Genomic DNA, 115,343 nt, shown 5'->3' with positions numbered 1-115,343 from the left:
ATCGATACGCAGCCAACCCCGACCTTCGCGCGGCTGCATGTGGCGGATCCGGCGTCGCACGCCGCGCGCCTGCCGCCCGCGGGCGGGCCGCCGCGACCGGCGTCGCCGGCCACTCCGGACGCCGCGCGCGCCGAGTACCAGCTCGGCAATGATCTCGCGAAAGCCGGCCACTTCACCGAGGCGGTCGCGCACTACGAGGCCGCGTTGCGGCTCGATCCGCGGCACGTCAACGCGCACGTCAACCTCGGCACCGCGCAGCATCGCCTGGGCGACCTCGACGCCGCGATCGCGTGCTATCAGCACGCGCTCGCCGTCGATGAGACGTCGGTGCGCGCGCACAGCAACCTCGCCATGCTGCTGCGCGAGCGCGGCGATCTTGACGGAGCCATCGGTCACCTGGAAAGCGCGCGGAAGGTCGAGCCCGGCAACGCCGTGGTGTTGCGCGAACTCGGCGGGCTGTTCTGGGAAGTCGGCCGCAACCGCGATGCGCGGCGCTGCCTCGAACAACTGGTCAAGGCCGAGCCTGGATCCGCACGTGCCCACAACGATCTCGGGGCGATGCTGCTCAACGAACAGAACGATGCTGCGGCGTTGCCGTACTTCGAGCAGGCGCGGCGACTCGATCCGAATCTCGCCGAGGCCCACGTCAACGTCGGCATCATCTGCGAGCATCGCGGCGACGTGGCGCAGGCGCGCGCCGCGTTCGGGCAGGCTTTGGCGATCCAGGACAGCCCCACGCTCACGCTGCACCGCGAGCTGCTCGGTCCGCCGGTGTGGGCCAGCGTGGCGGATCTCGACGCGTACCGCGCACGGGTGGAGTCGGTGATTGGCGTGTTCGCCACGCGCGGCTTGCGTCTGGCGATGCGCGACGTGCAGGCGAGCCGCGCCGAGGCGCCGTTCCTGTGGGCGTATCACGGCCGCGACAATCTCCCGTTGAAGCGGGCATACAGTCGGCTGTTCGAAGGATCGTTTCCGCTCGAGCCACTGCAACGCCGGCCGAGCACCAACGGGGTCCGGCACGTGGGCTTCGTCGTGACCGCCACGCACGAGGGCGTGTTCTTGCGCTGCATGGGCGGCCTCATCGATCGGCTCGACCGGCGTCGATGGCGCGTGACGGTGGCGGGTCCGCGGGCGGCGATGGATCTCGTGCGCCGCAGCCTGCACAACCGCGACGTGCACCTGCTCGCGCTCTCACCCCGCTTCGACCAGGCGACCGCGCAGCTGCGTGCCGCCGCGTTCGACCTGATCTACTTCTGGGAAGTCGGGACGGACGCCACCAACTACTTTCTCCCGTTTTGCCGACTCGCGCCGGTGCAATGCACGGGGTGGGGCTGGCCCGAGACCAGCGCCGCGCCGGAGTTGGACTACCACATCACCAGCGAAGCGCTGGCGCCAGCGGGTACCGAGCGGTTCTTCAGTGAGCACCTGGTGCGTCTGCCGCACCTGCCCGCCTATTGCGTCCGGCCGCCGGCGATGCCGCGTCCGGAGCCGCTGACGGGGTTCGGTTTGCCCGAGGCGGCGCACGTCTACTTCTGCGCGCAGAATCTGCGCAAGGTGCATCCGGACATGGACGCGCTCCTCGGTGCCATCTTGCGCGCCGATCCGCACGGGGTTGCGGTGTTTGCGGGGGACAACTCGGTGATGCTCGCCGAGTTGCTGCGCGCGCGCTGGCGCGACACGTTGCCCGACCTCGGCGATCGGTTGGTGATCCTGCCCCGGCCCGCGCCCGACGACTACATGCGCTTGCTCGCCTCCGCCCACGTCACGCTCGACACACCCCACTTCGGCGGCTCGAACACCGCGTACGACGCGTTCGTTGCCGGCGCGATCGTGGTAACCCTCCCGGGCGAGATGCCCCGCAGCCGCTACACCGCGGAGTTGTATCGCAGCGTCGGCATCGACGATGGCATCGCGACGACGCCAGCGGCGTACGTCGAGACGGCGGTGCGGTTGGCCACCGACCCGGCGGCGCGCGCCGCGCTGCGGGCGCGTGTCTTGGCGGCCGTGCCGGAGGTATTCGAGAACCAGTTCGCGGCAAACGAACTGGAAGAGGCATTCGTGCAGATGATCGAACGGAGCCAGGCGATCTGAGCCAAGGCGTCCGATAGCTTCACCGCGCTCTGAGGTCTCTCTTCTTGGCGCCCTTGGCGACTTGGAGGTTCATCTTCTTTTTAGGTCCAAAGCAAATCCCGCAGCCCTGATGTCCGCTCGATACACTGAGCGATGGCTTGCGCCACGACTTCACGCGACGCGTGAATCGTCACCGCGCGGCGCGCGCGGGTGACTGCCGTGTAGAGGAGTTCACGCGACAGCACCGGCGATGGCTGCGCCGGCAGCACCACGGCGACCTCGTCGAACTCCGATCCCTGGCTCTTGTGCACGCTCATCGCATACGCGGTTTCGTGCGGCGGAAGGCGCGACACTGACAGCCGGCGCAGTTGACCCTTGTCGGCCGGGAAGATTACTTGCCTGCGATCCGCATGATCTGACTCCGGAGCAATCACCCCAACATCGCCGTTGAAGAGATTCACTTGGTAGTCGTTGCGCGTCACCATGATCGGCCGGCCGATGTACGTCGACGTGTTGGGTCGGATGAGATCGGCGTCGGCCAGCGCGTCCTCGATCTGTTGATTGATTGTCGCGACGCCGCTGGGGCCGCGGCGGAGAGCGCACAGGATGCGGAAATGTTCCAAGGCATAGAGCTGTTCGCGTGGATCGCGCGCGCGGAGGTACGCGCCGAACCCGCCCACCGCCGCGTCGCGAAGCGATTCGCTGAGCGCGGGCGTCGACGAGGGTTCGATGAGGACGACGTCGGGATGGTCGCTGGAGTCGAGGATCCTCAGCGCCGCCTCGGCGTCGCCAGCGTTGATCGCTCGCGCCAGGCGGCCGATGCCGCTGTCTGCGCTGTAGCGATAGCTGGTGGTCAACTCGACGATACAATCCGACATGCCGCTCTCGCGCGAGGATTCGGTGGCGTCTCGCATAGGGACTCGCCTTGGCGGGTCCGTCATACCGGCGGAAGCCGGTATCCAGGTGGTGGCGTGGGAGGCTGGCCTGGATTCCGGCTTTCGCCGGAATGACGATTGGGGATGCCCCGATATTGTTCTGGAAGCCGACTCGGAGTTGAGCGGAACGCGCTCTCCGGTCAGTGATGCGATCGTGTCAACCAGCGCCGGCGAATAGCTGCGCGCGACGCCGGTGTTGCAAATGTCGCCGAGCACCGCGCCGGCTTCGACCGAGGCGAGTTGATCCTTGTCGCCGAGCAAGATCAGCCGCGCCTGCGGCGGGATCGCCGCCACCAGCCGTCGCATCAGCGCCAGGTCGACCATCGACGCTTCGTCGACCAACACGACGTCGGTGACAAGCGGGTTGCCGGCGTGATGGCGAAACGTCGTCGCGCTCCAGGCCGTCGAGCCGAGACAGCGATGAATGGTCGCCGCGTCTTCGGGGATGGATTCCTTCACGCTGTCGCTACAGGGCAGGGTGCCCTTGGCAGCACGGATCGATTCGGAAAGCCGCGCCGCGGCCTTTCCCGTCGGTGCCACCAACGTGATGCGCGGAGCGCGCACGTGTTGCTGCAAGGCTTGCTCGATCAACAAGGCGAGAATCTTGACGACGGTGTAGGTCTTGCCTGTCCCAGGTCCTCCGGAAATCACGCAGAAGCGCCGCTGCAACGCCAGCACGGCGGCGATGCGTTGCCAATCGGGTTCTCTCGCGTTCATTTGACCCGGGGTCTCGCGAGGAAACAGCCGATCGAGCGCCGGTCGCAGCCATGTGCTGTCGAGCAATACTTCAACCTGTGTTGCCCGCTCGCGCAGTGATGCCGCCAGCGCCGTCTCGTGCTCCCAATATCGGCGGAGGTACAAGCGACCGCTGCGGTCGAGGACCAACGGTGCGATCGCCTCGCCGTCGCTGATGAGCGGACTGGTTCGCAGCGTCTCGACCCATGATTCGAAGCGCGGCCACGGATGCTCGACAACGAGTTGTCCTTCGGCATCGAGCAACGCCGGTGTCGCGGCGAGGCGGGCGAGATCGAGGCAGACGTGGCCGTTGCTGACCTGCTGGCTGGCCAGCGCCACCGCGAGGAGTACGTCAGCGCGTGTCTCGCCACCGATGCGCCCCATCGTTTGCGCGAAGTGCACGTCTAGGGGAGTGAGGATACCCGCGGCACGGAGTGTCTCGATCGTCGCCGCCATCAGGTTGCTCTCACTCACCAGCGAGCACAGCCGACAAGCGCTCGATCAGCGCACGCGGCGGTCGATCGTGGAAGACGCCGTTGTGGTGCGCGTGGCCCGGCGCCATGCCGCGTAGGAATAAGTAGTAAATCCCGCCGAAGTGGCGGTCGTAGTCGTAGTCGGGCAGCCGCGACGCGAGATAGCGGTGCAGCGCCACCACATAGAGATGGTACTGAAGGAAGTAGTGGTGCTGGCTCATCGGCTCGATCAATTTCGCCGGCTCGTAGTCGTGCGCCCGCGGCCCGAGCATGTTCGACTTGTAGTCGACGACGTACCAGCGACCGTTGTGCTCGAACACCAGATCGATGAACCCTCTGAGAAAGCCCGCGAGCGCGCTGAAGCCGAGGTTGCGGACGTGTTCAGCATAGCCGGATGGAACCGGCGACGCTGCGTAACGGGTGAAGACGTCCGCGAGGCGCGCGGCAGTCAGCGGTACTGAATCCTGTCGCTCGGTCGGCGATTCGTCTGCCACCGGCAGAATGAATTCCAGCTCGTTCAAGCGGCGACTCGACGGAATATCGCGCAGGCGAAGTGGCGTGGCGCCGTCGGCGAGCGTGGTGGCGAGCACGTCAGCGATGGCCCGCGACAGCGGTTCTGTCCACTTGCCCTCGAAACCAAATCGTCCGAGCAACTGCGCAATCACCTCGGACGCTATTGGACCCGGTACGTCGAAGTCGAGATCCTGCAGAACTTGATGAACGAGTTGTCCTGCCCGCGTGCCGCGCGGAAAATCGTGCAGTACGATCAACCTCTCGTCGGCTGGTTGCGGCGGTTGTTCCTCGCTCGGAGCGACGTCGATGGTCGCGTCATGGTCCAGCCCGGTTTCGGCTGGCTCGCTGATGGTTCCTCCGGACGCGGCGAGCGCTGAGAAACTCGAGACTCTCCATGTACGCGGCAGCGCGCGACTCACGACACGACAACGCAGCGCGCGCGCCTCGGCAACTATTGGCTGGTATCGATCGACGGGCTGGAGAGACAGGTCGGCAACGCCGATGGCGTCGGGCGCGCTCGCCGCGAGCGTTTCGAGTTCGGCCCGTATGGCGCGGTCGTCGGGGGCCTTGCGGAGTGACTTGATGTGAGCGGCCGTGGCGGCTCTCGGATGATCGCTGCCACGTGGTTGATGCAACAGGTAACCGAGCGCAGATGACTCGGCGTCGCGAAACGGTCCCCACACGACGGTGCAGCAATGCTGCGCGCGTGTGAGCGCGACGTACAAGAGCCGCAGATTCTCCGCGAAGACTTCGTGCTCGGCGAGCGCGGTGTGAGCACGGTGCTCGCTCGAACCGATGTCGAGCTTCAGCGCATTGTGATCAGCGGCGTCGTGAAAGCGCACGGCCTTCTCATCGTTGGCGCTGAGCAACGCGCCGTCCCACAAGTAGGGACAGTAGACGATGGGATACTGGAGCCCCTTGCTCTTGTGGACCGTTGTGAGCTTCACAGCACCGGCGTCGCTCTCGAGACGGATCTGCGCCGCCTCGCCGGCGAGTGCGGCACGGGCATCGGAATCGGTCCGCATCTGCGTCAGCCACTGGACGAGGGCGTGCGGGCCGCGGCGCTCCTCGGTGCTGGCCGCGTGCAGCAATTCCATCAGGTGCAACACGTTGGTGAGGCGGCGCTCGCCATCGAGCAATCCGAGTAGTCGCGGCTGCACCGCCTGCGAGTCGAGCAACGCCCGGAAGGCGCCGATGAAGCCATGTTGCGTCCAGAGATTGTGCCACGCGCTGAATTGCCCGACCCAATCGTCCCAGCGCTGTTCATCACAGTCGAGAGCGCACAGATCCGCCGCGCGCTGCCCGAGCATGGGTGTGCACAACGCTGCGCGGATGGCGCGCGAGTCGGCGGGGTCGACCATCGCCATCAGCACGCGTTGCATCTCCGCGGCTTCGGGTGCCTCGAAGACGCTGGCTTCTGTTTGCAGCACGGTCGGGACGCCTAGCTCGCGCAGCGTCTCCTGCATCAGCGCCGCCTGCTTGTTCTTGCGACAGAGCACGGCGATGTCGCCGGGCTCGACCGGGCGGCCGTCGATCGTCGCTCCCGATTCGAGAAAGCGCACTATCTCGCGCGCCACCAAGCGCGTGAGTGGCCGGTCTCCCCATCCTTTGTTGATGGCGCCGTTGCTGCACTGGGCGATCGTACGATCAACGTAGAGAATCCGCAGCGGCGGCTGCCCTGCGGCGGTGCCACCAAGATGATCGACGGCGTCCGGTGCGGGCTGGACATGAATGAAGGGAATGTCGTCGAAGACGAATGGCTTGGTCAGGCGGCCGAACAGCGTGCCCACTGCTTCCACCAGGTGCGGATCGGCGCGACGATTGATGTTGAGCGTGCGCGGCGTACTCGCGGCATCGTGCTTGGCTTGGATGTAGGCAAACACGTCCGCGCCACGGAACGCGTAGATCGCTTGCTTCGGATCGCCGATCAGGAACAACACCGCGTTGGTGTCGAGATAGACGCGGCGGAAGATCTCGTACTGAATCGGGTCGGTATCTTGGAACTCGTCGATGAGCGCCGCGTGAAATCGCTGGCGGATGGTTTCGGCAAGGGTCGCACCGCCGGGGCCGCGCAGGGCCTCCGCCAAGCGATGGAGCAGATCGTCGAACGACTGCTGCCGCGCCTGTTCCTTGCGCCGGCGTAGTTCTCGCCGCGCGTACTCGATGAAGTCGAGTTGAAACTGGAGCAACCGAGTGTCGAGGTCGGTGTCGTCGTCTTGGTCGCGCGGCGCGCCGACGGCCGGCAGGATCGGCATGTCCGGGTGCGTGATGACTCGCACCGCCAAGTGCTCCAGTGTCGTGGGCGTGATCTTTCGCGCGTCGAGGTGGCGGACGAAGGCCTCCGGCGCCGCGTGCAGTTCGCGGACCCAGAAATCCTGCACGACCTCAGTGAGCAGTGGGCTCTGGTTGCTGATGAGTTCGGTGTCGAACGCGACTGCACTCTCGAAGGCGTTCTCCTGCAGCATGCGCTGGCAGAATCCATGAATCGTGAAGATGGCAGCTTCATCGAAGCCGTGCAGCGCGTCGACCAACCACTCGCGGTCCTGAGCGACCGAGCCATGCGCTCGGCGGGCCGTCACCAATTGGTCGAGAAACTCGTCGCCGCTGGTGCCGTTCTCATCAAATGCGGCGAGCGCCTGGTGCAGGCGGCGTCGCACTCGCGTGCGCAACTCGGCCGTCGCCGCATTGGTGTAGGTCACCACCAGGATCTGGCTGACGTACAAGCGCAGTTCGAGCAGCATGCGCACGTAGAGGTTGGTGATCGTGTGGGTCTTGCCGGTACCCGCGCTGGCTTCGATGAGATTCGTGACGGTGAGCGGAACGGTGATGGGATCAAGCGGCGTCACGGCTGTTCCTATCGATGATCTCGTCGATGATCGAGCATGGGCGCAAGAACGATCACGGCGACTTCGGCAAAACCGAGGTGGTCGCTGTTGCGTTCACTGGCATCGCGAAACAGAAAGTCGGGGCCGATGGGATCGGCCGCCTCGAAGACTTGCCGAACGTACTCGTCGCCAAGATCACCCCAGTTGTGGCCGTCATCTTCGAAACTTTTCCGTGCGTTCCGCAACGCAGCGGCTGCGCCCTTGCCGCTGCGAAGCGTCTCGGCGTATGTGCGCGACGCCTTGTCGAACAAAAGGAGGGGCGACTCTTGGCCCAGCCAGTAGAGCCGCAGTAGCTCACGCAGGATTTCGGCCGCATTCTCGACTGGAGTAAAGCGAATCGCGGCGGCACCGCCGTCCTTTCGAGGCCGGCCGATCAGAAAACTCTCGCGCGGATAACCGTCTGGCTGCAAACAGTTCAGGATCAGATGGCGAATCCATACTCCCAGCTCGTGGCGGCCGCCGAGCTTGGAGTACTGGTATTGCACCAGCCCGCTCGGCCACAGGTTGTGGATCTCTCCAATGATGCGAGTGCCATCCAGTTCGGCGTCGATCGTCAGCGGCTCCAGTTCGGCGCCGCGGCGAAGCGCGCTGGCCGCCGTCGCGAGCGCGTCGGCTTGTCCGCCCACATCGCCGAACGTGCACTGACCGAGGGTGCCCGGCGGCAGCGCTCCGCTCGCGCGCATAGACGGGAGCGCCTGGTCGATGGTCTCTCCATCCATCGCGTGCTTCAGCAGTCGGTCGCCGAGCTTCCACAGATCGAGGTTGTCGAGGTCCAGCGGCTCGCGATCCTCAACGGTGTCGAGGTCCTTGCCGAGGTACAGCGATAGGCGGTTCTGCAGAAACGCTCGCGTGGGGTTTTCGAAAAAACGCGCCAACGCGGTTAGTGAGACCTCGCGCTTCGCCGGAACATCGAGCGGCAGTGGCGCGGTGAGGAACGGTGCCGCGCTCCCGCGCGCAGTCGTCAGCGCCCGCGCACCCTCGTAGTAGTGCCGCGCATAGCTGAAGAGGCGCGGATCCTGGTCGGCGCCGAAATAGCGTGGACTGAACGGTTGCAGCGGATGACGGACGACGAGGCGCTGCCGCATCGACTCATGCGCGTCCTCAATCGGCTGCGACCGGTCGGTTGTGTCCGCCGTGACACGAAAGGATTCGCCGAGCACATCGAGCAGTTCGCTCACCACCACCGACGGCGGAATCTCGCTGTTGTCGCGGATGCTCTGGCCCGCGTAGGTAATGATGAGACGTTCGCGCGCCGACAACAGCGCTTCGAGAAACAGATAGCGATCGTCATCACGCGACGAGCGATCGCCCGGTAGCGGCTTTTGCGCCATCAGGTCAAAGCCGGGCGCGCGCCGAACGCGCGGAAAATCCGCGTCATTCATCCCGAGCAGACAGACGACTCGAAATGGAATGCTGCGCATCGGCACCATCGCGCAGAACGTCACGCCGCCGGTCAAGAAGCCGCGGCCCGGGGCGGTGCGCTCCAGCGCGGCGGTGAGTTGCATCTGAGCGGTGTCGAGATCGACGGCCTCGTCGAAGTGTCCGGCGCGCGCGTGCTCGGCCAGCTCGGCCAACGCCGCGTGAACCTGCCGGTGTTGGTGCGCCGTCTGATTGGTGCTCGCGACCATCGCGTGGAGCAGTCGACCGAGATCGTCACGCCACACATCGAACGGGCGCGGAGTCTGCAATGAACTGTGAAACGCGAACAGCGTCTCGCAGAACTCGACCAAGCGGCCCAGCAACGCGGCGGTGGTGCCCTCGATCTCGTCATACGGCAGCACGCCGGCATAGAGTCGGCGCCCCTCACCGGCGATCGCGTAGCCGAGCAGCAACCGATCGAGGCCGAAGCGCCAGGTGTTGTCGGACACGGCGGGTTGTCCGCTAGTGCGCCGATGCTCGGCATCGACACCCCAACGAATGCCAGACTCCTTGATCCACCCACGCACGACGTCGAGGTCATCGGTGACGAAACCGAAGTGCTGACGGATCGGCTCAAGGCCGAGCAGATCGAGTACCTCGCTCGCCGCCATCCGGCCACGGAGCACGGTGAGCGAAGTGAGGAAGGCATCGACGGCGTCGTCGGTGGCCCGCACAGCGCGATCGGCGATGCGATACGGAATGCGCGGGGAGTGATCGCTGGCGCCGCCGAAAACGGCATCGATGAACGGCGCGTAGGCATCAATGGCCGGCGACATCACCACGATGTGCCGTGGTTCCAACGACGGATCGGCATCGAAGAGCGCGAGCAGTTGATCGTGGACAACTTCGACTTCGCGCATCGGTCCGTGACACGCATGGATCGTGATGGAGTCGTCGCCGGGGTCGAGTTGGAGAGTGGAAGCGTCGGTGTTGTCAGGGCCACGATGACGCAGGGAGAGAATGTCGGACTGTAGGACGGTCAACATCGTCGCACCGCCCGGATCGGCGTAGAGATCGCGATCCGACTCGCGATAGTCCGCCGTGCTTTCGAGCACCCTCTGAAAGTCACGCCCGAGCCGCCCCAATGACGCCAGCAGCGGGTTGGTCTCCTCGAAGTGCAACGGATCGGCACCTGCCGCGACGGCCGACCCGTCCCGCCGATGCGCGCGAATCATTTCGCGCCGCGAGCGAATCTCCGCCCAATATTCGGCGGACGGACTGAGCAAGAAGAGATGCAGCTCTACATGCTTTGACAGTGCGGCCAGCAGCTCCAGATGCAGCGGTGGCAGCGTCGAAACTCCGAACACACTCACGCGTGCGGGGAAGTCGCGCAGTTGTACGTTGGGTTGTTCGAGGGCGCGGAGAAACTGTCGCGCGTGCGCGGCGACGTGATGCGAACCGTGCCGTTGTACGACCGCCCGCCACAGCACGGCCTGCCAGTGCGTATCGCCGCCGCTCTCCCAACCCAGCACCATGTGGGGACGGTAAACCACGTACTGATCGAACGTGCGCGCGATGCGTTCAGCCAATTGGATGCGACGAATCCCGCGTTCGTCGCCGGCGAGATAGGTGCGGATCGGCGCGAACTCTGGGCGATTGAGATGCGCGACCAACAAGTCGGCAATCGACCACATGAGGATTTCCGGCTCGAAGCAAGTGTGCGCGACGTCATCGATGTCGATGACCGCGCCGAGCGCGCGCAGAATGAGATGACGTGGGAACGGAAAGCTGGGATTGGCCCACACGCCAAGTCGGCTGGCCAGCTGCATCGACAGCCACCGCTCCATGCCGCGGCCTTGCACGACGATGCACTCCGCTGCCCACGGCCCGGCAACCGGCCGCGCGACCACCTCCGCCAACACCTCGACCAGCGCCTCGGCGCGATTGCTACGATGAACGAACATGGCGTGAATACTCTCTGGGCGAGCTTATACCGGCTCCGGGCGCGCGCCTACCTCACTGGCATCGCCCAAGCAGCGAGGCGTGAGGATTCGTTTGTCGGTTCCGCGCGTACCGCGACTTCAATTCCATCTCGGCATGCTCGGCCGGCAGAGTGCCGGTTCCCGCAATCGCAAGCGCACGGCCGGTCCAGCCCGACATCCCAACCAGTAGGCAGAGGACGAACGCCGCGATCGCGGCAGCGTGGGACCGTTACACGCGCCCTGGAGTCGCTGCCACCTGGACCAGTGCGAACTGGACGCCGAGATTCTGCAGCGCGGCCTTGGCGCGCAGTGTCATGTCAGTGGTGAAGAGGAACTCATCGCGACCGTCGAGGACGTAGGCTTTCAATTTGTACTCGGTTCCCCACGGATGCTCGGACGCGATCACCGCCACCTTTTGATCCAGATTCGCGTACGGGCTGGTGAGCGCGGTGTCGATCAGCTTCTCCCGCACCCGCGCGCCGTCGTGCGCTGGATGGAGATAGAACTTGGCGACACACAGCATCGTCCGCGCCCCGTCGTTGGCATTGTAGATCGCCGTGTTCCAGATCTTGTCGTGCGGGACGTAAACGGCGGTATCGTCGGGCGTGACGATTTTCACGGTGCGCAGATTCAGGGCCCGCACTTCGCCGTAGGTGTCGCCGATCTGCACGCGATCGCCCAAGCGATAGGTGCGCTCGAACAGAGCCACCATGCCTGCGATCACGCTGCTGGCGTAGTCCTTGACCGCAAAGCCGATCGCCAACGCTGAGGCGCCGAGGAGCGCGACGAATCGTTCGCGCGACGGATGCGTGACGAGTGGAACGATCAGCCCGGTCATCGCCACGTAGATCGTCAGCCGCAACACAGTCGCGAGCGGCAGCAGCTCGTGCCGAAGACGCGCGGGCGCCCGCTTGACGAGTCGCGGTACCACTCGCCGTACCGCCGCCACCGTCAGCGCCCCGCCGACGAGAATGGCCAACACGAGCGGAATGTTGATCGTGTGCAAGTCGCGGAATAGTTCGTTCATGGTACGCTCCTGCCGCAATCAGAAATCGTCGACATAGTCGTGGCCGAGCAAGTGCGTGCGCACTGCGGGGTATCCCGCCGCCGTCACGCGCCAGGTACCGCTGGCTTCCTCAATCAAGCCCGCGGCTGCCAAGTGTTCCACGCCGGCACGGATCTCGTCGTCACTTGCCAAGATCGTCGCGGCCAATGCATCGATCGGCAGCCCGCCGTGAATCAGCAGGGAGTGCGCAACGAACGTTTCCATCGGACTCGACTCCGGCGGCCAGGCGGGCAGTCGCGATCGCCATTGCAGCGGCGCGGCCCCGCTCTCCACGATTCGCGTGACGAGTGCGTGAGCGACGGCCACGTTGCCGCCCGATTCGACGGCAAGCTGGCGCAAAACGTCGACCGACAAGCCGCCCGCATCAGGCAACCAATCAGCGAGCCCGTCGGCATCAACGGCCTGGAGCGTCAGTGGCTCACCGAAGACAGCGCCGAGCCGAAGTGCCTTGCGCAGATATCGCCACCCCCAACTCTCGCAACCGACGAGCGTGCGCCCGCGTCGCTGGTGCACGCTCGTGAGGAGCTCGCGCAGTCGGGTCAAGCCATCGGCATGCTGCAGAAACATTCGGTGCAGGGCCGGGACGACAACCGGTCCGTCGCCCATCGCCAGCAGGCGATCGAGCCATGCCTCACTGTGGGTGAGTATCTCAGCCGACGATGGTGGCTCCAGCACCGGCGAACGAGTCAACCGCGCGACACGCCGCAGTACGTCCTCGATGCCCAAGTGCGGCGCGAGCACGATCAGCCGCGGAGAGCTCGTCGGATCAGCGAGCCACGCGGCGAGGTGCCGCGCCAGCGAGTCGGCGATCTCTTCCTCAAGCGAATGCCGCCCGCTGGCGCCTCGCTGTGGTGGGGGCAATGTCGGAGCGCTCGGTGAGTTCTCTGCCGGCGTGCCTCTCCGCCAGAGTCGCCCGATGTTGTGGTGGACCGGCGGTACCGGCCGCCGATACTCCGACAACGGAATCCACTGCCAGAGCTGCAGCGTATCCTTGCCGTTTGCCATCGCCGAGGCAGCGTAGCGCAGACCGCGTGCAAACTCGATCAAGCAAGACGCACGCTCCTCGTCCGTCGGTCACAACAGCCAACCGCTTGCCCTGCCTCAAAGCAATTCCCCGTATGAAGAAAGAGCGGGCGACCGGGGTCGGACTGGCGACGTCCAGCTGGGGAAGCGTCAGAGGCGCATTCGCGGAAAGCCGCGGAATGTTTTAGGCGTCTCTAAGCGCCGACGCGATCGGCATCCGTGCCGCGTGGAACGCGGGCAACACGCCGCCCGCGACACCCATCGGGACCGCGAGCACCATTCCCACCACGAGCGATGTCCCGCTGATCCGGAGAGCGAACCCGATCTCCGCGAAGCTCGTGCCCATGGCCGCCGAGGTCATGCCGTTTGCCGGCGGGGCGAGCAGGCAACCCAGCGCGCCGCCGACGATGGCCAGGAACGTCGATTCGACGACGAACGCCGTCAGGATGCTGACCTTGGAGAATCCGAGCGCACGCAGCGTGCCGATTTCACGGGTGCGTGCAGCGACGAGTGCGTACATCGTGTTCATGGCGCCAAACACCGCACCGATGCCCATGACGATGGCCACGAACATCGGCAGTCCGAGGAGCTACCCTGAGACGATACCAGACTGATCCTCGCAGTACTTGCACTCCTGCACCGCCTGCACCTGCATGCGCGGGTTGTGCTCCAGCTCGGAATTGAGGGCGCTGATCATCGACGGGTCACGCATGCGCAGCGTGACTGAGTGATAGCCGCCGCGGTTGAACGCGGGGCCGATGACGTACCCGATGACGTGGGCACCGACAAGCCGCTGATCCACAACTCCAATCGTTTCCTGTTAGCCTTCTGGCGGAGCGCGCTTGGATTTGAGAAGATCTCTTCCGTTCACCAGGAGGCCGCACGTATGTTCGAGCCCAAGCTGCCTGCAAGCATCGATGACATCCACCTGGACCAGCTCGAGTTCTGGATCGCCCCTAGTGAGGAGCGCGAGGGCGCCTTCGCGTTGCTGCGGCGTGAGCGGCCGATGTCGTTTCACAATGAGTTCGAGCCGCCACCGGAGATCCCCCTGCCGAAGGGGCCAGGCTACTGGTCGGTGACTCGCCACGCGGACGTGCTCCTGGCGAGCCGCAGGAGTGACATCTTCTGTTCGGGCAAGGGCATCCAGATTCCCGATCTGCCCGAGGAGCTCGGCGAGTTCTTCGGCTCGATGATCGCCATGGACGACCCGCGCCACGGGCGGTTGCGGCGCATCGTGTCGCGCGGCTTCACGCCTAGCCGGCTCGCGCAGCTCCAAGGCGACGTCGAACGGCGCGCCCGTGCGCTGGTCGATGCGGTGATCGACAGGGGCGAGTGCGACTTCGTTACCGAGATCGCGGCGCCGCTTCCCTTGGGCATCATCTGCGACATGATGGGAATCCCGGAGAGCCAGACACGTTTCGTCTTCGAACAGACCAACATCATCCTCGGCCTCGGCGACCCGGAATACGTGGCGCCAGGCTCGAACCCACTGATCGCAGCACTCGATTCGGGACGAGCACTTGCGGAGCTCATGAACGAGCTAGCGACCGAGCGCCGCGGAAACCCGAAGGATGATCTCACGTCAAAGCTTCTGAACGCCGAGATCGACGGTGAGGTGCTCACCGACCAGGAGATCGCTTCGTTTTTCATTCTGCTCGTGGCCGCAGGCAACGAGACGACCCGCAACGCCATCAGCCACGGCATGAAGGCGCTCGCTGATCATCCCGACGAGCGGCGAAAGTGGGCGGCCGACTTCGAGGGCGTGGCGCCCACCGCGGTGGAAGAGATCGTGCGCTGGGCGTCCCCGGTGATGCACTTCAGGCGCACCGGGACCCAAGACACGGAGCTCGGCGGCCAGAAACTGCGTGCCGGGGAGAAGATCGTTCTCTGGTACAACTCAGCGAACCGTGACGAGGCCGTCTTCGACGAGCCATACCGTTTCGACGTCACGCGCACACCGAACGAACATGTGGGATTCGGCGGCCCGGGCGCACACCACTGCCTGGGCGCCAACCTCGCTCGGCGCGAGATCGCGGTGGTGTTCCGCGAGCTCCTGCGCCGTCTTCCGGATCTCGAAATCACCGGCCCGCCCGAGATGCTGCGCTCGAACTTCATCCACGGCATCAAGCGTATGCCCTGTGCGTTCACTCCGGGCGGCGCCCGGTAGCGCAAGATGAACAAGGCTCTGATCTTCGAGTTCGCGACCGGACGCGTCATCACCCAGCGCGAGGACGCACTCTTCCTCGGCCCACCTCACCGTGCCGTTGCTGATTGTCGACGACCTCGGCATGCGCAAGCTGCCCGCCACTACCGCCGAGGGTGTTTTAGGCGTCTCTCAGCGCCGACGTGATCTGCATCCGTGCCGCGCGGAACGCGGGCAACACACCGCCCGCGACACCCATCAGAACCGCGAGTACCATTCCCACCACGAGCGATGTCCCGCTGATCCGGAGAGCGAACCCGATCTCCGCGAAGGTCGTGCCCATGGCCGACGAGGTCATGCCGTCGGCAGGCAGGGCGAGCCGGCAACCCAGCGCGCCGCCGACGATGGCCAGGACGTCGATTCGACGACGAACGCCGTCAGGATGCTGACCTTGGAGAATCCGAGCGCTCGCAGCGTGCCGATTTCACGGGTGCGTGCAGCGACGAGTGCGTACATCGTGTTCATTGCGCCGAACACCGCACCGATGCCCATGAGGATGGCCACGAATACCGCCAGTCCGAGGAGCTGCCCTGAGACGACGCCAGACTGATCAATGCGGTGGTGTCGGCAAATCACGGTCCGGGGTGGGCAGCTTGCTGCCTGGCCCTCGACACGCGCCGACGGGACCACTGGCTGGGGACCGGGAGGTTAGCGTTGATGATGAGCGTACCGACGCGCGACGGATACCGCGCGTCGTCGAGGCCGTGGATCGCCGGGATCAGCCAACCAAAATAATTAGGGAGTTCGCCGACAGGAGCGCGCTTCGCCGATCGGTCGAGGACGCACAGGATCGAGAGCTGACTCCCCCGATCTGTCGCGTACTGCACCGGCTGCCCCATATACTTTGCTGCGCCATCCACGGATGCTGGCTTGTCGTTTTCAATCTTCAGTTCGGCGTTGATGCCGTCGTGCAACAGGTCGAGATAGCCACCACCCGCCGGCGTGCGACGTTCGAGGCGACCACCGAGTGTGGCATCCGATCGTAACCGTCGCTCAAGATCGTCGTGGAACGCAGCCTCACTCAAACGCTTTCCTTCACCGTACGCGCGGTCGGCCTGAATCGCTTGTGCTGCGAGGGAAATGGCAGTGAAGAAGCGGCAAAACGCGGCGATCTCGGCGTCGGGGACGCCGCTCTCCCAGAGTTGGCTGTACATCGCTAACAAACGCTCGTCGATCGAAGCTCGTCCCGTGAGATGATCGCGCGATGCATCGAAGGCACGTAGGCGCAGTTCCGTGTAGCCGGCCACCCTGGCTGGCTCGACCCGAGCGGGCGCAAAAAACGAAGCAGCGACGCGTGGCCGCCACGGCGCGGCGCCTGGCGCCTGCGCGACGCGAAGGACCAGGGAACCCGTGGCCGCAACGGAGCAGATCAGGTTTGGGCCATTTGGGTACGTATCGGGAGGCCTCGGCATTTCGAAGACCGGAAGGCTCAAGTCGTTCGGGGCCAGCACCGAGAGGAACTCCAGCCGCAAAGCAGCGGCCCATTCGGGCCAATGCGGCACACGCACGCGCGTCCGTACCTCGTAGACGCGATTGAGATGGATCACATGTGGGTGCGTCACCACGGCGCCATCAATCTCGAACATGCACACGACAAGGGGCGGCGGCTCGACAGGTTGCTCGCTGATCCCGCGTCGTCCGTGTCGTCGTTCACGGCCACGATCCAATAGCTGGAGCGGCACGGGCACGCGCGCAAGCGCTTGGAGCGCCGGCCCAACCTCGCGAGGGCTAGCGACCGCAGCGATGAAGGTGAGCGCCACACTGAGCGGCTCGAAGAGCGGATCGACCTGATAGACACGCATCGTCTCGAGACGTCGCTTTGCCGCCCGCAGGTGACGGTCGGCGTCGGGCTCCGCATCGCGTATTGAAGCGTCCCAAAGATTCAGCATGGCGGCAATGTTCAAGACCTCCGCATAGTCGCGCCAGAACAGGCCTTCGCGTGTGTCGTCGCCCGCCGAAGCATCGCGCCGAACCGCGACGCTCGCGCGGGCCAGCCGCTCAGCGGTAGCCCTTGGGTCATCTTCGAGCTTCAACGCTTCCAGTGTCTGGGCCCGCGTCGCGCGTCGGTGTTCGAGTGCGGTGTCAGGAGCGTTCATCGCTCGGCGTCGGCGCGCGCGCGGCGGTAGAGTCCGAGCGCTTCCCGCCACCGCGCCAGCCAGTATGCGACCCCGTCCGCGTTGCCGACGGCAGTCTCGCATTCCAGATGGGCGGCCGCTTGTACGGCGAACGAGTGCGAGCGGCGTGGCGCGAACTCGGTGGTGTCGGGGATGGCGAGCACGATCTCGTCGGAAAGGTTGGCGGCTTCCGTAAAGAGCCCGGCTTGCTGGAGCACCTCGACATAACGAAGCGCTCGATACGGCAGGTGAGGCAGATGAGCACGCGCCGCCGCGACAACGCTGTTGACACGTCCACCGAGGATCGACGGAGGCACATGCCACAGGAGTTCGAGACATCGCGCTTGATCGTCCATCGGGTCGAGGAGTAGCTCGGACGTCAGCGCCTTGAGCAAGAGATCAGCATACTGCGGGTAACGCGCGAAGTCGTCACGGGCGCGCAGCACGAAGTCTCTGAGGCGGTAGTCATTGAGCTGCCCCGCGAACTTGAGACAGAACTGCCGAATCTTGATCGCGGTCTGCGGATCCTTGGTGCGCGAAGCGAGCCATTGCAGCACCCCCACGGCATCCTCGATGGCATCCGGTGCCTCCGGCTTCTGCGTCGCAACCTCGATGACTCTGAGAGCCGCGCTATCGATCATGTCATCGCCAATGCCGAGTGTCCCTACTGCTTTGAGCATGCGCAGCCGGACGGCGACATAGGGATCGCCGAGGAGTACCGGTACGAGCGCATCGAGCTCGGCGGGAAGCTCATGGACTGCTACTTGTTGCCTGATCTCGACCCAGGCGTCCACGGCGGTCGCTCGCAAACGCACGTCCGTCCCCAAGAGCGCCGTATAGAGGTATGGGATGACCGAGCGCAGGAATCTCGGCTGGCATCCGAGCGGACCCAGGACGCGCACCGCTTCAGCACGAATCTGGAGGATCGACTCGTCGCGGAGCTCCTTCTCTTTCAGGAGGGCGAAGACGGTTGTTGCGACGGCGTCGGGCTCGTGCGTTAGGAGCAGGTCGAGCGTGGATCGCAGACGCCAGAGCCGTCCCCCGTGCGAACTCGTGGCCGTCATGGATTCGAGGAGATCTTCGTCCTCCATGGGCGCGATCGTCAGCGTCGTCGGCGCCGGCTTAACCCATTGCGCTTCCTCTACGACTGCCGCCCAGACTCTGAGCTCTCGTCCCTTGAGGAGCTCGGGGTGGTAGCGCGCTATCAGCTGTAGTGTATCTGCGGCCTCGACAGAAACCTGCGTGCCCCAGTCTTCCTTCAACCGTTCCAGGCTGAATTCAACAACCATCAGGCCAGCGTCGCTCGGGAGCGCGGGATCACCTTCGGTTCGAAGCGAACGACGAACCACGCCGTCGAACGCTCCAAACAGCGAGTCGCGCAGCTCCCGCGAAAGACACCGAGCGCGCTGCTCGATGAGATTGCGGACTTTTGCCGGCCCGGCAAGGAGTGCCGCCGTAAGCGCGCGCGTGATCGATCCCAGCGGCCCCCGCCTTTCGGTGCGCGTTAAGAGGCCGACGCGCACCCGGGCGAGACGATCGAGAAGCCGCGACGCAATCACCGGAGCCGCTCCCGGTTCCACACCAATGATGGCCGCCGCAGCTTGTGCGCCGCAAGATGCCTGGGCATCATCATCGGAAGCGATCCACGCTTCGACGCGCTCGAGTACATGGATCGGCGCAATGCGTAGAGCTGCGAGGAGCGGCTTGGGTTCTGGCGCCGGTTCGTGGGGTATGCCATCGGCCGAGCGGCCTGCGATGACCACCAACGAGTCGAGCGCAGATGTAAGGGCCCCAACGTTGACGTGTTCCGAGAAGTCAATAACGAAATGCGCGGCTTCCACCATCACTGAGTGCGCCAGGGTCTCTAGCGCAACACCAGTTGCTTGTCGGGCGTCGACACGTCCCGCGTGCGCCAGGGCGCGCAGCGTGGAGAGCAGTGCCGGATGCTCAATCACACGGGCGGTTTCGATGAGCACCGCAACGGCCGCGGGCGTGAACAGCTCTGGCGCATGCTGGGCAACGGTACGCAGCTGCGTCCCCGCATCGTGATCGGCCGACTCAGCGTCGAGCCGATCGAGGTGCATGATTTGTTCGATCGTGGCGTACGGCTCGCCCGCGATCAAGCGGTGGCGGTGAACACGGCGCGCCTCACGCTCGGCGTTCTGTTTCTGCCGGGCCTGATCGCGCGCGGTCGCTTCCGACGCGGCGCGCTGGTCGAGTTCGTCGACGCACATCTTGAGGTTCGGGACACCTCTGGGCTCGCGAAAAGGGCACTGGACGCAGTTATCCCGATAGAACTCGACGGCGATCCAGTCCAATCGGATCGCCGATCCACCCGGTTTCCTCGCGTGCTCGCAACGAATCGTCCGGCCGTTCAGGGGCATATGGAGCATTTCCTCGGCCATACCGCGACCCATAAACGGCGATTGCACCACCTTCATGTGCGCGCAGTGCTTGGCGATGAGTTCCATGAACTCAAGATTGCGCTCGCCAATGCCGCGAAGCTCGTCCATCGTCGGGTCGTAGTCGATCGTCACCGTCTCACCCCGAACGTCATTCCCTTTTCTGTATAGTAGAGGGTCGGCCCGATGTTTTCCACGAGGCCAGTGGTGGAATTTCATTTCTTCTCGTCCCAGGGCCGCCTAAATTTGACGAGCGCTCACTGCACCTGGACGGCCCGTGCTGGGCTTGGTCTTGGCCAGTGTCTATGGCCACGATGACCGTTTGATTGTGCACGATGCCGTCGTTTAGGTTGAAGCATGATCGATTGCAGCCAAGGACAGATCAGCGAGGATCGCTGGGCATTCTTGTGCGACGCGCCACGACATATCAGGACGCGGTGAGCAGCGGCGTTCCTGGCGGCGCGCCTCCCGATCTCTCGACGCGCGGCATCGTCGTCGCGACCTCCGTCGCGGCGAATGCGCCGTGGCCCTACGAGAAGATCGTGCCCGCAGCGACGATGAACACAAGCAGAGCGATCACCACCCACACCCCGCGTCGCGAGCGCGGCGGCTCGTCATCGAGGCGAAGCGAGGGGAGTTCCTTCTTGAGATCGCCCATGTTGTTCCGCGCCGTCACGAGGGCGGAGCGTGCCCGGCTACCGGCGTACTCCTCATCCCCTGGGGATCTGTGCCTCGGTGGTTCCGTTTTCTATTACTTGCTGCGAGGACCAAGGCGAGTGGCGGCGGGTTGGAAGAGTTCGACGACGTTGCCGGAGGGGTCTTGGAGCAGGGTCTGCTTGCCGCCGGGTCCTTCGAGGATGTCGTTGCGGAACCGAGCACCGGCGGCGCGGAGACGGGCGACCTCGGCATCGATGTCGTCGACGATGAGGTGGATGCGGTTCCAGCCGCCGGGCCCCGGCTTGGTGCCATCCGGCATTGGCCGCGCCGCAGAGCTTGTCGGTCCGCTGAGCAGCAGCCGCAGGTTGCCGCGGGCAACGTCGGCGAAAGCAGGAACGAAGCTCGTCAGAACTTTGAAGTCGAGGAACTTCGTGTAGAAGGCGAGGGCAGCTTCGACGTCATCGACCATGTAACGGACACTCACCATCTCACTCGGGTTGGTCATGGCTTCTCCTTGAATCTCAGCGGGTGTTCGATCGGTCCATGTTGTTGGTACAGCGGATACTGCAATCGAGCAGACCGACGTCACGCCGGAACTGTCCGAGCGGGGTCAGCCGGTGCGACGGGAGCGGGCCAGAGCCAGCCCACCGAGGGCCATGCCGATCAGCCCCAGCACCAGGGCCGCGGCGCCACCGACTACTCCGTTGCCAGTGCCTGGACCACCTTCGGCGATGGCCAAATTCAGCCCGCCGTTGATTACGGCGATCAGCCCCGCCGCCAGGGCCGCGATGGCCCCCATTCTGCCGTTACCGGTGCCGATACGACTGGCGGATCGGCGCAGAGCCAGCCCACCGATGACTACGCCGACCAGCGCCAGCACAGCGGCCATGGTGGCCCACAGTCGCCGTGGGGTCAGGCCGTAAACCGTGGTGGCGGCTGGCTCCGAAACGTGCGCGGCCACCAGTACGGCATGCACAAGCGCCCCGAACAGGGCGGCTGCAGCCAGAGCGGCGAGAATAAGAGCGAAGGTTCGTTTCATAGAAGGCATCTCTCCCGGAGAATCATGGCTGCATTGGACGTTCGAGACTGCATGAGCATCCTTATCTGTCACCTCGGGCTTTTGTCATTCGTCAGGGGTATGACGAAGCAGAAGGTGGGAACGTAACATGGAACAGCAAAGCTGGCTGACCGAGCGATTCGAAGAGAACCGGCTACGGCTGCGCGGAGTGGCCTACCGCATGCTCGGCTCGCTGAGCGAAGCCGAGGACGCGGTGCAGGAAGCGTGGCTGCGTCTCAACCGCATCGACACGGCCACCGTCGAAAACCTGGGCGGTTGGTTGACGACCGTCGTCTCGCGCGTGTGTCTGGACATGCTGCGCTCGCGGAAGTCACGACGCGAAGAGCCGATTGGCGCGCAGGTCACCGAGCCGAGCATCGTGCGCGGGGAAGGCGCCGATCCCGAAGGCGAAGCAGTGCTCGCGGACTCGGTCGGCGTGGCGCTGCTTGTCGTGCTCGACACGCTGACGCCCGCCGAACGCCTCGCGTTCGTCCTGCATGATCTGTTCGGCATGCCGTTCGACGAGATCGGTTCCATCGTCGGACGGTCGCCGGACGCGGCAAAGCAGCTGGCGAGCCGCGCGCGCCGACGCGTGCGCGGCTCGCCAGCGCCATCGGACGCCGGCAGGGCTCGTCAGCGCGAAGTGGTGGAGGCGTTTCTGAGGGCGGCGCGCGCGGGCGACATCGAGGGACTCCTCGCCGTGCTCGATCCGGATGCCGTCGTTCGCATCGATGCCGCGGCACGCATCAATGCCCCGGCAGCGGAGGTCGGCAAGCCGCGGGAGCTCAGAGGCGCCTCGACGTGGGCGAAACAGTTCATCGCGCTTTCGCGAGGGCTGCAATTTGTACAGCCGGCGCTCATCAATGGATCGGCCGGATTGATCGTCGCGCCGGGCGGCAAGCTGTCCCGGGTACTGACCTTCACCTTCACCAACGGCAAGGTCGCGCGGGTCGAGGTCGTTGCAGACCCCGATCGCCTTCGCGAGCTCGACATCGCGGTGCTCTAGCGCAGGCGCTGATTCGAAAACGGCGCACATGTCGGGCGATCCTCGCTCAGCCTCCGATCCTCGGAAAGGCTTGAAATTTCTGGCCGGATGGAGTTTGGGGGCACAAGGGATGAGTGGGACTCAGCTTTGGGCACAACCCCACGTCCGTCCCTTGAGAGGAGCGCGATGCAAAACCTGCAAGACCTGCAAGACGTGTTTGTACCTCACACCTACGAGGAGCAGGTGGTCGATCTCGGCGAAGTTCGCATGAACTACGTCGTCGCGGGTTCGAGCGACAAGCCGGCGCTTCTGCTGATCCCCGGCCAGACCGAGTCCTGGTGGGGTTTCGAGAAAGCGATCTCCCTCCTCGAGTCGCGCTTCCAGGTGTTCGCGGTCGATCTTCGCGGACAGGGGCGTAGCACAAGGACGCCCGGCCGTTACTCCCTCAACAACATGGGCAACGATCTCGTGCGATTCATCGCACTCGCGATCGGCAGGCCGGTCATCGTCAGCGGGAACTCGTCCGGTGGGCTGCTCGCGGCCTGGCTTTCGGCGTATGCGATGCCCGGACAAATCAGGGGCGTGCATTGCGAGGATGCGCCGTTTTTTACCGCTGAAGTTCACCCGAAATACGGTCACTCCATCCGGCAGTCGGCGGGACCCATCTTCGAGCTCCTCAGCCGCTATCTTGGAGACCAGTGGTCTGTTGGCGACTTCGAGGGTCTGCGGGCGGCACAAGCCAAAGATCCCCATCCGGCGAACCAGTTTCTCAGCCAGTTCGCGGAGCCGGCGCAAAACCTCAGAGAGTATGATCCGGAATGGGGTCGGGCCTTCATCCAAGGCACCGTTGCCGTGAATTGCCCGCATGAAAGGATGTTGGCGCAGGTGCGCACGCCGCTGCTGTTCACCCATCACATGCGATTCATTGACCCGGTCTCCGGCGCGCTCATGGGCGCCATATCCGACTTCCAAGTGGAGAGAGTGCGTGAGTTAGTCGCGAGTGCCGGCCAACCTTTCGAGCTGGTCCAAGCGCCCGACGCTGCTCACAGCATGCACCAAGCCGATCCGGAGCGCTTTGTTAACATTCTCTCGTCCTGGACCGAGGGCCTTCCCTCGCCGCGGTAGCGGAGCCGAGCCTCGCCCGCACCGATCGACTCCACGACATGCCCGACCCACGCACGATCGACGTTCACGCCCACTTCCTGCCGCCGGCGTATCGGCAGGCGCTGGCGGACGCGGGGCTGAAGACTCTCGATGGCGGGATGCCGGTGCCCGACTGGTCGCCGGAGCGCGCGCTCGGGATCATGGACGAGGTCGGGATTGGCGTCGCGGTGCTCTCGGTCTCCTCGCCGCACGTGAGCTTCCTCGATCGGACGAAGGCCGTGACTCTCTGCCGCGCGGTCAACGACGCCGCGGCGGAGATGCGGCGCCGCCACGCGGGCCGCTTCGGAGCGTTCGCGATTCTGCCGCTGCCCGACGTCGCGACGAGCCTCGCCGAGCTCGAACGCGCGCTCGAGCAGCTCGAGCTGGACGGCGTCGCTCTGCCGACGCACGCCGAAGGGTGCTACCTCGGAGATGCGCGGCTCGCGCCGCTTCTCGAGATGCTCGACGAGCGCGCCGCGACGGTCTTCATTCATCCGACGTCGCCGTGCTGCTTCGAAGCCTTCGGCCTCGAGCTGCCGGCGCCGATGATCGAGTTTCCGTTCGACACGACGCGCACCGCGCTGAGCCTGCTCTATTCGGGGGCGCTGACGCGCCACCCGCGCATCAACTTCATTCTCCCTCACGCTGGCGGCACGCTGCCGTTTCTCGCGCCGCGCATCGCGGCGATCGGCTCGACGCCCGTGCTCGGAGAGCGCGCCGTGGCGCTGCCCGACGCGATCCAGGCCTTTGCGCGCTTCTTCTACGACACGGCCCTCTCCGTGATGCCACAGCAGATCGCCGCGCTGCGCGCCCTCGTGCCGATCTCGCAGATCGTCTACGGCACCGACTACCCCTTCGCCAACGAGGACCGCGTGCGCATGGCGGAGAGCTTCTTCGCGGCGCTGCCCTTCACGCCGGAAGAACAAGCCATGGTGCGGCACGGCAATGCGTGGCGCTTGTTCAAGGGCTTCGCCGCGCGGGCGTAAGGATGCCTTCCCGTCATTGCGCATCGAGGGCAAGGCGCAGTGTCACATCATCGCGATCGCGAAGGAACGCGGCGAGAGCCCTTGTGGCACAAGGGCTCTCGAAGAGAGCGGGCGACCGGGGTCGAACCGGCGACGTCCAGCTTGGGAAGCTGGCATTCTACCGCTGAATTACGCCCGCACAGGTGAGTGTCGTGCAGTGCACGGAACGATAGGAGAACCCCTCCCGCTTGTCAACGCGCCGCGGACGACACAGGCGACCGGGTGACTCGGTAACGACGAATCAGCGATGTCGATCGAGGTTAGTACTGCCAGGCGGGAGCAGGCTTATGCCCCGGCTTGGACGGCGGGCGGTTGACGTAGGAGAGCGGCCGCACTCCGTTGAAGCCAACCATCGTGCCGGTCTTCTCGGGCAACACGACGTAGCCGAAGAACAAGCCGGTCGCGAACATGAACGGGATGCGCATCATCGTCGGCGAGGCCCACCCTGCATCCCAATCCGCCAACAAAAAACTCGCGAAGCCGATTGCGGTCGCGCCGATGGCGAGGGCGATCAGGTTCTCCAGCTTGGCGGCCATGATCAGCACGAAGAAAAAAAACATGAAGAACTCTGCGCCGGCTCGGCTGAGCAGCAGACAGGTCGAAATCAGCGCGGTGTCGGCGACCAACACCGGCGCCTGCATCCATGCATCGAAGAAGCTGAACGGCGAGGCTTGGCCCAGCACGAGGTTGGAAGCAATCGCCACCGCCATCACGATCGCTACGGGGAATGGCGAGGCCAGTGCGGCGATCTCGATGAACGCCATCGCACCAGTGGCAAGGATCAGGACATAGCGGCACAGCAGGAAGGTCTGCTTGCGCTGTATCGCTTCAGATTCTCGGAGCATCGCTGCTGAAATTTGCAACCCGCGTACCATCGCAATCCGGACACCCGCGTTGTGTGATGCGCGTCGCGGCCTAGGCATCCGGCGACCAGATGACACCCGCGCGGCAAATCTCCACTCACCCCCGACTCTTGGCATGACAGACGCCCTGCCCTTTGCTAGAAAGAGGGCGTCCGTCTCTCAGATTGCTCAAGCGCCGACACTATCGGCAGGAGGACAGCGATGGCTGTTGCACGCGTATCCGAGATTCGTGCCTCGTCTCCCGATGGTTTTCAGGAAGCCGTCATCGAAGGCCTCAAGCGAGCAACCAAGACTCTGCGCGGTATCACGGGAGTCGAAGTGCTGGCCAAGCGGGTCAAGGTGACCGGTGGGAAGATCGTCGAGTATCGAGTCGACATGAAACTCGTCTTCGTCTTGGAATAGACACAGGAGGTAGCCATGGCGGTTGCACGACAGACGCAAATCATCGGCGCGTCGCCCCATAGTTGGGAAGACGCCGTCCGCAACGCAATCGAGCGCGCCAACAAGACGCTGCGCGGCATCACCGGACTCGAAGTGCTCAAGGAGAACGCGGCGATCGACAAAGGTAAGATCGTCGAGTATCGCTCGACACTGCTGGTGACGTTCGTACTCGAAAACTAGCGCGCGGCGGCACTCGGCCGCCACCGCGTCATCGATCCGTTGAAGCCCACGCTATCCCCGCGAGAGGACCGCATGACTGAACCAACCGCGCTCAACCGGCGCATGACCTCACTGGACGCTAGCTTCCTCTACCTCGAGCAGCCGAACGCACTGCTCCATGTCGCCGGCATTTACACCTTCGCGCACGCCATTGACTATGAACGGCTGGTGCGCGACCTGCGCGCGCGCTTGCATCTGATCCCGCGCTACACTCAGCGCGCGGTCATGGTGCCGTTGAACCTGGCGCACCCAACCTGGGAGCCCGACCCGGAGTTCGACATCCGCGATCACGTCCGCCGTCATACCCTCAAGGGCGGTCACGACGATCAGGCACTGGCCGCGCTGTGCGCGAAGCTGTTCGCCGAACCGCTCGACCGTTCGAAGCCCTTGTGGGAGATGCACTTGATCGAGGGCTACCGCGGCCACGGCAGCGCGGTGCTGGCCAAGACCCATCACTGCATGATCGACGGCGCCAGCGGCGTCGAGATCATCGGCATCTTGATGGACCCGTCACCGAAGCCCTCGCCGATCAATCCACCGAAACACTCACCGGTGAAGCCGGCGCTACCAAACCCTCTCACGCAAGCGACGATGGGGATATTCGATGCGGTAAGTGCGCAGATCGAGTTGGGACGCCACGTCGCCGGCATGCTGACCCGCCCGTCACGTGCGTTCGCCGAAGCGCGCGCCACCGTCGACGCAATCGGCACGATGGCTCGCACCTTGCTCGCGGGGGCGCCGGCGACCCTCTTCAACGGCGCGCTCGGCAACAAGCGCGCGGTCGCGTGGGCGCCGTTTTCGCTGAACGAAGTCAAAGCGATCAAAAGCCGCCTGGGCGGCACCGTTAACGACGTCGTGCTGGCCATCATCTCGGGCGGCTTGCGCCACTACCTGCGCGAGCGCGGCGTCAAAGTCGACCGCACGGAACTGAAGGCGATGGTGCCGGTCAACGTACGCAGCGAACACGAACACCTTAAGCTCGGCAACCGCGTATCGATGATGGTGGCGCCGTTGGTGATCGGCATCACCGATCCGGTCGAGCGACTGCGGCAAGTGTCGGCGGCGATGAATCAGCTCAAAGAAGGCGGGCAAGCGAGTCAGATGGAGCGCGTCGTGGCGCTCACCGACGTGTTGCCACCCGTGTTGCAACGGCCGCTGGCCCGGCTGCAGGCCTCCGTCCAACCGGTCAACACGATTTGCACCAACGTGCCCGGCCCGCGCGAGACCCGCTACCTGCTGGGCGAGCCGGTGCAGGTGATGGTGCCCCTGGTCCCGCTCGCCGTCGGCATCGGGCTCGGCTTTGCGATCATGAGCTACGCCGATCAGCTCACCATCGGTATGAACGCCGACGCCGAGCGCGTCCCCGACGCGTGGAGAGTCGCCGCGGCGCTGCAACAGTCCTTCGACGAGTTGTGGGCGGCTACCGGGTTGGAACGCATCCGCGCGGCACCGGTTGTCGAAGCCGAGCACAAACGCCGGGGACACGTCGCCGCGTAGTTAGTGCCGGCTTTGAACAAGCAGGCCCTCGATACGATCGCTTCGCGATCTACTCGGGCAAACGGGCAGTGGGTTCTTCGAGAAAAAGACCGCTTCCCCGCGTAGCCGCACTGAGTAGAAGCCGAAGGCTTCGTATCGAAGGGCGGCGTATCGAGGGGCAGCAACCCCCTTTTGTGCAAACCGTCACGAGCGTCACGAGCCGCTAGCTGCTGCCTCTGCGCCTCCGTTCACGAACTCGCGCAGGAAGCGCACGGTGTGCGAACGCCCACCGTTGGCAATGACGTGATCGAGCGGGCCCATGGCGACGACTTCGCCGCCGTGATCGCCGCCTTCGGGGCCGAGGTCGATGATCCAGTCGGCTTCCTTGATGATGTCGAGATTGTGCTCGATGGTGACGACGGTGTTGCCGCGATCGACCAAGCGGTGCACCACATCGATGAGCCGATCGATGTCGGCGAAGTGCAGCCCGGTGGTGGGTTCGTCGAGTACGTACAGCGTCGAGCCGCGCGAGTCCTTCCCCAGTTCGTAGGCGAGCTTGATGCGCTGCGCTTCGCCGCCGGAGAGCGTGTTGCTGCCCTGCCCGAGCGTCAAATAGCCGAGGCCGATGTCGTCGAGCAACTGCAGCGGCGTGTTGATGTGACTGACGCCGGCGAAGAACGCCACCGCTTCTTCGATCGTCATCGCCAACACGTCGGCGATGCTGCGGCCGTTGTAGCTCACGGCACAGGTTTCGTCGGTGAAGCGCCGCCCGCCGCAGTCTTCGCATTCGACGTAGAGGTCGGGGAGAAAGCTCATCGCCATCTTGATCTTGCCCTGACCTATGCAGCTCTCGCAGCGCCCACCCTTGATGTTGAACGAAAAGCGGCCGGCGGTGTAGCCGCGCATGCGCGCCTCCGGGGTCATCGCGAAGAGCTTGCGAATGTCGTCGAAGAAGCCGACGTACGATGCCGGAATCGAGCGCGGCGTGCGCCCGATCGGCGTCTGATCGACCTCGACCACCCGCTCGATATGCTCGACACCGCGAATGGCGCCGTGCGCGCCGACGCGGCCACTTGGTAGTCCGAGCTGGCGGCGCACGCCCGCAAACAAAACGTCGCGCACCAAGGTCGACTTCCCCGAACCGGAAACCCCGGTGACGCAGGTCCACGCGCCCAGCGGAATCTCGACGCTGACGTTCTTCAGGTTGTGCTCGCGCGCCCCGACAACCTTCAGCTGCGCGCGGCCGCGCAAGTCGCGGAGCGGTCCCAGACGCGGTCGATGCTGCCCGAGATAGCGGCCGGTGATCGACGCCGAGTTGGCGCGCAGCGCTGCCGGCGATCCCATCGCCACCAACTCGCCGCCGTGGGTGCCGCCGCCCGGCCCCAGATCGACGACGAGATCCGCGGCCGCGATCGTCGCTTCATCATGCTCGACCACCAGCACGCTGTTGCCGTGCTGCTTCAGTTCCAAGAGCGTCGCCAGCAGCATCGCGTTGTCGCGTGGGTGCAACCCGATGGTCGGCTCATCGAGGATGTAGCAGACGCCGCGCAGGTTCGAGCCGAGTTGCGCCGCCAGCCGAATGCGCTGCGCCTCACCGCCGGAAAGCGTGTCGGCGCGGCGATCGAGCGTGAGGTACGACAGCCCGACCTGTTCGAGGAACTGCAAGCGCGGCACGATCTCCTTCACCACGCTCGCCGCAATCACCGCGTCGCGACCGCCGAAGCGGCGCGCCGTCCATTGCGCGTGCGCCGTGGCCACTGAAGTCGCCGTCACCTCCCAGATCGCTTGGCCATCGATGCGCACGGCTTGCGCGCGTGGCAGCAACCGCCGTCCGTGGCACGTCGGGCATGCCCGTTCGTGCATGAACGGCGCGAGCAGCGACGGGTTGGTTTCCTCGTCGTCGAGCAATTCTTGTAGGAAACCGATCACGCCGCCGTCGCCGTCGCCATGAAACAACCCGGCCTGCTGTTTTGGCGTCAACCGCGCGAACGGCCGATCGAGCGCCACGCGATAGCGGGCCGCGGTTTCCTTCACCACGCGCTTCGCCCGCGGGCCGAACGCCTCGAAGGCACCACTCAGGCTGTCGCCGATGGGGCGGGCCGGATCGCCGACGATCAGCTCCGGCTCGAAACTCGGCACCGCGCCGACGCCGTCGCAATCGGGGCACGCCCCCTGTGGCGAGTTGAACGAGAACAGGCGCGGATCGAGCGCTTCGTAGCCGATCCCGCACTCGGCGCAGTACAAACGTTCGCTGAAGACGCGATCTGGAGTCGTGGCTCGTGTTCGTGGTTCGTTCTCGGAAGAACGGGAGCGGGGGGCCGAACACGAGTCGCGAGCACGAGTCACGATGAGCGCACCACTTCCCATCCGCAGCGCTGTCGCCACGAGCTCCGGCAACTGGGCGGCGCCGGCGCGTGTGACCTCGATCTCGCCGATGACGATGTCGATGTCGTGCGCGCGATAGCGGGCGAGCGCCGGTACCGGGTGCACCGCGACGATCTTGCCGTCGACGCGGGCGCGCGCGAAGCCGAGTTTGCGCGCGGTGCGAAACAGATCGGTGTACTGCCCCTTGCGCGCGCGAATTGCCGGCGCCAGCAGGGTGATGGTCTCGCCGCGCGACTCGCGGCGGATGCGGTCGATGATCTGCTGGCGCGTCTGCGCCGCGATCGGTCGATCGCATTGCGTGCAGTGCTGCACGCCGATCTTCGCATAGAGCAAGCGCAGGTAGTGATAGATCTCGGTGATCGTGGCGACGGTCGACTTCTTACTGCCGCGGCTGAGGCGCTGCTCGATGGCGACAGTGGGCGGAATGCCCGACAACAAATCCACCGCCGGCCGCGCCATCACTTTCACGAACTGGCGCGCGTACGCCGACAAGCTGTCGAGGTAGCGACGCTGCCCTTCGGCGTAGAGGATGTCGAACGCCAGCGTCGATTTGCCCGAACCGCTCAAGCCGGTGACGACGATGAACTGATCACGCGGCAAGTCGATGGAGAGATCGCGCAGGTTGTGCTCCCTGGCACCGATCACACGCATGACGCCGTAGCCCTCGCGCCGCGGGGCCACGCGCGCCGGCAGCGTCGGCTCGATCGCTGCCGCCGGGCTGAGCGCCTGCCGCAGGTAGCGCCCGGTGTGCGATCCCTCGACCGCGGCGACTTGCTCCGGTGTGCCGGCAGCCACGACCGTGCCGCCGCCGGGGCCGCCTTCCGGACCGAGATCGATGACGTAGTCAGCAGCCTTGATGATGTCGATGTTGTGTTCGATCACCACCAGCGAGTTGCCGCGCTCGACCAGGCGATGCAACGCGGTGAGCAGCTTCTCGACGTCGGCGAAGTGTAAGCCGATGCTCGGCTCGTCGAAGAGGAACAAGCTGTGCGGCTTGGCCTCGCGCCCCATCGCCGCGGCGAGTCGCAGCCGTTGCGATTCGCCGCCGGAGAGCGTCGTCAACGGTTGGCCGAGCCGCAGGTAGTCGAGCCCGACATCGACCAGCGGCTGCAGCCGGCGCGCCACTTCGGGCTCGGCGTGAAAGAAATCGAGCGCGTCGCGCACCGTCAGGTCGAGCACCTCGCGGATGCTCTTGTCCTGATACTTCACTTCCAAAGTCTCGGCGCGGAAGCGCGCGCCATTGCACTCGGGGCAGGTGACGTAGACGTCGGAGAGAAACTGCATCTCGACCTTTTCGACGCCTTCACCCGTGCAGGTTTCGCAGCGACCGCCGGCGACGTTGAACGAGAACGCGCTGGCGGCATAGCCGCGCATCCGCGCCATCGGGGTCTGCGCGAACAGCGTGCGGATCGGATCGAACGCCTTCAGATAGGTGACCGGATTGGCGCGCGGCGTCGTGCCGAGCGGCGACTGATCGACGAACACGACCTCGGCGATGCGCTCGGCGCCTTCGATGTCGTCGTGCTCACCCGGCACCGCGACGAATTGACCGAGCCGCTTCTTGAGGCCGCGATAGAGCACGTCCTCCATGAGGGTGGACTTACCCGAACCGGAGACCCCGCTAACACAGACGAAGCGCGACAGCGGCAGATCGACGGTAACGTTGCGCAGATTGTTCGCGCGTGCTCCGCGGATGCGCAGGCGCAGCGCGCGGATGATCGGCCGACGCTTGACCGGCGTCGGGATGTGCTTGCGGCCGGAGAGATACTGGCCCGTGAGCGAACGCCGGCCATTGGCGAGCAGGTCCTGGTAGCTGCCGGCGAACACCACCTCGCCGCCGTTGGCACCCGCGCCGGGTCCGAGATCGATGATGTGATCAGCTTCGCGGATGATCTCCGCATCGTGCTCAACCACGACCACGGTGTTTTCCTGCGCCCGCAGCGCGTGGAGGATGCGCACCAGCCGCTGGCTGTCGCGCGGGTGTAAACCCACCGAGGGCTCGTCGAGAACGTAGAGCGTGTTGACCAGCGACGAGCCCACCGCGGTGGTGAGATCGACGCGCGCCAGTTCACCACCCGACAACGTGCGCGACTGGCGATCGAGTGTGAGGTAGTCGAGTCCGACTTCGAGCAAGTAGCGCAGCCGGTTGCGAATCTCGGCGAGAATCAGGTGCGCGATCTCTTCCTGTGTCTCGCTCAGGCGCAGCGTGTCGAAGAACGCCGCCGCCTCGGCAACGCTGAGCTGACTTACCTCTGGCATCGTCTTGCCGTTGAGGCGGAACAACAACGCGTCGGGCTTGAGCCGCCCGCCATCGCACGCTGAGCACACGCGGTAGCTACGATAGCGCGCGAGAAAGACGCGCACGTGCATGCGATAGGTGCGGCCTTCGAGCCAGCGGAACCAGCCGCGAATGCCGTGGAAGCGTTTGCGGCCGAGCGACTTGTCTTCACCGTCGATGATGATGGCGCGCTGCTCGACGCTGAGAGTCTCGAACGGCGTGTCGGTCGGAATCTTGCGCCGACGACAGACAGCCATCAGCTCGCCGCGTTCCCATTCGGTCTTCGGCGTGCTCCACGGCTTGACCGCGCCATCGGCGAGCGATTTGCGCGGATCGGGAATCACCAGATCGAGGTCGATGTCGATGACGCGTCCGAAGCCGCGGCAGGTCTCGCACGCGCCGAGCGGACTGTTGAACGAAAACAAGTTCGAGGTGGCTTCGCGGTACGCGATGTGGCAGCGCGGGCATTCCAGGCGATCGACGAACGGTTCTTCGCGCATCGCTTCGTCGGGAAAGATCAGCGCCACGCGTCCCTTGCCAAAGCGCAGCGCCTGCTCGATCGAGTCGACCAACCGAGTCTTGTGATCGGCGCGCACGGCGACGCGGTCGACCACCACCGTCACCGTCGCACCGGGCGCCGTCGTGACCGCTTCGACATCGACCACCTCGCCGTTCACCAGCAGCCGGCGGAAGCCCGAACGGATCAACCCGATGCGCGCGTCCGCCCACGGCAAGTTCTCCGGCAATGGCAGCGCGAAGGTGATCAGCGCGCGCGTACCTGCGGGGTAGTGCACCAACCGCGTTGCCACCGACTCGGCCGAGTCACGCCCCACCACCTGCCCGCATTGGCGGCAGTGCAGCACGCCGATTTTCGCAAAGAGTAGCTTCAGATGATCGTGCAGCTCGGTCATCGTCGCCACAGTCGAGCGCGACGTCTTCACCGTGTTGCCTTGGGCGATGGCGATCGCCGGCAGCACGCCGTCGATGCGATCGACCTGCGGCTTGTCCATGCGATCGAGGAACTGGCGCGTGTAGGCCGAGAAGCTCTCGACGTAGCGCCGCTGCCCTTCGGCATAGAGCACGTCGAAGGCGAGACTCGACTTGCCCGAGCCCGACACCCCGGTGATGACGGTGAGCGCGCCGAGCGGGATCCGGACGTCGATCCCCTTCAGATTGTTCTGGCGCGCGCCGACGATAGTGATCGCGTCTTTGGGCATAGGCAGAAACCGCGACTATAGACCGCGCCGAGGCAGAAGCAACGCCGGTCGCCAGCAGCGATGTCGAGTTCCCGAACCCAGCTGCTACACTGGCCGCATGCGTCGTCGCCTGCTCATCACCATCTTCCTCTCCGTCATTCTCACCGTGTTTGTCGGCGGACACTGGTATCTTGCCCAGCGGCTCGTCTTCGATCCGGGCTTTGCGCCGCCGCTGCGCGCGGCATTGCTGAGTCTGATCGTATTGCTCGCGATGACCTTGATCCTGCAACCCATCGGCGAGCGGCGCTGGCCGCGCGCCACCACGCGTCTGATCGCCTGGCCCGCTTCGTTGTGGATCGGGTTCGCGTTCTACCTGCTGACGTTGACGCTCCTCTCCGATGTTGTGTGGACGCTGCTTGGCGCGGCCGTGCCGGCTGGCGCACGTGGACTGAGCGTTACCACCGCGGCCCGCATGCGCGCCTTCAGCGTGATCGGCCTGGCGCTCGGCGCCGGTGTCACCGCCATGCGCATCGCCCTGCGTCCACCCACGCTGCGACGGCTCGACTTATCGCTGGCGCGCTGGCCGCAAGCCCTCGACGGCTTTCGCATCGTCCAGATCAGCGACATTCACATCGGCCCCATTCTCGACCGCCGCTTCGCCGCCGCCTTGGTCGCGCGTTGCAACGAACTGCAGCCCGACCTCATCGCGGTTACCGGTGACCTCGTCGATGGCAGCGTCCGGCGCCTCGCCGACGAGGTCGCGCCGTTCGCCGACTTGCGCGCTCGTCATGGGGTGTTCTTCGTCACCGGCAATCACGATCACTATTCGGGCGCCGATCCGTGGGTCGCGCATGTGCGAACGCTCGGCATGCAGGTTCTGCGCAACCAGCGCGTCCGCATCGGCGATGGCGATGTGTCGTTCGATCTCGCCGGCGTGGAAGATCATCACGCCAGTTTGGTGGGCGGAAGTATCAAGGAGGACGTGCCGGCAACGATGGCCGATCGCGATCCGCAGCGCGCACTCATTCTGCTGGCACACGACCCAGCGACCTTCCACCAAGCCGCCGCGCTCGGCGTCGATCTGCAGCTCTCGGGTCACACGCACGGTGGACAGATCTGGCCGTTCAACTATCTGGTGCGCCTCAGCACTCCCTACGTCGCCGGCCTCTATCGCGAGCGCGACGCGCAACTCTACGTCAGTCGTGGCACCGGCTTCTGGGGCCCGGCGATGCGTCTGTTCGCGCCGTCCGAGATCACCGAGATCGTCATGCATCGCCGCTGAGTGCGGCGGATCAAATCCGGCCGTAGGGGCGACGCATGCGTCGCCCTTCCCTCCCGAGATCCGGAGCATCACGAAAACTCGAAAGCTTGAAAGGACGAAGGGCAGGTCGCCTTTCGTGCGTGTCGGCATTTCGTGTCTTCGTGATCCTCAAGCTATTCGTCGAACGTTCAAACTCGCGCCTAGCCATCGGCGTCCATCTGTGTTCCTCTGTGCACACATCAGGAGGCCGCAGTGGACGAGAACTGGCGCACCACGCTCGCACAAGCATTGACGACCGGCGACCGCGCCGCGCTGAGGCGCGTGCCGAAAACCGACTTGCACTGCCACGGCCTGCTGTCCGCGCCGATTGCGACCTACGCGCGCTTCGCCGAGCAGCCGCTGCCGCCGGTGCCGTCCGTGTTTGGGAACTTCGAGGCGTTCGGGATGTACATCGGCACCAACTTGCTGCCGATCCTCGGCGGTGGCCGCGACGTCGTCGCGGCCGTGATCCGCGATACGTATGATCGCTTCGTCGACGACGGCGTGGTCTATGCCGAGCCGAGCTTCGATCTCTTGCTCCCCGAGTTCATGCGAATGTCGGTGGCGGAGTTCGCCGAGTTGCTATCCATCGAGGCGGCGCGTGTCGCCGACCGCGTCACCATCGCTCCGGAGATCGGCATCGATCGCGGTCTGCCCGCCGATCTGTTGATGGTGCGCCTCAAGGACTTCCTCGCCACCGGCGCGTTCCGCAGCCTCGATCTCTACGCCGACGAGCAGCTCGGTACGATCGACGACTTCGTTCCGCTCTATCGACTCGCCGAGGACCACGGTCTCAAGCTCAAGGCGCATGCCGGCGAAATATGCGGGCCGGAGCGCATCCGCGAGAGCGTGACGAAACTCAACTTGCACGCGGTGCAACATGGAGTGCGCGCGGCCGAGGATCCGCGGCTCGTCGATCACCTCGCCGAGCGCGGCACCCTGTTGCACATCTGTCCCACCAGCAACTACTCCCTCGGCGTCTGCGACGTGTTCGAAAATCATCCGGCGCGGCGCCTGTTCGACAACGGCGTCAAGCTCACCGTCAACAGCGACGACTACGCCCTCTTCGGCGCCGGCGTATCGGACGAGTTGTTGAGCTTGTCGCGCATGGGCTTCAGCGCTGACGAGATCGCGCAGATCGTCGAGAACGGATTGAACGAACGACCCTACTAGGGTCTGCCCCCGTGGATGCTCGACACCTCCTGACCCACCCGGGCCACGAAGCGGATTCGCAACCAGAGTCTCCAGCAGAATATCCCCTCAAATTAGGAGACCCTCTCCGAGATTGAATATGCCCCGATACTCGTCGCGAATGTGAAAAGCATCTCCGAACGCCAACGGTACGAGGTGCGTGCACAGCCAGCGCGTGGCGACGAATGCCAGACCAACTCGAATCGAGGTCGTCCATCCCAAGCAAATGAACCGATCCGTGAAATCCTTGCCGTCGCCTTGTTCGTTGGCAGAGAAACATATCCAGACGCCAAGGACTGTCGCCACCATCGCAACAAGTGTTTCGCTCACCGCAATCCGGTACGACGACCAGGAGCGAACGTAAGTCGCAATCGTCACTACCAATAGGGTTGCTACCAGATACTTGACTCGCTCACGTTGTGAGAGGCTCCCGGTCTTGAGCTGCCGAGCCAGGGCTTGGGAATTCCAGAAGTACATCTCCGTTATCCCGCGCCGCGAGGAAGCGTCATCCGATCGTAGCGGGTGCCTGCGGCACGTTCGCCCAGAACTCGGGATCGTGGCCGAAGATGATCTGCGCGCCGGCGTCGCGGAGCGCGCGCAGACGCAAGAGCGAGGCGCGCATCGCGGCTTCGTCGTGAACGACCGCCGGCAAATGCAACTGCTCCAGCGTGCGGCGCAGGTAGCAGGCGTCGCCGGTCAGAACGATTTCGCTGCGGTCGAGTCGGACCCGCAGCGACTGATGCCCGGGGGTATGGCCGTAGGTCGGAATGCAGACGACGCGGCCGTCGCCGAACAGGTCGTGCTCGCCGTCGACCGCGAGGACGTCGTGGCCGTGGTCGTAGTCCTTCGGGTTGTACGCGTTCGCGCGCATCAAATCGGGATCGCGCCCGGCCTCCCACTCGCGTCGCTGCACCACGAGCTGGGCATTCGGGATCGCGCTGTTGCCGCCGCTGTGATCGAAGTGCAGGTGCGAGTTGATGAGATAGCGCACGTTCGTCGCATCGATGTCGAGCGCCGCCAATCGTGCGGCCACATCTTCGCCCGCGTTGAACTCGGCCGTGAACAATTTCGCCAACCGGCCGAGTCGCCGGGCCGCGTCGGTTTGCATGTCGCGATGCAGGCCGCTGTCGAACAGGACTCGACCGTGCGGGTGCTCGATGAGAAAGCAGGGAATCGGAACGCGGATCGATCCCGACTCGCCGACGAGAAAATTTCCAAACGGCCCGGTGAGCCAACCGCACGTGAATGCGTAGACGCGGAGGGACATCGCCTCAATACACGCCGATACGGAGTTCTTCGCGATTCATCGCGCTATCGCGACAGACAGTTCGGTGAACCCTACGGATCCCTAACGTTCTTGCGGAAAGCTCTGATCGGCGAGCATCGGCGTCCATCGGCGGTTCCATTCATCCGGGGTGGAGGGATGACTTACGCCATCGCGTCCCAGAACTCCCAGAAGCGTCGTTCGTCTTCCAACGGGGCATGCTCGACGCGGCTGTCGGCATCGAGAATCATGGTCGTGCGGCGCGCCGCGTCGTATGCCGGCCACTCGCCAGTGCGGGCGCAGGCCGGATTGCCGGTGCGCGCGAAGGCGAGCCAGGCGTCCTGAATGCGTTCCGCCAACCCGTTCGCCGCCGCGCCGCCGCCGGCAAATTGGCCGATCATCGGATCGTTGAACGTCCCGAAGACGAACGGCAGTTCGAGCGCGTGACACGCGCCCAGCATGCCTTCCATGAACGGCGACGGCCAGGAGAAGAGATACGCGTAGGTGTGCAGCTGATGCGCGCGTTGGGCGGCGGCCAACCGCATCGCGGGGTAGCGAAACACGCGGTCGGATTCGATCGCGAACCACAACTCCGATGGCGTCGTGGCGGCGCCGCGAGCCGCGCGCGCGCGACGATAGGTGTCGATCGCGCGCCGCCCATGGCTAACGCCGTTGGCATCCGCACCCGGGCTGTTGTGTTCGCAGCGCTTGAGCAACGCCGCCTCATCGAGCGAGCGCGCTTCGGGATCCATCACCACGAACAGCTTCAGCTCGTCCACGTTGCTGCCGACCAGCACGGGCACATCCTTCACCAGCCCGGCGCGGATGGCTTCAAATGGATGTTGCGGCAGTAAGTCGCCGTCGACCACGGGTGCGAACGGCAAGCCGCGCACTTGCCCCTGCATGGTGAGATACACGCGCTGCTGCGCTTCGAGCAACTGCGCCGGCGGGGCTTCGCGCAGTTTGGCGGTCTCGCCTGGCGTCAAGCTCATCTCCTTGAGGAACGCGGCTGTCACGCGCGCGGCTTGTGGGCGCGAGCCAGCGAAGTTAGCGGCGCCGCTCTGGAGAATCGCGCGGTGAAACAAACCCTGGGCGCGGGGCGTGCCGAGCAGCGTCGCCACGCTGATCGAGCCGGCCGACTCGCCGAAGATCGTGACGCTGTCGGGATCGCCGCCGAACGCCGCGATCTCGTCGCGCACCCATTCGAGCGCTGCGATCTGGTCACGCATCCCCACGTTGGTGTCGCCGACGCCCGCGGCGCCAACGCCTGCGTCGGACAGATCGAGAAGGCCGAAGGCACCGAGACGGTAGTTGATGGTGACAACGACCACGTCGCCGCGGCGCGCAAGCGTCGCGCCGTCGTAGAGCGCTTGCGATCCGGCGCCGAGGATGAATGCCCCACCGTGGATCCACACCAGCACCGGCCGACGGGCGCCGTCGCACGCCGGCGTCCAGACGTTGAGGGACAGACAATCTTCGTCCATCGGTCCGATATCGAAGCCCAGCGGACCGAGCGCGTTCGGGTTCTGCTGCGCGGCGGGTCCGAAGTCGTGTGCCGCGCGCACGCCCGCCCACGGCAGCGGCCGCTGCGGCGCACGAAACCGGCGTGCACCTATCGGTGGCAGCGCGTACGGAATGCCGCGGAACACGCGGATGCCGCTCTCATCAAAGCCTTGCAGTTTGCCGTAACTCGTCTCAACCGTAGCTCCCATGATGGCCTCCAATGTTCCTGACTTACCCCTGATATGTTGCGACAGGCAAGTTACGCGTGTTCCCGCGCCGCGGCTTCGAGCGAGAGGCCGCGGGTTTCGTCGATGAACAGACCGAAGAGGATCGCATTCGGAATCGCCAACACGCCGAGATAGCCGACGACTATCGAGAGTCCGCCGAGCGGGGCAGCCAGCAGTGCGATGGCGCCCTGGGCGCTCACCGTGGCGAGCGCGTTGATCAGCGCGAACCAACCGATCATGGTGCCGCGCAGCGCGGTCGGGAACAGCTCGGTGGCGGCCGAGTTGCCGCCAACCGTCGCTGCGTTCACCCCAATGGAAAAGCCGCAGTAGGCGGCGCCGAGCCACCACGCCGGCCACGTCACCCACGCCGGCGGGCCCCAGTAGAACCACAACGTACCGAGCGCGACCAGTCCGCTCGATCCAACCACGGTCGGCACGCGGCCGAGCCGCTCACAGGTCCACGCGCCGAGCGGAAACCCGATCATGCCGATGCCACCGGCAATGATCACCATCATGCTCGCGGCGTCGGCCGACAAGCCGACGACCGAGACCGCGTGGAAATACGTCCAGCTCATCGCCGCCGCGCCCGAGAGCGTCCCGAGGAAGACGCACAGCAGCATCGGCAGAGTGCGACGGCGGTGCACCACGCCAAGGACCGCGGAGAAGCCGACGCGCTGGGTTGCGCCACTCGCCGCCGCGCGCTGCCAGCGTTGACTCTCGGGCAGCGTACGCGCGACGAACGGGACGCCGAGCAGTCCGGCCGCGGCGATCACCAGCAACCACCGCCACGACCAGCCGGCATCGACGAGCAGCGGCATCACGATCACACACACGCCGCTGCCCAATCCCATCGCGATCCCGCCGTAGCCCTGGCCTTTCGCGCGCTGTGCGATCGGCAACTCCTCCGCCAACATCACGATCGCTCCGGCCATCGTTGCCCCGATGAAAGCGAACAACAGAATCTCCCACAGCGCGAACAGCGTCAGACGTGTCGACAGCGCGGCACCCAGCGCACAGAGCGGCGTGGCCGTCAGGCAGCCGAGCACGACGCGCCGGCGCCCGACACGATCGGCGAGGCGCGACAACAGCAGGCTGCCGATCGCCGACAGCGAGATCCGCGCGAACAGTGCGGCGATCCCCGATTGATCCAACTCGAAGCTGGTGGCGATCCACGGCGCGCCGACGCCGTTGATGGTGGTGGTGAAGCCCTGGTAGGCGAGCACCCACAGGCACGCCGTCAACGTCCGCCGCGCGCGCAACGCGGCGTCGGTGTCCGTCGGCGCGGGCTCACCCTCTGTCGGCGCGAGTTCATTCTCTTGACGCATCACCATTTCATCGTCTGCTCATCGCCAACGTGTTCCCACTTCACACACCACTGCGCGCCGGGCAAGCGCGCGCGACGCCATAGCACCTGCTTGAGCAGGTTGGCGGCAAGATTCTCGCTATTGTCTGAATCTTATTCAGTCGTCGGCATGCTGCAATCGCGATCGCACAGTGGGGCAACTGCAACGCCGCGTGGCATGCTCCTTGGACCTTCGCCGAGGACCGGAGCTAGGTGGCGGAACCTATGGAGAATGTCGCGTCGGCTGTTCGTGTCCTGCCCCAGTTCACCTCGCTCAATCGTGTGGTGCTGGATCTGATTGAACTCTATCAGCCGGCGTTCACGCTCAAGCGCCTCGGCTCGGGACTCGATCTCGATCCGACGTTACCGCTAACATGGATCGACGCACCGCAATTGGAGCGCGGGCTCGCCAACCTGCTGCGCACCGCGGTGAAGCACACGCGCGACGGCGACCTCATCGTCTGCCGCACCAGTGCCGACGGCGATTGGATCGAACTCACCATCGGTGACAATGGCCCGCGCTTGGGCAGCGAGGAAGCGCTCGCGCAAAATGGTCCGGGGATCGCTGCGTCGCAGGCCATCGTCGCGGCACACGGTGGCGAGCTGGTGCTCGACACGAGCCACGACGCCGGCGCTTGGTTTGTCATCCGCCTGCCGGCCATCGCGCTGGAGAATGCTCGCTTGGTGGCGGAGCTCGAACGCGGCAATCAGCGCAAGTATGACCTGCTTGCGAATCTGTCGTACGAACTGCGGACGCCGCTCAACGTGATCATTGGCTACAACGATCTGCTCCTCGATGGCGCCTTTGGGACTCTCGCGTCGGCCCAGGTCGATACCCTTCGGCGCATCGATCAAGGTTCACGCGAACTGCTAGAGCTGGTGAATCGCACCCTCGATCCGAGCTGCCTGACCGCCGAAACGGCGACGGCACTGCGCACCTTCGAGCCGGCGTCGCTCGCGCGCGAGAACGCGCGCCTGATGGCGGAACTCCATCAGACCCAGCGGGCGGGCTTGGAGTTTGCGACCACCACCTCGCACGAACTGCGCACGCCGCTCACCGCCATCATCGGCTACAACGATCTCATGCTCGATCACGAGTTCGGTCCGCTGTCGGCGGAGCAAACCAACGTCTTGCAGCGCGTGCGTACGAGCGCGCTCGAGTTGCTCCACGCGATCAATACCAACCTCGACGTGTGCCGACTCGAAGGCTACGCGCCTACCGTGTAGTGTCCGCTCACTCCGCAGTGGCGTAGCACTTCATCCTGCTGCGGCGGCGCGGCGCAAGATCATCAGTTTGAACGTCGTCCGGCGCCGGCCGAGGAACTCCTCGATGCCGCGGCGCACGTCGTCGCGCACCCGCCCACCACGCCCGGCCGCCTTATTCCACGTGAGGCCGGTGTGCTGCCACGCACGCTCTGGTCCGACGCCGATCACCGCCAACATCCAGCCCAGCGTGCGGTAGCGAACAATCAGCTCGCGCGCACGCGCGTCGAGCCGCACGCCGCTGCGGCGGGCCAGCTCGCCTTGTCCACCGTAGAATTCCACTGCCAGACCCGCCTGCTCGGCGGCAGTGCCAACGACGGAAAAGTCGACCATGAAGGTGATGTCGTCGTGGCCCGGATCGCGATAGATCGTTGCCCCCGAGCGCGGCGGCCCAGCGAACACTCGCTGCCGTTCGGCGGTGGTGAGATGAAACGCGCGCAGATGCCCATAGTCGATCCAGAGCGCATCGGCGGTGTCGTAGAGGCGCGCGGTGTTGCGCAGCAGCGGCTCGATGGCCGGACACGCGAAGTACGGCGCGAATTTTCCGGGAGCAAAGAACTCCGGATAGTGACGGCGGAGGAACGGCCGCAGCCCGGGTACTCGCTCCACCGGCACGATCACTTCTTCATACGTCACGTGTCGGCGGCGGCGGTCGTCGCTGAGCACCGCGGCAAGGTCGGCGTGCGGAATCGCCCGCCCGCGCAGTTGCGGCACAACGAAGACCACCCCCGGCTGGCCATTCGCACCCGGAACGACCTTGTGGTGCGCGAGACAATCGAGGACTTCGTTGGCGAAGACCACTCCGTGCGAGGCAAACGGCGCGCCGCGAGCGGCGCGCTTGGTGAGATCGCCACGCGTCCAGGTCACGCGTGCGGCGAGCGGTCCGAGCTGTTGCCGCTGGCGCGCGATCAGCGCCGGGCTCCGCTCGATGATGCGATAGCGCAGCGCCTCGGCGAAGCGGAGCCAGGCATCACCGCGCCGCACCGCGCGCTCGTTGGCGGCCACCAGCACGTCGAGGCACAGTTGCCCGTTGCCCGCGCCCAGCTCGCAGATCTCGAACGCCGCCGGTTCACCCAGCGCGCGCCAGCGACGGAAGGCGTATGCGGACACCATCTGTCCGAACAGCGGAGCCAGCGCGATCGGGAACGTATCGAAGTGTCCGCCTTCGCCGAAGCGCACTTGGCCGGTGCTGTAGTAGCCCCACGCCGGATGGAAGAGCGCATCATCAACGAGGTCGCGGTACGACGGAAACCGCCGCGCGACGTGCGCCGCCTCGGCATCGGTGATGACCCTCGGACTCTTGGGGCGCATCGGCGCTGTGTAGACGCGCGCGCCGCGAAGGGCAAGGTACTGAACCGGTCATTGATAGACGGCGACACAAGCACAATGGGAGGGCGAGGCTCCCGCCGAGCCGCCGCACCATCGCCGCACCGGCGGCTCGCCGGAAGGCTCGCCCTCCCAGATTCGCCCACCGATCTATTGTCACAACGGGGCTAGGTTGCTTCGTCGCGACGCTTCTCGCAATGACGATTCCGGCGCGCGCAAGGTTCGGTTCAAACTGCGGCGCGCCGAACCAGCGCGCACCGCCACACCGCGCGGCTCACGCGGCCGCGAGGCGCGCCAACGCGACGGACAATTCGGCGGGCGCGACCTCCGCACGTGTGACGCCGCGCGCGGCCTCCCACCACGGCGGGCGCGCCGCGCCGTCTTCGATCAGCAGCAGCCGCTTCGCGGCGCGCGCGAACGGCTCGACGTAGTCGGGCGGACGCGCGTCGCGATCCAACACGTGGACCATCGGATCGCAGCCTTGGTGCGGCGGCGGACTCAGCGGCTGACGCGGTTGATTGAAGTCGGGTTGTGCGCCGCCGCCCGCGAGTCCGGCGCCTGGCAACAGCAACGCCGCTGGCACTAACGCGGATCGGGAACCGGCGAGCAACGTCGCAACGTAGGCGCCGATGCCCGCACCGGCGAGCGCGGCGCCGCCGATGTGCGCAAGTGCCGCGTCAGCGTCAGCCACCAACATCTCCGGATAGTAACCACCGCCGACGAGCCAATCGGAACGGCCGTGCCCACTGAAGTCGAGCGCGTAGACGCGCCCCGGCCACGCGGCCGGTGCTTCGCCCCAGCTCGCACTCGATTCGTACAGCGCGTGCAACAGCAACAGCGCTGGGCCGTCGCGCTGCGTGACTTCGTGCAGTTCGAGCGTGACGCGCCCGTGGGTGACGCGCATCACGACTCCAAGAACTCACGGATCAGCGCGGCGGTCTCGCGCGGCTTCTCGATGTGGACGAAATGTCCGGCCCCAGCCACCACGCGACGTTCCAGCCGCTTGACGTGTGACAACCGCTCGCTGAGAAGCGGTTCCGGCAGGGGGCCCCATGTATCGTTCTCGGAGCCGACGATGGCGAGCATCGGCGCTTGCAGTGCAGCGTAACTCGGGCCGATCCATTCGGGTCGCCACGGACCGAATCCATGGCCCATCTGCGGATCGTGTTTCCATCGCCAGCCATCGGGCGATTCGCTCGCGCCAAAGAAGAGAAAGTAACGCAGCCACTCGCGCGTCAGCCGGGGATTTTGCGCCCGGCGACGTTCGACGAGATCGTCGAGACTTGCGTACGGTCGCCACGTACTGCGCCCGGCGACGCGACGACGCGCGTCGAGAAACTGGACCATGTGTGGGACCGGATCGTCGCCGGTTGGCAGAGACGGCGGACCGAAGCCGTCGATGTTGACCACTTTGCGAACCAACTCGGGCGCGACGCAGGCCGCATCGGTCACCTGCCCGCCACCTTTGCTGTGGCCGACGAGGTGCACCGGTTGATCGAGCGCGCGCATCACGTTGACGATGTCGAGCACATCGGTGGGCCACGTGTACGCACTCGCCCAGGTCGAATCGCCGTGGCCACGAGCGTCGAGGGCGATCACGCGAAAGCGCGCGGCAAGCAATGGACCGAGCACCGAGAAGCTGTGCGCGTGATCCCACATGCCGTGCGCCAGCACGATCGGCGTCGCACGGGGATCGCCCCATTCGAGCGCGCGCAATTGCACGCCGAGCGAGGCAAACGTGCCCGTGCGCTCGGGCGCGACGGCGCCGGGATAGGTCGGCTCAGTCACGATAGCTGAGCATACGGCGTGACAACGCGAGCGCAAGGGCCTCGCCACGATTGTGCGCGACGCGTTCGCACGCGCCGCTTGACGAGCGCGAAGTCACCCAGCTATCGCTGCCGTCGTCGAAGCAGGGGGATATATGAAGCTGTGCATCCGTAGTCTTGTCGGTTGGATCGTCGCTGCCGCCTGCACCGCCGCTACTGCCAACGCCGCGCAATACGCGTACGTGGAGATCTCCTGCAACAACTATCCCGAAGTTGATGGCCAGACCGGCGAGTTGCTCAACGCCGGGCGCGACGGAAAGGTCGCACCGAACTGTTGGTACTTCTCGAATGTCGTAACGGCCAACTTCTTCCCCGATCCTGGGGCTGCGCGCTCGGGCCCGGCGCCGGCGGAAGAGCGCGACGAGGTCGACCGCATCAAGCAGCGCGCTCAGGACGCCTTTGCGCTCCGGCGTGAGGCGTGTCAACGCATGACTGTCGATGTGCGTGCCGGGTACAAGTCGCTTGAAGATGCCGAGTCCATGCGTGACAAGTTCAAGGCCAGCCGCGCCAGCCATGGCGACTGCACCGGCTCCTTCCAGTTCTTCTATTGAACGCGGTGAGGTTACTGTCCGGCGACCCCGAGCGGCCCGGGCTTGAAGCGAAATATCTGATACGGTGCGTTCGCGCGCATGTGTGCCGTGCTAATGAAGAGCACGTGTTGCAGTGAGCTGCAGCTCACGTAGAGCCAGCCGTCGGGACCGAAGCTGAATCCATCGGGCCAGCGCAAACGTGGATCCTTGAGCAACGTCTTCAACGTCCCGTCGGGTGCGAGGGTCAGGATCGCCGAGTGCTCCATGTCGCTGAGATAGATGTTATCGAGCTCGTCCATCGTGAGTCCGTCGCTCAGCGTCTTGTGTGCGTACTCTTGCACCCGCGCGGCCAGCACAACGGGACTGAGCGAGGTGTCGTTGAGATGCGTGGTCGCCATGCGGTACAGGCGGTCACCGTTCACCGAGCCCCAGTACAGCCACTCGCCGCGGCGATCGAGCGCGATCGAATCGATCCCGATCTTCAGGCGATAGATGCCGTAGATGATCATGTCGCGGCCGGGCGCCTGGATGATGAAGTCGCCCGCTTGCACCGACGGATGTCCGTCGAGCACACGGCGACTCGTCCGCTTGGCGATGTCGTAGACGATGATCGCCGGGGTCTGCTTAATCGGACTGGCCTCGGCGATGTAGATCTTTTCGCCCGCCGGATCGATTTGGAGGTCGTTCAGCATCGAGAGGAAGCCGGCAACATCGGACGGGAAGTCGTACTGATGCACGACCTGATTGGTAGTGAGATCGAAGGCGAGCAGGCGGGGCTGACCTTGGGCGTAGTCGGCGTGGTCGAGCGTCCACAAGCGATTCTGCCGATCGATCCGCAACGACAGCACGGTCTCGAAGTACGGCTTATCCTTCTCTGGATGCTGAAACGCTTCGTTCGGATACGGCACCGGTTTGCCATCAACCAGCTCGAGCACCTTGGCGGGCGGATGGCCGTCGGGATGGAGCGTGAAGAACACGCGCCCGCTCGGCGACACCGCGAGGTTGCCCGGCGGATAGTCGAGATTGGCGACCACTTCGAGCGCGGCAGCGGGCAGCAGCGGCGCAGTGGTGAGATTTTGCAGCCGTTTGCCACCGCCGAATTCGATTCGAATCACCAGCGCAGCCAGCGCAAGCAGCACGATCACGACGCCGAGAGTCTTTGCCAGTCGCTTCATGGTTCCCTCCATGCTCTTTCTGACACGCTCGCGTCAAACGGCGCGGGTGCCCGCGGCATTCTGTTCCGGCGCGGCGATCGTGCATAATGCACGCGCCGAGACGAGGGGAACTACCGACTTTGTGCAAGATGCGGCCCCTCGATACGCGACCCCTCGGTACGAAGCCTTCGGCTTCTACTCGGGGCCGCTACTCGCGCAAGCGGTTTTGTTTCTCAGCTTCCATACCCGTTTGCCCGAGTAGATCGCGAAGCGATCGTATCGAGGGCCGGCTTGTGCAAAGCGAGGACTCGGAGAGGGATGGCTTTGGTGGACGACGAGGCAATACCGACAACGGAGGGAACACGCTTTGGCGCGGCGGCGCTGCTGCTCGCCGCCAGCGTGCTGCTCTCGCGCGTGCTCGGCTACGGGCGCGAAGTATTGCTGGCGTACCGAGTCGGAGCGGGAGCGGCGACCGATGCGTACTACGCCGCGTTTCAGATTCCCGATCTGCTGAATTACTTGCTCGCGGGCGGCGCGCTGTCGATCGCATTCCTGCCGCTCTACACGCGCCATCTCGCGCGCGGCGACGACGCGCGCGCCGAGCAGTTGTTCTCCACGGTGCTGGGTACGCTCGGGTTGCTCGCCGCGGTCGCCACCGCGGCGTTGTGGTGGTGGGCCGAGCCGTTGGTCGCACTGCAGTTTCCACGCTTCGATCCGGCAACGCAGGCGCTGACAGTCCATTTGACGCGCATCGTCTTGCCGGCGCAGATCTGCTTCATCGCCGGCGGTATCATCAACGCCACGCTCCTGGCGCGCCGGCGCTTTCGTGCGTCGGCGGCGGCACCGCTGCTCTACAATGGAGGCATCATCGCCGGTGGCCTGCTGCTTGCCCCGCGCACGGGCATCGGTGTCGAAGGGTTCGCGTGGGGCGCGCTGGCGGGCGCGGTGCTCGGTCCGTTGCTCGCGCCGCTGCTCGACGCCCGCGGCCGCGTCCGCGTGCGATTGCGAGTGGCGCCATTCGATCGCGCCTTTCTCGCCTACCTCGCCGTCGCCGCACCCTTGATGCTCGGCCAAACATTGCTGACGGTCGATGAATGGTACGAGCGCTGGTTCGGGGCGTTGCTCGGTGCCGGCAGCGTCGCGCATCTCGCCTATGCGCGACGGCTGATGCAGGTGCCCGTCGCCGTCGTCGGCCAAGCCATCGCCGCCGCTGCACTGCCAACTTTGGCGCGTCTATTCGCCGAGCACCGTAGCGACGACCTCAACCGCGTGGTCGAGCGCACGCTGCAAACCGGGCTTGTGCTCGCGGTGTTTGCGGCGGGCGGATTCTTCGCGCTGGCGCAGCCGCTGGTGCAGGTGATCTACCAACACGGCCGCTTCACGACAGAGGATACGACCCGGGTCGCGGCAATTCTCTCGCTGCTGGCGCTCGCGGTGCCGGCGTGGATTACCCAGCAGATCGCGGCGCGGGCGTTCTACGCGCGCGGCGACACCTGGCGACCGATGGTGCTCGGCACGGCGGTCGCCCTCGCCGCGATCCCGCTCTATTGGCTGCTCGGCAATCGATTCGGCGTGAGCGGCCTCGCTGCCGCCGGCGCGATCGGCATGAGCCTGAATGCCCTCGGCACGTTGCTGCTGGCGCGTTGGCTGCACGGCGCGCCGAATCTCACGCAGCTAACGGCGACGCTGGTCCGCGCGAGCGGCATCGCCGCAATTGCAGCCGCAGTGACTCGTTTCGCCGTACTTAGTGCGACCACCGGAGCTCTCGCTAGCCTCGCACTCGGAGCGATCGCGTTCGCGGTTCTGGTTGCGACCGGCGCGTTCACCATCGGCGACGATGCGACGCGCGCTGCGCTGCGACGAATTTTGAGGATGAAGAACTAGACACTCTTAGAACGGCGGCCGTTCTGTTACCGACACATCGTGCAGTGGCGCGGTAGACCCCTCGGGGCGCGACGACGCCAATCGCAGCACGTCGACATAGCCACGCGTAACGCACGCGCGATCGAGGATTCCCCGCTCGCGCAGCAGGCGGTGGAAGCGCGGGAGATTGTGCAGCGGCACGGTCATCAGGAGGTGATGCTCAAGGTGATAGTTGACGCGGTTCGGTGCGACGAACAAACGCTCGAACCAGTTCGCCAGCGTCGTGCGCGTGTTGCGCAGTTCGTCCGAGTTGTCCGGTACCATACCGTGTTCGGCGATCGAACGGATGCGCATCGCCAAGCTGTAGGTCGTCAGCCACGCCAGCGGCCACAACGCGTACAGCAACGGATGCCCAACCAGTGTGAGGAGCGCGAGCAGGGTCACGTTGGTGATGATCACACCGTACAACGCGGAGACCCCGGCGCCGTCTTTGCGCGCCACGCGGCCGCGCGACATGCCGAGGTCACGCTTGAACGTCGCCTTGGCGCGCTTGCGGCCGGTTTGCCCCGAGAGATCGCGCCAGATTTTGCGCCGCAGGCTCGCGCGCGTTACCGGGAACGGCGCCGCGAGGCCGAGATCAGGATCTTCCGCAGTGCCCGTCTTTGCATGGTGTTGCAGGTGATAGGCGCGGTACGGCCGCAGGTCACCCCAGACCGGAAACGCACACAGCCAGTTGCCGACCCAATCGTTCAAGCGGCGGTTGTCGAACAGAATGCGATGGGCCGCTTCGTGCATCATGATCGCCATGCCGAGCTGACGCGCACCGAGGATGAACAAGGCGACGACGATGGTGAGCGGGTTCGCCCGCCAGGCGATCAAGGCGAACGCGGCAAACACCAGCCCCCAGTTGGTGGCGATCGAGAACCAAGTCCGCAGCGCGTTGCGCTCGAGCAGTTGATCGATCTCGGCGCGCGAGAAGGCGTCGAGCCAGTTGGATGTCGTGGTTGCGGTGGCAGTCGTCATAACATTCCTCACATGATCTCGCCTCGCATGATCTCGCCTCACATAATCGCGGCGCGCAGATGTTGCAGGCCGTGCGCCATCCGCGTGTCGGCGGGCGCGTGCAGGTGCGGCGCGCCGGCGTCACGCATGAAGCGCGCCCAGCACGCGCGCCCGAGGCGATCGTAGCGCCGCATCGCGGCGACCAACGCTTCGCGCTCTTTTGCCGGCACTAGTGGTTCGGGCAGCAGGGGATCGAGCGCGAGTTGGCGAATCGCATGGCCGCCCAAGCGAAACGATTCGACCATCGCGTCCCGCTCGGAGAACCGCGCCATGCGCTTCTCACTCTGCGCCAGCTCGGCGATGGTGCGGCGATAGGCCAGCCGCAGCGCCGCGGTGTCCCACAAACGGCGCGCGCGCGCTTCGGTCGCGACCTCGAGTTGGCGGATCTCGAAGACCAGCGCGGCCGCCTCGAGCCCGAGCGCGTGGAGCTCGGAACGCACCGCCGCCACCCCGCCGCGCAGATTGTCCGGCCGCACTTCGATCCCCGGTTCGAGCGTGCGGAAGCCCAGGTAACGCAGCGCGCGCGCGCGCCGGCGCAAGGCCGGCGCGGTCAAACGCGTGCGTGAGCGATGCACGCCGATCCAGCCGCCGCTCCATGGCGCAATGCGGTCGCTGAGCGCGCGCCACGAGGTGACGTGCCGCCGCACCGGCTCGGCCTGCGCGCCAAGGCCGTACTGCCCGCGCTCGTCACGGGCGACGCGGCCGACTGCCAGCAAGCGCGCGAGGGCGACCCGAATGTTGTTCTCTGCGATCTCAAAGTGTGCGCCGGCGGTGATCACTGCGCTGACCGGCATCGCCCCGCCACGCAGGGTCGAGAGCAGATCGAGAATGAAACTCTTCGCCGTCGGCTTCACGACGCGAACATTACTCAAACAGCTGACTTCATGCAACCCCTGTAATGTACGCCGCCAGGCGGGTTGGCGGCGACCATCGCTGGCCTTGCACAGACGGCCCTCGATACGATCGCTTCGCGATCTACTCGGGCAAACGGGTATTGGATTTCCCGCGCTAGCTCGCTTCCCCTCCGCAGCGCGAACACCGTTCGCGAGCCAACGGAGCAACTTTCCCCGTGCCCCCGCGTTTGGACAGCCAAGGCCTCAAAGGCGAGCCCAACTATGACTCCCACCACAGCGAGACGATCCATCCCGCGACTGCGACGCTCCATTGCCACGACGCTGGCCATCGGTCTGGCGGTGCTTGCCGCACTCTGGATCAATCCGGCTGGCGCCGCCGACAGCGATACCGCAGGGGGTGACGGGCGCACGCCGCCGCGCCTCAGTCTGGTCGACGGCGACGTGTCGTTCTGGCGCAAAGGCGATGCCGACTGGTCGCCGGCGCAGATCAACATAGCGCTCGCGCCCGGCGACTATCTCCACACCGCTGACGGGAAGCTTGAGCTGCAGATCGGTGCGCACGCCTTCGTGCGTGCCGATGGCGACACTGAAATTCAATTGACGAATCAAGAGCCCGACTTCATTCAGCTCACCGTAGTCAGTGGTCGCGTGACCGCCGATGTCCGCACCCTGCCGCGCGGGCACACCATCGAACTCGACACGCCGAACAGCGCGCTACGCATCGAGCAACCCGGCTACTATCGCGTTGATGTCGGCAAAGAGACGACCACGATCGTCACCCGACGCGGGGGTCGCACGGCCGTGACGCCCACCGGCGGTCACGCCACCGAAATCGAACCCAACGAAGAGGCTGTCCTCGATGTCAGCGACGGCACGCGCGTCGCGACTTATCGCGCGCCGGAACTCGATCCCTGGGACCAGTGGAACTATGACCGCACGGACGACGTGCTCAACGCCACGAGCGAGCGATACGTGCCGCCCGACATGTACGGCGTGCGCGACCTCGATCGCTACGGGTACTGGCGCACGGTGCCGACCTACGGCCGAGTGTGGGTGCCCGCCAGCGTACCAACGGCTTGGGCGCCCTACACCACCGGTCATTGGATCTGGGACACGTACTACGGTTGGACGTGGGTCGACGACGCGCCGTGGGGATGGGCGCCATATCACTACGGCCGCTGGGTCTATGCCGACAGCTATTGGGCGTGGGCGCCGGGCCCGATCGCGGTGGCCGTCACGCCGGTGTATGCGCCGGCGTTGGTGGCATTCTTCGCGCCGGGGGTTCAGGTCACTGTCGGCACCCCGTTCGTCGGCTGGGTCGCGCTTGGGTGGGGTGAACCTGTGATTCCGTGGTGGGGTGCCTCGGTGTTCGTCGGTGTGCCGTGGTGGGGTGGGTGGTGTGGCCCGCACGTGGTGAATCAGACGATAGTGAACAACACCACTATCGTGAACGTGAACCGGATCACCTACACGAACTCGCATGTCCCGAACGCGGTAGTCGCCGTGCCGCACAATCAGTTCACGCAGCCGGCGGGCCGGCGCGCACGCATTGAGCGACTCAACCCGAGTCAACTGCAACCGGTGCGCGGCGCGTTGCCGGTAAAGCCGGTGATGAGCAATGCATCGGTAACTCCGCCGCATGCCGTGCTACCCGCCGGCAACCCGGCGACTGCTGCTCGCGACCGCGGTCGGGCCGAGCGCTTGCGCAACCAGTCGCCCGCGCTGGCGACGCAGCCGCAGCTCGTTGTGCATCCGACGGATCGGTCGGATCGCTCGGATCGGTCGCGTATCGAGAGACTACGCGAGCAGCGACCCGCGGTCGCGCCGTTGCCTAGCGACACCACGCACACGGCTCGGCCGAACACTGCACCACCGCCGCTCGCCACGGCCCACCACTCGCGCGTCGATCGGTTGCGCGAATCGGACCGCGAACTCGTCAACCGCGCGGACCGCCACCCGTTGCCGCAACCGGAGACCCCGCCGTCGTTCGATCGGCGACCGGCCGTGCAACCGGATCAAAGCGCCTCGCGTTCCCGCGTCGAGCGTCTGCGCGAACACCACGTTGCGCTGCCGCCACACATCGCAGACGCGCCGCGCAGCGAGCCAGCGGTTCATCAGTCCGAGCCACGTGCCAACACGCGTCCCGACGTTCGCCCCATCGCGCCGCCAGTTGCCCGAAGACAATCGGATGCGCCCGCGTTCCAGTCGCGCGCGGATCGCATCCGCGCGCACGCTCCGCAGGCTGCGCCGCCGATGGCTCGCCCGCAGAGCGCGCCCCACGCCGCGCCGGCCGTGAGTATTCAGCAGCCACCGGCTGCGCCGATGACTCACGCGTCCGGTGGGCGGCGCGCCGCTCGCTAAGAGATCTCTGGTCTCTGGTTCCTGGTTTCACAACCACAGACCAGGAACTACAGACCAGAGACTCCTTCAGAATCCGGCTGCGGCCAGTGTGTGTTCGATTTGCGCCTCGGTTGAGCCGTAGTGCTGTTCCAACGTCTTAGCGCGTTTGAAGTAGACGTGTAGATCGAGTTCCCACGTGAAACCGATGCCGCCGTGCATCTGGATCGCCTCGCCGCACACCAAACGCGATGCGTCGCCGGCATATGCCTTGGCGGCCGCGCACGCGATCGCGGTGTCCGGCGCGTCGGTATCGACGCACCACGCTGCACGGTAGACCGCCGAGCGCGTCGACTCGGTCTTCAACAGCATGTCTGCCAGTCGGTGTTGCAGCGCTTGAAACGAAGCGATCGGCCGCTTGAACGCGCTGCGCGTCTGCACGTATTCGAGGGTGATCTCCAACGCTCGGCTCATCAGGCCGAGCAGCGTCGCACCAGCGCCGACGGCTGCCAATTGATCGACGCGACCGAGCAGACTCGGTGAACCAATCGCGGTCGCCGCGTGATCGAGCTTCACCTCGCCAAAGCGCTGCGCCAAGTCGAACGTCGTCAGCGCGATGACTTCAAACGGCTTCTGCACCAGGCATACGGCGTCGAGAGTTGTCACCAGCAACGCATCCGCTGCGGCCGCGAACGGCACGAAGTACTTGGTACCCCGCACGCGGCCACCCTCGAAGCGCGTCGGTGTCGCGTTGCCGCCGCTAAACGGTGCGTCGTCGCGCGCGATAGTCACCAGCGCCTTGCCGGCGGCGATGTCGTTCACCAACGCGTCCCGCTTGCCGGCGGACGCGAGCAGCGCCGCGGCGAGTACCGTGTCGAGGAACGGCCCAGGCATGGCGGCGCGGCCGACTTCTTCCAGTACGATCGCCAACTCGATCGCGCCGAGTCCTTGCCCGCCGAGATTCGGCGGCAGTAGGAGCCCGAGGTAGCCCATCTCCGCGAGTCGCGCCCATGCCGCGGGGTCGTAGCCGCGCGGATCGTGTTCCATCACCTTGCGCGCCTGCTCGATCGGCCACTCGCCGGCGAGGAAGTCTCGCGTGGAGCTGCGCAGCAAGGCCTGGTCTTCAGACAACTCAAATTTCATCGAACACCCGTTTCTCGCGGGTCAGATCTGCGGCAGGTTGAGCACCCGCTTCGAAATGATGTTGCGTTGAATCTCGGAAGAGCCGGAGTAGATCGTGCCGGCGCGTGCCCACAGAAACTCACGCGCCCAATCGACGTCGGCGCGCGCTTCGGCGCTGCTGCGCTCCAGCAGACCGCCTGGCCCGAGCAAGTCGAGTGCGACGTCGCGGAAGCGTTTGTCGAACTCGCTCCAGAAGATTTTTTCGAACGATGACTCCGGCCCCGGTTTGTTGCCATCGGCGAAGTTGGCAAGGTTGCGCAGACCGTTGGCACGCATCACTTCGTTCTCGACGAACAAGCGGCCGAGCTTCTCGCGCACCGCCGTACCCCCGCGGCCGTGTTCGCGACAGGCGATCGCAAGCTGCCGGATGTCGCGCTCGAAGCGCGCGGCGTAAGCGAGCGACATCGCGCCGCGCTCGTACGCCAGCACCGTCATCGCAATGCGCCAGCCTTCGCCAATTTGCCCCACAAGATTCTCGCGCGGCACGCGCGCATCTTCGAAGAACACTTCGCCGAACTCGCTCTCGCCGGTGATCTGGCGCAGCCGACGCACGATGATACCCGGCGTGTCGAGTTTACAGAGAATGAAGGAGATGCCACCGTAGCGATCGCCGCTGTCGGTGCGAGCGAGCACGAAAATCCAGTCGGCCCACGGGCCGAAGGTCGTCCAGATTTTCTGGCCGTTGATAACGAAGTGATCGCCGTCGAGCGTGGCGCTGGTGCGCAACGCGGCAAGGTCGCTGCCGGCGCCGGGTTCGCTGAAGCCCTGGCACCAGATCTCATCGGCTGCCAACATCGGCGGGATGAAGCGGCGGCGCTGTGCTTCAGAGCCGTGGTGAATCAGCGCGGGGCCGAGCAGACCGATGCCGAGGAAGTTCACAATCTGTGGCGCGTCGGCGCGCGCACTCTCTTCTTCGAAGACCGACTTCTCGACTTCGCTGGCGCCGCGACCGCCCCACTCGGTCGGCCAATCCATGCCGACGTAACCCGCGGCGTGCAGCTTGCGCTGCCATTGGCGGCGAACCTCCATCAGACTGTCTTCGTTGTTGTTGGGATCGCGCAGCTCTTCGCGCCACGGCCGCGCCAAGTTGGCCGTTAGCCACGCGCGCAGCTCGTCGCGGAACTTCAGATGTTGCTCGGTGAGTCGCAAGTCCATGGCGCACCGTTGTAGGGCGGCGCCACACGTAGGTCAACGGCCGGACGTTGGGCGACGCATGCGTCGCCCCTACATCGGATCGCGTTTCGCGCGTTCACTCCGCCCAGCGCTCGTTGCGCAGGACGACGCCGGGCAACGCGCCGGTGGGCGCGCCGTTGCGCATTAGCACCTTGCCGTTTACCACCGTTGCATCGTAGCCGACTGCGCCCTGACTGAGATGCGGTGCGCCGGTGGGGAGTTCGTGCTTCACTTCCGGCAGACGCAGATCGAGCCGATCCAAGTCGATCACGTTGAGATCGGCGAACGCGCCGGCGCGGATCGCGCCGCGATCGCGCAAGCCCCACATTTGCGCTGAGTCGAACGTCAGCTTCCGCACCGCGCGTTCGAGCGACATCAATTTGCGGTGCCGCACCCAGTACGCGAGCATGAACGTCGGGAACCCGGAGTCCGACGTCTGACTGGTGTGAGCGCCGGAATCACCGAGGCCGATGGTCGTCAGCGGGTGGTTGAGCATCACACCCGCCGCGTCGAGGTCGGTGTTGTAGAGCGGGATGATGAAGAAGTTGCGCAGGTCGTGCTCGACGATCAGGTCGAACATCGATTCCAACGGATGCTTGCCCGCGCGTTTGCCGATGGCGACGAGGCTCTTGTCGGGCGTATTCTCGTACGCCAGCACACCGCGGTCTTTGAGCGGGAAAACATTTTCGATGCGCGCCATCCCGCCGAGGATCTCGCCGCTGGTCTCGTGGATCCCTGCGAGCACCTTCGCGCGCACGGCGGGATCACGCAGCAGTCCGCGCAACTCGTCCACAGGTTTGCCGATCAGGTCGCTGGCATTGGGAAACATCGACAAGGGTGACAACGATGTGCCGAAGCCGAGGAGGACGCCGACGCTGCGCACTGCCACCTGCGGCACGATGCGCGCGCCGCGGGCCACCGCCGCATCGGCGCGGTGCAGCATCTCTTGCCACACGTCGGGATACTTGAGGCACTGGATCATCGACAAGCTGATCGGCCGGCCGCTCGCCCGAGCGACCGGCTCCATCCACTCGAACTCGCGCTGATAGCCGGTGGCGTCTTCGCCGGCACCGCCGTACGAAATCAGTTCGAACACGCCGGTGCCGGAGTCCGTGAGTCCACTCGCGAGCGCGGACAGCTCGCGGCGATCCGCGAACGTACCCGGCACGGGATCCCACGACGGCGTCCGGTGCATCGTCGTACGGCCGGTATCGAAGCCCAGCGCGCCCGCCTGCATCGCCTCGCGCACGCAGGAGCGCATCTGCGCCAGCTCCGCGTCGGTGGCCGGAGTATCGGTGGCGCCGCGCTCGCCCATCACGTACACCCGCAGCGGCGCATGGCTGAGATGCGCGCCGACGTTGAGCCCCAACCGTTGGCTCGCTAGCGCGTGCAGATACTCGGGGAAGGTCTCCCAATTCCACCGCAGCCCCGCCTTGAGCGCCGCCTGCGGAATGTCTTCAACGCCCTCCATCAGGAACATCAGATAGTCGCGGTCCTGCGGTTTGCACGGCGCGAAGCCGACGCCGCAGTTGCCGACGATCACCGAAGTCACGCCGTGCAGATTCGATGGCGAGCCGAGGGGATCCCACGTGATCTGCGCGTCGAGGTGCGTGTGGACATCGACAAAGCCGGGCGTGACCAGCTTGCCGCGCGCGTCGATGATCTCGCCGGCCTCGCCGGAAAATTTTTCAACGGCGCGGATGCGGTCGCCGTGCACGACGACATCCGCTTCAAACGGCGGCGCACCGGTGCCGTCGACCACGGTCCCACCACGAACAACCAGATCGGGTTTCATGCGAGTCTCCTGTGATCGATCCGACTCACCACCGCGCGGTGGCACCCGTCATCATCTGTTCCAACTGCGCCGCGTAGCGCGCATCGAGCGGCTGCAAGCGCGCGTACACCGCGCGCGCATCGTCCATCTTGCCCATCTGCACGTAGGCCTCGCCGAGGTACTCGAGCGCCTGGGGAAAATCCGGCCGCAAGCGCAGCGCTTCGTTGTAGGCACGCAGCGAGCCCTCGAACTTCTTCTGGTTCTTGAGCGCGTGGCCGAGTTCGTTCCACGCTTCAGGAAAATCCGCCTTGCGCTGAATCGCTTCGCGAAACGCGGCTTCGGCCGCGCGCCACTCGTGCCGATCGCGCAGCGCGAGCCCAGCGTTGTAGCGTTCCTCTGCCGAAACGCCTGGCGTTGCGTCCGGCTTCTGCGTCGGCGCCGGAACCGGATCGCCACCCGCAGCGTAGGCCACGTTGGACAGCAACAGAATCGTCATCACCACTATCGCCCGTCTCATCATCGGTCTCCTTTCAGTCGCCCGGTGCACAGTGCGCACCAAATCATTGCACGCCGAAGTCCCACGCCGCTCCGTTGCGATAGTGCTTCAAGATGCGGCGCGCCACGGTCATCTGATGCACTTCATCGGGGCCGTCGTAGATGCGGCCGAAGCGCGCGGCGCGATACATCCGTTCCAGCGGCGTGTCGGTGGTGAGCCCCTTGGCGCCGTGCACTTGAATCGCGCGATCGATCGCGTTGTGCAGCATGCGCGCCCCGACCACTTTGATGATCCCGATCTCGACGCGCGCGGGATCGCCCTGATCGATCTTGTGCGCCGCGTCGAGCGTCAGCAATCGGCACGCCTGAATCTCCGCGGCGGTTTCAAAGATCATGTTTTGGATGGATTGCTTGTCGGCCAGCGGCGAACCGAAGGCGACGCGATTGTTGGCGCGATCGCACATCAGGTCGAAGGCGCGCTGCGCTTGGCCGAGCCAGCGCATGCAGTGAAAGATGCGGCCGGGACCGAGTCGCTGCTGCGCGATGAGAAATCCCGCGCCGCGTTCGCCGAGCAGATTCTCGCGCGGCACGCGCACGTCGTTGTAGGCAACTTCGTAGTGGCCACCCATCATGCCCATCACCGGAGTCTCGCGGACAATATCGTAGCCCGGCGTGTTGGTCGGCACGATGATCATGCTGAAGGCGCGGTGCGGCGGCGCGTCGAACTCGGTGCGCACCATCACCGTGGTGTAAGCGGCTTGTTTGGCACCGGTGGTAAACCATTTGCGGCCGGTGATCACCCAGTGATCGCCGTCGAGCACGGCTTTGGTTTGCAGTTGCGTCGGATCGGAGCTGGCGACATCGGGCTCGGTCATGGCGAAGCTGGGGAAAATCTCGCCGGCGACCAACGGCTTGAGGTACGCGTCGCGCCATTTCGGCGCGGCGTGCAGGTTGAGCATGATCGAATCTTGCAGCGAGTGCGTACCGAGCGCGACCATCGCGTGCGCGGAGCGTCCGACCACTTCGTTGACGTAGACGTAGTCGAGGAACGGCAAGCCACCACCGCCGATCTCCTTGGGATGCCCGAGCGCCCACAACCCTTCAGCCTTGGCGGTTTGCATCAGCCGCACCATGGTGGCGCGCGCGTCGTCCTCACTCCGTTCATCGAGCAGGTGCTCGACCGGATAGACGCGCTCTTCGATGAAGCGCTGCACTTTGGCGCGCAGCGGGCGAATGTGTTCGGGAACCACGAAACTCATCGAGCGCCTCCTGACGGCTGGCCTTATCGCATACTCGATCCGCGGGAGTCACTCCAGCACAGTTCGCACGATTCGCGCGAACTGCTGGCTTCCGGCATTCAACGGCGCGATTGACGCCGCGGCGGTTCTTCACGTAGGCACAGCGGCGATGCCCTCTGGCGACCAGCACGATCCCGATCGCCACCCTCGCGATCGCCTCGAGCGCGGGCTCTCGCTCACCGACGCGACGATGCTCGTGGTCTCGTCGGTCATCGGGGTCGGAATCTTTCTCACTCCCGGCACGGTAGCCAACGCGCTGCCGCATCCGACGCTGGTGTTGGTCGCGTGGTTGGTCGGCGGGCTGCTCTCGCTCGCCGGGGCGCTCGCCAACGCCGAACTCGGCGCGATGTATCCGCATGCCGGCGGCGACTACGTGTACCTGCGCGAAGCCTACCATCCAGCGGCGGGATTCATCGTCGGGTGGTTGTCGTTTTTTGTCATCTACGCCGGCACCGTGGCCACACTCGCGACGGGTTTCGCCGAAGGACTGGCGCACTTCGTCGCGCTGGGTGAGGGTGGCAAGATGGCCGCAGCGGTGGCGATCACGATCGCCACGTCGTGGGTCAACTACGTTGGGGTGCGTGAAGGCGCGCGCTTCAACAACATCACCGGCTACGTGAAGATCGCCGCCCTGGTCGGGCTGGCGGTGGCGGGGCCGCTGCTTGGGCACGGGCAGCTCGGACACTTTGTCTCACCGGTGGCGGCGACGAGTCTGCCGCTGGCCGGCTTCGGTTTGGCGCTGTCGCCAATCCTGTTTTCGTACTTGGGCTGGAATGCGTCGGTGTACGTCGCCAGCGAGATCCGCGAGCCCGACCGCAACGTGCCGGGCTCGCTGTTCATCGGCCTCGCCGTTTGCACGGCGATCTATCTGCTCATCAATGCCGTGTACCTCTACGCGCTGCCGATCGAGACCTTGCGTGGCGAAGTGCGGGTCGGCGAGTCGGCCGCGCGCGCGCTGTTCGGCGGCGCCGGCGGCACGATCATGGCCGCGCTGGTGCTGGCGTCTGTGGTCGGTTGCTTGAACGCGACGATTCTGGTCGGGCCGCGCATTGCCTATGCAATGGCGCTCGACGGGCTCTTCTTCGCCGGCGTCCATCGCGTGCACGAGGTGAACCGCACGCCGCACATCGCGATCGCAGTGCAAGCGCTCACGGCGATCACCCTGATCGTGGTGCTGCAAAACTTTCCCAGCGTGCTCGACTACACCACCTTCGCCATCGTGTTGGCGACCACGGCGGATACCGCGGCGCTCTACACGCTACGAAAGACGAAGCCGAAGCGGCGGCGTCCGTATCGTGCGTGGGGCTATCCGGTGGTGCCGGCGCTCTATCTGATCGCAAACGCCGCCATCGCCGTCTCGATGCTGTGGGGACGGCCGGTGGAATGCGCGATCGCGCTGGCCGTCACTGCCACCGGCATTCCGTTCTACGTTGTGTTCGCGCGCCGCGCCGCGTAACGTCGCGTGGAAGCGCACGGCATGCTTCGAGACGCGCCTATCGGCGCTCCTCAGCATGAGCGGGTGCTTCTCTTGCTGAACGACATTTCCCGCTCGTCCTGAGGAGGCGCGCAGCGGCGTCTCGAAGGGCGCCGTGTTGGACGTTGCGCCCCGCGTAAGGGTCCGCATACTTTACAACCCGCAGCCCCTTCAGTAAGAGTCGGGCATGGTGGTGAAGACTTCGCGATCAAATCCGCGGCAGCAAGCGGTGCTGGACGAGCTCAAGCAGCTCGCCGGGCAACTCGGCATCGAGGTGCGCGAGGAGCGGCTGCTGCGTGAGGTCGGGTACCGCGTCCGCAGTGGTAGCTGCCGGGTGCGGGAGAAGAATCTGATCCTGCTCGATCGCGGATTGCCGCTGGAAGCGCAGATCGAGATTCTTGTCGGCGCGTTGGCCGAACGGCCGCTCGATAGTGTCTATCTGTCGCCCGCAGCGCGGCGCTTGCTCGAAGGCGCTGCCCCGGAGGCGGCCCGTGCACCGAGTCAAGGATAGGCTCTCCACCGCCGACCGCTTCGCGATCTTCAAAGAGCACCTGCGGCGGCAACGCCTCAAGTCGACCGCGCAGCGCGACGACATTGCGCGCGCGTTTTTCGCCAGCAACAGCCACAGCAGCGTCGAAGAAATCTACACCGCGGTCAAACACATCAACCCGGGCATCGGCTACGCCACGGTGTACCGCACGATGAAGCTGCTCAAGGAATGCGGCCTCGCCGTCGAACGCCATTTTCGGGACGGCGAAGCGCGCTACGAAAGCGGCGTCAACCGCGAGCACCACGACCACCTTATCTGCGAAGGCTGTGGCAAGATCGTCGAGTTCGAGGAAGCGCGCATCGAAGCGCTGCAGGACGAGATCGCCCGCCGGCTCGGTTTCCATCTCAACAGCCACAAGATGGAACTCTACGGCTTCTGTCGCGACTGCCACAGGACCCGCGCCGCCGGGTAGTCTCTGCGCGGCACAGCAAGAGCCCATCGATCGATACGCCGCTCTTCGGTACGAAGCCTCCGGCTTTTGCCCAGGACTGCTCCTCGGGCAGGCGGTTTTTTCTCGGGGAGCCCATTAGCAGTTTGCCCGAGTAGATCGCGAGGCGGTCGTATCGAGGGCCTGCTTGCGCAGAGCCCCCTGTCCTTACGTGCCCTTTGTCACACTCCCAAGTTGACAGGGTGCGGCTCTGCCGCTAATTGAGAATGAGTCTCAAAATCCCCGGGCGGGGATATGGACATGCAGACGCGAGCCGACCAGCAGACGCAACACCACCCCAGGCGACCCGGGCAGCGGTTCGCTCGGCTCCTCGTCGCTCTGATCTTCCTGCCCACGCTCGCATTTGCTGCCGTCGACGCCGACGGGGTCACGCGTGTCCTCACCCTGCTCACCGTCGTCGGCGAAGAATACCGCGAAGGCTGCGATGGCCGCGGCCATCTCGTCCGTCCGCTGGAATATGAAGAAGCGCGCAGCTTCCTCGCCGAGGCGCGCATGCGCTGGGGCAATGTCGCGGGAATCGATGGCGGTGACACGATCGTTCGCCAACTCGGGGATCTCACCGCGGCGATCGACGAGAAGCAGGCTGCCGATACAGTATTGGCGCAGGTCGCCACGATTCGCGCGGCGGTAACGCACGCCACCGGCATCGACGAAGACATCTTCCCACCGCAATCGCCATCACCGCAGCGTGGCGCGGCGATCTTTTACGAGCACTGCGCATCATGCCACGGTGAGCACGGCGACGGGCACGGTCCCGACGCCGCACGGCTGGAACGCAAGCCCGCCAACTTCACCGACGCCGGGTTCATGCGCGGCGAGACGGTCTTCGATCACATTCACGTCATCAGCGTCGGCAAACGCGGCGCGGCGATGCCCGCGTGGGAAGACGTGCTCACGCTGCAAGAGCGCTGGGATGTCCTCAGCTACGTGTGGCGCTTGGCGCACCGCCGCGGTGAACTCGCCGAAGGGCAAGGCCTCTACCTCAGTCAGTGCGCGAGTTGCCACGGCGCCATCGGTGACGGTACCGGCCCGCTCGCTTCCACTCTTCTGACACCCGCGCCGAACTTCACTCAACCGGCGCGACTGGCCCGCCGTACCGACGCCGAATTGTTCGACGCCGTGCACGATGGGGTGGCGGGCACGGCCATGCCGGCGTTCGGGAATCTCACCGACGATGAACGCTGGAAGACCATCGCGTTCGTGCGTGCATTGTCGCTCGGCGGACCCGACGGCGGCGCCGGTGCGGGTTCAGGTGGCGGCGGCACGCCACAGTTCGGACGATTCGGTCGACTCCTGCGATTGTTGAGCGCTGAGTACGCAAAGGCCGTTGATGCCGGTCGGATCGTCAGTCCGCAGGATCTCACTGAGAGCGAAGTGCTGCTCGGTCAGATCAACGCCGCGATTTCCACCGTGGCCGCCGCGGTGCAGTCGAGTGCGCCGGCGGTGAGCGATGCGTTCCCGAAGCAAGCGATCGAGTTGACCTCGCTGGTGCACCAGCGCGCGCCAGCCGCCGATGTGGCGAAGCTGGTCGACGCGATCGTCGCCTCGCTCCCGACCGACGCCGCGCCAGCGGCCGCTGCGATCTCCTCGGACCCATTCGGCGAAACCCGCCGCCTGCTCGCGTCGGCCCTGGCGGCGTATCGAGGCAATGATCCGCAAGCGCTGTCGCTGGTGTCGGACGCGTATTTCAAGTTCGAGCCCTTTGAGAAGAAGCTCGCCATCAACGCACCCGACCTCACCCGTCAGGTGGAGACCCGCTTCCTCGAACTCCGCGGCGTGCTTGCCGCACCGGGCGCCACCGAAGGGGCGGCCGTCATCGTCGCCGCCATCGGTACTGATCTCGAGACAGCGCACGCCGCACTCGCGCCGCATGCCAATCCGTATGCTCTGTTCCTGCAGTCGGCGACCATCATTCTGCGCGAGGGCTTCGAGATCGTTCTGATCATCACAGCGTTGCTCGCGTATGTGAAGAAGTCCGGCAACGCGCGGATGCAGCGATCGATCTGGGGCGGCACGATCACCGGCATCGCGCTGAGTCTGGTGACCGCATTCATCTTCGTGGAGGTGCTCCACGGCACGTCGACTGCCGCCGCGGAGACGCTGGGCGGCTGCACGATGCTGCTCGCCGCGGTCGTACTGTTCTGGGTGAGCTATTGGTTGGTGTCGAAGGCCGAGGCCGACAAGTGGCAGCGCTTCATTCAAGGCAAGGTGAAGACCGCACTGTCCACCGGGAGCGGCTTCGCCCTCGCCGGCGCGGCGTTCCTGGCGGTATACCGCGAAGGCGTCGAGACGGTGCTGTTCTATCAAGCGCTGTTCGGCGCCGCGTCCGATGCCAGCATCGTGGTCGGCGGACTAATCGCCGGCGCGGTTGCCTTGGCGATGGTGTCGGCGGTGTTGCAACGGTTCGGAATGAAAATCCCGATCCGTCAATTCTTTCTCGGCACCAGCTTTCTCCTCTACTACATGGCGATCGTGTTTGCGGGCAATGGCATCGCCGAGTTGCAAGAGACCAGCTGGATCGCGGTGACGCCGGTGGCCGGCGTGCCCCGTATCGACTTGCTCGGATTGTATCCGACAGTCGAGACGCTGCTCGCGCAGGGCATCTTCGTTCTCTTCATGCTCTATGCCGGCGTCGTCATCTGGCGCCGGCGCCGGCCGCTGCTCTCTCCGGCGGACACGCTGCTTGCGGAGGTGCGCAGCCTCCATCAACTCGCGATCTCGATTCGCGCCGAGTTGGCCCAGCGATCAGTGGCAGACGCAATCGCGCCTGCAGATCCAGGCCAGCAGCTCGACACGCTGATCGAACGCGTCGCGCGTCTCGAAGGACAAATCCAGCTCGATCTGCCGGCGCGCGCCGGCAAGGTGGTCGGCCACTGAACGATGTCGATCGTCGGCCAAGTTTGGCAGGATCGCCAATACATTGCGATAACGACATTCATTCTCAAATACAGAAAGGTCCGTTTGATGAACACGCCCTTTATCGTCCTTGTCGCCAGTGCGGCGATTTCACTGGCGGCATCCGTTGTCCGCGCGCAGGACGCGCCGCCTGAAATCAAGCTCCAGAACGGTCGATTTGAACCATCGCAGTTGGCCGTGCCGGCACGCGCGGCCTTCAAGCTCCATGTCACCAACGCTGACACCAGCGCCGTTGAGTTCGAAAGCTTCGAGCTGCATCGCGAGCGTGTCGTGCAGCCGGGTGAGACCATTACGGTCTTCATCCCGGCGCTGGAACCGGGGAGCTATCCGTTCTTCGACGACTTCCACCGCGACACGCCGCCGGGCGCGATCATTGCGAAGTAGTCGGCCGGCAGACAGCGGATACGCGGGTAGCGGATGCGAAGGATCGCCATGCTGGTCGGCGGGGTTTTGGTCGTGGTGCAATGCGTTCGTTTCGCACGAACGAATCCACCCGTCGCCAGCGACCTCGTCGCGCCGGTCGAAGTCAAGGCCCTCCTGCGGCGCGCGTGCTACGACTGCCATTCCAACGAAACCGAGTGGTCGTGGTACAGCGCCGTCGCGCCGACTTCGTGGATGGTTCATCACGACGTGACCGAGGGCCGCCGCCGGCTGAATTTTTCCGAGTGGAGTGAGTATGCCTCCGATCCCGACACCGCAGCGCAGAAGCTCAGCGAAATTGGGAACCTGGTCGCGAGCGGCGACATGGCGCCGTGGCACTATCGCGTGCTGCATCGGAGCGCGCGCTTGACCGACGCAGAACGCAGCATCCTCGCCCGGTGGGCCGAGCACACGAGCGCTGATCAATCGTCCTCACACTAGCAGACGGAGGAGAAGTGAGTCATGAAATTGAGTGGAGTACTGTGCGCCCTTGCCATGTTCGCATCGGCACGTTCCGCAATCGCGCAAGTCGATCCCTTCGAGTTCGAGGTCTATCCGCCCCAAACCGAAGGCAAGGGCGTGCTCGAACTGGAATCACTCAACAGTTTTGTGCCGAACGGGCATACGCAAGGCGATTCGGGAACCTCGAGCGGCGACTTCGCCAGCGACAAGATGTATCGCACCGCTCTCGAACTCACCTACGGACTGACCGAGAAGGTCGAGTTCGCGGCGTACCTCAACCTCGCTCATCCGAACGGGGAGTCGTTTCAGTACGCGGGTTCAAAGTTTCGACTGCGCGGGAGCCTCTTCGAAAAAGGGGAATTGCCGGTCGACCTTGGCTGGTACGTGGAGTTGGAGTGGAACAAGACGCCACAGTTTGACGGTAGCGAACTCGAACTCGAACTCAAGCCGATCATCGCGAAGGACTTTGGCAACTTCGAAATCGACCTCAATCCGAAGTTCGTCAAGGCCGTGTTTGTCGGCCCCGACAAGAACAAGGGGTTCGAGTTCGGCTACATCAACGGCATCTACTACAACTACCGCCGATGGCTATCGCCGGGGCTCGAGTTTTACGGCGGCATCGGTCTGATCGACGACAGCGACCCGCTCGACGAGCAGCAGCACTACATCTTCCCCGTGATTCGCGGGAAGATTCTCAACGGGATCTACTACAATCTCGGACCCGGCATTGGACTCACGCGCGGCTCGGACCAAGTCATCATGAAGCTCAACTTCGAATTCGAGCACTTCCTCGGTTCGCTGTGGTGAGGCACCCGACCGCTTGATCCCTAGCCATGCCGCGTTTCGAAATCACAACTACCGTGCCGGTCGCGCGCGAGCGCGTCTGGGCGCAGGTGTCGACGATGGCCGGCGTCAATGCCGAGCTGTGGCCGATCGTCATGACCTATCCGCGTGAAATCGCCGCCCTAAACGCCGCGCAGGCGGTGATGGGTCAGCCAATGTTTCGAAGCTGGGTGCTGCTGTTCGGTGTGCTGCCGATCGATCGCCACGCGTTGACCCTCGTATCGGTCGACCCGCCCGCGGGGTTTCACGAGGACTCGCGATCATGGCTGCAGCGTCGCTGGATACACATCCGTACGCTCGAAGAAACGCCGAGCGGCTGCCGCATCACTGATCGCGTCGAGTTTGAGCCGCGCCTGCCTGGAGTCGGGAGACTCTTGCTACCCGTCTTCCGCGCGGTCTTCGCCAACCGCCACCGCTACCTGCGGCGGCACTTCGGTCCGTCCTGAGAGATCGGGAGGTTGTTATCGCAACGGGCGATTCGTCGCCCGCGCTAGCTCGGAGAACTTGGAGCGGACGCTTTCATCGAGTTGCTCGGCGAACTTCTCGTCGAGCGCTTCGGCGCGAATCAGTTCTTGAACATCGGCTAGGTCGCGCAAACGATCCGGCGCGGTCATCCCTGATGCGAGTTTCAACTCGATCAGTCGAGGGAGACTCACTACTCGGATGCCTGCTGCTTCGATCGCAACGGTCGACGGGTCCGGAAACATGACCGGCTTCGGTTTGCCATCGCCGGGATACTCGCCGGCGACCCAAACTTTGATCCGGACCTCCGTTTCGACATCGCGAAAGGCACGCTCGGCACCAACGTGCGTCGGCGCATAGCCGAGCCCGACGCACTGCTCGGCGAATCGCTCCAGCCCATTCTGTGTCACCAAGATGTCCACGTCGTCAGTCATGCGGACGTAACCGTGCTCACCCAACGCCATCCCGCCGATCACCGCGTAGGCGATGCCTTCGGCGGCGAAGCGTTCGGCGAGACGCTTCATCGTGGCGCGGAGATCGCCGCGGCCCATGAAGAACTCGCTCGCTTCGCGCAACGTGGCGTCGAATGACTCGCGCAACCGCGTCTCGTATGCCGTTGCCATTGCAACCTCGGACTATAAGTATGAGGTTGGCCGGCCAAGGCTGTCAATCGCTCCATACTTCACTTTCCCGACGCGGTCGGTCGCTTGCGCTTCGGCGTCTCGTTCAGACCCGGAGCAATGAGCGTGCGCGTGTGCGCCAGCGACTCGGCGATGTCTGCCTTGAGTGCGTCGCTCAAGTTGTCGGCCTGCACGCCCTCGCGCACACCGGCTCGCCACTCGGCTGGCTTCACTGTGCGCGCGGCGAAGTGCAGTTGGCGGATCATGTGGGTGTCGATGTCGCCGATGGCCGATCGCAGCTGATCGAGCGGCGGCGCCGGTGCGTGCGGATCGGTGCCGCTGGCTTCCTGAATCATCTTCGCGGCTCGGATCAAGACGCTGAAGAGGCGGGCGACTTCACCCGCGTCGATTCCGGTTGCGCGCGCGGTGGCCTGGACACGATCGAGTACGCGTTGCTCTTGCGCCGGATCGGCGATGGGCACGCCGCTCGCGCGTTTGCTGGCGGCGACCATCGGCATGAGTTGGCAACGCAGCTCGATGTCGCACAACACCGCTTCGCGATCGGCGCCAGCGGCGGCAAACATCGCGTCGCCCAGCCACTGCTTGCGGCGAGCGCCGAGCCAGCCGTCGCGCTCGCGGTCGCGCAGCCAGGTGTCGATCCATTGCGCCAGCTCGGGCGCGTCCTTGCGGACCAGCAGCGCTTTGCGATCGCGGGTGAAGGGCCCCACCGTGTGCAGCTCGGGCCGTTGCCAGGCGCGGGCCTCGGCGCTGTCGCTGAGCGCGACGTCGGCGCGCCCCACCAACACACGGCCGGGCAACTCGGTGTTGTCGCTCACCGGCTCGATGGTGGCGCGCGGGAACAACCGATGCGCCACCTGTTCGAGATGACCACCGCGATTGACCGCGATGCGCACGCCGGTGCGATCGATCGCTGCACGGTCGGTCAGGCGCGCGGCGTCTTCGCTGCGAATCAGGGCCACGGCCCCGGTATTCGCATAGGGCCGGCTGTAGCGGCCGATCAGCGCCCGCTCGGGTCGCACCGTTACGCCGCTGGCGACAACGTCGAACTTGCCCTGCGCCAAATCATCGCTGAGATCTGGCCAACGAAAGCGCACGAGTTGCACCGTCGCGCCGAGATCGTGCGCCAGACGCGTCATCAGATCGACGTCGAGTCCCGCCAGCGATTCGCCCTGCGCCGTGCTGAATGGCGCATAGTCGCCAGTGGTGCCGACGCGCAGCACTCCGCCGTGCTGCCAAGACGCAAGATCAGCCGCCGACGCCGCGAGCGGTAGCGCCACGGCAACCAGCATCGCCAGCCACCGTCTCCTCGCGTGCATACATCTCAGCATCGGTTCGCTCTCACTCGTTCGGCCCGCAGAGTTGACAGCTCTGCGGGCCGCAGGCAAGAGACGCAGCGAAGAAAGAAAGGTTGCGCACGCGACATGGCCGCCCTCACCGCCAGCGAGTTCACTCAAGCGATCACGGCCCTGTCTGACGAGATGGGGCTGCAACGCCTGCGTGACAAGTTCCTCCGCCTCAACGGCTTGGTGACGCGGATCAAGGTGGCCTCGCCTACCAAGCTCGCCGACCAGATCTACATGCTGACTGCCGGACTACGCCGCCAGGCTCCAGCGACATACGCGTTCCACGCGATCTGGACGGAGACACTCAACAAGAAACTCGGCGAGGAAGGCGAGAAGAACCTCGAACAGCTCGCTGAAGCCATCAACGCCTGCCTCGACGAGCACGACGGGATCAAGCCAGACAAGAGTGCCGACCTCGACAGCGCGCTGACGGCGTACGAACAAGCGCTTGCGGCCGCGCTCGGCAGCGAAATGGCTCGGCTCGACATGCTGCTCAAGGCCGTGCCCGCCATCGCGGCGAAGTTGCGCAGTTCGTGACTCGTGACTCGGGTGTAACCCGGGTCGGCGCGTGATCGCACCACCTCACTCCCGTCGTCATGCAACTCGCATCTCTCCTCGCTGACGTTACCGCGCTCGCACAGCACGGGTCGCTCGCGGTTGATGTGCGACGCATCGTGTCGGACTCGCGCACGGTCGAGCCCGGCGATGTGTTCGTCTGCCTCCCCGGCTATCGCACCGAGGGCGGCGAGACTCGCGCTGATCGTCACAACTTCATTACGACAGCCGTTGCGCGCGGGGCCGCGGCGCTCGTAGTCAGTCGCGATATGGCGCCCATATCCGGCGTCTCCATCGTGCGCGTCGAGGATTGTTGGGCGGCGATCGCCGCCATGGCTTGTCGGTTTTTCGGCCAGCCGTCGCACGCGCTGCAGATGATTGGCGTCACCGGCACTTCGGGCAAAACGTCGACGACGTATTTCATCGACTCGGTGTTGCGCACCGCGGGCCACGTGACCGCGCGGCTCGGCACGGTGGAGTATCGGATCGGCGATGAGGTGCTGCCGGCAGCGCAGACGACGCCGGAAGCGCCCGAACTGCAGCGGCTGTTGCGCACGGCGGTCGATCGCGGCGCAACCGCCGCGGTGATGGAAGTGTCGTCGCACGCGCTCGAGCTGCGGCGGGCCGCCGGCGTCGCCTTCGATGTGGGCGTGTTCACCAATCTGAGCCAGGATCATCTCAACTTTCACCCCGACATGCACCACTACTTGCGCGCCAAGGGCCGGCTGTTCGAAGAACTCGAAAGCGGCGGCAAGCCCGCCACCGCGGTGGTGAACATCGACGATCCGGCGAGCGCGCACATCATCCGCGTCAACCGCGGCAAGCTGCTCACCTACGGCACCCACGCCGACGCGCAGGTGCGCGCGCGTCACGTCGCGATGACGTTGCGCGGCGTCAGCTTCCGCGCCGACACTCCCGCCGGTCCGCTCGACGTCGCGCTGCGCCACTTGGGCGAGTACAGCGTCTACAACGCGCTGGCAGCGGCGGGTACGGGGCTGGCGCTTGGCATTTCGTTGGACCACGTGCGCGACGGTCTGGCGGCAGCGCCGCCGGTACCGGGGCGCTTCGAGCTTGTCGATTGCGGCCAGGATTTCGGTGTGGTGGTCGACTACGCGCACAAGCCGGACGCGCTTGAACGGTTGCTCACCAGCGCGCGCACGCTCAAACCGGCGCGGCTCATCACCGTGTTCGGCTGCGGCGGCGATCGCGATCGCGGTAAACGCCCACTAATGGGCCGCATCGCTGCGCGGCTCAGCGATCTCGTGATTGTGACTTCCGACAATCCGCGTTCGGAGGATGCGGCCGCCATCGTCGCCGAGGTCGTGGGCGGCGCGGCCGCGGTGGATCCCGACGCGCAGCGCTATCGCGCTGAACCTGATCGCGCCGCCGCGATCACCCTCGCCATTCATCTCGCGCAGCGCGGCGATCTGGTAGTGATCGCCGGCAAGGGTCACGAGACGTATCAGTTGTTCGCGGATCGCCGCGTGCACTTCGACGATCGCGAAGCGGCGCGTGTGGCGCTGCAGAGTCGGAAGTAGAATTCGGCGAGACTAGCCCACCCAGCCGTCGGATGCGCCGATGGCAACCGGGCGTCGAGGCGCCTCGACCCGCTCGGGCGGTTCGTCGGCAGGGGCGCTGCCGCCGGTCATGGCGGGCATGAGGTGAGCCACCGCATCGGCGAGCACCGCTGGACCGAAGGTTCCCTTGTTGGCAAGCGTGCGCGTGCCGCCGGTGAGGAAGGTGGCGTCGCGCGCCGTCGGCACGCGATCCATGAGCAGCACCACCGGCAGTGGCGCCGCACCGTTCGCGCGCAGCCCCGCGATCGTGCGGAAGATGTCGACGCACGCCGGCGACAGGTGCAACACGACAGCGTCGGGCCGCACACTCGGCAACAGATCAAGCGCTTGCTTGCCGTCGAGCATGACCGCCGCAGACAGCCCGGCCCCAGTCAGTTGCTCGCGCACCGAGCCGACCACATCGATATCCGTGCTCATCGCAAGCACGCGCTTCGCCCGCGGCACCAGTCGCGCCAACGCGTCGAGCAACTGCTGCGGCTCGTTCGGCCACAGCACACAATCCGCCGGACCGAAGCAGAAGCCGGCGGACGCCGTCTGCTTGGCGTACAGCAGCAATGGCACGTCGCGGGTCGCATCCTGCTCGCGCAGGTTGCGCACCAATTGCCAGCCGCTGCCGGCCATCACGTTGATAGCAACACCCGCCAAACGCTGCGCCGCCAACTGACTGATTGCATCTTCAGTCGGTTCACAGTCAACAATCTCCCAACCCGTATCGGCTAAGCCAGCGACCATCGCGGCGCGTAGCTCACCATCGATCACCGCGAGCGCTCGCGGCACCAGCTCGAGTTCGGCGGTGGCTTCCGACTCTTCTTCAGCGTCATCGAGACTCTCATCGAGCGCCGGCTCGCCGGCGGTGTCGATCCCGGGGATGACGTGGCGTTCGATTTCGAGGGCCGGTTGACTCTCGTCGACCGCCAGCGCCTCGGCGAGGGCGAGGTGCTCCTTGCGGGTCCGCTCGAGTTCGGCCTCTAATTCCTCGGCGCGAGAGCTCAATGAGATGCGCTCGGCTTCCCACCCACTGGTGAGTCGCTCCAACTCGCCGCGATGAACCGAGCGTTCCTGGTCCGCGGCGTCGGTGAGCTGCGCCAGCTCACCGCGGACGCCGACGAGGTCGCGGTCACGCTCGGCCATCTGCGTACGCGTGGCGGTCAGCTCGTTCTGCAAGGCGTCAAGTTCGACGCGACGGTGCGCCTCGGTGGCGACGCTGTCGGCACGGTGCTGGGCCAGGGTGTCGGAAGCGGCGGCCAACTCGGCGCGCAGATGATCGACGTCGCGTTGCAAGCGGCCCGCCGCATCGGCGGTCACGCTTCGATCGACAACCGTACTGTCGCGGTCGCGGCGAATCGCCTCGAGCGTAGCCTGGGTTTCGGCGAGCTGCTGGCGCAACGCTGCGGCCTCGTGTTCATGGCGCGCGCTGGCTTGATCGAACTCCGTGCGTTGTCCGGTGTGGCGCGCAGTCGCGGCGGACAAGTCGGCGTCGAGCTGTTGTGCGCGCGCGGTTTGTTCGGCCAGCGCCGCTTCCAACTCGCGTCGCGCGGCCACTAGCGCATCGCGCTCCTTCGCCAGCCGCTTGGCGGAGGACGATTTCGCACTGGTGTCCTGCTCAAAGCGCGTCTGCACCTCGCCCAGTTGCGCCTGCAGCTCGGTGATGCGGTGGTCGCGGGTGGCGAGGGCACTGTCGCGATCGCTCACGAGGCGCTGCTGCTCGGTTCGGAGCGATTGACAGAGAGCGTCGAGTTGGTCGCGATCGCTCTGGACAACCGCGCGGGCCGCCTCAAGAGCCCCGTGCCGCGCCTCCAACTCCGCGTGCTGCGCGCGCACTCGCTCGACCCAGTTTTGCAAGGTTTCGATCTGTCCGCTGGTGTCGACGATGCTCTGCTGATGCTCGCGCTGGAGGCGGCTGAGCGCTTCGGCGGTGCGGGCGCGCTCGGCATCCGCGGCCTCGGCGCGGGCACCCGCCTCTTTCAACTGGGAAGACCAGGCGGGTTCGCGCTCGCCCCACATCCGCAGCTCGCCGAGCAAGCGCTGACGGTCCTGCTGGACGTCGGCGAGCGCGGCGGTGTGCGCGGCGCGGACCTCGGCGAGCGTCTTCTCGATCTGCGCCAAGCGGGTTTCGGCCAGCTTTGCCGCTGCCGCGTGACTATCGCGCTCACCGGAGACCGACTCGACGGTGCGGCGGAAGGTATCGGCGGCATCGACGGCGCGCTTGAGTTCCTCGTGCAGGCTGGTGCGTTCGCGCAGCCAGGTGGTGCCTTGCTCGTCGAGCCGCTGCTGCAACCGCGTCGTGGTCTGCTGCGCGGCTTCGGCGCGTTCCACCAAGGCGTCGTACACGATGCGCAGCTCCGTCTGCTGGGCATCGAGGGTATCGAACGCCACGGTGCGGCTGGCGAGCTGTTCCTGCAGCGTTGCCGCGCGCACCTGCATGGCTTGTAGTTGCACGACCACCTGCTCGTGGGTTGCCTGCAGCGCGTCGGTGAGCTGGCGCAGCGCGGCGTGCTCGGCCTCGATGCCCGCCAAGCGTTCGCGCAGCGCCGCAATTGTGCCTGCCGCGCGGTCGCGTTCGGTGGCATCAGCCTGCGTGTGCTCGCTGTGTTGCCGCACCGCCGCTTCGTGACGCTCGACCAAGTCGTCATGCGCGCGCTGCATTTCGTGCAAGCCGAGCGTGGTGCGTTCAACCTCGGCGTTGGCCGCGGCGAGCGCGGTGTGCAGGCGCTGGGCTTCCGCGCGGTTAGTGTCGAGCGCGCCGCGGGTATCGGCCAGCGTGGCGAGTTCACCGCGCGCCGCCGACAACTGGCTGGCGAGGCGGTCACGTTCAGTCTCGAGATTGGCGAGGGCGGCACCAACGGTGGAAAACTTCTCGCGCTCGGCTTCGAGCGCAGTGGCCGCAGCGCGGCGGGTCTCGGCCAACTCTTTCGCGTGTTGCCACAACGACTCATCGAACGCTTGCCGCAAGCGATGGAGCTCTTGGGCATCGACGGCGCGTTGTTTGTCCGCGAGCGGAGATGACGCAGCAGGAGCCGCCGCCTGCGTTGGCGCGGAAGGTGCGGCAGGGCTGACCGGCGACGCCGCACTGTCCGAGTGCGGCAGCTCGGCGAATGCGATGCCGCACACCTTCAACGCCTGCCCTACCGCTTGCAGCTGCACGTCGGTGAAGCCATGCGGCTTGTTCGCAAACAGCACCAACACGCCCGCGGGAGTGTAGCCGTGGAAGAACGGCAACGTGGCGATCGCCAGACGGCGTGGACTGATCTCGATCAGCGGACGCGGCACGAATGGATTCTGGTGCGCGGCCTCGATCACGCTGATGCGACGGTTGGTGAGGCCGCGCATCGGAATGTCCCAGGTTGGGCCGCTGGCGCCGCGACCCAGGACATCGGCCGCTGGCGCACTGAGACCGACATCGGCGATGAGCACCAACCGATCGCGACGTTGCTCGTAGGCGAGTAGTGCTCCCGCGGGCGCGCCCAGCGCCTTCGTGATCAGGTCGATCGCTTGTGCCGCGAAGTCCTCGCGCGCCAGCCGCTGCCCGTAGAGATCGAGCAAGCGTTGGCGCACGCTGTTGAGACTGCCACCGATCGATTGGGTCGGTACGGGGGGCGCCGGACGTTCAGCGACCGCAGGCGGTGGCGGCCCCGCTACTGGCTGGGATGCGCCCTCTTCTTCTCGGGGCGGCGAATCCGGAGCTGCATCCGCGCGTTTGCGGGCGAGTCGCAGTCCCCACGCCATCACACCGCTCCGCGGTACGCCGCCACAATTGCGGGCCAGTCGCTGACGCCGGTGGCATCAATGATCAATTCCACCTCGTCATCCGCGCTACCTGCCAGCTCAGACCACACGAGCTGCGCTGTGAGCGCGATCGACCGCCCACCTATGCGCGCGGTGAGCCGGAGCGGACGTCCCTCGCCTCCGTGCGACATGAGGTCGGACGGATTGAGCACGGGAGGCTGGTTCTTCAACATAAGTACGGCCAGTCCCGACCCCGACAGAGAGGACACAGAAACCGGGATCGGACCACGGCGACAGATCTCATCGTCATCCAGGCAGAGTTGAAAAGAGGCTGCTACGGCAGCCGGCGCATGCTCAGGCATCGGGCGGCACCTGCCAATCCAGCTGACTGAATTCGCAAGAGGCATACCAGGTGTCGCGCAGACAAGCGCACACGCGAGCGACCCGGTTCAGTGATCAACGTTTTGACGCTACGCTACGAGATCGTACACAGCGGACGGCGTGATTCGGTCAAAACGCTGCCCGGTCGCCGCTCGGGCATCGGTGCCTTCGCGCCCAAACTTTGCCGAAACGGCACATCGTCAACGGCGCGGGGTCGATTTACATCGGGCGATTCTTGTTGCTACAGTCCGTGCTGTCGCTTGGGAGGGCAAAGATGCGGATCGTTCCAAATTGGGTGCTGGCCGCGGTGATGGTACTGACCGGCTGCGGCGTGGCCAATGCCGCGGATCAGTGCATGCTCCAGTGTCGCAAGGACCTCTCGACCTGCCAGCGCCAGGCGCAGGTGCATCGCCACGAGTGCATCAAGCCGTGTCGCGATGCCCGCGCGAAGTTGACCGACTGCCCAGCCGACGCCACGGTCGCGACCTGTCCCGGGATGGCCGCTGCGCACGACTGTGCCGGTGCCTGTAGCCACAAGCAGCAGAGCGACGGGCGCACGTGTCTGACCACCGCTCGTACGTGCCGCGACACCTGCACCAAGGCTGCATCGGGCAAGCCGTAGCGCCTCGCCTACTTCAATTCTTCCAGCAGCGCGGCGCACAACAGCGGGAACATGATCTCGTGGTGGCCGGTGAAATGATAGCCGGTACCACCGCCAGCCGTCGGCCGCGTCACCACGTTCATCTGTGGCCGGTAGTGGCGGATGAAGTCCATGTCGATGGTGAGCAGCTTACCGACGCGGCGGCCAACGTTGCGCGCGAGATTGAGGGCCTTGAGAAACACTTCCGGAATGATCACGGCTGAGCCGAGGTTGATGAAGGCGCCGCCGTTCATGCGCGCGACGACGCCGGCGAGGAGATGAAAGTCGCGCAGGCTGCCGGCACCGATCGCCCCGCCATCGGCGGACGGGTGCATGTGAGTGATGTCGGTGCCGATTGCCACGTGTACCGTCACCGGAATTCCCAGCCGATGTCCAGCCGCCAAGATGCTGAAGCGCCGATGCGGCAGGCGCGCCTGCACGATGCGGCGGCCGACCGCGGCGCCGAGGCCTTCATCGGCCCGCGCTGACTTGATCGCATCGTTGAGAAAGCGGCCGGTCTCCTCCGCCATACCGAAGCGGCCGTCGGCGAGATGCGCCGCGACGTCTTCGGATGTCGCGCCGGCATACGCCAGCTCGAAGTCATGGATGATCGCGGCACCGTTCATCGCGACCGCGCTCAGCACTCCGCGTTGCATCAAGTCAATGATGAGCGGACTCAACCCCACTTTGATCGGATGCGCGCCCATGCCCAGGGCGATGCGCTTGCCGGCGTGATGACGCGCCGCGAGCGTGATCGCCGCGCGGCGCAGATCGGCGGCAGCGAGAATGTCAGGTAGGCCGGCGAGAAATTGCGCGACGCGCATGCCGCGGCGAGGCGGGGTCGCGAGCGCTTGTAGCGCGACTTTGCTCGCGCGCGTGGTGAGCGGGTAGGTCTTGACGCGGCGAAGATCGAGCGCTCTGGGCTTCATGATTTGCGGGCGGTCCGCGCGCCGTACAGGATCTGATCGACCAACTCGCAGATCACGTGGCCGATCAAAATATGCGTTTCCTGAATGCGCGCGGTCTCGGTGGTGCTGGCGACGCAGAGCACCAGATCGGCGCGCGGCGCCAGCTTGCCGCCGCTGCCGCCGGTCAGCGCGATGGTGCGCACCCCACGCGCGCGACACGCCTCGACCGCGCGCAGGACGCTGCGCGCATTCCCGCTCGTCGAGATCGCGAGCGCGACGTCACCCGGCTGCCCTAGCGCCTGCACTTGTTTCGCGAACACCTCGGCGTAGCCGTAGTCGTTGGCGATGCTGGTCAGGGCGGAGGTATCGGTAGTTAGCGCGATCGCTGCCAGCGGCGGCCGCTCGATCTTGAAGCGATTGACGAACTCGGCCGCGATGTGCTGCGCGTCAGCGGCGCTGCCCCCGTTGCCGAACAGGAGCAGCTTGTGGCCGCCACGCAGCGCGTTCGCAATCAGCGTCACCGCATCGGCCAGTGGCTGAGCACTGTGGCGCAGGAACGCACGCTTGGCGGCAATGCTGGAGGCGAACAGTCGAGCGATATCGCGGCGCACGGGCGGACGATACACGGAAGCGAGTCCAAGGTCCAAAGTGTCGTTCGCGGCGCGCAACCACCGGTCGCGTTGTCCGGGTTCGTGGCGGCTGCTAAGCTCGCGCGCGTTGTAAGTGAGGTAGGGAGATCCGGCTTGGATCTCCCTTTCTTCAATCAACCAATCGCGCCGATGAGTGAGCAGACCACCGAACCGCCCCACGAGTCCGCCGCAGCCGAACCGCGTCCGACGGGTGCGTCGCGCGCTGCGCATCTCAATCCGTGCGCCGCCGCGGTGCGGCACCTCGCCGCGCACGTGAGCGGGGATGGGCGGCGCCTTACGCGCGTGCAAGGACTCAAAGGTGGCGCGCGCGCGTTCTTCGTCTTTCGCTACCTCAGTGAATTCCCGCGGCCCGCGCTGATTGTGCTGGCCGACGCGAAACAGGCCGAGAGTTTCACCGACGACCTGCGCTTCTTCTTTGGCGAACACGCGGATCGGCCGCCGTTCGAACGGCGCATTCACTATCTGCCAGCGTGGGACGTACCACCGTTCGAAGATCTGTCACCGCCCCCCGAAGCCATCGCCGCGCGCGTGGAGGGTCTCTATCACCTCCAGCAGACGCGCAACCCGATTGTGCTGACGACCGCCGAAGCGGTGTTGCAGCGCGTGCCGCCGCGCGAGCAGTTTGCGCAGCGTTTGAGTTACCTCGTCGAAGGCGACGCCGTCGATCTCGACGACCTCGCCCGCCGGCTCGATGACTGGGGTTACCGGCGCGTGCCGTTGGTAGAAGACCGCGGCGACTTCAGCGTACGCGGCGGCATCCTCGATATCTTTCCGCCCGCGCACGCCAATCCGCTGCGCATCGAATTGCTTGGCGACACCATTGCGACGATTCGCGAGTTCGACGCCGTCAGCCAGCGCTCCCTCGCGTCGCAGCAGGAACTGCTGATCTTGCCGGTGCGCGAGTTCGACGCCCGCGGCTCGCAGAACAAAGACGCTGTGCGCGCGATTACCGAGCGCTTGCTCGAGTTGGAAGTGGCGCGCGTCGAACGCGACCAGATCCTAAGTGGACTGGCGAGCGGGATCACGTTCCCCGGAGTCGAATTCTTCTTGCCGTACTTCTATCCCGCGTTGGACTTGCTGACTTCGTACTTGCCGGCGGACACGCTCGTCTGGGTGGACCAGGCCGGCGAAGTGGACGCTGCGCTAGCCAATGCATGGAGCGGGGTGGAGCGGCGCAGCACTGAGCGGATGGCAGAGCACCGATTTCTGCCGCCGCCGGCGCGGCTGTACGCTACGCCTGCAGAATGGCGCGCGGCGGTTGCGGCGTGGCCGCTGGTCGAGATCGAGTCGCTCGATCTGATGAGCGGTGTCGCCGACGGTACACACCTCGAAGTCCATTCGTACACCACCGGCGATCTGAAGGCGGAGCGCGTGCGCAACCGTCGCGAAGTTTCCTTCGCACCGGTTGCCGATACTGTGCGTCGCTGGTCAGCCGATGGCGCGCAGGTCGTGCTCGTCGCCAGCAGCGACAGCCAGGCCGCGCGCATCGCGCGGCTGTTCGATACTCACGAGCTGGGCGTCGCCCGCGTACAACTTACTGATGGGCAAACATTCACCCAAGCGCTCGATGGCGCCGCGCGTGGCGCGCTGCGCTTGCTGGTCGGTCAGCTCAGTGAAGGCTTCCGCCTGCCTGAGGAGCGGCTGGTGGTCATCACCGAGACCGATCTCTTCGGCGAGGCGCGGCGGCGACGCCGCAGCCGACCGGTCGACGTTGGCCAGCTCATCCGCAACCTCAACGAATTGAAGCCTGACGACTTCGTGGTCCACATCGACTTCGGCGTCGGCGTCTATCGCGGGCTCAAGCATCTCACCGTCGCCGAGGTCGACGGCGATTTTCTCCATCTTGAGTACGCCGGCGGCGACCGCCTTTATCTGCCGGCTGATCGCATCAATCTGGTGCAGAAGTACGTCGGCGCCGAGGGGGCCGCGCCCACGCTCGACAAACTCGGCGGCGAAAGTTGGGAGCGGAGCAAGAAGAAGGCGCGCGAGTCGGTGCTGGCGATGGCCAAAGAGCTGCTCGGCATCTACGCCGCGCGCGAGGTGCTTGACGCCCATCAGTTTCCGGCGCCCGACGACTACTTCCGCGAGTTCGAAGCGGCGTTCCCATTCGAGGAGACGCCCGATCAGCAGCGGGCGATCGACGAAGTGGTCGCCGATCTCCAGCGCCACAAACCGATGGATCGCCTCATCTGCGGCGACGTGGGCTATGGCAAGACCGAAGTGGCCATGCGCGCGGCGTTCGTCGCGGTGATGGACGGCCAACAAGTCGCCGTGCTGGTCCCCACCACGGTGCTGGCGCAACAGCATCTCAACTCTTTCCGGCGGCGCTTCGAGGGGCATCCCGTCCGCGTCGCCATGCTGTCGCGCTTTCTGACGCGCGGCGAAGTGCAGGAGGTGATCAAGGGCGTGCACGCCGGCACCGTCGACATCGTCATCGGCACCCACCGCTTGCTGCAAAAGGACATCGTCTTCAAACAGCTCGGCTTGCTGATCATCGACGAGGAGCATCGCTTCGGCGTTGCGCACAAGGAACGGATCAAGCAGTTGCGCAAGACGGTGCCGGTGCTCACGCTCACTGCCACGCCGATTCCACGCACGCTGCAGATGTCGCTGATGGGCATCCGCGATCTGAGCGTGATCGAAACTCCACCCGTCGATCGGCTGGCGATCCGCACGTATGTCACGCGCTACGATGAAGGCATCATCCGCGAAGCGATCCTGCGCGAAATCCATCGCAGCGGACAAGTGTTCTTCGTCCACAATCGCGTCGAAACCATCGAGATGATGGCGCGCCGCCTTCGCGAGGTGGTGCCAGAGGCTACGTTCGCCGTCGGCCACGGCCAGATGCACGAGCACGAGCTCGAAAAAGTCATGGCGGGTTTCTTCGACAAGAAGGTCGACGTGCTAGTGTGCTCGACCATCATCGAGTCCGGCCTCGATGTGCCGAATGCCAACACCATCTTGATCAATCGCGCCGATCACATGGGGCTGGCTCAACTCTACCAGTTGCGCGGCCGCGTCGGCCGATCGCATGAGCGCGCGTATGCCTACTTGCTGATTCCCGGCGAGGAACTGATTTCAAAGGATGCCCAGAAGCGACTGCGCGTGCTGCAGGAGTTGGATGATCTCGGCGGCGGCTTTCGCCTCGCCGCGCACGATCTCGAGATTCGCGGCGCCGGCAACTTGCTCGGCAAGCAACAGTCGGGTCAGGTCAGCGCCGTCGGCTTCGAGTTGTATGAGCGCATGCTTGCTGATGCGATCCACGACTTGCGCGGTGAACGCGTGCAACACGAGGTCGAGCCCGAGATCCAGCTCGGCGTGCCGGCGTACATTCCGGGTAGCTATATTGCCGATGAGAACCAGCGCCTGGTGTTCTACCGTCGCCTCGCCGGCATCCGCACTTCGCAAGACCTCGACGAAATCACGGCCGAGATGATCGACCGCTTTGGACCGATTCCGCCTCTCGTCGATACGTTGGTGAAAATCATGGAGCTGCGTCGCTTCCTCAAGCAGCACATGGTCGTGCGCGTGATGCTGCGCAACGGGCGGGTCACCTTACAGTTCCACCACGAGGCGCCTGTCGAAGTCGATCGCCTCATTGCGCTCGCGCAGCAGAGCAAAGGGCGCATCCGCCTGTCGCAGGATTTCCAACTCAGCTTCGAGGCTGCCGACCGCGACTGGGACGGTCTGATTGCGGAAACGCAGTCGCTGTTGCAGTCCCTGCAAGCGACATGATAGCCGCGTAGCAAAGGCAAACGATGCAAGAAGCAAAACACAGAAGGCAAAAGTGGCGAACATGGCCGGTTACGGTTCTCGCGGTCGCGAGTGTCGGTCTATTCCTGCCCGCTCTCGGCGGAGCCGCCATCGTCAACCGAATCGTCGCCACCATCGACGGTGAGCCGGTCACGCTCTACGAGTTCACCCAGTTCGCCGACCGCGCCAGCCGCGGGCGACCCGCCGTGGACGAGAAGACGATGCTGGATGCGATGATCACCGACAAGTTGCTGCAAAAGGAAATCAGCGAGAAGGGCATCATCGTTCGGGACGAAGACGTCGACCAGTACATCGCCAGCATCAAGGAGCGGAACAAGCTCACCGACGAACAACTGCAACAAGCCCTCACGCAGCAGGGGCTGACGCTTGATGCGTATCGCAAGCAGGTGCGCGAGGAGATTCAGAAAGCGCAGCTCATCAATCGCGAGATCCGCGGCAAAGTCAACGTCCCACCCGAGGAGGTCGAGCGCTATTACCAGGCGCACCTCTCGGAGTACGAGACGGCGGAGCGGATGCATCTCAGTCACATCGTGATTCGCCTGCCTGCCGGGGCGGACGGCGCGGAAGTCGCGGCGGCGCAAGCCCGTGCCGATGAGCTATACCAGCAGCTCAAGAAGGGCGCCGATTTCGCGGAACTCGCCAAGCAGCACTCGGAAGATCCGGCCGCCAAGGACGGCGGTGATCTTGGCTGGATGCAGCGCGGCGAGATGCTCGAACCGATCGAGAAGGGTGCGGCCGAATTGAAACCGGGTCAGGTCAGCAAACCGGTGCGCAGCGACATTGGCATCCACATCCTCAAGCTGGAGGCACGCGAAGGGGCCTCGCACAAGTCGCTCGAAGAGTTGGGACCCGGCATCAAAGAGCAGCTCTACAACGCGGCGCTCGAAGCGCGCTACGAGAAGTGGCTCAGCGAGGAATTGCGCAAACGCCACGCGGTGGAGATCAACGAGTGAGCGTGCGGTCGACCCGCCCCACGATTGCCATCAGCTTGGGCGATCCGGCCGGCATTGGCGCGGAGGTGGCGCTTAAGGCGCTGACTGCGCCGGCGCTGCGTCGCCGGATTACGCCACTGCTTTTCGGTGACCTCGCGGTGGTGCGCGACACGGCGCGGCGACTGCGACTCGATGCGGAAGATTTCCCGCTCGTGGAAGTTGGCGCCGCCTTGAGCGCCCGCGAACGCGTGCCGGGTCGGCCGACCACCGCCGGCGGCGAGGCGGCGTACCAAGCGATCATCGCCGCCGTGCGCGCCGTGCAGCGCGGCGAGGCGGCGGCTCTGGTCACCGCGCCGATCAACAAAGCCAACATCGTCGCCGCGGGTCACGCGCACTTCGCCGGCCACACCGAATTGCTGGCGGAGCTGAGCGGCGCGGCCCAGGTGCGCATGATGATGGCCGGGCTGCGGCTGCGCGTGGTGTTGGTCACCACCCACGTCGCGTTGCGGCGAGTACCGGGGCTGCTCACGCGGCAACTCATCGGCGACACGATCGCGATGACGCATCAGGCGTTGCGCGAACGTTTTGGCATTGCGCGTCCGCGGATTGCGGTCTGCGGTCTCAACCCGCACGCGGGCGAGTCGGGTCTCTTCGGGCGTGAGGATGGTGCGGTGATCGCGCCGGCCGTGCGCGCCGCCCGCCGCCGCGGCGTCATCGCGCTCGGGCCGTTGCCGGCCGACAGTGTGTTCGCACACGCCGCCGGTGGGACCTACGATGGCGTTGTGTGCATGTACCACGATCAAGGGCTCGCACCGTTCAAGCTGCTGCACTTCAAGGACGGCGTGAACGTGACCTTGGGCTTACCCTTCGTCCGCACCTCGCCCGATCACGGCACCGCGTTCGATATTGCGGGCACAGGCAAGGCTGACCCGTCGAGTATGATCGCGGCCATCGAGTTGGCGAGTCGCATGGCTCGCGGTGCCGCCCGCGCCGAACGGCTGCGGGCGGCGAGTTGATCGCAGTGGTCGAAGGAGCTGCGATGTTGAGTGCGGTCGAAAAGGGTTTTGCGACCTTGGCGGTGCCGGATGCCGTACGGGCTATGGCGTTCGCCAATCTGCGCACGTGGCTGGAGCAGGCGGAGTATGCGCCGTATCGTCCGCAATTGGAGCGCCTGATCGCGCGCGGGCGGTGGGACTTCTTGCTCGATTCATTCTATCGCGTGATTCCGTTCGGCACCGGCGGTCGTCGTGGGCCGGTCGGCGTCGGCGTCAATCGCATCAATGCGTACACCATCACCACGTCGATTCAGGGACACGTCGACTACCTGCGCACTCATCTCGGCGCGGGACCGCTGCGCGTCGTCGTCGCGTTCGATTGCCGCATCTTCAAAGATCTGCGCGGTCATTACGAACTGGGGCTACCCAACCCGCTGCTCGGGATGCGTTCGCGCGATTTCGCGCGGCTCGCCGCTGGCGTCTATGCCGCCAACGGCATCGCGGTGTGTACCGTGACCGGTGATGATCTGCTGCTGGCGACGCCCGAGCTGTCGTTCGCCATCCGCCATCTCGGAGCCGCGGGCGGGCTCAACGTTTCCGCCTCGCACAATCATCCCGACGACAACGGCGCGAAGTTCTACACCGACTACGGCGGCCAGCCGGTGGCACCGCACGACGAAGAGATGGCCGAAGCCGTCGCGGCGGTGCAGGCGGTGCGCATCATGCCGTTCGACGACGCGGTCCGTGCGGGGTTGGTCACGTGGTGGACCGCCGCCGACCATGAGGCGTATCTCGATGCCAGTCTGCAGCGGTCGCTCGACCGCAGCGCCCGCGGTGCGTTCATCATGTACACGCCGCTCAACGGCACCGGTCGGCGCACCGTGCACGACGTGCTGGTGAAGGCCGGCATCCGTGTCGCGCTGGTGCCGAGCCAGGCGGAATACGACGGCGAATTCCCCCACGTGAAGTATCGTGTGCCGAATCCGGAGGTGCCGGAAGCCTTCGAGGCGGCGATCGCCGCGACGCACCAGGCCGGTGCGGACGCGGCGTTTGCCAGTGATCCGGATGCGGACCGCCTCGGGGTGGTGGTGCCGACATCCGACGGCGATCGTTTTCTGACGGGCAACGAAATTGGCGCTCTGCTCGCGGCGTACATCATCGAGTCGCGCGCGGCGGCCGGGACCTTGCCGCCGCATCCCTTCATCGTCAAGACCGGCGTGACCACCGAGCTGATGACGGCGATCGCTCGCGCTCACGGAGTCGCGGTGATCGGCGACTTGCTCGTCGGGTTCAAATATGTCGGCGACGTCATGGAGCAGATCGCCCGCACCGGCCGCTTCGGCGACCTCGTGGCGACGATCGATGATTTTCTGTTCGCTGCCGAAGAGAGCAACGGCGTGCTGGTCACGCCGGCGCTGCGTGACAAGGACGCGGCCGGCGGTGCGTTGCTGCTGGCCGAACGCATCGCGCAACTCAAGCGCGAGGGCAAGACGTTGGTCGACGATCTCGATCGCATCCATGGCCGCTACGGCTACTTCATGCACGGCGCGTATTCGTTGATCATGGAAGGCGTGATCGGGCTGCAGCGCATCGAAGACATGATGGCCGCGCTACGGAAGCAACCGCCGCGGCGTCTGGCCGGCTACGCGGTCGAACGTACCATCGACTACTGGGATGAGCGCGTACATGGGCCGATCAAGTCGAGTACCGACCGCGCGTCGCGCAACGTCGTGGCCGTCTACTTCGAGCGCGGGTTGAAGATCACCGCCCGTCCGTCGGGAACCGAGCCGAAGTTGAAGATCTACGTCGAGGCCAGTGGAGACGCTACGGCTAAGCACCAGGTGGCCGAACTCGCCGCCGAGGCCACGCTGCAGATGGCGGAGCTTCTGCTCGCCACGCTGAACCTGCGCGTGCCGCGCTACGCGCTCGCGTTGTCGCAGCTGGTGTCGGTCGAAAACCGCGTCGACTTCGCCGAGCATTTGGTCGGCGAGCTGGTCGCTCAACTCGATCGCGGCGTTCATGGCGCGGCGCTCGAAGCGTGGGTCGACCAGCGCGCCGCGCGCTACGGCAAGGATGGGCGCTTCTTGGTCGCCCCAGGCATTCGCGCCTGCCTCGAAGAAGGCGTCTCCGCGTTGGGTCAGCACGGCGACGCGCTCCGTGCGCTGTTTCAGCTCAAGTAGAACTGGAAATCCCGTTGGCTTCGACCGCGCATCGCATCGTCTGCATCGGCGGCGGCACCGGCCTGCCGGTCGTGCTGCGTGGCTTTCGCGAGTATGTGCGCCAGCAATTGCCCGGTTGGGAGACGATCGACCTCGACGCCTTGACGGTGATCGTGTCGGTGTCGGACGACGGCGGCAGTTCCGGCCGCTTGATGCGCGAGTACGACACGCTGCCGCCGGGTGATCTGCGCAACTGTTTGCTCGCGCTCGCCGACGAGACCGCCGAGCCGGTAATGAAACGGTTCTTCAATCACCGCTTCGACGCCAAGGCCGATGCGGAGCTGGCGGGGCACAGCGCCGGCAATTTGCTGATTGTTGCCTTGGCGCAACTGCACGGCGGGAATCTGCGCCGGGCGATCCTCGACATTAGTCGTGTGTTGTCGATTCGCGGCAACATTCTTTTCCCAACGTTGGAGGCGACCGTGCTGTGCGCGCGCCTCGCCGATGGGTCGATCGTGCGTGGCGAGTCGCAGATCGCACGCCGGAGCAACATGCTCCCGATCGCGTCGGTATTCCTCACACGCCGCAACGGCAACGAAGCCGCGAGCGATCCATTCACCCCCGCGGCGATGCCCGAGACGCTGGCAGCGATCGCCGAGGCCGACGCCATCGTGTTGGGCCCAGGCAGTCTCTACACCAGCGTCGTCCCCAACCTGCTCGCCGCCGGGGTCGGCGATGCGATCGCGCACGCGCGCGCACGCCGCATCTATGTGTGCAACATCATGACCGAGCCGGGCGAGACCGACGACTACTGCGTGAGCGATCACGTGGCCGCCATTCGTCGTCATGGCGGCTTTGTCCCCGACGTTGTGATCGCCAATTGCCGTCGCATCGACGCGGCGTACCTGACGCAATACGCGACTGAACGGTTGGTGCGTGAATACGAGATCGTCAAAGAGTCGTTGGAAGAAGCCATTCGCGCCTCGCGCCAGCGCGAGATCGGCAGCGACTCATTGATTACGCACATCGGCGAACATGCCCAGAAACTCTACTGGCTGGCCGAAGAGCTGCGCACCATCAACAACAAGACCGTCCAAGTGCTCCACGATCCAGACCGCGATTGCTTCGATCCATCCACACGGGTGCACGAGATAGACGCGATTAGCGAAGTCGAGATCGTCGAGCAGGGCACCCGCAAGACCGTCATTCGCCACGACTCGGTGGCGCTGGCGCGCGCGGTGGTGGACGTATTGAACGGCTGATCGCCGGCGCTCTACCGCCACAGATCGCGCACATCGAGCGCGAAGCCCGGCAGGAGCGCGGTAGTCAGCATGCGGCGGATGGTGACCGGCGGCCGGAAGAAGCGGGCGCGGCCGGGACGCCGAAACGTTTGGATCCCGACGTGCGTGGGATCGATGATCCAGTACTCGGTCACGCCATAGCGCGCATAGAGTCGACGCTTGGTGACCAGATCGTGCTCGCGATCTTGCGACAAGATCTCGACCAACAGATCGGGCGCGCCCTGGATGTTCTTCTCGGTAATGATGTCGGCCCGCTCGTTCGAGATGAACAGCAGATCCGGCTGCACGATGTCGTGGCGCGACAAGATCACGTCCATGGGTGCTGCGAGGACGGTGCCGAGCTGTGCCGCTTCAACATGGGCGTAGAGGCGCACCATCAGCCGTGCGGAGATCTTCTGGTGGATGGTCACCGGTGACGGGCTCACGTGCAAAGCTCCATCGATCAGCTCGTACCGCTTCCCGTCGTTGGGGAATCGGCAGTAGTCGTCGTAGTCGAGCTTGAGCGCGTTTGGCAGCGATCGCATCGAGCAGAGTGTGGCACAGCGGAGGCGCCGGTCGCAAGATCGAGGAGGGTTGACTTCAGCGCATCACCACGGCATCTTCGCCGCCTGTTCGTATGAGTGATCGCATCGTCATCACTGGGGCGCGGGAGCATAATCTCAGGGACCTCACGGTCGAGATTCCGCGCGACAAGCTCGTGGTGATCACCGGATTGTCGGGCTCGGGTAAGTCGTCGCTGGCGTTCGACACTATCTACGCCGAAGGGCAGCGGCGCTACGTCGAGTCGCTGTCGGCCTATGCGCGCCAGTTTCTCGAACAGATGGAGAAGCCCGACGTCGACTCGATCGAAGGGCTGTCGCCGGCGATCTCGATCGAGCAGAAGACCACCAGCAAGAATCCGCGCTCGACGGTCGGCACGGTCACTGAGATCTACGACTACCTGCGGTTGCTGTTTGCGCGCATCGGCAAGCCCTACTGCTACAACTGCGGCAAGCCGATCGCGGCGCAAACGATCCAGCAGATCGTCGATCAAATCATGGCGCTGCCGGCGCAGACGCGATTGCACGTGCTGGCGCCGATCGCCCGCGGCCGCAAGGGCGAGTACCGTAAGGAACTGCTCGATCTGCGCAAAGCTGGCTTTGTGCGCGCGCGCATCGACGGCAAGCTGCGCGAGCTGGCCGAGGACATCGCGCTCGCCAAGACTGTGAAGCACACCATCGAAGTGCTGGTTGATCGGTTGGTGATTCGCGACGGCCTCGCCAAGCGCCTGGCCGACTCGCTGGCGGTCGCCTTCCGTTACGGCGATGAGGTGGTGAAAGTCGAAGTGCTCGGCGACGGCGAGAAGATCGCCCGCGAGACGCTCTACAGCCAGAAGTTCGCCTGCGTCGATTGTGGCATCTCGTATCCCGAGCTGACGCCGCGGATGTTCTCGTTCAACAATCCGCACGGCGCCTGCCAGACGTGCAGCGGGCTTGGCACTAGCATCTACTTCGATCCCGAGCTGGTCGTGCCCAATGAAGCGCTCTCGCTCGCCGCCGGCGCGATCAAGCCGTGGGAGCGCAAGAGCGCCAGCGGGCGCTACAAGTCGGTCGAAGAAGTCCTGCAAGCGCTGTCGCGTCGCTACAAGTTCGACGTCAACACGCCGTTCAAGAAGCTGTCGCCGACGGTCAAGAAGGTGATCTTCGACGGCAGTGGCGACGAGGAACTGACTTTCGTTTACGAAAAAGGCAGTCGCCGCTACGAGTTCAAACGGCCGTTCGAAGGCGTCATCGCCTGGCTCGATCGCCACTACAAGGAAACCGAGTCGGAATACATTCGCGGCGAACTCGATGCCTTCATGAACGCGCGCCCATGCGCCACCTGCGGCGGTGCCCGCTTGCAACGCAGTGCGCTGTCGGTGCGCGTGCACGACAAGACCATCACGGACATCGCCGCCATGTCGGTGAAGGAAGCGCACGCGTTCTTCTCGCACCTCCCGTTGACGCGCCAAGAGGGTGAGATCGCCCGCCGCATTCTGAAAGAGGTCGTCGAGCGCCTGGGCTTCATGACCAACGTCGGGCTCGACTACCTCAGCCTCGATCGCACCGCGGCGACGCTCTCGGGCGGCGAGGGCCAACGCATTCGTCTGGCGACGCAGATCGGTTCCAGCTTGATGGGCGTGCTCTACATCCTCGACGAGCCGTCGATTGGATTGCACCAGCGCGATAACGCACGCTTACTCGCAACGCTCAAGCGCCTGCGCGATCTCGGCAACACCGTGTTGGTCGTCGAACACGACCGCGACACTATCCTCGAAGCCGATCACGTCATCGACATGGGTCCGGGTGCCGGCGTCCACGGCGGCGAGATCGTCTCCCAAGGCACGCCCGCCGACATCATCCGCGATCCGGCCTCGCTCACCGGGCAGTATCTCTCCGGCGTGCGCGAGATTGCCGTGCCGGTGCAACGGCGCAAGGGCACGGGGTGGACGCTCACCGTGAAGGGCGCGACACAGAACAACTTGCGCAATCTCACCATCGACATTCCACTCGGCACCATGACCTGCGTGACCGGCGTGTCGGGCTCGGGCAAGAGCTCCCTCGTCATCGACACGCTCTACAAAGCGCTGGCGCAACGCTTCTACGGCAGCAAAGATCGCCCCGGCGCGCACGGCGAGATCAAAGGCTGGCAACTGCTCGACAAGGTGATCGACATTGATCAAGCGCCAATCGGCCGCACGCCGCGCTCGAATCCCGCGACCTATACCGGCTTGTTCGCCCACATCCGCGATTTGTTCGCGCAGTTGCCCGAAGCGCGGGCGCGCGGTTATGGGCCGGGGCGCTTCTCGTTCAACGTCAAGGGCGGCCGCTGTGAAGCGTGCGCCGGTGACGGCCTGATCACCATCGAGATGCACTTCCTGCCGGACGTGTTCGTCACCTGCGAAGTGTGCGGCGGCAAGCGCTACAATCGCGAGACGTTGGAAGTCGCCTACAAGGGTAAGAACATTGCTGACGTGCTCGACCTCACAGTCGCCGCCGCGCTCGAATTTCTGGCGACCATTCCGCCGATCCGTAACAAGTTGGAGACGCTGCACGACGTTGGGCTCGACTACATTCACCTCGGCCAGTCGGCGACCACGCTCTCCGGCGGCGAAGCGCAGCGCATCAAACTCGCCAAAGAACTCAGCCGCCGCGCCACCGGCAAGACGCTCTACATCCTCGACGAGCCGACCACGGGTCTGCACTTCGATGATATCCGCCGCTTGCTCGGCGTGCTCGATCGTCTCGCCGATGCCGGCAACACCGTCGTCATCATCGAGCACAACCTCGACGTGATAAAGACCGCCGACTACGTCATCGACCTCGGCCCCGAGGGCGGTGATGGGGGCGGGCAAATCCTCGCCACCGGCACGCCCGAGGAGATCGCACGCGTCAGCGGCTCCTACACCGGGCAATATCTCCGCGGGGTTCTGGCCCCACAAAAGGTAGCGGCAACCGCCGATGGGCGCCGGTGAAGCTTACCGACACGACTCACGATCGCGGTGGTAGCTGAAATCGTACGGGGTAATCACGATCTGCTGGCGCGGCGAGCGTGGCCAGCAGCTCGCCGAAGATGCCGGCGGTGAGTAGCTGCACACCGACGACAATCAACAACACCGCGCCGATCAACAGCGGATGGTGGCGCTGAATGTTGCCGTATTGCAGCCACAGCTTGGCGATGTACGCGGCGATCAGCACACCGGGGACCAGCAGGCCAACGCCAGCGAGACCGAACAGGTGCGCCGGCCGGCGACTGAAGCGGGTGAGAAATAGCACGGTGGCGAGATCCATTAGACCGAAGAACGGCCGCATCGGTCCGTAGCGCGAGCGCCCGACGGGGCGTGGGCGATGATTCACCGCCAGCTCCGTCACCGTGAAGCCGCGCCACATCGCTAGCAACGGCAGGAAGCGATGGAGCTCGCCGTGCAACGGCAGCTCGGCGAGCACTTCGCGCCGGAATCCCTTCAGGCCGCAGTTGAGGTCGTGCAGTTTGAGACCGAACAACCGGCGCGCGGCGAAGTTGAATACGCGCGAAGCGAGTCGCCGCGCGAGCGGATCGCGCCGCGCGACCTTCCAGCCGTTGACGACATCCGACTCGCCGAGCGCGGCGACCAAGCGCGGAATCTCGCGCGGATCGTCCTGCAGATCGCCGTCCATCATGATCACGAGTTGGCCGCGGGCGAGGTGAAACCCGAGCGCCAGGCCGGCCGACTTGCCACATTGTCGGCGCAGGCACACGGCACCGAAGCGTGGATGTGCCCGATGCAGCTCGTCGAGAATCGTCGCGGTGCCGTCGCGGCTGCCGTCGTCGACCACCAGCAGCTCCCAGTCGAGCGAGCCGCCGGCTAACGCGTCGGCGGTCTCTTGCCACAACTGCCGGAGCGTCGCGGCTTCGTTGTGCGCCGGGACGACGATCGAGAGATCGATGAGGCGCGTCGGCGACGCGCGGTCGGCGGCGGTCTCAGGGCGCTGCAAGTCGTTCAATGGCATCCCTCTCCTCCGCCCACGTGGTCACGCGTGCCTGTTGCACGCGGGCGCGCCAGGTGTCGAGCCCCTCGTCATAAATCCGCAGCACCGCGGTGGCCAGCGCATCGGGATCGGTGGGCGGCACGCTGAGACCGGTTACGCCTTCTTCAATCATGTCGCGCAAGCCGCCCACGCGCGACACGATCACCGGCCGCTGAAACTGCTGCGCCACGGCGACCACCGAACTCTGGGTCGCTCGCCGATACGGAGCCAGTATCATGTCGGCCGCCGAGAAGTACACGCCGACCTGCTCGTTCGGCACATACGCATCGCACAGCCGCACGTGTTCGCTGAGGCCCAACGCCTCAATCTGCGCGTCGTAGTGCGCGCGCGGTTCGTAAAACTCCCCCGCGACCAGCAGTGTGCAATCGCGGTGCTGGCGGATACGCGGCAGCGCCGCGATCACGTCGGTGAGGCCTTTGTAGCGGCGGATCAAGCCGAAGAAGAGCAGCACGTCACCGGCGAGGCCGAGCTGTGCGCGCGCGCTGGCGGAGTCGAGCGCGGCGCCGAACTCGGGCAGATCGTAGGCGGGGTGCGTCGTGCGCACGACCCGCGCACGTGGGTGTACGCGCGCGACCTGCCGCGCGTCGGAGTCGGAGTGGGCGATCACGGCGTCGCAGGTGCGCAACCCGTAGCGCGTGAGCCACCGATCCAACGGCGTGGCATCGTGAGCCCCAACGTTGTGACAGAGGAAGATGACGCGGGTCGAGCACCGACGTTGTGCGTAGCGGACAAACGACGCGAGCACGGCACCGAGCGCCGGTTGCCACCAGGCCATGACGATCGCATCGGGTTGATGTGCGGCGATCGCGCGCGCCGCCGCCGGCCACGAAGTTGGGAGCAATGGATCAACGACTACGTCGGCGTCCATGGCGAGCGGCACCGCGCTGCGATCCACTTCGGTGGTGCCGGGAAAGAACCACTTGGGATACTGCCGGCGCAACCCGACGACTTGTACCTGGTGGTGCGGTCGCAACGCGCGCACCAAGGCCGTGGTGTAGTGCGCGATGCCGCCGCGGAGTGGCGGCGTCGGCCCCACCAGCGTCAGCCGCAGCGGTCGCGCGCGCGTGGCAAAATTCGTCGATTCCCGTTCCATCCAATCGCTCCGCACCGTCGATAGCACATGTTGATGCGCGGTGCTGATGTGTGGCGACTCGTGTCGTGGCTCGCGATCGAGTTGACAACTCGGCTGACGCACCGCTGGGAGGGCGAGGCTTCCGCCGAGCCGCACTGCGCCAGCCGAACGGCTCGCCGGAAAGCTCGCTCTCCCATTCGGATCGCTGTAGATGTCTTCCCGGGGCATGACACTGGTCCGCCGTGACTCGGGCTGGTAAGAGACGCGCGGAATTGATCGACACAGTCCAATGTCTCGCCAGCGCTCTCGTGCCGCCCGCCGTGTTGCACAATCAGCTCCCGCTCCCGTGGCGCGCAAGTGGAGTCGTTCCTACGGTTCGTTCTTGCTCATCGGTGCACTGGTGCTGTTGGTGTATGCCAACAGCTTACCCAACGGCTTTGTTTTCGACGATCACACCCTGGTTGACTTCAACCCGGAAGTGAATCCGGCGGTGGCGACGGCGGTCGAGCGCCGAGCGATCGAGTACCGGCCGTTTCGCATCGCGTCCTACGTGTTGGACCGCATGATTGGCGGACATCGGCCGGCGTCGTACCGGTTCGGCAACCTGGTGTACCACGCCATCACCGCCAGCGTGGCGTTGGTGACGTATCAGCAGCTCGGCTTCAATCCCGCGACGGCGCTGCTGGCGGCGGCACTGTTTGCCGTGCATCCCGTGCAAACGGAGTCGGTGGCGTACATCTCGGGCCGGCGCGACGTCCTCTGCGGGCTGCTGACGCTGCTGGGGTTCAGTCTGTACCTCCGATGGCGCAGCGAGCGGCGGTGGGGGTACCTGGCGCTGGCGGTGATCGCGGTCGTGTTCGCCGCGCTGAGCAAAGAAGTCGCGGCGGCGTTTCCGTTGCTCGTGGTGGCGTACGATGTGACGCTGGCGCCGTCGGACCGCGCGGCGGGTACGCTTGCGGCGTCGGGGCGATCGTTGTGGTCGACGGCGGTTGCGGCGGCGCGGGCGCAATGGCTGCTGTACAGCGCCATGGCTGTCGTGGGAGTGGCGGTGGGGAGTTACTTCGCCATCTTCGGGTTTCCGACTGAGCAGCAGTGGTGGGGTGGCACGATCGTTACCAATTTCTTGAACGTGGCCTTGCTGTGGGTACACGCCGCGGTGTTGTTGATCTGCCCGGTGCGATTGTTAGCGGACTACTCCGCGGCAGCCGTGCCGGTGGTTGCCACGATCCAATCCCCGCTCGCGTGGGCCGCGGTGCTGGTGCTGCTGGCGGTGTTTGCGTTGTCATGCTGGTTGCGAAGGCGGGCACCGCTGGCGGTATTCCTGCTGTGGTGGATCGCCGCGACGCTATTGCCGAGTTCGCACGTGATCCCTCACCACGACTTCTTCGCCGAGCACTATCTGTATCTGCCGCTGTTCGGGTTTGCGGGTCTGACCGTGCTGTTGCTCAGTCGGATCGGTCATCACCTCGGCATGACGCGCCGGCACGTCGAGTGGGCCGGCGTGCTGCTCGTGCTCGTGTATGGTGCGCGCACGGTGGTCCGCAACCGCGACTGGCGCGACGATCTCACGTTGTGGAAGGTAACGGCCGCGGCAGCTCCGAGAAATGCGCGGGCGCATGCCAACTATGGTGGTGCGTTGCTGGCGCAGTACCAACTCGACCAGGCCGAGGAAGAGTTCCGCCGCTCGCGCAAGATCAAGCCGCTGATTACGGCGACCTCCGGCCTCATCATGGTCGATCACGCGAAAGGTCGCTTTCGAGAGCGCGATCGACTTGTGCAGCGGCTCGAGCGCGGTTCCAAGGTGTCGTACACCAACCTGCTGTCACTGGCGGGATGGTTTCTGATCAACAAGGAATATCCGCTGGCGATCGACGTGGCACGAGCGGCGGGACGAAGGGGGAACTCGGACGAGCGTGCGCTGACCATCGAAGGCTGGGCGCGCGCGCGTAGCGATGATCTCGCCGGCGCCTGCCCGCTGTTCAACCAGGCATTCCGCGAAAATCCCTACTCCGACGACGCCCGCGCCGGCCGCGACTTCTGCCGCCAGCACGGCGATCGCGCGCCCTAGTTCCAACGTTTGAGCTTGAGCGATGGGGTAGGCCCCACGTGCTCCGCCTAGAAGCTAGACCCGGGCTGAGCCAGGAATGCAAGTTCTTCCTCTGTGGACTGGCGCCCGAGCATTGCGTTGCGATGCGGGTAACGACCAAAGCGGTCGATGATGGCCTTGTGTCGAAGTTCGAAGTCGTAGTTGCTCTTCGGTCCGCTTTCCTTGAACAGACGCTCCGCAACCTCGTGGATCAACCTCGACTCGCTATGCATGTACGGCATGTACATGAAGACTCGCTCCGCCTCCGTGAGCGTGAGGTCCACCTTTGCCGCCACGGCCTCCTGGGCCAGTGCCAAGGCCAATGTGTCGGCTGCGAAGGCGAGCCGGTCGCCTCGGTACATGTTCCGGGAGAACTGATCGAGAACGATGACTTCAGCCAGTCGTCCTCTGGGTTCTGCGCGCCACTCGAACAACTCCGAGCGCGTTGCTCGACCATGGAGCTCAGAGAAGCGCTCCACGATCAGCCGATCAAACTCCGCGTCGACTTTCCACCACTGCGCAGGCGAAATCTCTTCGAACCAGAACTGAAGCACTGAGTGGGGCACGACTACCTCGCTGCGGGGGCGGGTGTTGGGCCTAGCGTCGCCCGCTTCAACCGCTTGTCAGCTGGTCTTCCCGGGTCATTTGACCTTCTCGAAGTCCGGTAGCTCCCATGTCTTGTTGAAGAACGGCTCCTTGGGGCCATAGAAGCGGAACCAGACGAACCATCCCTTCGATGCACTGGTATCTACCCAGTTGCTCTCCAAACCCGCCGGCGCCTTCGGGCCAAAGTAGAGGTCCGCTGAGCCATCGGCGTTAAAGGTGAGCTTGTCGTAGGAACTGATCGAGGCGTGGTTGGCCTTGTTCATCGTCATCGAACGAGTGAGGTTGTCATAGACGATGATGGCCCAGAACTCCTCGGCGGGCACGTTGGCCGGGACGTGCAGCTTGTAGTTTTTCGAGCCGTCCAGCCAGTTGCCGTCCTTGTCCTTGAAACTTTCCAGATACCGCTGGCCCTTGGAGGGAAACGGCAGGTTCATCGCTTCGGCTGGCCAAGTGCCGAGATAAAAATAGTTCAGGCGCTCGTCGAGCTGGCTGTAGTACTCGGATTCCTGCTCGGTTTTCTGCATGGTGTTGAGCACCAACACGTTCACCCAGTGCTTGCCGGGATAGGCCGGGGAAGCGGCCAGTCTTGATTCGTAGCTGGTCGTCTGCGCCATGGCATGACCGAGACGCGCACCTTCTTCCAGGATGCGCTGCTGGCGAGCATCCGGCGCAAACGCCCTGCCCTTCTCGATACCCAGCGGCTTGAGCATCGCCATGAAAAAGCGATCTCGCTCTGCCACCGGATTGTTGTTGATTACCTCCGACAACAGCTTCCAGTACGCGAGCCCCTCGGGTTCGTCCGTGTTGACGTATTTGCCCGTGACGCGAAGGACGCGGTTGGGCTTGGGATTGGCACGCTCACTATAGGGATAGAGGCGCGTCTTCGCGATCATGTCGGCGGCTCCTGCCACGTCCCCTTTGATCACAATGCCGCGAATGAAGAGGTTGGCATCCATCGTCTTGAAAGGCGTGATGAAATACCCTTTCGTCGGCAGCTCACCTTTGTAGCCCGGTGGAACGAGCAGGTACTTGCCGCCCTGGCCCTTGTCCGGACCGAGGCGTCCGACCCCCGATGTTTCGAACCAGAGATCAGCCAACACGCCTGCGGTGGGCCCGGCGGGGACCTCGACCACGACCGGCCCATCCTTGGCCAGGCCGATCTGGACCCCGGCGTAGATCGTCTGGTTATTTCCCGTGAGGTAGATGCTCTTGGTGTCGAGGAAGTCCTGGTAGAGAACGACGTCGTTGTAGGTCGCTCCCAGATCCCGGAACAAACCGGCCTTGATCGAGGCGAAACTCACGGCGGGGAATGACCACATGTAGGCTTGGCAGGCTCGCTGAAAATCCATTTCGTCATAGAGCTTCTGAGATGTTTCCTTGGTGGGGAAGCCGAACTCGTATTTCAGCTCTCCAATCCGGGTAGTGAGGGTCTCGGGCGTTTGTTCATCGGAGCGGGTTTGGGCGCTGGTGCGACCGGCGCCGAAGGCGAGCGCGGCAAGGAGCGCGGTAGCGATGAAATATTGTGTGCGGGTGGTTTTCATCGGTCCTCCATTCGGTTGCGTACCTAAGAAGCCGTTTCGTGCCGGCTAATACATCTATCCGTACCAATGCAGAGCCCGACCCACGCCGGGGCTCGCAGGGTATCACGCTGAATGAGCAACGGATGCAAGCGCACTTTCGTCATGACTCCGGGTCGTTCGCAAGCACTCCATGAGGCGCAACCCTGCTCTCTACAGCAGCATTGCCATGGTCCAAGAGAGACCGTCAAGGGTGCCGAGCAGCGCCGGTACTTCGGCGCGCGTCAACACGACAGGGAGCCGCTCGCCTCTTTGGCAAAGGAGGGTCAGGGTGGATTTGAGCGCGCATCGGAAAATCCCCTCAATGCCCCTTCTTCAAAGGGGGAGGTCCGCGTCGCGCGTCCTTCTTGTTTCCGGATTGGGGCTAGACCTCCACCACCAGCGCGTCGTTCGCGAGTTCCATCGTGATCTGCTCGCGGCGGGCGAGCACTTCGCGGCCGAGGTGGGTGAGGATCAGCCGGCGACAGCCAAAGCGATGGCGATGCTCGGCGAGCCGCGGGTAGTCGAGGTGATAGTCGACCCGCGTCTCGTAGTAGCAGCACTCGCAGATGAACAGGTCCGTGCCTTGCGACCACTCGACCAGGCCTTCCGTCCAGCCGGTGTCGCCCGAGTACAGAATCACCCGATCATCGATTCGCACCCGCAACGCGAGGGAGATGTCGTGCTCTTGGTGCGGAACCCGAAACGGTTCGACGGCGAAGGCGCCGACGCTGGTCGGAACGCCCGGAGCCAGTTCGACGAACTGCAACGAGAACGGCAGCGGACGCTTGGCGAGTTCCTTGTAGGCCGCGCGGTAGACCGCATCGACGCGCTCTTCGGTGCCCGGCGGTCCGGCGATGAGCAGCGGCCGTTGGCGCGGCGCCTCGTAGGTGTATTCGAGGAAGAGGTACGGCAACCCCGCGAAGTGATCGCCGTGCAGATGACTGAGCAGGATCACGTCAATGATCGCCGGATCGACGCGGTCGCGCTTCAGCGCCGTGAGCGTGGTGGCGCCGCAGTCGAGCAGCGCGGTTGCCCGCGATCCGCGCACGAGATAGCCGGCCTGGTGCCGGCCGCCGGCAGAGAATGCATCGCCGGCACCGAGGAAGTGGACCTGCAGCGCCATCAGCGGCCAACCAGTCTTTCGAGCTCGTGGACGACCACGACCATCCCGGAGAGCGTCGGTTGCCGCGCGCTGCGAATGTCATTGATGAGCCTGCCGAGCCGCTCCAAATGCGCGGCGTGCTGCTCGCGATACTCCAGGACGCAGCGTTGCACGGTCGTCCCTTCAGTGCGCTGCAGCAAGAGGTTGCGCGTCAATTGGCGCCGGATGGCGGCGAGCGCCTCGATCAGGCCATCGCTGGCGCGACGGTCCCAGCGGTCTTCGCCCGCCACCGCGAGGAGATTCTGGCGTATCCATTCGAAGTCGGCCAAATCGACCGCTCGATAGTACACTTCGGCGACCACTTCGAGGGGCGTCTCGATATCCATCGCGATCTGGTCAATCTCGAGCAAGTCGGCGGTACGGCGCAAGCGCACCAGCGCGTCTGCTTGCACGTCGGGAACGCCGGCGGTGACCAGGGCATCGCGGCCCGCCTGTTCGCGTTGCCGCTCGCCCGCTGACAGCAGCTCGCCCACGCCGGTTTGTAGCGCCCCCACTGACATCGAGAAGGCCTTGACCAGATCGCCGATGCCGAGGTCACGCCGCTGGGTGTCGATGATCCACTTGGTGGCGCGGTCGAGTGCGAGTTCGAGCACGGTCGCGCTTTGGATGTCGGCAGCGGCGGTCAATGGCGGAGTGCCGAGGAGCAACTGATCGATGACCTGTTCGGCTTCGCCGATGATCACGACCGCGGTCCACGCTTTGGCTACGGTGGCAAGGTCGGACGCGGTATCGCGCGCGATCCGCATCGCGAAGGTCATGCCCATCGCATCGATGAGGTAGTTGCCGAGGGTGACAGCAATGATTTCGCGCCGCAGCCGGTGTGCGCGCACGGCGTTGGCGAAGCGTTCGGTGACCGCATCTGGGAAGTAACGGCGCAGGTAGTGCTCTAGAAACGGATCGTCGGGCAGCGTCGATTGGAGCAGCGCTTGGTGGAGATGCAGCTTGCTGTACGCGAGCACGACGGCCAGCTCGGGCCGCGTCAAGCCGAGGAACGTTGCGCGCCGCGTGCGTAGCGTCTCCCGCTCGGGCAGGCGTTCGAGTTGCCGATCGAGTTGCGCTTCGGCTTCGAGCTGAACGACGAGATCGCGGAAGTCGTTGAGCCGCGTGCGGCTGCGCACCTGGTCGATGGTGAGGATGCGCGCTTGGCGTACGTTGTCGGCGAGAACACGGTTGCACACATCGGTGGTGAGCTGGGCGAGGAGATCGTTGCGCGTCTCGGACGTGATGATGCCGGTTTCGACCGGCCGGCCGAGCGCGATCTTCAGGTTCACTTCGTGATCGGAGAGATCGACACCGGCCGAGTTGTCGATCGCGTCGGTGTTGATCGCGCCACCGCTCAGGGCGTACTCGATGCGGGCGCGCTGGGTGAGCCCAAGGTTGCCGCCTTCGCCAACGACTCTGACTCGCAGATCGCGCGCGTCCACCCGAACGCCATCATTGGCGGTGTCGCCGACGGCGGCGTGCGGTTCGTCGTGGGCCTTGACGTAGGTGCCGATGCCGCCGTTCCACAGCAGATCGGCCTCCATGTGCAGCAGCGCGCGGATCAGTTCTTCCCCGTTCAATGTGTCGTGGTCGACGCCGAGCATCTGCCGTACGGAATCCGACAGCGCAATGGTCTTCGCTGCGCGCAGATGCACGCCGCCGCCGGCGCTGATCAGGTTGGCGGTGTAGTCGTTCCAGCCCGACCGGGGGAGGGCGAACAGCCGCTCTCGCTCGGCGAACGACGCGACGGGATCGGGGTCGGGATCGAGAAAGATGTGCTGGTGGTTGAACGCGGCCCGCAAGCGCAGGTGGCGTGAGCGCAGCAAGCCGTTGCCAAAGACGTCGCCGCTCATGTCGCCGATGCCGATCACCGCCAGCGGCTCGCTATCGGCGTCGCGGCCGAGTGCGCGGAAGTGCTGGCGTACCGATTCCCACGCGCCTTTCGCCGTGATGGCTTCCCGCTTGTGGTCGTAACCGAGACTCCCGCCGGAGGCGAAGGCATCGCCGAGCCAAAAGCCGTATTCGGCAGCGATCGCATTGGCGGTGTCGGAAAAGGTCGCCGTGCCTTTGTCGGCCGCCACCACCAAGTACGGATCGGATTCGTCGTAGAGCACGACGTTCGGTGGCGGGACCACGCTGCCGTGGACGATGTTGTCGGTGAGATCGAGCAGTCCGCCAATCAACGAGCGATAGGCGGCCGCGATCGCGGCGGGGGTGGCGCCGGCCGGGCTGCGCCGGTTGACCACGAAGCCGCCCTTGGCACCGGCGGGAATGATCACCGCGTTCTTCACCGTCTGCGTCTTCATCAAGCCGAGGACTTCAGTGCGGAAGTCGTCGGGGCGATCGCTCAGTCGGATGCCACCGCGGGCAACCCGGCTGCCGCGCAGATGAATGCCGCACATGTGGACGGCATGGACATAAATTTCGCACAGAGGGTGCGGGCGCGGCAAGTGCGGCAACTCGGCGGAGGCAATCTTGAGCGCGAGGGTGCCTCGGCCGGCCCGTGCGCGCTCGCTGGCGGGAGGAACGTAGAAGTTGGTGCGCACCGTGGCCGCTATCGTGGCCCACAGCGCGCGCAGAATGCGATCGTGCAGTACGCTCTCGACGGTGTCGAGACTCGCGAAGAATCGCCGCTCGATCTCGGGTAGCAGTCCGCTGGCGCGCTCACGCGCAGGCATGTTGAAGGCGGGATCGAACTTGGTGCGAAAGGCCTCGAAGAGTAGGGCGGCCGACGGCGGATGGCTCGTCAACGCCTCAATCAGCAGCTCGTGCGCGGCCACTTGGGCTTGTTGTGCGTGGCCGAGGTAGGCGCGCAGGACATCCACTTCGTTCCACAGCAAACCCGCGTGGAGCACCAGCGAGTTGAGTAAATCGTTCGCTACCAATCCCGCGCGCAGCGCTAGCATGGTGGCCGACAGCGGGCCGGCGACACGGTCGACGTCGAGCGTGTTTCCGGTGGCGTCTTGCACCAAGAACGTATGAATACGCACCTCACCGACTTCCGCGAGCGGGACGTCGAGGTGGTCTTCTTCGAACACCCGGAGCCCGAGGTTTTCGAGAATGGGGAGACAATCGCTCAGCACGAGTGTCACGTCGTGGGTGTAGAGCTTGATCGACGTGAAGCGCGGACTGCTGTCGGCGGGCTCGTTGAAGATGTCGACCTGCAGTGTGCGGGTCGTGCTCAGCACTTCGAGGCAACGAATGTCGCGCACGGCAAGCGGAGTATCAGTGGTTGCGCGATAGCGCGGCGAGAACGCCGACAAGTATTTCGCGGCCAGCTGATCGGCGGCGGTGCGGGGCATCTCGCCGCGCAGCTGCTCGATCAGGCGATCATCCCACGTCCGCAGCAAGCTGCCGAGCTCGCGTTCGAGCTGCTCGCCCGTTCCCGACGACAACACCTCGGGCGGCGTGCCGACATAGAAATGCAGCCGGGCGCGCTCGAAGTCGTCGAGCGCCGCGCGCTGGTGCAGCAGCTGACCTTTGAGCGCCTGCGCCAGTTTCTGCCCGACGCGGCGCTCGAGATCGGCGGCAAACCGATCGCTGGGCAAAATGACGACGACGAAGACGCCGCGCGCGATGGCATCGCTGCGACACAATACGCGGATGCCGTCGTGCCCTTCGGCGGCGCGAATCGCGGCGATTTCATCGGCGAGATCCGCCGCCGCCGATCCCAGCAGCTCCTCCTTTGGGATCGTGTCGAACAGGGCCGTGATGGCGAGGGAGTCATGCGATTCCGGCAGCGCTTCGGCGATCGCCAGGATGGCTTCCAACTTGCGCCGCAACAGCGGTACCTCGCTCGACGGCTCGGCGTAGGCCTTGCCGGTGAACAGGCCGAGGAATCGGCACTCGCCGTTGACGACGCCGGAGGCGTCGATCTGTTTGAGCCCGATGTAGTCCATCCGGTCGAGCCGATGGATGGGACTCTCGGCGTTGGTTTTCGACACCATCAGCAACGGCGGCTCGTTGAGACGGCGGCGCAGCCCCGGTGCGATCCGTTGCGAGGTGGCGTAGGTCGAGCGCGCTTCGTCGCGCAAGATGCCAAGTCCAGAGCCAGCGCGCAGCGCGGCGCGTCGCTCGCTGCCTTGTCCGGAGAATTCGTACTCGCGGTAGCCGAGAAACACGAAATGCTTCTGCGTCAGCCACTCGAGGAACGCCGCGACCTCTTCGGCGCCTTCGTTCCACGGCCGCGCCAAGGTGCGGGCGCGCAGCGCGTCGGCGTGCTTGGTGGCGATCGTGCGCATGGCCGCGTAGTCGTCGGTGGCCAGTTGTAGCGCCGCCAAGCGCCCGAGCAACGCGGCCTGCAATGCGGCCGGGTCGGCGACCCGCTCGATCTCGGCGTGCACGAACGACTCGTGTTGTCCGACGACTTCGGGGGTGCCAATCGAACGTAGCGCGCCGTGGCGATCGCGCTCGACCCCGAGGACGGGGTGCAGCAATCGGTGGAGCTTCCCGCCCGCGGCCTGCACGCCTTCGCGAATCGTGTCGATGATGAACGGCCGATCGGGCATGGTGGCTTGCACCACGGTGCTGGAGCCTTCCCACCCATCACGGGTCGCCTCGGGCATGAACACCCGCACGCGCGGCGCACCGGTACTCGGCTCGACGAAATAGCGGCAGGCGTTGACCGTGATGGCGGCCCACATCTGTACGTCACCCGTGCTCAGTTGATCGAGGCTACTTTTGCTGAATAGTTGACGCGCGAAGGCATCGGCGAACGGACGTTCGATCGGCGTCAGCAACGCGCGCATCCGGTCGAGGACCGAGCGCAGCGCCGGCGGATCGCTCGCTGCCGGTACTCGTTCTTCCATCAATCGCGCGATGGCTTTCGAGAACTCCGCCATGCCGTATCCTTCCTCTAGTGCCTGCTTACGCTTCGAGTGGCTCGCCGGTCGCTGCCTCGGGCAACGGTAGCTCGAAGAGACGACCGGCCGCGGCGGCGCCGGCGTGCGTGAGAAATTCCGCAGCGTCGGGGTCACGATCATCGCGGACTGCGCAGCGCAATCCGCTGCAAGCGCGCTTGCGGGCACGCTCGACGGCGAAGCGCAGCAACGCGCTGCTGATGCCATCGTGCTGCTCGCCCGGCGCTACGATCAACGTCGCGAGAGTCGCGATCGGCCGATCGGCCAGTTGGCGCGCGTAGGTGATGTGGGCGACGCCCGCGATTCGTTCATCGACCGTGGCCAAGTAGAAGTCGGTGCCGAGGTCGGCGACCAGATGGCGGAAGCGGCGCAGCGTTGCGCGATCGGGTGACGGCAGGGCGGCGTTGGTGGTGGCCAGCAGCGCCATCACCGCTGTAAAGTCTGTACGCCGCCCGCGGCGAATTCGAATCGGTCGCGGTACCATGACGGCTGACTGTACCAAACTCGCGTGGAGGCGTGAAACGCCCATTGCATCGCCCCTACAGTTTCTGCGGGTCCTCTAGTATGGCTGCACCATGGGTGATGCGGCGGTGCGGATTACCGGCTTGAGCTACGGACCTCACGCGATCGCACGGCGCGACGGCAAGGTGTTGTTCGTCCGTGCTGCGGTACCGGGGGACGAGGTCGAGGTGGCGATCCGTGAAGAGCGTCGCACCTTCGCGTATGCCGACGTGACTGCGGTCGTGCAGCCGTCGCCCGACCGGCGCGTGCCGCCTTGTCCCTATCTGCCGCGCTGCGGCGGCTGTCCGTGGCAGCACATCGACTACGCGGCGCAGTTGCGCGCGAAAGAAAAGAACGTGCGGGACCAGCTCACGCGCGCGGTCGATCTGACGCACACCGACTGGCGGTCTATTTCCGCCGCGCCGGCGGAGTTTGGCTATCGCCATCGCCTGAGTCTGCGCGTCGATCACCAGCAGGTCGGCTTCTTTGCCGGCGGTACCTACGAACTGGTGCCGGTAACGCGCTGCCTGCTCGGCGAGCCGCTGCTCGACGACGCGATTCCGGTCGCGGCCGAATGGACAGCGCAACTGCGTAGCGCCGTGAACCGGATCGAGATCTTCGCGGCGGCGGACGGTCAACGCTGGGTGTTCGCGGGCGAGGCCAGCGGGACGCTTGCCAGCGCCGACGACGCGGTGTGTGACGCATTCTTGCGTGCGCGGCCGCGCGTGGCCGGCCTGGTGCTGCGCGCCAAGCGCAGCCGCCGCGCCTGGGGTGACGAGCGCTGCGCGCTCGACCTTGAACCCGGTCTGCGCTGGATCGTGCGCGCCGGTACCTTCACGCAGGTGAGTCGCGCGGGCAATCGTTTGCTGCTGCAAGCGGTGCTGGATGCGGGCGCGTTCGAGCCCGATCAGCGTGTCCTTGAGTTGTTCGCGGGGGCTGGCAACCTCAGTTTCCCGATCTCCCGTCGCGTTGCGCGAGTGGTTGCCGTCGAGCAGAGCGAACTCGCGATCGAAGACGGCATCGCGAATGTCCGCGCGTTGCACGAGACGAATTGCGAGTTCCGTTCGGCGTCGGCGGCCGACGGCGTCGCCACGGCGCTGCGCCGGGGCGAGCGCTACGACGTCGTCGTGCTCGACCCGCCGCGTAGCGGCGCGGCGGAAGTGATGGCGGCGCTGCTCGAACTCGCACCGACGCGCATCGTCTATGTCTCCTGCGATCCGGCGACACTGGCGCGCGATCTGCGTGCGCTGGCCGCGCGTTACCACATCGCACGCGTGCAGCCCATCGATCTGTTTCCGCAAACCTATCACGTGGAAACCGTCGTGCTTGCGACTCTGAAAACTCTGGCTTGATAGGGACCCGGTGCTGGTGTAGCGTCGCCGCGGTGTGAGTCGGCGCGCGGGCATCATGCTTTGAACTCACGCGAGCGAGGTAGGCTGCCGTATGGCTAAGGAACAGAAATCCCTCAAACCGAAAGTCACAATCATCCCCGGCAAAGGGGTCGCTCAGACGATTAACTACCTGCTCGAAGATCGCGATGAGTTGGAGTGGCTGGTGGCGGTGGGCCGCAATAAGAACGGCGAGATCTTCTTCTATGACACCGGCGGGGACATCGTCGAAGACCTCGGCACGCTCGAGTACCTCAAGGAGCGTATCGTTCGCGCTCACTTCGGCGACGAGCCGGAGTGAGCTTGGGAATTGCTTTGCGCAAGCGGTGACCCCTCGATACGCAGCCCTTCGATACGAAGCCTTCGGTTTCTACTCTGGACCGCTACTCGGGGAAGCGGTTGTTTCATCTATTTTCACAATCCGTTTGCCCGAGTAGATCGCGAAGCGATCGTATCGAGGGCCGTCACTATCCTGGTTGTCGTCGCAAATCGTCTGAAATCGCATCGGGCGGACAGGTAGCCCGCACGTCGTCGCCGACGATCTCGAGCGGTACGCGAATCAAAACCTTGCCGAGCGGCGGGCCGCCGACACACTCGCCGGTCGCCGGTTCGTAGCAGGCGCCGTGAGTCGCGCACTGGATGTACTGGCCATCGTCGGTGAGAAACTGATTTTCGATCCAGTCCATCGTCATCGGCACGTGGCGGCAGCGGTTGATCCACGCATGCAGCGCGCCCGCGTGATTGATGACGAAGCATTCGATCGTGAAGCCGTCGCAATCGAGGAAGAATTTTTTGGTCTCGCCGGGCGCCAACTCATCGCGCCGAGCGATGGTGACGGTAATGGCGCCGGTGCTCACGCGTCGAGTTCGCGCAGCGTTTGCCGCGCGGCGTTGATGTGGTGATTGACGTCGAACTCGGCGTGGATCACGTTGCGAATGATCCCGTGCTTGTCGATGACAAAGGTGACGCGCTTGGCCAACAACCAGCCGCCCAAACGCAGGACGTCGTAGGCGCGGCCGATCTCTTTGGACGGGTCGCCGATCATCGGGAACTCGGCCCCCTGGGCTTTGGCGAACTCGGCCTGCTTCGCCGGCGTGTCGAGACTCACGCCGATGACCTCGGCACCCAGATCGCGCAGATCCGCGTACTGATCGCGGAAGGTGCACGTCTCGCGCGTGCACCCCGGGGTGAAGGCCTTGGGAAAGAAGTACAGCACGACGTGGCGTTGGCCGCGAAAGTCGCGCAAGCGGACGACGCGTCCGTCCGCGAGCGTGGCGCTGAAGTCAGGGGCGACATCTCCAGGAGCCAGCATGGAGTCGCCTACTTGCTCGGCGGCGGGCCGAACAGATCGTTGAGCGAGGTTTGCTGTGCGGTACTCGGCAGCTCGAAATCGCCGTCGCTGACGTCGGCTTTGGTGATGCTGCGAACCTCGCGCGTGTAGCTGCCGGCGATGTGATAGACGGTGGTCTTGAGCGGGAAGCCCGACTGCATCAGCGTCAGATACTCGGGGCTGCGATAGAGGGCGTTGAAGCTCGGCGCCGCTGCGCCGCGCATCATCGCAGAGAGCTTGAGCTGGTATTCGTTGTAGCGCTTGGGATCGAGATCGTCCTTCATATTGATCGCGTCGGTCATCCAGATTTCTTGGAAGCGCTTCCCGTTGCTGTCGATCTGGTAGAGCGTGGTGTCGTAGCCGGCGATTTTCGCGTGCTCGTCGAACTTGCGGATCGTGATCTTGGGAAGATTGGCGACATCGAGCGGTGACTTTCGCGGTCGCTTGGCTGGCGCAGCATTCTTCTGTTCTTTCTTCGTCACGTTCGCGCTGGGCTTGGCTGGGTGGCGGTCGGCGCCGATCTCGGCGACGTACTCGTCCACCGTTCCGCTCCAGTAGGTGTTGCGGTCAGTCACGAAGATGGTGAAGCGCTGCTTGACCTGGTCCTGCACGGTGATGGTGCTCGGCTGGGTGATGCGCATGCGTCCTTGTGAGATGCGCGTGGTTGCCGGTTCGGCCGGGCCGGGCTCGCCCTTCGGCCTGGTCGTAATGTTGGATTCCTCGATCACCCACCCCGCGTGCGCCGCCGATGCCCCCAGCAACGCGATCATTCCGAACACGACGCCGAACACCACGCCGAACACCACGCCGACCACCACATGTTTCAAAGCCATGCCTGCGATTCCTCTCCGCTGAAGTGAGGCCGGAGTCTAATGACCGGTGCCGGTGAAGTCAATTTTCTTGCCGGGAAATTGTCTTGCAGATCGTTCGCGGGCGTGCGCCTTATGTGCCGGGACCTCGCGTCATGATCGTGTCGTTGAGCCCATGCGGCCCGTCCCGAGGCTGATGCGCAATGCACTGGGATGCCAATCCAGGTCGAGGGAGGTTTTATCCACGTGCGGTCAACGCCAGCATCGCGCTGGCTGCACTGCTGCTTGCGCCACCCGTCGGCGGCCAAGTCAGCATGCTGACGCATCACAACGACAACGCGCGCACGGGACAAAACCTCGTCGAGGCGGTGCTCACGCCGGAGAATGTGAACGTGGCCGATTTCGGCCGCCTGTTCCGTTACTCAGTCGATGGCGCCGTCTACGCGCAGCCGCTGTACGTTCCTGACATGCTCATTCCCGAGGTCGGCGCGCGCAACGTCGTCTATGTCGCCACGCAACATGACAGCGTCTACGCGTTCGATGCCGATAGCGCCGACGCTGCCAGCGTCCCGCTGTGGCACAACAGCTTCCTCGATCCAGCCGCGGGAATCACCACGATTCCCAACGCCGACGTAGGCGGCAGCCCAGATATCTCGCCTGAAATCGGCATCACGGGGACGCCGGTCATCGATGCGATGACCGAGACGCTGTACGTAGTCTCTAGAACCAAGGAGCCTGGCGGCTACGCGCAGCGCCTCCACGCGTTGGACTTGGCGACCGGCGCGGAGAAGTTCGGCGGACCGGTGACGATCGCGGCTGAGATTCCCAGCACCGGCCCGGACAACGTCGGCGGCATCCTGAGCTTCAACCCGCTCCGTGAGAATCAACGGGCGGGTCTGCTATTGCATGACGGCGCTGTGTACATCGCGTGGGCGTCACACGGCGACGCCAAGCCGTTTCACGGATGGATCATCGGCTACGACGCGATGACGCTGGAGCAAGTCGCCGTATTCAACGCCACTCCTGACGGAAAAGCCGGCGGGATCTGGCAGAGCGGCGCCGGCCTGTCGACCGATGCCGACGGCTATCTTTATGGGGCAACCGGCAACGGCACGTTCGACGCCGCCACCGACGGACGCGACTTCGGTGACAGCTTGCTCAAGCTGAACACCAGTGGCGGTCTGCAACTGATCGACTACTTCACACCGTTCAATCAAGCGGCACTAAGCGCGAGCGACCTGGATTTTGGCTCCACCGGAGTGTTGCTGCTGCCGGATCAGCCCGGACTGCATCCCCATCTCGCGGTTGCCGCGGGCAAGGAAGGCACCGTCTATCTTGTGGATCGTGACAATCTCGGTCACTTCAACAGCAGCGATGACTCCCAGATTGTGCAGTCGCTCTCAAAGATCCTGGGCCCCACCTTCGGCATGCCGGCCTACTGGAACGGCACGGTGTACTACTGGGCAGCCTCGGATGTGCTGAAGGCGTTTCGGCTCACTGACGGACGGTTGTCGACTGAACCGGTCTCACAGGCGTCAGCTTCCTCGCGATTTCCCGGCGCCTCGCCGAGCGTCTCGGCGAACGGATCGCGCGATGCCATTGTCTGGGCAGTGCAGACCGACGCATTCGGGCGCAACGGCCCGGCGGTGCTGCGTGCATACGACGCCAACGACTTGTCGATTGAGCTGTACAACAGCAGTCAGTTGAGTGGCGGCCGCGACGACGCCAGTCCGGCGGTCAAGTTCGTCTCGCCGACGATCGCCAACGGCAGGGTTTACGTCGGAGGGAACAAGAGTGTCACCGTCTTCGGTCTACGCCAGGTGCTCCGCACACCGAGCGCGACCACCATCCCGACAGTGACGACGACACCGACTCTCTCGCCGAGTGCAGCCATCACTCAAACGGCGACGGTGCGAACGGCGATGGTGACGCCGAATCTTTCCCCGACGCCGAGTGCGACCATCATCGAGATGTTGACGGCGACGCCGACTCACACCACCACACAAACGGGGGCGGTGATGACCATCGCGGTAGCGACCGCTACAGCGAGCGGGTCGCCAAGCCCAACGACAACTCCGAGCCCTCCGGCCTGTCCCGGCGACTGCAATCGGGACCACACGGTGACCATCGACGAGCTGGTGATCGGGCTGAACATCGCTCTTGGTGCCACACCCATCAATCGATGCCCGCCGTTCGCTTGCAACGACGACGGTAACGTGACCGTCGACTGCCTCCTCAAGGCGATCAATGCGGCGTTGCACGACTGTGCGGGTGCGTAAGCGATCCTCGCGTCGCGGTTGATCGTGCGAGCGCAGGTGACGATTCTACGCCTGCACTGCGCTCGCGCTGCCGATGAGCGTTTTGGTCGCGTCGGCCTTCTCGCTCCAGACATCGAGATGGACGCGGGTCGCCGTGCCTTCGCCGTTGCGCTCGCGGATCTTGCCGTGCGTGGTCACGGTGTCGTTTCCCCACACGACGTTGACGAGATTGACGCTCAACTTGCCGCCGAGGAACCAGCCTTCGCCGAAGGCTTTGGTCATGATCTCGGAGACGAAACAGATCGACATCATCCCCTGCACGACGACGTCGGGGAAGCCGAGCATGCGCGCCATGTCGCGGTCGGTGTGGTAGTTCTTCTCGGGTCCGGAAAACGCCTCGCACATCGCCAGCGTGATCGCGCGGGTCGCCGGCGCGATCGCTTCGCCCGGCCCCTCGCCGATGTCGAAGCGGCGATCGCTGCGCTTCTCGCGTTGCTTGTCGACCACGTCGAGGTTTGGATCGATCGGTTCTTGCACCAGGAAGCTCTGGTGCGTTCGGCTGCGTTGCAGCCAGCGTCCGTCGCTGTCGGTGATCAGCACCTCGTTGACGATGTAGTCGCGATTGCGCTTGCGATAGCGCTCGACCACCGTTGAGCGCGTGCGCACGCTGTTGCCAACCAGCATCGGGGCGAAGAACTCCCACTCCTGCCGTGCGTGCAGATTGCCGATCAGGTTCGGCAGATACCAGCTCAGACGCCGATACACTTCGGAGTGAAACAGTAGGGCCGGCGCGACGGGCCCACCGAACGGCGACGCGTCGTGGTACCAGGGATGGCGATCGCCCGTGCCGGCTTCGTAGGTGGCGATCAGTTCGGGTGTGATGACACACTCGCGCCCGCCCACATCCTTGCCGACATACACGTCGTGATGATCGTACCGCATAGATCCTCCGCGCAAATCGCCGATCGCGTATAGCAGCCCGTTGAAGAACCCGCATGCTTCGAGACGCGCCTGTCGGCGCTCCTCAGCATGAGCGGTTCTCCCCTTTTTGCCACAACGTTTTCCCGCTCGTCCTGAGGAGGCGCGAGGCGCCGTCTCGAAGGGCGCGCCGCACTTTGTCAACGGACGTATAGCACATCGCCAGGACAGAAATGGACCGACGTGGCGCAAGAGGGAATACGCGATCGGCGATCGTCACACAATTTGCCACCTCATCAAAAGGTGCTATGGCTGGCCGCGATCTATTGCCATGTCGACGCGGCCACTCACAGAGTTGCTGGGGCATCCTGCCGACGCGCGGTTGCTGATCATCAATGCCGACGACTTCGGCATGTGCCATGCCGAAAACGCCGCGACCGTCGCCGGCTTGGAACAGGGCGCGTTCTGCTCGGCCACCATCATGGTGCCGTGTCCGTGGTTCGCCGAAGCCGTCGAGTTTGGGCACCGTCGCCGCGATGCGGATCTGGGAGTGCACGTCACCCACACCAGCGAGTGGGAACGCTACAAGTGGGGTCCGCTGCTTGGGCGTTCGGCCGTGCCGTCGATGGTTGATAGCGGCGGGCACCTGCATCGCACCACTGAAGCCGTTTACGCGCACGCGCGACTCGACGAAGTGGAAGCCGAGACGCGCGCGCAAATCAATGCTGCGTTGGCGGCTGGTGTCGACGTCACGCACCTCGATTCGCACATGGGCACGTTGCAGCTCGACGTGAACTATCACGCCCTCTACGTCCGCCTGGCGGCGGAGTACCAGTTGCCGATTCGGATGGTGCGCGGCGAGCGACTGCGCGACATGGGCTTCGGAGCGATCGTCGATCAGGCGGATCATCTGGGGGTGCTGCGCCCGGATTACTTCTACGTCGGCGGACCGCCGCGGCCCGAGGCCACGCCGAGCTTCTGGACAAAGTTGCTCAAGCAACTCCGCCCGGGGGTGAGCGAACTCTACATTCACGCGGCCTACGACGCCCCCGAGATGCAAGCGATGAGTGACTCCTGGCGCCAGCGCCGCGCCGATTTTGATTTCTTTACCGCTCCTGCCACCAAGTCACTTCTGGCTGATCTTGGCATCACACTGATCGGCTACCGGGCTCTGCGCGAAGTGCAGCGCCGCCTGACCCCATGCTGAGCGCGTTGCTCGCAACCGTGCTGGTGTTCGCCGGCGTCGGTGTGCTGCTCTACCTCGTCGCGGTGCTGTACAACGCGGTGCGGGCGAGCCTGGCTACGAGTGCGCGCGCCTCGTCGCGCGCGCCGACCCGCTTGCCCGTCAACGGCGGTGTGATCGCCAACCTCGAGCGCTGGCGCATCAATCGCTACGTCGAGCGCGCGCGTCGCGGCGATGTGCTGCGCGAGCGCGGCGACCTCGACGGTGCGCTGCGCGAGTTTCAGGCGGCGTTCTTCTTGTCCCCTATCCGCAGCCGCAGCCTCGCCAGCATGGTGGTGAACCATCACACCGGATTGTTGAGCCGCTTGCTGGCGGTCACCGAGGACGTGCAAGGCGGCACCGTGCGCCTGTTCTCGCTCGCGAAGGTGGACCGCCTGCTCAACGAACGCAGCGACCTGCAGCGCCGTTACTTCGTCAGCCGCAACGCCGGCGACCGCCGTCATCGCGAGCTGGCGCAACAGCTCACGCAGAACCGCCGTGAGCTGCACGCCGCGCTACGCCAACTCATCGTCGAGATCCAATCGTCGCGGCAGCCGACGCGGATGCAGTGATGGCGGCGTGAAGCGTGAGACGTGAAGGGTGAAGCGTGATCGGTGAGTCGTGATCCTCCTTGTGAGCGTTCAATCGAGTCACGAGTCACGAACTCACGTCGTTGTCCGCCAGAACCGAAGGTGGTAGGAGCCGCAAGTCCATCGCCGATACGCACTGAGGGAGACACAGGAAATGGCCAAGGCTTCGCGGCTTGCGCACAGCCGCCGCATCGATCCGCAACCCATCGACGCGTCGCTGTCGCTGACCGACCTCGTCGATCGCACGTTTCTCGCTTACAACGCGGCGCGTCTGCGCGAAGCCTGCCAGCTCTTCGCGCGCAAGATGTTGGAGCCGGACGTGACCATCGGCGTGAGTCTCACCGGCGCGCTCACCCCCGCCGGGCTGGGCATCGCGGCGATCATTCCGTTGATCGAGGCCGGCATGATCGACTGGATCGTCAGCACCGGCGCCAATCTCTATCACGACACCCACTTCGGCATTGGCCTGGCGATGCATGTGGGTACGCCCTTCGTCAACGACGTCACGTTGCGCGAAGAAGGTGTCGTCCGCATCTACGATATTTTCTTCGACTACACGGTGCTGCTCGAAACCGACGCGTTCTATCGACAAGTGATCGCAGCGCCGGAGTTCCAGCGGGCGATGAGCACGGCGGAGTTTCACTATCGCGTCGGTGCTTACGTGCGCGAACGCGAACGCGTGCTCGGCGTTGGCAACAAGTCGTTGCTGGCGGCGGCGCACGAACACGGCGTGCCGATCTACACATCGTCGCCGGGCGACAGCTCGATCGGGATGAACGTCGCCGCGCTGGCGCTCGCGGGAAACCAGTTGGCCTTTGACGTCTCGCGCGACGTGAACGAGACCGCGGCGATTGTGTTGGAGGCAAAGCGGAGTAGTGGCCGCAGCGGCGTACTGATGCTCGGTGGCGGCTCGCCGAAGAATTTTGTGTTGCAGACCGAGCCGCAGATTCAGGAAGTGCTTGGCATCGAAGAGAAGGGTCACGACTTCTTCATCCAAATCACCGACGCCCGGCCCGACACTGGCGGGTTGTCGGGCGCGACGCCGGGCGAAGCGGTGAGTTGGGGCAAGATCGATCCCAACGCGTTGCCCGATACGGTTGTCTGTTACCTCGACACCACGGTTGCGCTGCCGATCCTCACCGCCTACGCGCTCGCCAACCACGCGCCGCGTCCGCCGCGGCGTTTGTACGATCGGCGCGACCAATTGTTGGCGAACCTGACGCGCGAGTACGAAGCCGCGCGCGCGGCGAAGTGATGCCCCGCCGCGAACTCGAAGTCGCGGTCGCGGCCGCGCGCGCCGCCGGCGCCGTGATCCGCGCGATCTACGACACGCCCTTCGAAGTGCGCTCGAAGGGGCACGACAATCCCGTCACTGAAGCGGACCTGCAGGCCAACGAACGTGTCCAGACGATCATCCACGCCGCGTTTCCCGGCGACGGCTGGTTGTCGGAGGAGACCCGCGACAATCCGCAGCGCCTGAGTCAGTCGCGCGTGTGGATTGTCGATCCGCTCGATGGCACCAAGGAGTTCGTGCAGCATGTGCCGGAGTTCTGCGTCTGCATCTCGCTGGTCGAACAGGGCGAGCCGATCGTTGCTGTCAGCTACGATCCGATTCGCGACGAAGTATTCGCCGCGGAGCGCGGCGGCGGCACGAGCGTGAACGGCGAGCGCGTGCGGGTCAGCACCGAAGCGAACTTGAACAACGCCCGCGTGCTCGCCAGCCGCTCTGAAGACAAACGCGGCGAATGGGACGCGTTCAAACCGCACATGCGAGTGGCACTCACCGGCAGCGTCGCGTTCAAGCTCGCGCTCGTGGCAGCGGGACGCGCCGACGCGACCTTCAGCCTCACCCCCAAGAACGAGTGGGACATCTGCGCCGGCACGTTGCTGATCACCGAAGCCGGCGGCCGCATGACCGATCGCGACGGCCAGCCCCTGCGCTTCAATCAGCGGGAGACGATTCGCTCAGGTTTGATCGCGAGCAATGGTGTGCTGCACACTCCACTGATGGCATTGATCGCCCGTCTGTCGCTGTAGGACCACGTACTCAATCGCAGAGCGGGCGCGGTGCCCAATCCGGGCGATCGGCGCTAGTGGCAGAAGAGGTTTCCAGTCGTTTGGGCCCCGCGCGCTACCGGTGCTATGTTGCGAGCCCTGCAACGGTGGCCGCATTACACAGACCGGTCAAGTACATGCTAGGTCCGATGAGGAAGCCAGTAATGGGAGTGTTTCAGACTGGGTTTGCCACGCCGATCCTCAAGAGGAAATCGGAAGCGGGATGCAGACCCAGTTGCTTCGAAGTGCTGCGTGGAACCAATGGGGTTAGGGCCCAAGGCTACCAACCGTCAGAAGTCAGGGATGTCTGATGGCAAAGCGTCCACTTGCCTTGCGAATCGCAGGCCTCCAGTATCGGTTCGTGCGCGAAATGAACGATGTGCACATCTTTCTCAACCAAGTCCTGCCGCTGCTAAAGGACGCGAAAGAGGACTACGAGCATTCCACGCATCGCAAGGATCGGCGCTACTACGTCCCCGCGGTCGACCGAGTCAAATTTGCGAAGCGAACAGACCAGGAGCTGAAGAACATATATCACCGGTTCATGAACGGATCGCTTTACGAAGCATTTCTAGTCATGGCAGTCTCGCGGTTTGAGTCTCTCATTGCGGAGGTTCTGAAGCTCGTATTTGTGGAGTATCCGCAGAAGTTGGGCATTGCCGTGCACGGGGTCGCACCATGCAAGACGGTTCCCACCGAACTTCTTCTCAGGGCTGACAGTATCGAAGACGCACTGCAAAAGGCCATAGACGGGCATCTGAACTCAGTAATGTACGGTGCACCGCATGCGTACCTCGCCTACGTGGGGGAAGTTGTCGGCGTTGATACAACTGCGCCGGAGTTCGAAAGATACATTGAGATCAAGGCGACTCGCGACCTGTTGGTCCACAGCACTGGAATTGTCAATCTCATCTACCTGGCGAAGGCTGGGTCGAAACGTCGCGGACAGGTGGGCGATCCAATCGGAGTCGATCGCAAGTACTTCGATCGGGCTCTGGCTACGCTCAAGAGATTGTCTGGCATCATCAAACGAGACACAGCCAATTCATTCCCGGTTTCGCGAAGACCTACCCCGATGGATGCGGACGCGAAGGGAACGCGCGGCTCATCTCCAAGCCGTTGAACGTGCCACGGATGAAGCAATCTCTCGGTTTGGTCTCACTCGTCGTTCGCGACTACGACGAAGCGCTCGACTTCTTTGTTGGCAAGCTGGGATTCCTTTTTGTCGAAGACTAATTCGTCTCCGAGCAAAGGAAGCAATGGGTTGTCATCACGCCCCCGGGTGCGAGTGAGTCTCGCCTTGTGCTTGCGAAGGCGTCAACTCCAGAGCAGGAGTCACGTATCGGCGCACAAACGGGCGGTCGGGTGTTCCTATTCCTCTACACGGACAGCTTCTGGAGGGACTACGAGCACTACAAGGCGCAGGGTATCGTCTTCGTTCGCGAGCCGAAGAACGAGCCGTATGGCACGCTCGCCGTGTTCAAAGATCTGTATGGCAACCTCTGGGATTTGCTCGAACCGAAGAGCCAGAGTGGCGCGGCGCGGGAGGATTTGGGAGTGGATGCTCGCTTTGAGGCGATCGTAGTCAGCGCAATGGAATTGCCCGAGCAAGAGCGTGTTCGCCTTGCGCGAGAACTCATCGCGAGCTTGGACGAGGAGATCAATCCGGACGTCGAGGCACTCTGGCTCGCCGAGCAGGGCGTCGCCTCGAAGAACTGCGGTCGGGCAAGGCCCGGGGGGTGCCGGCGGAAGAAGCCTTCGCGAGAGTACGCACAGCTCTTCGTCGATGAAGGTCGTCTTCCATGAGGGCCGGCGACCGGGCTACTGGTTGAAGCGTGTTCGCGCGTGATCCATCCCGCGCAATGATGTGCGGTGAGAACGGCGAGCCCCAGTCGGCTCCGATTGTCAGGCAGCGGCCCGGCGCGCGCGCAGTTCGACCACGAGTTCCAAACCGAGCGCGGCGGCGATTCGGTGCAGCGTGGCAAGACTCGGGGTACTACCTCCTGATTCGAGGCGCGCCACTGCCGGCTGCGTACTGCCGATGCGGGCGGCTAGCTCCGCCTGCGTGATACCGAGGCGTTCGCGCGCCTGCCTCACCCGTTCCGCCAATTCGAAAGCTTCCTTGGCTTGCCGATAACCGACGCGCCGTTGTGCACTGCCAGCTCTCGTGCGTTTGATCTTCGCCCAACTACGCCGTTTCGTCACGGTCTTCTGCGCCATGCCTCTCCTCTATACACCGTTGCATTGCCTGATGTGCCCGTTCGATCTCCGCCCGCTCGTGCCGCCGCTGCTTGCGAAACACTGTCAACAGGATGATCCGTCGTCCCCCTGCAATGTAGTAGGACAACCGCATCGCCTCGCCGCGGGGGCCGAGATAGAAGCGCAGCTCTCGCAGTTTGCCCCGCAGTTGCCGCGTATAGGGTTGATCCAGCAACGGTCCCCGGTCTGCCAATAGGTCGATGTAGAACTCCGCACGACCAAACTCCGCAGCAGAAAGCGCCTCGATCCATTCCGCCACCTCCGCTTCCAGCTCAACGCTTCCCCATGGCATCCGAGTCCCGACATACCACATGTGGTATGTCAACGAAACACCCTGCGGGAGCCCCGACCGTCTCAATGTCGCTGGTGGCCGCGCCGGAGATCTACGGCGTTCGTTGAGGCTGTAGAAAAACTCCGCACGTCCTGTAGAATCAGTGTTACCGAGCAGCGTCTCGATGCGGAGGCGGCTGAGGGGATGGGGCGGGGCGGATGGCGCGGTACAAACCGTACAACCTGAAGCAGGACAAGTTCATC

General features: G+C 65.0%; 90 protein-coding genes, 1 tRNA gene and 1 pseudogene (1 of these 92 running past the window's edge). 42 read left to right on the top strand and 50 right to left on the bottom strand.

Going from position 1 to position 115,343, the window contains the following annotated elements; genetic code table 11:
* A protein-coding gene (locus tag HYR72_06290; protein ID MBI1814567.1) for a TIGR03032 family protein crosses the window boundary here: on the top strand, window positions 1-2,091 show its 3' portion. It extends 1,026 nt beyond the left edge of the window; only the last 2,091 of its 3,117 coding nucleotides appear in the window; the start codon falls outside the window, past its left edge; it ends in the stop codon at window positions 2,089-2,091.
* An 80-nt stretch (window positions 2,092-2,171) separates the two neighbouring features.
* Here HYR72_06290 and recD read toward each other — a convergent pair whose 3' ends face one another.
* The 7 genes from recD to HYR72_06255 form a co-directional block, all read right to left on the bottom strand.
* Window positions 2,172-4,214 carry an exodeoxyribonuclease V subunit alpha gene (gene recD / locus HYR72_06285; protein ID MBI1814566.1) on the bottom strand — a complete coding sequence of 681 codons (2,043 nt, stop codon included), beginning with the start codon at window positions 4,212-4,214 and terminating at the stop codon, window positions 2,172-2,174.
* Window positions 4,207-7,572 carry an exodeoxyribonuclease V subunit beta gene (recB, locus tag HYR72_06280; protein ID MBI1814565.1) on the bottom strand — a complete coding sequence of 1,122 codons (3,366 nt, stop codon included), beginning with the start codon at window positions 7,570-7,572 and terminating at the stop codon, window positions 4,207-4,209. Before recB ends, recD begins: the two co-directional genes overlap by 8 nt.
* Window positions 7,573-7,580: 8 nt before the next feature.
* Window positions 7,581-10,934: an exodeoxyribonuclease V subunit gamma gene (recC, locus tag HYR72_06275; protein MBI1814564.1), complete on the bottom strand. Its 3,354-nt coding sequence runs from the start codon at window positions 10,932-10,934 to the stop codon at window positions 7,581-7,583.
* Window positions 10,935-11,181: 247 nt separating this feature from the next.
* Window positions 11,182-11,979, bottom strand: a complete 798-nt coding sequence (locus HYR72_06270) for a mechanosensitive ion channel (protein ID MBI1814563.1) — start codon at window positions 11,977-11,979, stop codon at window positions 11,182-11,184.
* 18 nt (window positions 11,980-11,997) lie between these two features.
* A complete protein-coding gene (locus HYR72_06265; protein MBI1814562.1) occupies window positions 11,998-13,065 on the bottom strand; it encodes a hypothetical protein in 1,068 nt (355 codons plus the stop codon).
* 160 nt (window positions 13,066-13,225) lie between these two features.
* Window positions 13,226-13,615: an ABC transporter permease gene (locus tag HYR72_06260; GenBank protein ID MBI1814561.1), complete on the bottom strand. Its 390-nt coding sequence runs from the start codon at window positions 13,613-13,615 to the stop codon at window positions 13,226-13,228.
* 15 nt (window positions 13,616-13,630) lie between these two features.
* Window positions 13,631-13,843 carry a hypothetical protein gene (locus HYR72_06255; protein MBI1814560.1) on the bottom strand — a complete coding sequence of 71 codons (213 nt, stop codon included), beginning with the start codon at window positions 13,841-13,843 and terminating at the stop codon, window positions 13,631-13,633.
* An 84-nt stretch (window positions 13,844-13,927) separates the two neighbouring features.
* Between HYR72_06255 and HYR72_06250 the strand changes: the two genes are divergently transcribed.
* Window positions 13,928-15,208, top strand: a complete 1,281-nt coding sequence (locus HYR72_06250) for a cytochrome P450 (protein ID MBI1814559.1) — start codon at window positions 13,928-13,930, stop codon at window positions 15,206-15,208.
* 157 nt (window positions 15,209-15,365) lie between these two features.
* On the opposite strand, the gene HYR72_06245 is transcribed toward HYR72_06250, so the two are convergent.
* From HYR72_06245 to HYR72_06220, 6 genes are all read right to left on the bottom strand, one after another.
* The gene (locus HYR72_06245) at window positions 15,366-15,527 is read right to left on the bottom strand and encodes a hypothetical protein (protein MBI1814558.1); all 162 of its coding nucleotides are present in this window, start codon (window positions 15,525-15,527) and stop codon (window positions 15,366-15,368) included.
* Between the two features lie 11 nt (window positions 15,528-15,538).
* Window positions 15,539-15,736, bottom strand: a complete 198-nt coding sequence (locus HYR72_06240) for an ABC transporter permease (protein ID MBI1814557.1) — start codon at window positions 15,734-15,736, stop codon at window positions 15,539-15,541.
* A gap of 80 nt (window positions 15,737-15,816) precedes the next feature.
* Window positions 15,817-16,752, bottom strand: a complete 936-nt coding sequence (locus HYR72_06235) for a hypothetical protein (protein ID MBI1814556.1) — start codon at window positions 16,750-16,752, stop codon at window positions 15,817-15,819.
* Between the two features lie 584 nt (window positions 16,753-17,336).
* Entirely contained in the window at window positions 17,337-19,895 is a 2,559-nt protein-coding gene (locus tag HYR72_06230; protein MBI1814555.1) for a hypothetical protein, read from the bottom strand.
* A gap of 616 nt (window positions 19,896-20,511) precedes the next feature.
* Window positions 20,512-20,922 (bottom strand): VOC family protein, encoded by a 411-nt coding sequence (locus tag HYR72_06225; protein ID MBI1814554.1) that lies wholly within the window; start codon window positions 20,920-20,922, stop codon window positions 20,512-20,514.
* Between the two features lie 105 nt (window positions 20,923-21,027).
* The gene (locus HYR72_06220) at window positions 21,028-21,456 is read right to left on the bottom strand and encodes a hypothetical protein (GenBank protein MBI1814553.1); all 429 of its coding nucleotides are present in this window, start codon (window positions 21,454-21,456) and stop codon (window positions 21,028-21,030) included.
* A gap of 127 nt (window positions 21,457-21,583) precedes the next feature.
* Between HYR72_06220 and HYR72_06215 the strand changes: the two genes are divergently transcribed.
* From HYR72_06215 to HYR72_06205, 3 genes are all read left to right on the top strand, one after another.
* A complete protein-coding gene (locus HYR72_06215) occupies window positions 21,584-22,480 on the top strand; it encodes a sigma-70 family RNA polymerase sigma factor (protein ID MBI1814552.1) in 897 nt (298 codons plus the stop codon).
* Window positions 22,481-22,645: 165 nt separating this feature from the next.
* Window positions 22,646-23,584, top strand: coding sequence for an alpha/beta hydrolase (locus HYR72_06210; protein ID MBI1814551.1), 939 nt, complete (start codon window positions 22,646-22,648; stop codon window positions 23,582-23,584).
* A 38-nt stretch (window positions 23,585-23,622) separates the two neighbouring features.
* A complete protein-coding gene (locus HYR72_06205; protein ID MBI1814550.1) occupies window positions 23,623-24,588 on the top strand; it encodes an amidohydrolase in 966 nt (321 codons plus the stop codon).
* 106 nt (window positions 24,589-24,694) lie between these two features.
* Here HYR72_06205 and HYR72_06200 read toward each other — a convergent pair.
* Window positions 24,695-24,766, bottom strand: a tRNA-Gly gene (locus tag HYR72_06200).
* A 121-nt stretch (window positions 24,767-24,887) separates the two neighbouring features.
* Window positions 24,888-25,472 carry a hypothetical protein gene (locus HYR72_06195; GenBank protein ID MBI1814549.1) on the bottom strand — a complete coding sequence of 195 codons (585 nt, stop codon included), beginning with the start codon at window positions 25,470-25,472 and terminating at the stop codon, window positions 24,888-24,890.
* 219 nt (window positions 25,473-25,691) lie between these two features.
* Between HYR72_06195 and HYR72_06190 the strand changes: the two genes are divergently transcribed.
* The 3 genes from HYR72_06190 (at window position 25,692) to HYR72_06180 (ending at window position 27,647) form a co-directional block, all read left to right on the top strand.
* Window positions 25,692-25,892 carry a dodecin domain-containing protein gene (locus tag HYR72_06190; protein ID MBI1814548.1) on the top strand — a complete coding sequence of 67 codons (201 nt, stop codon included), beginning with the start codon at window positions 25,692-25,694 and terminating at the stop codon, window positions 25,890-25,892.
* A gap of 15 nt (window positions 25,893-25,907) precedes the next feature.
* Window positions 25,908-26,111: a dodecin domain-containing protein gene (locus HYR72_06185; GenBank protein ID MBI1814547.1), complete on the top strand. Its 204-nt coding sequence runs from the start codon at window positions 25,908-25,910 to the stop codon at window positions 26,109-26,111.
* Between the two features lie 72 nt (window positions 26,112-26,183).
* Window positions 26,184-27,647 carry a wax ester/triacylglycerol synthase family O-acyltransferase gene (locus HYR72_06180; protein MBI1814546.1) on the top strand — a complete coding sequence of 488 codons (1,464 nt, stop codon included), beginning with the start codon at window positions 26,184-26,186 and terminating at the stop codon, window positions 27,645-27,647.
* Window positions 27,648-27,839: 192 nt separating this feature from the next.
* Here the strand turns inward: HYR72_06180 and uvrA (HYR72_06175) are convergent, their stop codons facing one another.
* Complete coding sequence (uvrA, locus tag HYR72_06175; protein MBI1814545.1) at window positions 27,840-33,506, bottom strand: excinuclease ABC subunit UvrA; 5,667 nt, start codon at window positions 33,504-33,506, stop codon at window positions 27,840-27,842.
* Between the two features lie 97 nt (window positions 33,507-33,603).
* Between uvrA (HYR72_06175) and HYR72_06170 the strand changes: the two genes are divergently transcribed.
* On the top strand, window positions 33,604-34,767 hold the full coding sequence (locus HYR72_06170; protein ID MBI1814544.1) for a metallophosphoesterase: 1,164 nt from the start codon (window positions 33,604-33,606) through the stop codon (window positions 34,765-34,767).
* Between the two features lie 231 nt (window positions 34,768-34,998).
* Window positions 34,999-35,958 carry a hypothetical protein gene (locus HYR72_06165; protein ID MBI1814543.1) on the top strand — a complete coding sequence of 320 codons (960 nt, stop codon included), beginning with the start codon at window positions 34,999-35,001 and terminating at the stop codon, window positions 35,956-35,958.
* A 523-nt stretch (window positions 35,959-36,481) separates the two neighbouring features.
* Here HYR72_06165 and HYR72_06160 read toward each other — a convergent pair.
* From HYR72_06160 to HYR72_06150, 3 genes are all read right to left on the bottom strand, one after another.
* Window positions 36,482-37,243 carry an N-acyl homoserine lactonase family protein gene (locus HYR72_06160; GenBank protein ID MBI1814542.1) on the bottom strand — a complete coding sequence of 254 codons (762 nt, stop codon included), beginning with the start codon at window positions 37,241-37,243 and terminating at the stop codon, window positions 36,482-36,484.
* A 161-nt stretch (window positions 37,244-37,404) separates the two neighbouring features.
* Window positions 37,405-38,952, bottom strand: a complete 1,548-nt coding sequence (locus HYR72_06155; protein ID MBI1814541.1) for a carboxylesterase/lipase family protein — start codon at window positions 38,950-38,952, stop codon at window positions 37,405-37,407.
* Window positions 38,953-39,002: 50 nt separating this feature from the next.
* A complete protein-coding gene (locus HYR72_06150) occupies window positions 39,003-40,295 on the bottom strand; it encodes an MFS transporter (GenBank protein MBI1814540.1) in 1,293 nt (430 codons plus the stop codon).
* 242 nt (window positions 40,296-40,537) lie between these two features.
* On the opposite strand from HYR72_06150, the gene HYR72_06145 reads away from it, so the two are divergent.
* The gene (locus tag HYR72_06145; protein ID MBI1814539.1) at window positions 40,538-41,539 is read left to right on the top strand and encodes a hypothetical protein; all 1,002 of its coding nucleotides are present in this window, start codon (window positions 40,538-40,540) and stop codon (window positions 41,537-41,539) included.
* Window positions 41,540-41,569: 30 nt separating this feature from the next.
* Here HYR72_06145 and HYR72_06140 read toward each other — a convergent pair whose 3' ends face one another.
* From HYR72_06140 to HYR72_06130, 3 genes are all read right to left on the bottom strand, one after another.
* The gene (locus tag HYR72_06140; GenBank protein MBI1814538.1) at window positions 41,570-42,886 is read right to left on the bottom strand and encodes an SAM-dependent methyltransferase; all 1,317 of its coding nucleotides are present in this window, start codon (window positions 42,884-42,886) and stop codon (window positions 41,570-41,572) included.
* Between the two features lie 289 nt (window positions 42,887-43,175).
* Window positions 43,176-43,805, bottom strand: a complete 630-nt coding sequence (locus HYR72_06135) for an alpha/beta hydrolase (protein MBI1814537.1) — start codon at window positions 43,803-43,805, stop codon at window positions 43,176-43,178.
* Window positions 43,805-44,689: an alpha/beta hydrolase gene (locus HYR72_06130; protein MBI1814536.1), complete on the bottom strand. Its 885-nt coding sequence runs from the start codon at window positions 44,687-44,689 to the stop codon at window positions 43,805-43,807. Before HYR72_06130 ends, HYR72_06135 begins: the two co-directional genes overlap by 1 nt.
* A gap of 133 nt (window positions 44,690-44,822) precedes the next feature.
* Here HYR72_06130 and HYR72_06125 point away from each other — a divergent pair, with 133 nt between their 5' ends.
* Complete coding sequence (locus tag HYR72_06125) at window positions 44,823-45,278, top strand: hypothetical protein (GenBank protein MBI1814535.1); 456 nt, start codon at window positions 44,823-44,825, stop codon at window positions 45,276-45,278.
* A gap of 11 nt (window positions 45,279-45,289) precedes the next feature.
* Here the strand turns inward: HYR72_06125 and HYR72_06120 are convergent, their stop codons facing one another.
* The gene (locus HYR72_06120; GenBank protein ID MBI1814534.1) at window positions 45,290-46,432 is read right to left on the bottom strand and encodes a hypothetical protein; all 1,143 of its coding nucleotides are present in this window, start codon (window positions 46,430-46,432) and stop codon (window positions 45,290-45,292) included.
* A 306-nt stretch (window positions 46,433-46,738) separates the two neighbouring features.
* Here HYR72_06120 and murJ point away from each other — a divergent pair, with 306 nt between their 5' ends.
* Complete coding sequence (murJ, locus tag HYR72_06115) at window positions 46,739-48,295, top strand: murein biosynthesis integral membrane protein MurJ (protein MBI1814533.1); 1,557 nt, start codon at window positions 46,739-46,741, stop codon at window positions 48,293-48,295.
* Between the two features lie 6 nt (window positions 48,296-48,301).
* Here the strand turns inward: murJ and HYR72_06110 are convergent, their stop codons facing one another.
* Complete coding sequence (locus HYR72_06110) at window positions 48,302-49,297, bottom strand: fatty acid desaturase family protein (protein ID MBI1814532.1); 996 nt, start codon at window positions 49,295-49,297, stop codon at window positions 48,302-48,304.
* A gap of 38 nt (window positions 49,298-49,335) precedes the next feature.
* Complete coding sequence (locus tag HYR72_06105) at window positions 49,336-50,190, bottom strand: PaaX family transcriptional regulator (protein ID MBI1814531.1); 855 nt, start codon at window positions 50,188-50,190, stop codon at window positions 49,336-49,338.
* Between the two features lie 261 nt (window positions 50,191-50,451).
* Here HYR72_06105 and HYR72_06100 point away from each other — a divergent pair, with 261 nt between their 5' ends.
* Entirely contained in the window at window positions 50,452-52,551 is a 2,100-nt protein-coding gene (locus HYR72_06100) for a hypothetical protein (GenBank protein ID MBI1814530.1), read from the top strand.
* Window positions 52,552-52,617: 66 nt separating this feature from the next.
* Here the strand turns inward: HYR72_06100 and HYR72_06095 are convergent, their stop codons facing one another.
* The 5 genes from HYR72_06095 to HYR72_06075 all read right to left on the bottom strand — a co-directional run bounded on the left by HYR72_06095 (window position 52,618) and on the right by HYR72_06075 (window position 58,410).
* Window positions 52,618-53,670 carry an acyl-CoA dehydrogenase family protein gene (locus HYR72_06095; protein ID MBI1814529.1) on the bottom strand — a complete coding sequence of 351 codons (1,053 nt, stop codon included), beginning with the start codon at window positions 53,668-53,670 and terminating at the stop codon, window positions 52,618-52,620.
* Window positions 53,671-53,691: 21 nt separating this feature from the next.
* Window positions 53,692-54,864: an acyl-CoA dehydrogenase family protein gene (locus tag HYR72_06090; GenBank protein ID MBI1814528.1), complete on the bottom strand. Its 1,173-nt coding sequence runs from the start codon at window positions 54,862-54,864 to the stop codon at window positions 53,692-53,694.
* A 94-nt stretch (window positions 54,865-54,958) separates the two neighbouring features.
* Window positions 54,959-56,677, bottom strand: a complete 1,719-nt coding sequence (locus HYR72_06085; GenBank protein MBI1814527.1) for an amidohydrolase family protein — start codon at window positions 56,675-56,677, stop codon at window positions 54,959-54,961.
* Between the two features lie 25 nt (window positions 56,678-56,702).
* Window positions 56,703-57,176, bottom strand: a complete 474-nt coding sequence (locus HYR72_06080; protein ID MBI1814526.1) for a tetratricopeptide repeat protein — start codon at window positions 57,174-57,176, stop codon at window positions 56,703-56,705.
* 40 nt (window positions 57,177-57,216) lie between these two features.
* The gene (locus HYR72_06075; protein ID MBI1814525.1) at window positions 57,217-58,410 is read right to left on the bottom strand and encodes an acyl-CoA dehydrogenase family protein; all 1,194 of its coding nucleotides are present in this window, start codon (window positions 58,408-58,410) and stop codon (window positions 57,217-57,219) included.
* A gap of 148 nt (window positions 58,411-58,558) precedes the next feature.
* Between HYR72_06075 and HYR72_06070 the strand changes: the two genes are divergently transcribed.
* From HYR72_06070 to HYR72_06035, 8 genes are all read left to right on the top strand, one after another.
* The gene (locus tag HYR72_06070; GenBank protein ID MBI1814524.1) at window positions 58,559-59,905 is read left to right on the top strand and encodes an amino acid permease; all 1,347 of its coding nucleotides are present in this window, start codon (window positions 58,559-58,561) and stop codon (window positions 59,903-59,905) included.
* A 205-nt stretch (window positions 59,906-60,110) separates the two neighbouring features.
* On the top strand, window positions 60,111-60,434 hold the full coding sequence (locus tag HYR72_06065) for a hypothetical protein (protein ID MBI1814523.1): 324 nt from the start codon (window positions 60,111-60,113) through the stop codon (window positions 60,432-60,434).
* Window positions 60,435-60,474: 40 nt separating this feature from the next.
* Entirely contained in the window at window positions 60,475-60,885 is a 411-nt protein-coding gene (locus HYR72_06060; GenBank protein ID MBI1814522.1) for a transcriptional repressor, read from the top strand.
* A gap of 276 nt (window positions 60,886-61,161) precedes the next feature.
* The gene (locus tag HYR72_06055; GenBank protein MBI1814521.1) at window positions 61,162-63,798 is read left to right on the top strand and encodes an FTR1 family protein; all 2,637 of its coding nucleotides are present in this window, start codon (window positions 61,162-61,164) and stop codon (window positions 63,796-63,798) included.
* Between the two features lie 87 nt (window positions 63,799-63,885).
* A complete protein-coding gene (locus HYR72_06050; protein MBI1814520.1) occupies window positions 63,886-64,221 on the top strand; it encodes a cupredoxin domain-containing protein in 336 nt (111 codons plus the stop codon).
* Window positions 64,222-64,269: 48 nt separating this feature from the next.
* On the top strand, window positions 64,270-64,698 hold the full coding sequence (locus HYR72_06045) for a heme-binding domain-containing protein (protein ID MBI1814519.1): 429 nt from the start codon (window positions 64,270-64,272) through the stop codon (window positions 64,696-64,698).
* A gap of 21 nt (window positions 64,699-64,719) precedes the next feature.
* Window positions 64,720-65,526 (top strand): hypothetical protein, encoded by an 807-nt coding sequence (locus tag HYR72_06040; GenBank protein ID MBI1814518.1) that lies wholly within the window; start codon window positions 64,720-64,722, stop codon window positions 65,524-65,526.
* Between the two features lie 26 nt (window positions 65,527-65,552).
* Window positions 65,553-66,008, top strand: coding sequence for a hypothetical protein (locus tag HYR72_06035; GenBank protein ID MBI1814517.1), 456 nt, complete (start codon window positions 65,553-65,555; stop codon window positions 66,006-66,008).
* A 15-nt stretch (window positions 66,009-66,023) separates the two neighbouring features.
* On the opposite strand, the gene HYR72_06030 is transcribed toward HYR72_06035, so the two are convergent.
* Window positions 66,024-66,647 carry a nucleotidyltransferase family protein gene (locus tag HYR72_06030; protein ID MBI1814516.1) on the bottom strand — a complete coding sequence of 208 codons (624 nt, stop codon included), beginning with the start codon at window positions 66,645-66,647 and terminating at the stop codon, window positions 66,024-66,026.
* A 59-nt stretch (window positions 66,648-66,706) separates the two neighbouring features.
* Window positions 66,707-67,954 (bottom strand): transporter substrate-binding domain-containing protein, encoded by a 1,248-nt coding sequence (locus tag HYR72_06025; protein MBI1814515.1) that lies wholly within the window; start codon window positions 67,952-67,954, stop codon window positions 66,707-66,709.
* Window positions 67,955-68,086: 132 nt separating this feature from the next.
* Between HYR72_06025 and HYR72_06020 the strand changes: the two genes are divergently transcribed.
* Window positions 68,087-68,545 carry a hypothetical protein gene (locus HYR72_06020; protein ID MBI1814514.1) on the top strand — a complete coding sequence of 153 codons (459 nt, stop codon included), beginning with the start codon at window positions 68,087-68,089 and terminating at the stop codon, window positions 68,543-68,545.
* 59 nt (window positions 68,546-68,604) lie between these two features.
* Window positions 68,605-70,101, top strand: a complete 1,497-nt coding sequence (locus HYR72_06015) for a UDP-N-acetylmuramoyl-L-alanyl-D-glutamate--2,6-diaminopimelate ligase (protein ID MBI1814513.1) — start codon at window positions 68,605-68,607, stop codon at window positions 70,099-70,101.
* A 12-nt stretch (window positions 70,102-70,113) separates the two neighbouring features.
* Here HYR72_06015 and HYR72_06010 read toward each other — a convergent pair whose 3' ends face one another.
* Entirely contained in the window at window positions 70,114-73,866 is a 3,753-nt protein-coding gene (locus tag HYR72_06010; protein ID MBI1814512.1) for a hypothetical protein, read from the bottom strand.
* Complete coding sequence (locus tag HYR72_06005; protein MBI1814511.1) at window positions 73,866-74,078, bottom strand: hypothetical protein; 213 nt, start codon at window positions 74,076-74,078, stop codon at window positions 73,866-73,868. Before HYR72_06005 ends, HYR72_06010 begins: the two co-directional genes overlap by 1 nt.
* A gap of 443 nt (window positions 74,079-74,521) precedes the next feature.
* On the opposite strand from HYR72_06005, the gene HYR72_06000 reads away from it, so the two are divergent.
* The gene (locus HYR72_06000; protein MBI1814510.1) at window positions 74,522-74,869 is read left to right on the top strand and encodes a hypothetical protein; all 348 of its coding nucleotides are present in this window, start codon (window positions 74,522-74,524) and stop codon (window positions 74,867-74,869) included.
* 8 nt (window positions 74,870-74,877) lie between these two features.
* On the opposite strand, the gene HYR72_05995 is transcribed toward HYR72_06000, so the two are convergent.
* The gene (locus HYR72_05995) at window positions 74,878-75,816 is read right to left on the bottom strand and encodes a hypothetical protein (GenBank protein ID MBI1814509.1); all 939 of its coding nucleotides are present in this window, start codon (window positions 75,814-75,816) and stop codon (window positions 74,878-74,880) included.
* Entirely contained in the window at window positions 75,813-76,655 is an 843-nt protein-coding gene (locus tag HYR72_05990; protein ID MBI1814508.1) for a D-sedoheptulose 7-phosphate isomerase, read from the bottom strand. Before HYR72_05990 ends, HYR72_05995 begins: the two co-directional genes overlap by 4 nt.
* On the opposite strand from HYR72_05990, the gene mfd reads away from it, so the two are divergent.
* From mfd to HYR72_05965, 5 genes are read left to right on the top strand one after another with little or no spacing between them, the layout of a single operon-like run.
* Complete coding sequence (mfd, locus tag HYR72_05985) at window positions 76,575-80,180, top strand: transcription-repair coupling factor (protein MBI1814507.1); 3,606 nt, start codon at window positions 76,575-76,577, stop codon at window positions 80,178-80,180. The genes HYR72_05990 and mfd overlap by 81 nt on opposite strands.
* A gap of 23 nt (window positions 80,181-80,203) precedes the next feature.
* Complete coding sequence (locus HYR72_05980) at window positions 80,204-81,172, top strand: peptidylprolyl isomerase (protein ID MBI1814506.1); 969 nt, start codon at window positions 80,204-80,206, stop codon at window positions 81,170-81,172.
* 2 nt (window positions 81,173-81,174) lie between these two features.
* Window positions 81,175-82,167: a 4-hydroxythreonine-4-phosphate dehydrogenase PdxA gene (gene pdxA / locus HYR72_05975; GenBank protein MBI1814505.1), complete on the top strand. Its 993-nt coding sequence runs from the start codon at window positions 81,175-81,177 to the stop codon at window positions 82,165-82,167.
* Between the two features lie 23 nt (window positions 82,168-82,190).
* Window positions 82,191-84,326: a phospho-sugar mutase gene (locus tag HYR72_05970; GenBank protein MBI1814504.1), complete on the top strand. Its 2,136-nt coding sequence runs from the start codon at window positions 82,191-82,193 to the stop codon at window positions 84,324-84,326.
* A gap of 14 nt (window positions 84,327-84,340) precedes the next feature.
* Window positions 84,341-85,567 carry a YvcK family protein gene (locus tag HYR72_05965; GenBank protein ID MBI1814503.1) on the top strand — a complete coding sequence of 409 codons (1,227 nt, stop codon included), beginning with the start codon at window positions 84,341-84,343 and terminating at the stop codon, window positions 85,565-85,567.
* Window positions 85,568-85,578: 11 nt separating this feature from the next.
* Here the strand turns inward: HYR72_05965 and HYR72_05960 are convergent, their stop codons facing one another.
* Entirely contained in the window at window positions 85,579-86,130 is a 552-nt protein-coding gene (locus tag HYR72_05960) for a Uma2 family endonuclease (protein ID MBI1814502.1), read from the bottom strand.
* 92 nt (window positions 86,131-86,222) lie between these two features.
* On the opposite strand from HYR72_05960, the gene uvrA (HYR72_05955) reads away from it, so the two are divergent.
* Complete coding sequence (uvrA, locus tag HYR72_05955) at window positions 86,223-89,099, top strand: excinuclease ABC subunit UvrA (protein MBI1814501.1); 2,877 nt, start codon at window positions 86,223-86,225, stop codon at window positions 89,097-89,099.
* Window positions 89,100-89,115: 16 nt separating this feature from the next.
* Here uvrA (HYR72_05955) and HYR72_05950 read toward each other — a convergent pair whose 3' ends face one another.
* Together HYR72_05950 and HYR72_05945 are read right to left on the bottom strand one after the other, a co-directional pair.
* A complete protein-coding gene (locus HYR72_05950; GenBank protein ID MBI1814500.1) occupies window positions 89,116-90,114 on the bottom strand; it encodes a glycosyltransferase family 2 protein in 999 nt (332 codons plus the stop codon).
* Window positions 90,086-91,246, bottom strand: coding sequence for a glycosyltransferase (locus HYR72_05945; GenBank protein MBI1814499.1), 1,161 nt, complete (start codon window positions 91,244-91,246; stop codon window positions 90,086-90,088). The genes HYR72_05950 and HYR72_05945 overlap by 29 nt, the downstream gene beginning before the upstream one ends.
* Before the next feature lie 325 nt (window positions 91,247-91,571).
* On the opposite strand from HYR72_05945, the gene HYR72_05940 reads away from it, so the two are divergent.
* Window positions 91,572-93,293, top strand: coding sequence for a glycosyltransferase family 39 protein (locus HYR72_05940; GenBank protein ID MBI1814498.1), 1,722 nt, complete (start codon window positions 91,572-91,574; stop codon window positions 93,291-93,293).
* A 47-nt stretch (window positions 93,294-93,340) separates the two neighbouring features.
* Here the strand turns inward: HYR72_05940 and HYR72_05935 are convergent, their stop codons facing one another.
* The 5 genes from HYR72_05935 to HYR72_05915 all read right to left on the bottom strand — a co-directional run bounded on the left by HYR72_05935 (window position 93,341) and on the right by HYR72_05915 (window position 102,008).
* Window positions 93,341-93,877, bottom strand: a complete 537-nt coding sequence (locus tag HYR72_05935; GenBank protein MBI1814497.1) for a DUF924 domain-containing protein — start codon at window positions 93,875-93,877, stop codon at window positions 93,341-93,343.
* A 75-nt stretch (window positions 93,878-93,952) separates the two neighbouring features.
* Window positions 93,953-95,458, bottom strand: a complete 1,506-nt coding sequence (locus HYR72_05930) for a DUF1254 domain-containing protein (protein MBI1814496.1) — start codon at window positions 95,456-95,458, stop codon at window positions 93,953-93,955.
* Window positions 95,459-95,858: 400 nt separating this feature from the next.
* Window positions 95,859-96,599, bottom strand: a complete 741-nt coding sequence (locus tag HYR72_05925) for an MBL fold metallo-hydrolase (protein MBI1814495.1) — start codon at window positions 96,597-96,599, stop codon at window positions 95,859-95,861.
* A complete protein-coding gene (locus HYR72_05920; GenBank protein ID MBI1814494.1) occupies window positions 96,599-101,461 on the bottom strand; it encodes an NAD-glutamate dehydrogenase in 4,863 nt (1,620 codons plus the stop codon). The genes HYR72_05925 and HYR72_05920 overlap by 1 nt, the downstream gene beginning before the upstream one ends.
* Before the next feature lie 25 nt (window positions 101,462-101,486).
* Window positions 101,487-102,008, bottom strand: coding sequence for a GNAT family N-acetyltransferase (locus tag HYR72_05915; GenBank protein ID MBI1814493.1), 522 nt, complete (start codon window positions 102,006-102,008; stop codon window positions 101,487-101,489).
* 46 nt (window positions 102,009-102,054) lie between these two features.
* Here HYR72_05915 and rlmD point away from each other — a divergent pair, with 46 nt between their 5' ends.
* Window positions 102,055-103,332 carry a 23S rRNA (uracil(1939)-C(5))-methyltransferase RlmD gene (gene rlmD, locus HYR72_05910; GenBank protein ID MBI1814492.1) on the top strand — a complete coding sequence of 426 codons (1,278 nt, stop codon included), beginning with the start codon at window positions 102,055-102,057 and terminating at the stop codon, window positions 103,330-103,332.
* 91 nt (window positions 103,333-103,423) lie between these two features.
* Window positions 103,424-103,669, top strand: coding sequence for a hypothetical protein (locus HYR72_05905; GenBank protein MBI1814491.1), 246 nt, complete (start codon window positions 103,424-103,426; stop codon window positions 103,667-103,669).
* 166 nt (window positions 103,670-103,835) lie between these two features.
* Here HYR72_05905 and HYR72_05900 read toward each other — a convergent pair whose 3' ends face one another.
* The 3 genes from HYR72_05900 to HYR72_05890 are packed head-to-tail and all read right to left on the bottom strand — an operon-like array spanning window position 103,836 to window position 105,531.
* Window positions 103,836-104,210 carry a Rieske 2Fe-2S domain-containing protein gene (locus tag HYR72_05900; protein MBI1814490.1) on the bottom strand — a complete coding sequence of 125 codons (375 nt, stop codon included), beginning with the start codon at window positions 104,208-104,210 and terminating at the stop codon, window positions 103,836-103,838.
* Window positions 104,211-104,221: 11 nt separating this feature from the next.
* Entirely contained in the window at window positions 104,222-104,680 is a 459-nt protein-coding gene (locus HYR72_05895; GenBank protein MBI1814489.1) for a peroxiredoxin, read from the bottom strand.
* Window positions 104,681-104,688: 8 nt separating this feature from the next.
* Window positions 104,689-105,531: a DUF4412 domain-containing protein gene (locus tag HYR72_05890; GenBank protein MBI1814488.1), complete on the bottom strand. Its 843-nt coding sequence runs from the start codon at window positions 105,529-105,531 to the stop codon at window positions 104,689-104,691.
* Window positions 105,532-105,710: 179 nt separating this feature from the next.
* On the opposite strand from HYR72_05890, the gene HYR72_05885 reads away from it, so the two are divergent.
* Entirely contained in the window at window positions 105,711-107,786 is a 2,076-nt protein-coding gene (locus HYR72_05885; protein MBI1814487.1) for a pyrrolo-quinoline quinone, read from the top strand.
* A gap of 45 nt (window positions 107,787-107,831) precedes the next feature.
* On the opposite strand, the gene HYR72_05880 is transcribed toward HYR72_05885, so the two are convergent.
* Window positions 107,832-108,707, bottom strand: coding sequence for a MaoC family dehydratase (locus tag HYR72_05880; GenBank protein MBI1814486.1), 876 nt, complete (start codon window positions 108,705-108,707; stop codon window positions 107,832-107,834).
* 307 nt (window positions 108,708-109,014) lie between these two features.
* Between HYR72_05880 and HYR72_05875 the strand changes: the two genes are divergently transcribed.
* From HYR72_05875 to HYR72_05845, 7 genes and pseudogenes are all read left to right on the top strand, one after another.
* Window positions 109,015-109,890 (top strand): polysaccharide deacetylase family protein, encoded by an 876-nt coding sequence (locus HYR72_05875; protein ID MBI1814485.1) that lies wholly within the window; start codon window positions 109,015-109,017, stop codon window positions 109,888-109,890.
* Entirely contained in the window at window positions 109,884-110,477 is a 594-nt protein-coding gene (locus tag HYR72_05870; protein ID MBI1814484.1) for a hypothetical protein, read from the top strand. The genes HYR72_05875 and HYR72_05870 overlap by 7 nt, the downstream gene beginning before the upstream one ends.
* A gap of 172 nt (window positions 110,478-110,649) precedes the next feature.
* Complete coding sequence (locus HYR72_05865; protein ID MBI1814483.1) at window positions 110,650-111,750, top strand: deoxyhypusine synthase; 1,101 nt, start codon at window positions 110,650-110,652, stop codon at window positions 111,748-111,750.
* Window positions 111,750-112,532, top strand: coding sequence for a 3'(2'),5'-bisphosphate nucleotidase CysQ (locus HYR72_05860; GenBank protein MBI1814482.1), 783 nt, complete (start codon window positions 111,750-111,752; stop codon window positions 112,530-112,532). Before HYR72_05865 ends, HYR72_05860 begins: the two co-directional genes overlap by 1 nt.
* Window positions 112,533-112,860: 328 nt before the next feature.
* Window positions 112,861-113,673 (top strand): hypothetical protein, encoded by an 813-nt coding sequence (locus tag HYR72_05855; GenBank protein MBI1814481.1) that lies wholly within the window; start codon window positions 112,861-112,863, stop codon window positions 113,671-113,673.
* Between the two features lie 11 nt (window positions 113,674-113,684).
* Window positions 113,685-114,071: pseudogene (locus HYR72_05850) on the top strand (VOC family protein).
* A 72-nt stretch (window positions 114,072-114,143) separates the two neighbouring features.
* A complete protein-coding gene (locus HYR72_05845; GenBank protein ID MBI1814480.1) occupies window positions 114,144-114,356 on the top strand; it encodes an addiction module protein in 213 nt (70 codons plus the stop codon).
* 99 nt (window positions 114,357-114,455) lie between these two features.
* On the opposite strand, the gene HYR72_05840 is transcribed toward HYR72_05845, so the two are convergent.
* Together HYR72_05840 and HYR72_05835 are read right to left on the bottom strand one after the other, a co-directional pair.
* Window positions 114,456-114,770 (bottom strand): helix-turn-helix transcriptional regulator, encoded by a 315-nt coding sequence (locus tag HYR72_05840; protein MBI1814479.1) that lies wholly within the window; start codon window positions 114,768-114,770, stop codon window positions 114,456-114,458.
* Window positions 114,739-115,101, bottom strand: a complete 363-nt coding sequence (locus HYR72_05835) for a type II toxin-antitoxin system RelE/ParE family toxin (protein ID MBI1814478.1) — start codon at window positions 115,099-115,101, stop codon at window positions 114,739-114,741. Before HYR72_05835 ends, HYR72_05840 begins: the two co-directional genes overlap by 32 nt.
* Window positions 115,102-115,343: the final 242 nt, after the last annotated feature.

This window comes from Deltaproteobacteria bacterium, from assembly GCA_016178705.1.
Taxonomy (GTDB): domain Bacteria; phylum Desulfobacterota; class Binatia; order HRBIN30; family JACQVA1; genus JACOST01.
This window is presented reverse-complemented; position numbering and strand designations above follow the sequence as displayed.

Coding starts and splice junctions, on each gene's coding strand:
- recC (MBI1814564.1), bottom strand. CDS start 10,934: ATGTTCGTTCATCGTAGCAATCGCGCCGAGGCGCTGGTCGAGGTGTTG.
- HYR72_06270 (MBI1814563.1), bottom strand. CDS start 11,979: ATGAACGAACTATTCCGCGACTTGCACACGATCAACATTCCGCTCGTG.
- HYR72_06260 (MBI1814561.1), bottom strand. CDS start 13,615: ATGTTCGTGGCCATCGTCATGGGCATCGGTGCGGTGTTTGGCGCCATG.
- HYR72_06250 (MBI1814559.1), top strand. CDS start 13,928: ATGTTCGAGCCCAAGCTGCCTGCAAGCATCGATGACATCCACCTGGAC.
- HYR72_06245 (MBI1814558.1), bottom strand. CDS start 15,527: ATGGGCACGACCTTCGCGGAGATCGGGTTCGCTCTCCGGATCAGCGGG.
- HYR72_06240 (MBI1814557.1), bottom strand. CDS start 15,736: ATGGGCATCGGTGCGGTGTTCGGCGCAATGAACACGATGTACGCACTC.
- HYR72_06225 (MBI1814554.1), bottom strand. CDS start 20,922: ATGACCAACCCGAGTGAGATGGTGAGTGTCCGTTACATGGTCGATGAC.
- HYR72_06220 (MBI1814553.1), bottom strand. CDS start 21,456: ATGAAACGAACCTTCGCTCTTATTCTCGCCGCTCTGGCTGCAGCCGCC.
- HYR72_06215 (MBI1814552.1), top strand. CDS start 21,584: ATGGAACAGCAAAGCTGGCTGACCGAGCGATTCGAAGAGAACCGGCTA.
- HYR72_06210 (MBI1814551.1), top strand. CDS start 22,646: ATGCAAAACCTGCAAGACCTGCAAGACGTGTTTGTACCTCACACCTAC.
- HYR72_06205 (MBI1814550.1), top strand. CDS start 23,623: ATGCCCGACCCACGCACGATCGACGTTCACGCCCACTTCCTGCCGCCG.
- HYR72_06195 (MBI1814549.1), bottom strand. CDS start 25,472: ATGCTCCGAGAATCTGAAGCGATACAGCGCAAGCAGACCTTCCTGCTG.
- HYR72_06190 (MBI1814548.1), top strand. CDS start 25,692: ATGGCTGTTGCACGCGTATCCGAGATTCGTGCCTCGTCTCCCGATGGT.
- HYR72_06185 (MBI1814547.1), top strand. CDS start 25,908: ATGGCGGTTGCACGACAGACGCAAATCATCGGCGCGTCGCCCCATAGT.
- HYR72_06180 (MBI1814546.1), top strand. CDS start 26,184: ATGACTGAACCAACCGCGCTCAACCGGCGCATGACCTCACTGGACGCT.
- uvrA (MBI1814545.1), bottom strand. CDS start 33,506: ATGCCCAAAGACGCGATCACTATCGTCGGCGCGCGCCAGAACAATCTG.
- HYR72_06170 (MBI1814544.1), top strand. CDS start 33,604: ATGCGTCGTCGCCTGCTCATCACCATCTTCCTCTCCGTCATTCTCACC.
- HYR72_06160 (MBI1814542.1), bottom strand. CDS start 37,243: ATGTCCCTCCGCGTCTACGCATTCACGTGCGGTTGGCTCACCGGGCCG.
- HYR72_06155 (MBI1814541.1), bottom strand. CDS start 38,952: ATGGGAGCTACGGTTGAGACGAGTTACGGCAAACTGCAAGGCTTTGAT.
- HYR72_06150 (MBI1814540.1), bottom strand. CDS start 40,295: ATGCGTCAAGAGAATGAACTCGCGCCGACAGAGGGTGAGCCCGCGCCG.
- HYR72_06145 (MBI1814539.1), top strand. CDS start 40,538: ATGGAGAATGTCGCGTCGGCTGTTCGTGTCCTGCCCCAGTTCACCTCG.
- HYR72_06140 (MBI1814538.1), bottom strand. CDS start 42,886: ATGCGCCCCAAGAGTCCGAGGGTCATCACCGATGCCGAGGCGGCGCAC.
- HYR72_06135 (MBI1814537.1), bottom strand. CDS start 43,805: ATGCGCGTCACCCACGGGCGCGTCACGCTCGAACTGCACGAAGTCACG.
- HYR72_06125 (MBI1814535.1), top strand. CDS start 44,823: ATGAAGCTGTGCATCCGTAGTCTTGTCGGTTGGATCGTCGCTGCCGCC.
- HYR72_06120 (MBI1814534.1), bottom strand. CDS start 46,432: ATGAAGCGACTGGCAAAGACTCTCGGCGTCGTGATCGTGCTGCTTGCG.
- HYR72_06110 (MBI1814532.1), bottom strand. CDS start 49,297: ATGACGACTGCCACCGCAACCACGACATCCAACTGGCTCGACGCCTTC.
- HYR72_06100 (MBI1814530.1), top strand. CDS start 50,452: ATGACTCCCACCACAGCGAGACGATCCATCCCGCGACTGCGACGCTCC.
- HYR72_06095 (MBI1814529.1), bottom strand. CDS start 53,670: ATGAAATTTGAGTTGTCTGAAGACCAGGCCTTGCTGCGCAGCTCCACG.
- HYR72_06090 (MBI1814528.1), bottom strand. CDS start 54,864: ATGGACTTGCGACTCACCGAGCAACATCTGAAGTTCCGCGACGAGCTG.
- HYR72_06085 (MBI1814527.1), bottom strand. CDS start 56,677: ATGAAACCCGATCTGGTTGTTCGTGGTGGGACCGTGGTCGACGGCACC.
- HYR72_06080 (MBI1814526.1), bottom strand. CDS start 57,176: ATGATGAGACGGGCGATAGTGGTGATGACGATTCTGTTGCTGTCCAAC.
- HYR72_06075 (MBI1814525.1), bottom strand. CDS start 58,410: ATGAGTTTCGTGGTTCCCGAACACATTCGCCCGCTGCGCGCCAAAGTG.
- HYR72_06070 (MBI1814524.1), top strand. CDS start 58,559: ATGCCCTCTGGCGACCAGCACGATCCCGATCGCCACCCTCGCGATCGC.
- HYR72_06065 (MBI1814523.1), top strand. CDS start 60,111: ATGGTGGTGAAGACTTCGCGATCAAATCCGCGGCAGCAAGCGGTGCTG.
- HYR72_06055 (MBI1814521.1), top strand. CDS start 61,162: ATGCAGACGCGAGCCGACCAGCAGACGCAACACCACCCCAGGCGACCC.
- HYR72_06050 (MBI1814520.1), top strand. CDS start 63,886: ATGAACACGCCCTTTATCGTCCTTGTCGCCAGTGCGGCGATTTCACTG.
- HYR72_06045 (MBI1814519.1), top strand. CDS start 64,270: ATGCTGGTCGGCGGGGTTTTGGTCGTGGTGCAATGCGTTCGTTTCGCA.
- HYR72_06040 (MBI1814518.1), top strand. CDS start 64,720: ATGAAATTGAGTGGAGTACTGTGCGCCCTTGCCATGTTCGCATCGGCA.
- HYR72_06035 (MBI1814517.1), top strand. CDS start 65,553: ATGCCGCGTTTCGAAATCACAACTACCGTGCCGGTCGCGCGCGAGCGC.
- HYR72_06030 (MBI1814516.1), bottom strand. CDS start 66,647: ATGGCAACGGCATACGAGACGCGGTTGCGCGAGTCATTCGACGCCACG.
- HYR72_06025 (MBI1814515.1), bottom strand. CDS start 67,954: ATGCTGGTTGCCGTGGCGCTACCGCTCGCGGCGTCGGCGGCTGATCTT.
- HYR72_06020 (MBI1814514.1), top strand. CDS start 68,087: ATGGCCGCCCTCACCGCCAGCGAGTTCACTCAAGCGATCACGGCCCTG.
- HYR72_06015 (MBI1814513.1), top strand. CDS start 68,605: ATGCAACTCGCATCTCTCCTCGCTGACGTTACCGCGCTCGCACAGCAC.
- HYR72_06010 (MBI1814512.1), bottom strand. CDS start 73,866: ATGGCGTGGGGACTGCGACTCGCCCGCAAACGCGCGGATGCAGCTCCG.
- HYR72_06000 (MBI1814510.1), top strand. CDS start 74,522: ATGCGGATCGTTCCAAATTGGGTGCTGGCCGCGGTGATGGTACTGACC.
- HYR72_05995 (MBI1814509.1), bottom strand. CDS start 75,816: ATGAAGCCCAGAGCGCTCGATCTTCGCCGCGTCAAGACCTACCCGCTC.
- mfd (MBI1814507.1), top strand. CDS start 76,575: ATGAGTGAGCAGACCACCGAACCGCCCCACGAGTCCGCCGCAGCCGAA.
- HYR72_05990 (MBI1814508.1), bottom strand. CDS start 76,655: ATGCGCAGCGCGCGACGCACCCGTCGGACGCGGTTCGGCTGCGGCGGA.
- HYR72_05980 (MBI1814506.1), top strand. CDS start 80,204: ATGCAAGAAGCAAAACACAGAAGGCAAAAGTGGCGAACATGGCCGGTT.
- HYR72_05970 (MBI1814504.1), top strand. CDS start 82,191: ATGTTGAGTGCGGTCGAAAAGGGTTTTGCGACCTTGGCGGTGCCGGAT.
- HYR72_05960 (MBI1814502.1), bottom strand. CDS start 86,130: ATGCGATCGCTGCCAAACGCGCTCAAGCTCGACTACGACGACTACTGC.
- uvrA (MBI1814501.1), top strand. CDS start 86,223: ATGAGTGATCGCATCGTCATCACTGGGGCGCGGGAGCATAATCTCAGG.
- HYR72_05950 (MBI1814500.1), bottom strand. CDS start 90,114: ATGCCATTGAACGACTTGCAGCGCCCTGAGACCGCCGCCGACCGCGCG.
- HYR72_05945 (MBI1814499.1), bottom strand. CDS start 91,246: ATGGAACGGGAATCGACGAATTTTGCCACGCGCGCGCGACCGCTGCGG.
- HYR72_05930 (MBI1814496.1), bottom strand. CDS start 95,458: ATGAAAACCACCCGCACACAATATTTCATCGCTACCGCGCTCCTTGCC.
- HYR72_05925 (MBI1814495.1), bottom strand. CDS start 96,599: ATGGCGCTGCAGGTCCACTTCCTCGGTGCCGGCGATGCATTCTCTGCC.
- HYR72_05920 (MBI1814494.1), bottom strand. CDS start 101,461: ATGGCGGAGTTCTCGAAAGCCATCGCGCGATTGATGGAAGAACGAGTA.
- HYR72_05915 (MBI1814493.1), bottom strand. CDS start 102,008: ATGGGCGTTTCACGCCTCCACGCGAGTTTGGTACAGTCAGCCGTCATG.
- rlmD (MBI1814492.1), top strand. CDS start 102,055: ATGGGTGATGCGGCGGTGCGGATTACCGGCTTGAGCTACGGACCTCAC.
- HYR72_05905 (MBI1814491.1), top strand. CDS start 103,424: ATGGCTAAGGAACAGAAATCCCTCAAACCGAAAGTCACAATCATCCCC.
- HYR72_05895 (MBI1814489.1), bottom strand. CDS start 104,680: ATGCTGGCTCCTGGAGATGTCGCCCCTGACTTCAGCGCCACGCTCGCG.
- HYR72_05890 (MBI1814488.1), bottom strand. CDS start 105,531: ATGGCTTTGAAACATGTGGTGGTCGGCGTGGTGTTCGGCGTGGTGTTC.
- HYR72_05885 (MBI1814487.1), top strand. CDS start 105,711: ATGCACTGGGATGCCAATCCAGGTCGAGGGAGGTTTTATCCACGTGCG.
- HYR72_05880 (MBI1814486.1), bottom strand. CDS start 108,707: ATGCGGTACGATCATCACGACGTGTATGTCGGCAAGGATGTGGGCGGG.
- HYR72_05875 (MBI1814485.1), top strand. CDS start 109,015: ATGTCGACGCGGCCACTCACAGAGTTGCTGGGGCATCCTGCCGACGCG.
- HYR72_05870 (MBI1814484.1), top strand. CDS start 109,884: ATGCTGAGCGCGTTGCTCGCAACCGTGCTGGTGTTCGCCGGCGTCGGT.
- HYR72_05865 (MBI1814483.1), top strand. CDS start 110,650: ATGGCCAAGGCTTCGCGGCTTGCGCACAGCCGCCGCATCGATCCGCAA.
- HYR72_05860 (MBI1814482.1), top strand. CDS start 111,750: ATGCCCCGCCGCGAACTCGAAGTCGCGGTCGCGGCCGCGCGCGCCGCC.
- HYR72_05855 (MBI1814481.1), top strand. CDS start 112,861: ATGGCAAAGCGTCCACTTGCCTTGCGAATCGCAGGCCTCCAGTATCGG.
- HYR72_05845 (MBI1814480.1), top strand. CDS start 114,144: ATGGAATTGCCCGAGCAAGAGCGTGTTCGCCTTGCGCGAGAACTCATC.
- HYR72_05840 (MBI1814479.1), bottom strand. CDS start 114,770: ATGGCGCAGAAGACCGTGACGAAACGGCGTAGTTGGGCGAAGATCAAA.
- HYR72_05835 (MBI1814478.1), bottom strand. CDS start 115,101: ATGCCATGGGGAAGCGTTGAGCTGGAAGCGGAGGTGGCGGAATGGATC.